Origin of the sequence: Actinopolymorpha sp. B9G3 (genome assembly GCF_040120725.1) — a bacterium.
In the GTDB taxonomy this organism is placed as follows: Bacteria; Actinomycetota; Actinomycetes; order Propionibacteriales; family Actinopolymorphaceae; genus Thermasporomyces.
The window spans coordinates 631,479-714,550 of the sequence record NZ_JBEEAB010000001.1 but is presented as its reverse complement, the minus strand read 5'-3'; the positions used below and the strand labels follow the sequence as shown (position 1 = coordinate 714,550).

The following is an 83,072-nucleotide window of genomic DNA, read 5'->3' as shown; positions in this document are numbered from 1 at the left end:
GGGACACGCGGGTCTCCTTCGGAACAGGACGTGTGGTCAGCGCTTCACATCCTGCCGACGGAGACCCGCCTCAGCTCCTCACAACCCCCACCACCGCGTCACCAACCTCATGAACCGCAACAGCTAGGCGTCCCGAACCCGTGCCCTCCTGAGCGTGCCGAGCAGGTCCTGGCGGAGTTCGCACGCGGGTGGGAGGGGAGCTTCGGGCTGGCCAGGTTTGTTGTAGAGCACGACACGGACGAGATCATCGGATTGGTGTCGCTGACCCGGCACGCTCCGTCCTGCGTCGAGGTGTGCTACGGAGTCGCCCCGGAGTCCCGTGGGCGCGGGCTCGCAACGACCATCCTGCAGCTCATTACTGACCGCATACTGCATGTAGACCGTTTGGCGGACCGGATCGAGGCTGTCATCGATCCCAAGAACGCCGTCTCAGTTCGCGTCGCGACAAAGGCTGGCTTCACATACGAAGGAGTGCGGCGCAGCGTCATACCAGCAACAGGTCAGACATGTGAAGACCTCCTCTACGTCCGAACACTCCAGCCGGCAAACGCCGCAACGGTCAGACCCCAGTAGCGGCGAAGGGCTTCGGTCGGTACCGCTGACTGGACCTCGACACTCCGCGTTGTCCGGAGGCTGCCAAGTGGCGACACGCGGCTTAGGAACCCATCGTCACTTGTCCAGGTCAGTCCAGGGCTTGCTCATTCAGGCGGCTGAGGGGACTTGGCGACCCGTCGTCGTCCATATCGGTCCAGATCAGTATGGCCGCTTGTTGCACGCAGGTTGCACGGCAACCACGCTCTCACGAAGAGGCTGCAACGTCCAAAGTTGTCTGCTGGTTCATCACAGGACCTTGATCAGGCCGAACAATGCGTCCTGGCGGCGGTCGGGGTACTTGAAGCGGCACGCTGAATACGGAGGTTTCTCGTCGCCGTGGCCGGGGATGCGGATGCCCTCAAGTTGGGCGGGATCGTAGATAGTGATCAGATCGATCCTCAGTGGTACCCCGCCGCGGTCCACCGCAGGTCCCTCATAGAAGTCGCTCGCCCACTTGGCAAATACTGATTGCGAGATGGTGCCAAGAAACGTCGGGTGTTGGACCCACAGGGTGCGCAGGGATGCTGTCGATATCGCGCAGTGTCCGACGTGCAACTCGACCCCGTAGCCGGCGTAGTTCATATCGGTCGGGCCGATGCGGTCCGGGTCGTATCGGTCTGTGCCGGTCGCGAGGATCACCTCAGCCAGCGAGTCGTGGGTGTGGCCTGGGTGGTCAGGCTGATGCCGCGGATGGCAAGTATGTGTTCGTCGGCCTGGCCGAAGTTCTTGCAGATGGCTTCATCGATGACTGGGCCAACGGCTTCAATGTCGGGTGGCTCCGTGACGGTGTATGTCGGAAGCGGGACGGTGACGACCGGGATGTTCCTCTCTTCCATTGCGAAGAATCGTAGTTGAGGGCTGCTCCCATCGGTCGGACACCTTGTCCGCAGCCGGGTAACGTGCAGAACCCGGGTAGCCGCTTGCGGTGGCCTCCGATGGGAGAGGGCCCGGCCAAGCCCGCCAATGACGGCGGCACTTGACGCCAACGTCACCCGCCATTGTGCTCCCGCTGGGTCAATGTACGCGGAGAGCGACGTAGGTAGACGACTCGTCGAGAGGGCTGGTCCTTCTGCCCGCCCGAGACGTCGCACGGTGGCGGTCATGGGCCGTCGTCTTTCGGGGAGTCCTCGCCGAACCGTCGGGGTTCCACCCGCGGAGTGGTCTTGCTGCGGTCGAGGTGGTTGACGACTTCGCCAAGTCGGATGGCCGTTTGCTCGATCTCGACGCGGCCACGGTCCCGTTCGGTGATGGTTGCGGCGAGCAGCAATGCGCTTAGAGCGACAGCGCCGTTGAAGAGCTGGAGGGTGATCATGATGGTGAGCAGGTCTCGTCCGGCGAACGGGCCGTAGCCCTGGACGGCCGCGTAGACAGCGGCGAGGGATGTGAGCAGCGCGACTGGAGCGGCTCCGGCCAGTTGGAAGCGCAGCGCCGCCCAGCCCAAGAACGGGAAAGCGAGGAACAGGACAGCGCCGATGATCTGTGTGCCCGCCAGGACGACGACGAACGATCCCACCAGCAGCAGCGCGAATTCCAGCAGTCGGTACTTGTCCACGTCCAGGGGCCATCGAAGGCGACGAAGGACGAGGAGTAGTGGTGCGAACAGGAGCACTCCCATTGCGTCGCCTGTCCACCAGGTCGACCACATTGCCCAGAAGTAGCTCGCTGGGACCAAGCCTGAAAGCACGCGCTCACCGGCACCCGCCGTTGCGCTGATAAGCATCGCGGCGAAGGCCGCGAGAAACACCAACGCGAACGCATCCTTCAGCCGGTCCAACTCGACACGGAACCCGACACGACGCAGCAGAACATAGGCAACCAGGCACGAGAGCGTAGTCCCCACCGCGGACGGCAGGGCATGGATTGCGGGAACAGTCATCAGTTCGACAACGAACTGCGCCACAAGGATCCCAGGCCAGACACGAACACCTACGACAAGCAGGGCAACCACGGCAATCCCGGTCGGTGGCCACCACGGGCTCACCTGCCCGCGAACCAATCCGACCAAGAGCCCAAGGCGGGCAGACAGGTAATAGGCAACCGCAACGCCGAGGATCTGCAAAGCCACGGTCACATACCGCTTGAGCCCTGGAAGCCGCCCCACAACGAACCATGCTAGGCGTCCCACTGTCGACCTAGCCGTGGACTTGGTACGCGGTATTCTCCAGACCTTGGCCCGAATTGCGGAGCGGCACGCCACATGGTCGAGGTACCTGGACCGCGCGAGAGCAACGCTGCTTGGGGACCATGGGAGGCGAGGACCATACCCGATACATGGGCGTGAAATTCAAAGGCATGGCAAGCGTCAGCGTGAACGGTCAAACCGGTTTGCCACTGCGCTCGGCCCAGTGCGCACGCAAGGTGTTAGCGGCCCAGGCGAATCGCCCAGCGGGGTCAGTCAGCTGCCTGGCGCTCGGAACTCGACCGGCTTCCTTGTAGCCTCATCGAGCTCCTCCGGCGTTAACAAGACGACGGTCCTGGTGTCGACGGCACCGCTAGCCTTCACCGCGAGCTCGACGGCGGCCATCGAGACGTTGTCCGGGAATTCGAGAATGCTGTACAAATCGTGGTCACCGAAGGCGAAATAGAGTGCTTCCACCTTGCCACCCAATTGCGCACATACGTCCTGAACCACGGCCTGACGCCCCGTGCCGCCCTCCTTGAGCAGACCCTTCGCTCCGGACGCCGTGTAGTTCGCCTCCACGAGGAACTTCGCCATGGGATGCACCTCCCCTCACGACCCTTCTAGCGTCAGCCTTGCACCCACACGGACGGTCAGGAACTCCCCGAAGGTCCTCCACCCGCCAGCAAAGTCGCGTGGGTACTGCCCTCCACGATGCGGCCTTGGACAAGGATGACGCAGTGGCAGGGTTTCGTCGTAGATCATCGAGGTTCTTGGTTCTCCCTCACCTGGCGTCGCCGGTGAGCAGTCCTTTGGCGCGGCATTCAACGCGTGCGCTTGTCAATGAGCAGTTCGAGCCCGTCGAGGATGCGGGCGAGTCCGAACTCGAATGCGCTGTGCGCTGGGTCGTGCGTGCTGGCCGCAAGACGGGACAGGGTGGGGAATCGTTGTTCATGGCCGCCGCGGAGGCGGTCGAGCATCTCCTCGTGAGGCAACCCGAGCGTCCATGGCAGCAAGCCGTAGGTCGTCATCGCTTGGGTAGCGCGAAGGTGGGCACTCACGAGAAACACTGCGTCAAGCTGCTCCTGTGGTGACATCCCGAGGCCCGAAAGGGTGCTGGTGGCTGTCTCGACCCAGGCGACCTCGTTCGGGCCCATGATGCGGTCGTTGCTCACCGGCCGTACCGCGCCCGGGCTGGCCTGCCATTCGCTGACGTGCGGTAACCAGGGGTGGCGGTTCCAGGTCGCGCGGATCAGTCGCGCCCACCGCTCCAGTCGGGTACGCCAACCGTCTTCGGGTGGGCCGAGGTCGGGCGGGTCGCCGATTGCGAGGTCGGTCATCACCGCGAGCAGTTCTGCCTTGCTCCGGACATACCGGTAGAGCGCCATCTTCGTGTAGTCGAGCTCGCCCGCGACGCGCTGCATGGAGATCGCGGCGAGGCCTTGGGCGTCGGCGATCGCCACGCCGGCCTCTGCGATCTGGCGAACGGACAGCGCCCGCTTCGGCCCTAGGCTCGACGGCTGGCGCAGACCCCACAGCAGCTCGAGGGCTCCGAGGTAGTCCTGTGGTGCGCGTCTGTCCGGTGCCGCCAACGCTCTCGCTCCGTCCGTCGAGTTTGCCTCTTGCGGTTCCCGACTAACCGCGTCTATGGTACACAGTGTCTACCGGACACAGTTTCGTGGTCGAGCAAGAAGATCGAGATCATTCCTCGACCAACCTCCGTTTCCCTGCCACGTACGACAAATGGCTCCGATTACCGAAGGAGAATCGTCCATGTCACTCGCCCGCGTCCACAACTTCGCCATCTCCCTCGACGGCTTCGGCACCGGTGAGGGTCAGAGCCACGACGCGCATTTCGGTCACGCCGGCGACCGGCTGCACCAATGGATGTTCGCCACCCGGGCGTGGCAACAGACCGCCGGTAGCCGCGGCGTCGACAACGTCTTCGCCGAGGAGTTCGGTCCGGGGATCGGCGCCGAGATCATGGGTGCCGGGAAGTGGGGCCACCCCGGATGGCATGAGGACCCGGAGTGGAAGGGCGCGTGGGGTCCGAACCCGCCGTTCCACACGCCGGTCTTCGTCCTCACCCATCACCCGCGCTCCTCGATCGAGATGGAAGGGGGCACGACGTTCCACTTCCTCGACAGTTCGCCTGCCGAGGCGCTCGAGACAGCCCGCAAGGCTGCGGACGGCAAGGACGTACGCATCGGCGGAGGTCCCACCGTGATCCGCGACTTCCTTGCCGCCGGGCTCATCGACCACATGCACATCGTGGTGGTCCCGATCCTGCTCGGCCGAGGCGTACGCCTCTGGGACGGACTGGAGGGCCTCGAGAAGGCATACGCGGTCGAGGCCACCTCTTCGCCAAGCGGAGTCACCCACGTGACGTTCACCCGTACGGGCGCCTGAACCACGCCGGTCGAGAATCCTGGGTGTGGCCGTTTGGCGACCGTCGCCACGAGAGGCTCCACCATGGGTGACAGCTCGTACGTTCGGGATCTTCAGGCGCGATGGTCAACGCCATCCTCAGTCGTCGATGAGATCGTGCGTCGCGCGGCCCATGCGGCGGCCGATGAGGTTGCACGAGTGATCCAGGGCTACCAGAACGAGGTGTATCGGGTGCGCGCTGGTGCTCGCCGGTTGGTGGTTCGCATCCGCCACTCGGGCGAGGGCGAGTTCGAGCAGGAAGCGTGGGCGATGCGGCAAGCTCGCCAAGCCGGAGTTCCGGTGCGGCCTTTGCAAGATATCCTACAAGTTGCACCGTAGGATCAGCCACGTTCGGGTGTCAAGAGTCACTTAGGCCCGTCAGGAGGCAGTGTGGAACCGGCGTTTCGACGGCTGGAAAGTGCTCCCCCGCTTCACAAGACCGTGCAGCAGGAAATCAGGAACTACATCATCAAGCAGGGGCTGCGCCCCGGCGATCCCCTCAAGCCGGAGTCCGAGCTGGCGCGCATCTTCGGGGTCAGCCGCAACTCGGTACGCGAGGCGGTCAAGGCCCTCGAGTCGACCGGCGTGCTCGAGACGCGCCGCGGTAGCGGTGTCTATGTGCGCGAGTTTTCGTTCGCCCCGCTGCTGGACCATCTGCCGTATGGCTTGATGCAGGGTCGGCGCGCTGTCAGCGAGTTGTTGGCACTGCGCAAGGCGCTCGAGGCGGCCCTGATCGCGGACGCGATGCGGGTGGTGTCCGACTCCAGCATCGCCGCCATGCGGGAGGTTCTGGCGGAGATGTACACCCTGGCCGAGCAGGGTCAGCCGTTTCCGGAGCAGGACCGGCGGTTTCACCGGCTGCTGTTCGCCGACCTTGGCAACGAGATGCTCCTCAGCCTGTTCGACCTGTTCTGGCTCGCGTTCCACCACGCCGCGCCGCCCCTGCTGGGGCGCACCCCTATGAAGGCATACCAGGCTCACGCGAGGATTCTCGACGCCGTCCTTACCGGCGATCCTGAGCAGGCCCGAGATGCGGTGCACGAGCATTACATCGGTATCGAGTGCCGCCTCAGCGGCGAGGACTCGCCGGAGGCCGGCGCGGAGGCCGGCGCGGAGGCCGGCGCGGGGGCTGCCACGGAGGCAACGGCGCCCTGACGGCGCCCCCTCTGGCTTCACGGCCGTACTACTGGCCTCTTGACACGCAATCTCAGTCGGCGTACGTTTCCGCGATCTGTAGGATATCTTGCAGACTTCGGAGGCGGGTTATGCGCGGATACTCCCATCGGCAGCGCTCCGCGAGAGTCGCTGCCAGCCTGATCGCGACCGGACTCGTCGCTGCCTTCGTGGGGGTGACCGCGATGGATCCACTCGGCAGTTCCACGTCCGCCCACGCCGGCGTCACCGAGGGCGTCAGCTACACGACCGTGTTCTCCCGCGGCCAGGACGGCTATCACACGTTCCGGATTCCCGCGGTCCTGAAGGCTGCTGACGGCACGCTGCTGGCGTTCGCCGAGGGCCGGGTCAACAGTCCGAGCGATGACGGGAACATCGATCTGGTCCTCAAGCGGTCCACCGACGGCGGCGTTACCTGGGGGCCGTTGCAGGTGCTCGTCGACGACGGGCCGGACAGGTTCGCCAATCCGGTGCCGATCCTGGATCGCAGGACCGGCCGGATCGTCGTCAACACGACGCGTACCGGTGGCAACGTGACGACGGCCGATGTCCGCTGCGGGCGGGTTACCGACGAGGAGACCAGGCGGTCGTTCATCCTGCACAGCGATGACAACGGCGCCACCTGGTCGCGGCCCAACGAGATCACCGCGGACGTGAAGCCGGCCACCTGGCGGCACTTCGTCGGCGGCCCCGGGCACGGCATCCAGCTGACCAGCGGGGAGCACGCGGGCCGGCTGGTGATCCCCGGCAACCACTCCGTCGCCCCTCCCGAGGGGTCCGGAATCGACTGCCTGGACGAACGATTGTTCGGCGCGCACAGCCTCTACAGCGATGACGGCGGCACGACCTGGAACCTGGGCGGCGTCGACACCTCGCTGCAGGACGTCTACAACCCCAACGAGTCAACCGCTGTGGAGCTGAACGACGGGACCGTGTACTTCAATGCCCGCGACCAGGGGGGCACAAGCCCCGGGCGTAGGGTCAGCACCACCAGCAGCGACGGCGCCGCCTCCTTCGACGCGCCGTACCAGGCCACCTCGGACATCGTCACCACCCAGATCCAGGGATCGGTCCTGAAGCTGTCACAGGCGGCGGAATCTCGGAGCCGGATCGTGTTCTCCGCGCCGGCTCACCCCACCGCCCGGGAGAACCTCACTCTCTGGTCCAGCTTCGACCAGACCGCCTCCTGGCAGCGCGGGCTTCAGCTGTACGACGGCCCTTCCGGCTACTCCGACCTGGTGTCGATCGACGGTCAGACGCTCGGGGTTCTCTTCGAGAATGGCGACCGGCTCTCGCCGGATGCGACATTGCCGTACCACCAGCGGATCAGCTTCGCCCGCGTACCGGTCGGCATGCTCGACGTGCCAAGTCCGCCGCGGCAGACGACCCCGGACGAGTCGGGCCACGGGCACGACGGCCTCATCAGCGGCAGCCCCAAGCCGGTTGAGGGCGCCTTCGGCTCCGCGCTGGAACTGGCCGGGGACTATGTCGAGGCGCCGCTGTCCGACTCGCTGGCGGTGGGCGGTGGGTCGTTCACGGCCGCGGCGTGGTTCCGCACCAGCGCATCCGATGACCAGGCAATCGTCTGGGCGCACTCGACAACCTCGGGCGAGCCAAAGTGGTGGATCCGGCTGGAACCCAACCTGGGTCGGCTCCGCGCGCTCCTGGAGACAGGCGACGCAAGCCGATCCGTGACCGCTCCCGGTGAGTACGCCGACGGCACCTGGCACCATGTCGCGCTCACCCGGGACAGCGACAACGTGACGCTCTTCGTCGACGGCTCGCCGGTCGCCACCGCGGCCGCGATCACCGGGTCTGTCTCGGACGGCGCCCGCACCGGCATCCGGTTCGGAGCCCGTGTCGACGGCATCAACAATCCGCTGCGAGGCGCCGTCGACGAGGCATGGCTGTTCGATCGGGCCCTGACGGCCGCGGAGATCCAGGCCCTCGCCGACGACAACGCCGCACCGCCGGACGGCGCCTTGCTTCACCTGCCCATGGACAACCTTCGGCGAGCCGGCGTCGACCAGACCCGGTAGCCGGCCCGCCCCTGCTGTGAATCGATGCCATCTGGAGGACGAGTCATGCACCCCATTCACCGCGTCCGCAGTCGCGTCGCGACCGTCTCGGTCGCCGCCCTACTCTCTGCATCGCTCGCTGCGTGCGGGAGTTTGGGCGGCGGCTCAGGCGGCTCGGACGAAGCGTCGTCGGGGGGCGACGGCACCATCACGTTCTGGCACTACTACGGCGAGCCGCACAACATCCCGTTGGAGAAAGTGCTCGAGGCCTACGACGAGGACCACGACGAGATAGAGGTCGACGCCCGCCACATCCCGTTCGACGACTTCAACCGCACCCTCCAGCAGGCCGCGACCGCCGACGAGTTGCCCGACATCGCCCTGATCAACGCCTTCGACACCCAGGCGATGGCCGAGGCCGGAATCATCGAAGACCTCAGCGGCCGGGTGGAGGAGTGGGGCGAGCAGGACGCCTACTACCCCACGAGCTGGGAAACCACGCAGGTCGACGGCGCCACGTACGGCGTTCCGCACGTCGCTGACGACTACGCCGTCTACTACAACAAGGACCTGCTGGACGCGGCCGGGCTTCAGCCTCCGAGGACCTGGGAGGAGATGGAGTCGACCGCGGCCAGGCTCGCGGGGGACGTGAAGTACGGCCTCGCGGTCGCTGGAGGTGAGGGCGCCGAAGGAGCGACCGGGCTCGTACTCCGGACCCTCGCCGCTGGTGGGTCGATCGAGGAGTTCGGCAGCGACGCGGGTGTCGAGGCGTTGCGGTCGTTCAAGACAATGGTCGACAACGGCGGTCTCTCGAAGGGCTTCCTCACCTGGAGCGAGGAGGACGCCAAGAACCACTTCGCCACCGGCCAGGCCGCCATGATGATCAACTCGGCGACCTACGTCAGCATCCTCCACGAGGAGGTGCCGGACCTGAGCTGGGACATCGCGCCGATGCCGAGCGAGGAGACGAGCAAGACCTTCCTGTCCGCGGAGAACCTCACGATCGGGGCCGGCAGCGGCGACGCCGACGCGGCCTGGGACCTGATCACCCACCTGCAGCGGCCAGACGTACTGACGGAGTACCTGCCGGCGCGCAACAAGCTCCCGGCCCGGAGCGACGTGCCCGGCGCGGTCGAGGATCCGGTCCGCCAGAAGTTCGCCGACCAGCTGGAGGACGCCTGGGCGCCGGAGGGTGATCTGGCCACCCACTCGAACGAGGCGTTCACCCTCGTGCAGGAGGCACTGCAGGCCACGGTCAGCGGATCCAGCAGCCCAGAAGAGGCCGCGCAGACAGCGCAGTCGGGCATCGACGAGGCGCTGTCGGGGTCATGAGTCCCGTCGTGACGAGCCAGTCGGAGAAGCTGCCGGGGGCGGTGGCCGCGCCCCCGTCCCCGGCACGTCGCCGTCGGCGCCGCCCTCTCAGCGGATATCTGTTCCTCGCACCGGCCGTCGCCTTCGTGGTGCTCACTGTCATCTATCCGCTGCTCTACAACATCGTGCAGAGCTTCTTCGACGTTGGACTACGGGAGGTGGCGCAGGGCGGCGCCACCTGGGTGGGCCTGGACAACTACGCCGATCAGTTCGGTCGCTCCAAGTTCTGGCACGCCCTGCAGGTCTCGATCGTCTACTCGTTCGGCACCGTCGCCCTGACCTTTGCGACGGGTCTCGGACTGGCCCTGCTGTTCCGGCGTGCGTTCCGCGGTCGCAACATCATGCGCGGGCTGATCCTGGTCGCCTGGGTCCTGCCGACCGTGGTGAGCGCGAACGTCTGGCGGTGGCTGCTGGACGGCAGCTACGGACTTCTCAACGCCGTCCTGGCGGCCGTCGGTCTCCTCGACCGGGACGTGTTCTGGCTGGGTGAGCCGAACACCGCGGTTGCCGCCGTCATCGTCGCGACCGCGTGGAGCTTCGGGCCGCTGGCCATGATCTTGCTGTCGGCCGGCCTGCAGGGCATCTCTCCGACACTCTACGAAGCCGCTCGGATCGACGGCGCCTCCGCCTGGCAGCAGTTCCGCGCCATCACGTTCCCGCTGCTGCGCCCGGTGAGCCTGACCGTCACGCTGCTGATCTTCATCTTCACCTTCAAGACCTTCGACACGATCTTCCTGATGACCGGAGGCGGTCCGGGCGGCGCCACCGAGATCCTTCCGGTGTACGCGTACCAGGAGGCCTTCGAGTTCTCGAGGTTCGACACCGCCGCGGTCGCGACGACGACCCTCATGGTCGTGCCGCTCGCGCTGGCGATCGTGTACTTCCGCGCCCTCCGGGCGGAGGAGAGAGCATGAGCGAGCGCATCAGCAGGCGTTGGCTTTTCGTCGCCGGTCTCGCCGTGACGGCGGTCTACCTGATCCCCGTCTACTGGATGATCAATACCTCGTTCAAGCGGGCCGGCGACATCTTCGCGGTGCCGCCCGACCTCATCCCGATGCCGCCGACGATCGCGTCGTACGTACACGCAGTGTTCTCCGACGCCGACATCGCCCGTGGCCTGGCCAACAGCGCGGTCATCGCGATCGGCACGACCGTGATCACGCTTGTGGTGGCGCTTCCGGCGGCGTACGGCCTGGCCAGGCTGCGCATCCGGTTTGTTCCGGCCATCCTGATGCTGTTCCTGATCGTGCAGATGGTGCCGTCGGTGAACCTCGCGTTGCCGATGTTCGTCCTGTTCTCGAGCGTCGGACTGGTGAACTCCTATGCCGGGCTGATCATCGCCAACTGCTCGCTGGCGATCCCGCTCGCGGTCACCATCCTGCGGCCGTACTTCCTCAACGTGCCGACCGAGATCGTGGAGGCCGCGAAGATCGACGGCTGCAACGAGCTCACCGCGTTCTGGCGGGTTGCCGTACCCATCAGCACGCCGGGCGTCATCACGGTGGCCGTCGTGAGCTTCCTGGCGGCGTGGGGCGAGTTCGTGTTCGGGCTGGCGCTGGCGACCGACGAGAAGTATCAGCCGATCACCGTCGTTCTGGCCAGCCTCACCAACGCCTTCGGCACGAGGTGGAACGACCTGATGGCGGTCTCCGCCGTCATTGCCCTGCCCGTGATCGTGGCCTTCGTCTTCCTGCAGCGCTACATCGTGGCCGGCCTCACCGAGGGGGCGACGAAGAGTTGAGCACGACCACACCCGTACGCCGTCACGAAAGGGCCGCGGCCACGATGAGCCGACTCGAGATCTGGGCTGCTACGCCCACGCCATTCGACGCGGAGGGCCGACTCGACGTGTCGATCGTGCCCGCCCAGGTCGCTCACCTCCAGGCGGGCGGGATGCACGGCGCGTTCGTCACCGGCACCACCGGCGAGTTCGCCGCGATGTCGGCGGACGAACGCCGGCGCCTCGTCGAGGCATGGGCGGCGGCACGGCCCGTGGGCTTCGGCCTCGCCGCCCATGTCGGAGGCACAGAGCCGGGTCAGGCGGTCGAGCTCGCGGCGCATGCCGAAGGCCTCGGCCTCGACTTCATCGCGACGGTCGCGCCGTACTACGGCGAGGCACCGACCATCGACCTCGTCGTCGACCACCTGCGCACCATCGCGGCGGCAGCGCCCGCGACCGCCTTGTGCTACTACCACATCCCGAGCATGACGGGGTCGACACATCGGCCAAGCGAGATCGTGTCCCGCGCTGCGGAGCTGATTCCGACCCTGCGCGGGGTGAAGTTCAGCGACGGCGACCTGCTGGAGTACGACCGGACCCGAGCGAGCAGCACCCACGTGCGGGTGTACTTCGGCCGGGACGAGCTGCTGCCCGCCGCGCTGTCGTTCGGCGCGGACGCGGTCATCGGCAGCCTCTACAACGGCCTGGCGCCGATCGCCCATCGAGTCACCGAGGCCTTCGACGCCGGCGACCACCCGCTCGCATTCGAGCTGCACAGACCATTTCGCGACATCGCGTCAGCCAGCAGGCGGCATGGGGGTCTCGGCTTCGTCAAGGAGCTGATGAACGAGCTCACTCCCGATTGCGGAAGGCCGCGTATCCCCTGGGGTCCGCTTCACGGGCGCGATCGGGCGGCCGCGAGCGCCCTGGCTCCTGCCTTGCGACGGGCCCTGACGGACGCGAGCGCAGGGAAGCGGGCGACGGCATGACGCCCGCGACCGTCCGACGGCCGAATGTCCTCGTCGTCATGAGCGACCAGCAGCAGGCGGCGACCGTCGATCCGAACGGCCCGTGCAACACGCCCCAGCTCGACCGGCTCGCCGCGCGGGGCGCCAGGTTCACCCGGTGCTACACCCCGAGCCCGGTCTGCTCGCCCGCCCGCGCCAGCTTCATGACCGGACTGCTTCCGCACCAGCACGGCATGGTCGACGTCGAGCACGCCGTGCCGGCGTACCGTGCCTCACTGGTCGACGGGGTGCCGATGTGGAGCCAGCGGCTCATGGCGGCGGGCTATCGCCTCGGCTACTACGGCAAGTGGCATCTCGAGCGCAGCCAGGACCTCGGACAGTTCGGCTTCTCCCGCTCGGCCGCCTACCAGGCTGGTCCCGGCCCCGACTACTTCGCGCACCGAGAACGGCTGGGTTTGGCCGACCGCCCCGTCGTCGCGGAGCCGTCCCGGATCGTGTCGCAGCCCGGCTACCGCGACCTGCTGCTCTACGGCGTCACCGAGGAGCCGGTCGAGAGCACCCTGGAGCACTACACGGTGTCCCACGCCTTGGAGTTCCTCGACGAGGCATGTGCCGGATCCGAACCGTGGGCACTGATGGTGAGTACGAAGGCGCCGCACGAGCCGTACGTCGTCCCTCGCCCGTACTTCGACCGCTACGACCCGGACCAGCTCGAGCTTCCGGCCAGCTTCGACGACGACCTGGCCGATCGGCCTGCCATCTATCGTCGCCAGCAGTCGGTGTGGTCCGACCTGTCGGCCGATGACTTCCGCACCGCCACCGCCTGCTACTACGCCTCCTGCAGCCTGGTCGACTCTCAGGTCGGCCGGCTGCTGGATCGGATCGAGTCGGCCGGACAGCTCGACCACACGATCGTGGTCTACACCTCCGACCACGGTGACCTGATGGGCGCGCATCGGCTGCTGCTCAAGGGCGTGCCGGCGTTCGAGGAGGTCTACCGGGTGCCGCTGGTCGTCTCGTGGCCGGCCGCTGTCGAAGGCGGTCAGGTCATCGACGACCTGGTGCAGTCCCACGACGTCGCCGAGACGCTGGCGCAGCTCAGCGGGACCGGGCTCGGCGGTCACGCGGTCGACCTGCTGCCACTACTGACCGGCACCGGTGGGCCACCGCGTACGACGGCGGTCGCCGAGCTCCACGGGCAGCGGTTCTCCTATACCCAGCGCGTCATCTGGGAGAACGGCTTCAAGTACGTGTTCAACGCCTTCGACTTCGACGAGCTGTACGACCTCACCGCCGACCCGACCGAGCAGGTGAACCTGGCCGGCGACCCCGCGTACGCGGACGTCGTGCGCCGACTCACCGGGCGCCTGTGGGAGATCGCGTACGACACCGAGGACTTCACCCTGACCGGTGCCCAAGACGGCACGTACAGATATCTGGCCGTAGGCCCGCAACGCCCGGGCCAGGCAGAGCTACGAGGAGGGCGATGAGCGTGCGACCACGACGGAGAACCCCATTGAGCGTAGGAGGAACAGTTCTGGCGGTGGGAGCGCTGGTCGGGCTGGCGTCCACGCCCGCGACGGGATCGGCCAGCCAGCCGGCCCCGACCGCGGCGAACGACACCGGCCGGTGCGCCGCCTCGGTGCCGTTCGTCTCCGGGGAGCGTGGCTACGAGATCTACCGGATCCCCGCCATCATCCAGGCCGCCGACGGCACCTTGGTCGCGTTCGCCGAGGCGCGGGAGTCACGGTCCGACGCGGGGTCGATCGACATCGTGCGCCGCCGCTCCGACGACGGCGGCTGCACCTGGGGCACGCAAGCGATCGTCGCCGACGAGGGCGACAACACGATCGGCAATCCGGCGCCGGTCGTCGATCCTGCGACAGGCGACCTCGTCCTGCTGAGCACCCGCAACGCCGGGTCGGCGACCGAGGCCGAGATCCTGCGTGGCGAGGTGCCAGCGGCGGACAGTCGGCGGGTTTTCGTCCAGGTCAGCCGGGACGACGGCAAGACCTTCAGCCCGCTGCGGGAGATTACCTCGACCACCAAGCAGCCCGACTGGCGCTGGTATGCGACTGGACCGGGCCATGCGATCGCGCTCACCCAGGGTCCGCACACCGGGCGGCTCGTCGTTCCGGCGAACCACTCGAGTGCGCCGCCGCCGGGGTCGACCGACACCGGGGCCGAGCCGAAGTACTACGGCGCGCACAGTCTCTACAGCGACGACCGCGGCAAGACCTGGCAGATCGGCTTCAGTGACGACAGCTTCGACGGCGCTCTCAACACCAACGAGTCGACGGCCGCAGAGCTACCCGACGGCACGATCTACTTCAACACCCGCGATCAGAACGGCACCTCACCCGAGACCCGAGCCGATGGGACCTCCAAGGACGGCGGCGAGTCGCTGGTCGCACCGTACGCGCCGCAGCCGGACCTGGCCGGTCCCGTCGTCCAGGGCACTGTCCTTCAGGTCCGTGGGATGGGCTGGCCGCTGCTCTTCTCCGGCCCGTCCGATCCGAACAGCCGCGCTCGGATGGCGATCCGAGCGAGTGAGGACGGCGGCAAGAACTGGGAACAGCGCTACCTCGTGTCCGAGCACCGGGCCGCCTACTCCGACATGGTGCAGTTGCCCGGGCAGGTCGTCGGCCTGTTGTACGAGACCGGCCTGAACGACACGTACGAGACGATCCGGTTCGAGCGGATCTCCCTCGAGGAGGTCGTCCGATGACACCGCGTCCGATGAGACCGCGTCCGATGACAACCAGGCGGCGCGCCCTCCTCGCGGCGGGCGGCGTCGGTCTCGGCGGCCTGCTCACCGGCGTCCCGACAGGAGCCGCCGCTGCGGCGGTCGGCTCCGACCGGCTGCAGTGGCAGAGGCTGCCGGACGTACCGGCCAACCGAACCGACTGGTCCGACCAGATCCCGGTCGGCGAGGCGTACTGGCACCAGCTCGGCCTGGCCGGCCCGATCGCCGGCTCCCACGGCGACCTCCTGATCGTCGCGGGCGGCGCGAACTTCCCCGAGCCGGGCCGCACCGCCAACCGACAGCCCGCCCTTGGCAAGGTGTACTGGGACGACGCGTTCGTGCTGCGCCGACGCGGTGAGACGTACGAGTGGCTCGATGTCGGCGACCGGCTCGGCGACGCCGTGGCGTACTCGGCGTGCCTCAGCACCGAGCGCGGCGTGCTCGTCATCGGCGGCGAGGGATTCCGGGGCGGCCCGAACGGGACGGCCGTCAAGCCGCTCGAAAAGTTCGCCGACGTGTTCTACCTGCGGTACGACGGCGGTCTGACCCGGGAGGACCTGCCACCGCTTCCCCGGCCACTGTCATACGGCGCGGCCGCCCGGGTCGGCGACACCGTGTACGTGGCGGAAGGCGGCTCGTTCTTCGGTCTCGACCTGACCCGTACCTCTGACGGCTGGACCGAGCACGAGCCGTGGCCAGGCGACCCCCGTACTGTCGCTGTCGCGGCGTCGGACGGACGGCGGTTCTACCTGCTCAGCGGCCGGGCCCTGCGCGCCGACGGGTCGTGGCAGTTCTACACCGACGCCTACGCCTACGACCCGGGTCGTCGACACTGGACCCGGATCGCCGACCTGCCGTGGTGCATCACGGCGGGCCTGGCGACCGGGGACACCTCCGGGCTCGTGGCGTACACGGGCGACCGCGACTTCGACCGGTGGACCCGGATTCAGGAGGTTGGAGCCTGGCGGGACGAGGCGCCGGCAGGGTCGCAGGAGTGGGCCCGCCGCAACGACGTCCTGAGCTGGATCCAGGACCATCACACCGGGTTCAACACCGACGTGCTCGGCTACGACCCGCGACGCGACCGCTGGTCGGTCGTCGGCAGCTTCCCCGGACCGCCGCAGGTGACAACCCCCGCAGTTACGTGGGGCGGTGACACCGTGATCGTGAGCGGTGAGATCCGACCTGGCGTACGGACCCCGACGATCTGGCGAGTAACCGGTACGCCGGCGCCATCGGCCTGACCTGCGTCGTCGATCAGGGCGAGCCATGACGCTCTCACTACCTGGTCAGAGCGTCCAGGCCGGATGACCACCAGGATGGACCGCGATCACGGTTCTATCCCAGCGTGTCAGGACCCGTGCCACGGGCGGACGCCGCAGCGCCGAGCCCACTCGTCGTACAAGCGGGCAAGCTCGGCGACCCGGGACCTGTCCCTCGCTGCCAGATCATGAAGCTCCGTGCGGTCTTCGGCCATGTCGTAGAGCTCCCAGTCATGCCCGAACGCACTGACGAGCTTCCAGCGGCCGAGGCGTGCGGCCCGGTTTCCTTCGTGCTCGAAGAACAACGGCCGCTCCCGAGTCCAATCGCTGCCCTGGAGGAGCGGGAGAAAACTCTCTCCCGCAAGGGGTGTGATCTCGTGGCCGTCATACTCGGTGGGATACGCCGCACCGGCGACATCGAGGCAGGTCGCGAGGATGTCGATGAAGTGCGTAGGCTCATGCACGATGTCCGGCCGTTCGATTCCGGCCGGCCAGCTGACGATGAACGGCGTGGAGATCCCGCCCTCGTGCACCCATCGCTTGAATCGGCGGAAAGGGCTGTTGCTGGCGTTGGCCCACGGCAAGTCGTAGCTCATGAACGTGTCGGCCTGGCCACAGCGCAGGCCCGGGATGTTGCCGACGCGAATCGATCGCCCGTCGAGCGGGTCGGTGTCGTACCGGAAACGCTCGTGAGGGTTGGAGTCCTCGGCGAGGAACTCAGCACACCCACCGTTGTCGGAAGCGAACATGACAAGCGTGTTCTCGTCCAGGCCGAGACGGCGGATCTCACTGAGAATGCGTCCAATGCCCCTGTCCATGCACGCGACCTGTGCGGCGTACGTCGCCATCCGCAGGTCTTCCCAATCCTTGTGGGGGGTTTCCGCCCAGGCTGGTGCGCTTTCGTCCCGGGGCGAAATGTGCCAGCCGGGGTCGACGACGCCCAGACCTTTGAGTTCCTCGTGCCGTGCCGTACGAACGGAGTCCCACCCATGGCGGTAGGTGCCTTCGTAGCCCGCAATGTCCTCCTCGGGCGCGTGGAGCGGCCAGTGCGGCGCCGTGTAGGCGACGTGGAGGAAGAACGGCCTGCCCTGCACCGCGGCGTCCTTCACCATCTGCACGGCATTGTCACTGATGGCATCGGTCAGGTAGTAGTCGGAAGTCTGCAGCGGTATGAACGCGTCGTCGCGCATGAGCGTGCGCGGATAGAAGTAGCTGGCCGCTCCGGCGACGATGCCGTAGAAGTGGTCGAAGCCGCGTTGCGTGGGAATGGGGTGCGTAGGGTCACCGGGACGCCAGGACTCGGCGTCGAGACTGTTGTAAGGACCGCCGACGTGCCATTTGCCCGTCATCAATGTGGTGTAGCCGTGTACCCGCAGCGCTTCGGCGATGGTGACGCAACTGCGGTTGAGGAAACCCCGGTAGCCCGGGGATCCCCGGTCGGCCATCATGTGCCCTATACCGGTCTGGTGCGCGTAGAGCCCGGTCATCAGCGAGGCACGCGAAGGGCAGCAACGAGCGGCGTTGTACATCTGGGTGAAGCGAATGCCGGAGTGGCCCAACCGGTCGAGGTTCGGTGTCCGGATTTCAGAGCCGTAGCAACCGATGTCACTGAATCCCAGATCGTCGGCCAGGATCAGGACGATGTTGGGAGAGCTGCACTCCTGCCCCGTCACTGCACAACTTCCAGCGGGAGGTGGACCAGCGCGGTCCCTGCGGGGTAGGTGTTGTCCATTGTCAGGTCGCGGATCTGAGCCGCGGTGAGTGCACGATCGAACAGGTACGCCTCATCCACGGTCCCGACGAACGGATTGTTGATGCCGTCCATGCGGGCACCGATGCGGATGCCGGCCAACGCACGCGCGGACACCGAGCCGCCAACCGGCGCATCGGCGGTCGCGACCGGCTCACCGTCGAGATACAGGGTCAGTACCTGCTGGTCACCACGCCGCATCGCGACGTGGTGCCAGTTGCCGTCCGCGAAGTTCCCCGCCAGTTGAGCCGTGCCGAGCGCTGTCTCGGTGCGGACCTGGCAGCGGAGCCTGGCCGGGCTGATGTCGATCAGCCACTGTGGGAAGGACTCGAAGTTGAACGCATTGGCGATGCGCTGCGTACGCTGGTCACTGGTACGGAACCACAAGGCCACAGTGAATGGATTGTCGCCAAGATCGATTGACGGGTCGAGCGGTATCTCGACATAGTCGCCGGCGAGGTGCAACGCCCTGCCAAACTTCCCGGCGACCAGCCTCGGTCTCCCGCTGACCACCGCCGTGTTCCCGTGCCCTGACTCCTCAGGCGTCGTCGACGGCGACGGGATGGGGACATCGAGCAACTCCATCGGCACCCGGGCGAAGCTCAGCCGCTTGTGATAGGTCAGGGCCGAATCGTCGGACAGCCGCGGGCCGTTCTCGTAGTAGACGCCCAGCATGCTGGAGGGCTCATCGACGATCTCGACAAGGTCGGAGTACCCCGACGGACCGTCGTAGACCACCAGGCTCTCCCGCCACGACGCGGCGCCGTCCAGACTCGACCTGAGCGTGAGGCGTTCCCGTGACGAGGGGTGTGCCGGGGCGGCAAAGATGGTCCGTTCGTTCTTGTCTGTCCGCCGAGTCGCCTCCAGCAGCGATCCTGAGACGATGGGAGTGATCAGGTCCGGCACGATCTGAAACGGGCCGTCGAAGGTGGCGCCACCGTCGCTGCTGGTCGTCGCTGCGCGGTTGCCGAAGGCCGTGCCTCGCTGGTTTCTCGTGTTGAAGTACACCGTGCCGTCGGCAAGTTCGACCACCGCGGTCTCGTTGGGAACCACTATCCCGTCGTCGTACTCGCCGATCGCTCCACCGATCTGCCAAGACTCGCCGTGGTCGTCGCTGTAGATCACGTGAACGCCGACGACCGCGGGACGCTCGTCGGTCTGGGGAAGGAAGTTGTGGTTGCCCGGCATGAGGAGCCGTCCGGCATGCGGTCCGGTGGTCAACTGGATGCCATGCGTCGGCCCACCCACGTAGTGCCGCATGCCGTCCACTTTGACGTCGGAGGTGATCTCTCGCCAGTCCGACCACGTGACACCATGGTCGTCGCTGTACATCACGAACGGGCGGGGCGCGTCTTCCGGACTGACCCGATCGTTCGCAATGTCATCGCCGGTGACGTCGCCTCCGGTCCGGACCACGAACAGGTGTATCCGTCCGGTCACCTGGTCGACGACAGCCGACTGGTTGGCCACTCGATTCGGCGGGTCTGCGGCGACCAGCTGCAAGGGACCCCAGGTCCGTCCGCCGTCGGCGGATCGTTTGAGCACCAACTGGATATGGCCGAAGTCCTCGGCGCTGTCGACGCGTCCCTGCGCGAAGGCCAGCAGCGTACCGTCAGCGGCTCGCACGATGAGTGGGATGCGGAATGTGTGGTAGTCCGCGGTCTCGCCTCTTTCGAACACCGTGACGCGTTCGATGGCATGAGCAGATGCGGCATGAGCCACTTCTGACCACATACCGGCGGCGAACATAGAGGCGCTTCCGGCAAGTCCGATCGTCTTCAACAGATCACGGCGCCGCATTGTCGGCACAGTTGTCTCCCTTCGCTGGGTCACGGAACGTGCGCTATGCCGAGCCTCGGCGTACGAGCTCCCATGTCTGCAGGCGAGTCCTCCCCTCGGCCGGCGCTTCGCCTGTGAGCCGACTGATGAGCAGATCAGCGACCAGGGCTGCAGCGGCAGAGGTAGGGCCCACGGTGGTGAGCTGGGGATTCATCACAAGGTCCTCGGGGATGTCGCCCACGCCAACGACGGCCAGGTCGTCTGGCACACGAAGTCCCGCGTCGCGTGCGGCCCACATCGTGCTGACGGCTGCGATGTCCGACGCCGCGAACACGGCAGAGGGTCGGTGGGGCTGCGCGAGGAGCTTCTGCGCGTTGCGGTACGCCTCGGCACGCGACGCGGCACCGGCGACCACGAGCCCGCGATCCAGAGGAAGGCCACTGGCACGGAGCCCTGCTCTGTAGTCGTCGTACTTGCGGTGGCGACGGCCCTTGGACAGGAAGTGGCCGATGAACGCGATCCGCCGGTGCCCTTCTGAGGCGAGATACTGGACAGCGCCGCGACAGGCCTCGGAGGCGTCGCTTCGCACGGCATCGATGCCAGGGGGCACCGGATCGTCCGTCATGGTGACGACCGCCACGTTCAGCGGGACCAGCGCGGCGAGGTCATCCGACGCCAGATGGACGCCCTCAGCCACTACCACGCCGTCGGCGAGACGACGACGCAGCTGCTCCATGATGGCGGGTCGCTCGTCGTCCTCATCGGCAATCGCGAGGACGAGGGTGAAGCCGTGCTGGGCAACCGCGGTCGTGAGATCCCAAGCGAGCTGCTCGAAATACGGTGCGCCTAGTCGCGGGAGCACCAGGCACACCCGATCGGTCCGCCGACGACTCAGTGCCCGGGCGGACTGGTTGGGCGCATAGCCGAGGGATCGAACCGCGTCGAGTACCCGCTGCCGGGTCTCCTCACTCACCCGACTGCTGCCGGAGCGGCGACCGCTCAGGACATAGGACACCGTCGCCTTGGACACGCCGGTCAACCGAGCGACGTCGGCCACCGTGGGCGCCCGCGGTGGCTCACTCATCGCGGATCGCCAGTTCCATGGTTACCCGGTTAACCATGCTCGCGACGATAATGCGCACCCGCGACGAGCGTCAAGATGCTGGGTCGCACCCATCGAGGCATTCTGGAACGAGTTCCGTTGTCCCGAGGGAGTTGAGTCGTGACCGAACGCCACGATGAACACGCGAGCATCACGGTTCGCACCGCCACGATGGCGGATGAGGCCGAGATCCGGCGCGTGCTGCTCGAACTGCATCCGGATGGGGTAGACGCCGTGACGCTGCCTCACGTCCGTCAGGAGGCTCGTACGTTCGTCGCCACGCACAGCGATCGCGTGGTTGGAGTGGCGGTCGCGACGCTTGTCGACTACGGCCACGAGGCGTATGGATCGGTTGAAGAGCTCGTAGTGGAGGCTCAAGGGCGTGGCGTCGGAACCGGAGGGAGTCTGTTGGACGAATGCCGGAGATGGCTCGAAGCGTCAGGCGCCGAAGTCGTCTTTGTCTCAGCCGCCGACGACCAGGCGGCTCACTTCTACCGCTCTTCCGGCTTCGTCCGATGTACCGGACCCTGGCTCTACTGGGTGCCGAATGCTTCCAGACGAAAGGGTGAGCCTCGATGACTCTGCCACGATGCACCGTAATCCTCTACTCCACGGACATCTCAGGCCTCACGGAGAGAGATCTCGACGGTGGCTGCGGCTGCGCCAGTACTACGAAGGGCTCGGAATGCAGGCACTTCACAGGCATGGCCGTTCGACGGTGGCACGTACTGAACGGACGGCAGCAACCGTGGGCGGCGTACCCGAAACCTGTACAGGGCCGCAGGGCCAAGCCCGACGGGTCGCCGCGTCGAGCCTTTTCGGGTGCTGCGTCTCAGGGCGCGAGCCCGCACAGGTGGCGCATTCGGGCGACGTGCCCGCGTAGCACAGCCGCTGGGTCTGCGCCTTCTCGCTCTCGTATGCGGTATCGCGCTGCGTTGCGCGCCTGGGTCGCGACGGTGAAGGCCGGCAGTGCTGCGCGCTCGAGGTCGGTCAGATCGAAGTGCTCCTGGAACGCTGCGGCCAGCTCTGGGCGAATCCGGTTGCTGGTCGCGTCTTCGCGGGCGAAGCAGTACGTCGCGTGCGCGACGTCCTCGAGACGGTAGCCGCGATGTACGACGTCGAAGTCAAAGACACCGGTCACCTGGTCGTCGACGAACGCGAGATTCGTACCGTGGAAGTCGGCGTGGACCCACGCTGGCGGGAGCTGATCCACAACTTCGATGGGGAAGTCTCGCGTCAGGCTGGCCAACCAGGCGTCGAGGAAGGCGAGCTCGGCGGCCACATCGCGATCGGCGAACATCGTGTGCAACTCGGCGAGATCTTCAGCGCCGTGCGTCCACCACCGGCGCAGGCTGGGAATGGTGTCGTCGTCGACGGCCGGTTCGGCGAAGTCCTCGGCCGCCTCGTGCAGGTCGGCGAGGCAAAGCGCAGCGTTACGCAGTTGCTCGCTGTTTGCGTAGTCGTATCCGGTCCCAGCAACGTGACGGAACAGGACCCAGGTTCTCTGCCCGGTGTTGACGAGACGTTCGCCGGCCTTTGTGGCGATGATGTCGGCGGTGGGAATGCCTTTGCCGAGTAGGTGTTCCTGGAAGTCGAGCTGGAACTGGATGCGCGAAAGATCAACGTTGCGGAGGTAGCAGCGGAGCACGTACCGGCCACCCTGCGCGTCGACCATGATCGCGTTGAGGTTGCGGCCGGTCGTCGGCATCAGACCGATCTGGCGGAGCCCTGGGATTCGGTACTGCTCGACAAGCAGCGGCACGTCGTCGCTGAGATCGGGTCCGGTCACGCATGGGTACGTTAGCCGATCACCTGATCGCCCGTTGGCTGCCGCTACCTCGCGCCGTAGGCCATCCCCCACCAGTGGGGTTGGAGTGATCCAAGCCGGTACGCGCGCCAGCCCGTCGGCGTCTGGTCGTCTGGAATGGCGACCTCGACGTCTGGACCCCAAAAGCGCAACCGTTCCTGACATGACCCACACGAAGCGATGACACGGATGACCGGCGAGTCATCGCCTCGGACGACGCAGGCAGAGGCTGTGACGGGTTCGTTGAGCTTGTGCGCCTCGGCGATCGCTCCGGTCTCAATGCACAGCCCAGCCGACTCGCTCAATGCCTCGACGAACACGCTCGTGAGGACGGTTCCAGCCGCCGTATACATGGCAGCAGCTCCTCCCCAGCCAGTGTCGCCGTAGCGGGTGACGAGCAGGGCCTTCGCCGCATCCACGAGGTTCTCGTCCAGCTTCATACCGGCATCCTCCTGCTGACACGCAGCCCCGTCCCAGGCCATCAGCGGCAAGGCCGTTCGGCGGTGGCACGCACTGGACGGGACTGTCACCTTGTCGCACGGAATACCAGAACTCGGGAGTCGACCGTAACCGGCTCGTTGTGCCAGCCGCCGCGCACGTCGACATCGCTGAATCCGGCACGTTCAAGGTCAGCGGTGATGTCCTCAGCGGTACGGAAGTACAGAACGGTGGTGGTGCGCGTCGAACGCCACTCGAGCCACTCGCGGACGTGACCGAACGAGGTGTCGCGTTCGGTGGAGGTCTCAGCCGGGTTCCAGCGCTCCCACTCCCTGGCTTCCGGATTGCGGGTTTCGAAGCTGATCACCCCGCCGAGTCTGAGCGCGGCCGCAAGGGAGCCCAGGACCGTCGGACAGGCCTCGGGACATATGTGCATCATCGTGTTCCCACTGCTCACAGCCAGATCCGCGTCGCCGGAACCGGCGAGCTTGGTTGCGTCGCCGTGGATCCAGGAAACCGCTTCGGCGCCCGGCTGGCGGCGTGCGTAGTCCAGCATCGTTGCGCTCGGGTCGACACCGATCACCACCCGGCCTGGCGTCGCGAGCGCACGAGTGAGGAGCCCGGTGCCGCAGCCCAAGTCGATGATCTTCTTTGCTTCGATCTCGTCAGCGAGCGCCCGGTAGTACACGTGGTCGTCGCTCGGAGGATTGTCGATGTCGTACCGCTCGACGAACCGCTCATCCCGATACGGGTCCACAGCCATGTCGCTGGCACGGTAGCGAGACCGCGCAGTGCACGCGACAGGGTTTCCCTTGGGTGGGCCGACCGTGCCATCCGCGCCGGCCAAGCAGACATCTAGCTCGAATCGCTGAGCTTTCGCAGCAGCTGCACGGCGTGTTGACCGTCCTCAGGCGCGAAGGCGGCGGAGGTACGGGTCGACAGGCTCGGCTGGCCCCACGCGGATTCTGGCGTCCACGATGCGACAGCCGTCTTCTGAGGCGATCACGGGGTTGAGGTCGAGCTCGGCGACCTCGGGTAGGAGTTCGCCGAGGCGGCTGACCCGCAGGAGGACGTCCGCGAGAGCCTCGGTGTCGAGTCGGGGAATCGCGTGTGGGTCGAACAGCATGGGGGACGCGCGCAGGGCGGCGATCATCTCCTCGGCGTCGTGGCTGGTCATGGGTACGAGCCGGTAGGCGCGGTCGGCCAAAAGGTCGGTGTCCACGCCCCCGAGGCCGAAGGCGACCAACGGCCCGAACGTGGGGTCATTGTGGAGGCCGGCCAGGAGCTCTCGCCCGGGTTCGGCCATTGGTTGGACGAGTACGCCGCGCAGTTGAGGTCCGAACCGGTTCCGAAAGCTGGCGAAGGTCGTACGGATCCGGGTCTCGTCCGCCACGGCGAGGGCGACGCCTCCGCCGCGGGTCTTGTGTTGCAGGTTCTCGGCGATCGCTTTCATTGCCACCGGGTGCCCAAGGTCGCGGAAAGCGGCGACCGCCGCCTGCGGATCGGTGACGACGACGCCGCCGAGCAACGGGAGTCCGAAGTGCCCGAGTAGGGCGGCCACCGAGTCCGGGTCGAGCCAGCAGCCGGCCGGTTGCCTGTGAAGGATGTCGTCGACGAGTGCCCTGGCCGCGTCGAGGTCGATGCCCGGCAGGTCCGGCACCGTGCCCGGCGGCCGGACTCGCCAGGTCCCGTACCGAGCGCACCGCTGTAGGGCGTCGGTTGCCACCGCTGGATCGCCGAACGCGGGTACGGTCCTGTCGGTGGGGCGCGTCGGTCGCAGCCCTTCGACAACCGCGGTCTGGCCCACCCGGACGGCGAGCACAGGCTTGCTGGCGCCGGCCACGCTGTCGGCGAGTCCGACGTCCGGGCGGACGAGTGCGGTCGGAGCGGCGAGGACGAGCACGATGTCGACGCACGGGTCGTCGAGGACCGTGCGTACACAGGTATGGAACGTCTGGTCGGAGATGCCGGCCGTCGTGTCGACCGGGTTGTCAAGACTCGCAGTCGGCGGCAGAAGCGACCCCAGCGTGGCACGGGTCTGTTCACCGAGTTCCGGCAGCGACAGCCCGCGTTCGGCCGCGGCGTCGGCCGCGAGGACCCCGATTCCGCCGACGTTGCCGATGACGGCGACGCGGTTTCCCTGGGGCGGCGGCTGCCAGCTCAGCATGCACGCCACGGCCAGCACCTGGGTGAGGCTGTCGACGGAGATGACGCCAGCCTGGTCGAACAGGGCGTCCCTGGCGACGACGGGCGTGGCGGTCGCCGCCGTGTGCGAGGCGGCAGCGCGCTGCGCCGCCTCCGTACGGCCGGTACGCAGGGCGAGGACGGGCTTGCGCTCGGCCAGAGCGCGCGCCACCTTGGCGAACTTGCGTGGGTTGCCGAACGACTCGACGTAGACGACTGCGAGGTCTGTGGTGTCGTCGCGGTGCCACCACATCAGCAGGTCGTTGCTGCTCACGTCGTACTTGTCTCCGGTCGAGACGAGAGTGGAGATGCCGAGACCCACCGCACGGAACTGCTCGAGGAGGGCGATGCCGACGCCCCCGGACTGGGTCACGATGCCGATCCGTCCGACGGGTAGCGGGCCGCTGGCGAAGGTGGCGTTGAGGCGTACGTCCGGATCGGTGTTCGCGACGCCGAGGCAGTTCGGGCCGACAAGTCGCATGCCGTGGCTGCGGACGGCCCGCTTGAGCGCGGCCGCCTGTTCCTCGTCCAGGCCGGAGGTGATGACGACGAGGGCGCGGACGCCGCGGACGCCGCAGTCCTCAGCCGCCTGGGCGACGGCCGCGGGCGGTACGCAGAGAACGGCAAGGTCCACGCCGGAGGGGAGGTCTCCTGCTGTGGCCACCGCCGCAAGGCCGTTCACGCTGGTGGCGTTTCGGTTGACGGCGTAGCAGGCGCCGCCGAAGCCGTCGCGCAGGTTGGCGAGCACGGCGTGGCCGATCGCGTCGGACCGCCGGCTGGCGCCGACGACGGCGACCGACCGGGGCCGCAGAACGGTACGCAGACTGGCCACGTCCGCGCGTCGTTCCCGCTCACCCACAGCCGACGGGTAGCCGCCGACGAGTTGGACGGCGACCTCGTACGACGACCCTTCGGCATGCATGGTGGTGGGGAGCCCGAGGTCGTGGAAGACCCTCACCATGGCCGCGTTCTCGCGGAACACCTCGGCCACGAAGCGGCGCACCCCGCGGGACCGAGCCGCCGACGCCAGGTGCTCGAGGAGCAAGGTGCCGAGCCCGTGCGCCTGGTGGTGGTGATCAACCACGAGGGCGACCTCGGCTTCGGCGGGGTCGGGAAGGGTTTCGTAGTGCGCCACCCCCAGGAGTGACCCGCCGATGAATCCGCCCAGCGCAAGCCGGTGGGCGTCACCGGTGCCCACGAGCTTTCGCAGGAGCGGGTCGATGCCGGCGGGTCGAGTGGTGAAGAACCGGAAGTAGCGGTCGCGGTCCGGCAGGCTGGCGTGAAGGCCTCGAAGCTGGCCGAGATCAGCGGGCCCGAGCGGACGAATCACCACGATCCGCCCGTCGGTCAGCGCCGCTCGCACCTCCTGCACCGGAGGCGCCGCGGTCGAGGACTCACTCTCGCGCATGTGCCGGTCTCCCGGTCCACACGTTACGGGTGCGGGAACGTAGGGGGAGAGGAGTTGGACACCCCGGGCGGCGTGAGTGGGCCCGCTGGACAAAGGAGCGACACCGATGCCATCGGAAGGATCGGTGCCATCGGAAGGATCGGTGCCATCGGAAGGGCCGGTGCCATCGGAACGACCGGCGCCGTCTGGGGGGCCGGTGCCGTCGGAAGGTTTGTCCGAGGCTGAGGCGGCCCGGCGACTCGAGGAGGTCGGCCCGAACCTGCCGCCCAGACCTGGCCGGGTCTCCCTCGTACGGCGGGTCGTGAACCAGCTACGTGACCCGTTGATCGTCGTGCTGATCGCTGCCGCCGTTCTCACCATCGTCACGGCGGACTTCGCCGACGCCGCCGTGATCCTGCTGGTCATCACCGTGAACACGACGGTTGGTGTCACACAGGAGGTACGCGCCGACCGGGCGGTCGAGCAACTCGTCGCTCTCGCCGCACCGGCGGCGCGGGTGATCCGCGGCGGCGTGGAGCGCGAGGTCGGCATCGACACCGTGGTGCCTGGTGATCTCCTGATTCTTGCCGAGGGGGAGATCGTCGCCGCGGACGCACGGCTGGTCGAGGCGGTCGCGTTCGCCGCGGACGAGTCGATGCTGACCGGCGAGGCGGTACCGGTGGACAAGAGCGCCGTCCCGGCCGGCGAGCCGGGTGGCGAGGTGTCGGCGGGCACTGTCGTGGTACGCGGGCGCGGCCGGGCGGTGGTCACGGCGACCGGCGCCGGGAGCGCCATGGGAAGGGTTGCCGCCCTGCTCGCACCGGTTCCGGGGCTGACGCCGTTGCAGAAGCGCCTGGCTGGTGTTGCCCGGACGCTGGCGCTGGCGGCGGCCGTCCTGTGCCTGGTGGTTCTGGTCCTCGGTGTCGTACGAGGGCAACCGGTCGAGTTGATGGTGCTGACCGCGGTCAGCCTCATGGTCGCCGCCGTGCCCGAGTCGCTGCCCGCTGTCGTGTCGTTGGCCCTGGCCCTGGGTGCCCGTCGGATGGCGGCCCGGCAGGCAATTGTCCGGCGTCTGCCGGCGGTGGAGGCGCTCGGATCCGTCACCGTGATCGCCACCGACAAGACGGGCACTCTCACCGAGGGCGCCATGGTCGTGCAGAAGCTGTGGACGGTCGACGGCGAGGCCGACGTCACGGGGCTTGGCTACGCACCGGAGGGTCACGTTGAGCGTGACGGCATGCCACTGGACCCGGAGCGCGCCCCGGACGTGGCCGCACTGCTTCGCGCGTGTGCGTTGTGTACGGATGCCGCACTTGTTCCGCCTCGCCCACCGACCCCGAAGGGCGGCAGGGGAGGCGGGGACGCCGCGATCGAGTCCTGGACCGCGGCCGGCGACCCGACCGAGGCGGCGCTCCTGGCCGCCGCCGCCAAGGTGGGCCTGACCCGAACGGCGCTCGAACGGGAGTGGCCGCGGGTCGGCGAGGTCCCGTTCGACAACGCCCGCAAGCGGATGACCACCGTGCACCGCGAAGCGTCCGGGCGCTTCGAGGTGATCTGCAAGGGTGCTCCCGAGATCCTGCTGCGCGCGCCGATCACCAGCGACGACGCCGCGACGCTCCAGCGGGCGGAGCGCCGAGCCGACGAGTTCGCGCGTCAGGGTTACCGCGTACTCGCGGTCGCCGCCGGCGAGCGATCCTCGCTCCCGGCCGCGGGCGGTCCGTCCCCAGGACTCCTGCCTGAGGTGGAGGAAGGGCTGCGCCTGCTCGGTCTCGTCGCCATCGCCGATCCGCCGCGTGCCTCCGCCGCGGCCACCATCGCCGCCTGCCGGCAGGCAGGGCTCACTCCGGTGCTGATCACCGGCGATCACCGGGCCACGGCACGCGCCCTCGCTGTCCAGGTCGGGATCGGCGGTGACGACCCGGTGGTCATGGACGGCTCCGACCTGGATCCGGAGCGCGTCCCGGATCCGCGCGACTGTGCGGTGTTCGCGCGAACGAGTCCGGAGCAGAAGCTCGGGATCGTCGATGCCTACGGCCGGCGGTCCCAGGTCGTGGCGATGACGGGCGACGGGGTGAACGACGCGCCGGCTCTGCGCCGGGCCGACATCGGGGTCGCCATGGGGCGGCGTGGTACGGAGGTCGCCCGAGAGGCCGCGGACCTGGTGCTGGCAGACGACGAGCTCGCGACCCTGGTCACGGCGGTCGAGGAGGGCCGGCGGATCTATGCCAACGTGCGGAGGTTCCTCGTCTACGGCCTGTCCGGCGGGGCCGCGGAGATCATGGTGATGCTGGTCGGCCCCTTCCTCGGGCTCCCGCTTCCGCTCCAGCCCGCCCAGATCCTGTGGATCAACCTGATGACCCACGGCCCGCCAGGGGTCGCGCTGGGCGCCGAACCTGCCGGTGCCGACCTGATGCGCTCGCCACCACGTCCGCCGGCGGAGCGGATCCTCGGTGCCGGACTCTGGCAGCGGATCCCGCGAATCGCCGTCGTCCTCGCCGCCGTGACGTTGGGCGTGGCGGTCTGGGCGGAGTCGACCGGGCGGCCGTGGCAGTCGATGGCCTACCTCACGCTCGCCACCACGCAGCTGGGTGTCGCCCTGGGCTCACGTGCCCGCCCGGGGACGCGCGACAACCCGTTCCTGCTGGTCGCGGTGGGCGCGTCCTTCGTCCTGATGCTGGCGGGGTTGTACGTTCCCCTGCTGCGGGAGCTGTTGGGTACCGAACCCCTGGCAGTCGCTGACCTCGGAATCGTCTGCGTCGTGTCCGTCGCCGGGTATCTCGCCGTACGCCTGGACCGTCGCCTGCACTCCGAGCCGTCGGCGAAGGCCTCCACCGCGAGGGGGACCGGCCGGAAGGAGCACGCCTGAGGCGGCCCGCGCGATCGTCGGCTGAACTGCACCAGACGTGGGCACGATGACCTCGTGGTCGAACTCGCGATGCCGAGGCCAGCATGAGCAGGCCGCCGACGGGCGCGTCGGTCGAGGGACTCGAGCGGCGCCGGAACGGTCCTGCCCACCGGGTCCTGGCCGAGCTTCGCTCGGCGCGGGCCGACCATGGTCGGATCACTCCTGACGACGAGCGCGCGATCGCCGCGAGGACCGGGCTACCGGTCGCCGTGGTGCATGGGGCCGCGCGCTACTACACCGACCTGCGCGGCACCCAGGGCGAGCGGCACGTACGGCTGTGCGGTGGGACGGCGTGCTTCGTGGCGAGCCAGGGCGGGCGCCACATTCCTGACGTGGAGCGGGTGCTGGGCGTACGGGCGGGGACCTGCGCGCCGGACGGCAGCGTGTCGCTGCAGGTCGTGCACTGCCTGGGTTACTGCTACACGGGCCCGGCCGCCCTCGACGGCGACGAGCCCCGCGCGGGTGCCGACCTTGCCGACCAGCTCGCCGGCCTCTCCACTCCGCGGGCGCCGGAACCGTCCGTACGGGCGGCGACGGCGCCCGTCGTCCTCCGTGGGATCCAGGGCGACGAGGGGGCGTGGGAAGTGTGGCGTGCCCTGGTCGCGGACGACAGGTCTCCCCGTCGCGTCCTGGAGGAGGTCGAGACCGCCGGCCTTCGTGGCCGCGGCGGTGCCGGGTTTCCCGCCGCGGCCAAGTGGCGGGCGTTGTCGGCGGCGGGTCCGGCCGGGCCGCGCTACGTCGTGGCCAACGGCGACGAGGGCGACCCCGGCTCGTACGCCGACCGCATCCTGATGGAGCGCGACCCGTCCGGGCTGCTGGAGGGTCTCGCCCTCGCGGCACTGGCCTGCGGGGCCACGACGGGATTCGTGTACGTGCGGTCGGAGTACCCCCGGGCGTACGAGAGCGTGGCGGCGGCCGTGGCCGCGGCGTACGCCCAGGGACACCTCGGCCGCGACGTACACGGCTCCGGCGTCGATCTCGACCTGGACGTGGTCATGGGGGCGGGTTCGTACGTCGCGGGGGAGGAGACGTCGCTCCTGCACTCGCTCGCCGGGCTGCGTGCGACGGTCCGGCCGCGGCCGCCGTACCCCGTCGAGTACGGCCTCCTCGGACGACCCACGGCGGTCAACAACGTCGAGACGCTGTCGTCGGTGCCGGCGGTCGTCCGTGCCGGCGGTGCGGCCTACGCGGCACGCGGAGTTCCGCCGGAGACGGGAACCCTGGTCGTCTGCCTGAACGAGCGGTTCGTACGCCCGGGTGCCTACGAGGTCGAGCTGGGCACGCCGTTGCGCGACATCGTCTTCGGGCTCGGCGGAGGGCTTCCCCGCGGGCGACGGCTGCGGGCGATCCAGGTGGGCGGTCCGCTCGGCGGCTTCCTCGCACCCGACCAGCTCGACCTTCCCCTGCTCAACTCAGCGCTCACGGCGGCCGGAGTGACGCTCGGCCACGGCAGCCTGCTCGCCGTCGACGACCGGGTGGACCCGGACGACCTGCTCCGGCACCTGTGGGAGTTCGGCGCGAGCGAAAGCTGCGGCACCTGCACCCCGTGCCGCGAGGGCACCCGGCGAGGTGAACGCCAGCCCGAGGCGGCGGCGCGGGACGACGCGCTGCTCGACGCGATGCAGACCGCCAGTCTGTGCCCGTTCGGACGCCGCATCCCGGTGGCGGTCCGCAGCCTGGTGCGCGTCATGGGTGCGGGTCGGTCGGGCCCCGGACCTGGCAGGGATTCGCCGCGATGAGGGTGCGGGTGAACGGCACGCCCGTCGAGGTGCCCGACGGCAGCTCGGTTCTGGCCGCCGTCCGCGCTGCCGGTCTCGAGGTGCCGACGCTCTGCCACGACGAACGCCTCAGCCCGTCGGGTTCGTGCCGGGCCTGTCTGGTCCGCTCGGGCCCGGCGGTCGTCGCGGCATGTACGACTCCGGCGGCCGAGGACGCCGACATCCGTACCGACGACGAGACGGTGGCCGCCACGGTGCGACGCGTCGTTGAGCTCACCGTCGAACGGCTGCCCGCGGGTGCGCTCGACCTGCCGACCGAGCTCGCCGCGGTCTGCGACCAGCTCGGCGTCGGGCCCGAGGCGTTCGACGGCGTCGGACAAGGACCTGGTCGTGGGCTCGGCCGGGACGACTCCCATCCGTACGTCCGGCTCGACGCCGACCTGTGCATCGCCTGCGGCCGGTGTGTCCGGATGTGCGACGAGGTTCAGGGCACGTTCGCCCTGACGCTCGTCGGACGCGGGGCGGACACGGTGGTGGCTCCGGGGACGGGCGGACCCTGGGTGGAGTCGGCGTGCGTGGCCTGCGGCGGCTGTGTGGACAGCTGTCCCAGCGGCGCGATCAGCGGGCCGGTCCCGTTGCCGGTCGCGGCGGCGCCGACCGCGACGGTGACCAGGACGACCTGCGGCTACTGCGGTGTCGGCTGCGCCCTCGACGTCCACACCAGTACGGCGGACAGCAACCCCGACACGATCCCCGACCCGATGGCCGATCCGATGGCCGACCCGATTCCCGACACGGACGGGCCGGCGATCGTGGCGATCACGCCTGCCCACGACGGACCCGTCAACCGCGGCCACGCCTGCGTCAAGGGACGCTTCGCCTACGACTTCGTACGCTCGCCGGACCGCCTCACCACGCCGCTGGTACGCCGCGCCGGCCGGCTCGAGCCGACGACGTGGGACGACGCCCTCGCGCTCGTGGGACGGGAGCTGACGCGGATCCGCGAAACGCACGGCCCGGACTCCATCGCCGCCATCTCCTCGGCCCGGTCGACCAACGAGGAGAACTACCTGCTCCAGAAGCTGATGCGAACGGTCATCGGCACCAACAATGTCGACAACTGTTCGAGGATCTGCCACGCACCTTCTGCCGCGGGCCTCACCGCGACCTTCGGCCTGGCGGGTGGTACGAACGCCGCGGACGACCTCGACGACGCCGACTGCATCCTGCTCGTCGGTGCCAACCCGACCGAGGCGCACCCGGTGATCGGGGCCCGGATCATGCAGCGGGCGCTGAACGGCGCCCGGCTCGTCGTGATCGACCCCAGGAGGACCGGACTCGCCCGGGTCGCGGACGTCCACCTGCAAGGACGACCCGGCTCCAACGTCGCCGTCTTCCACGGGCTGGCCCGTCTCCTGCTCGACAACGGGTGGGTGGACGAGGCGTTCCTCGCGACCCGCGCCGACGGGTGGGACGAGTTGCGCGCCCTGCTTCACGAGTACCCGCCAGAACAGGTCGCCGAGCTGAGCGGCATCGAGCCGGCGATCCTCGCCGAGGCGGCCCGCCTGTTCGGCACGGCGCGCAAGCCCTCGATCGTCTACGGCCTCGGCGTCACCGAGCACGCACACGGCACGGACGGCGTGCGTACCCTCGCCAACCTCGCGGTCCTCCGCGGTGCCGTCGGCACGCCGAACGGCGGCGGTGTCAACCCGCTGCGTGGTCAGAACAACGTGCAGGGGGCGTCGGACATGGGCGCGCTCCCCGACCTTCTTCCCGGCTACCAGAAGGTGACCGACGACGCGGTGCGCCGACGCTTCGGCGAAGAGTGGGGGACACCCGTGCCGCCGCGGCCGGGGCTGCGGATCCCCGAGATGTTCGACGCCGCGCTCACGGGCCAGGTCCGGGCGCTGTACGTGTTCGGCGAGGACATCCTGCAGACCGATCCGGACTCGGGGCACGTCCGGGCCGCTGTCGAGGCCGCCGAGTTCGTGGTGAGCCAGGAGATCTTTCCCTCCGCCACCGCCCTGGCCGCCGACGTGGTGCTCCCGGGTGCGTCGTTCCTCGAGAAGGACGGCACGTTCGTGAACTTCGACCGGCGGTTCCAGCGGGTACGCCCCGCACTCGACCCGCCGGGACTGGCGCGTACCGACTTCGCGGTGGTGACCGCGGTGGCGCGGGCCCTCGGTGGAGACCTCGGCTGTCCCACGCCGGCGGACGCACTGGCCGAGTGCGCCCGTCTCACCCCCGTCTTCGCCGGCATCTCCCACGACCGCCTCGACAACGAGTACGCGTTGCACTGGCCCTGCCGCGGCCCGGACGATCCGGGTGAGGCCAGGTTGTACGAGCAGGAGTTCGCCACCCCGAACGGGCGCGCCCAACTCGCCGCCCTTCCCTGGGCGCCGCCCGGCGAGTCACCCGATACGGCCTACCCGTACACGCTGATCACCGGCCGCCGACTGGTCCACTACAACAGCGGAACGATGACCCGGCGGACGCCGAACCTCGCGCTGGTCCCCGACGAGCACCTCGAGATCAACCCCGACGACGCGCTGCGGCTCGGACTGCGCGAAGGGGACCTCGTCGAGATCGCCAGCCGGCGCGGCAGCATCACCGCGCCGGGCCGCCTCACCGATGATGTGGCTCCCGGCGAGGTCTTTCTTTCCTTCGCCTTCCCCGACGTGGCGGCCAACCTGCTCACCTCAGGCGAGACGGACGAGGTGACCTCCTGCCCGGAGTACAAGGTCACGGCGGTCCGGCTGCGTAAGGGCTGAGAGCGGTTCATGGGAGAGGGCACGACCGGACGTCCGCCATCAGTAGAGGACGAGGAGACATCTGTCCACGAGCCGCTCGCTCTCCTGCTGGCGCATCTGCGCAGTGGACCCGGCGGCCTGACCCATCGGGAGGCCGAGCGGCGGCTGGTGGTCTTCGGCCCGAACGTGTTGCGGCGGCGGGGCAAGCGGCGATTCGGCCGCGCGCTGGTCCGCCAGTTCGTCCATCCGTTGGCCCTGCTGCTGTGGGTCGCCTCGCTGCTCGCCTTCGTGGCGGGTACGCCGGTGCTGGGATGGGCCATCATCGCCGTGATCGTGCTGAACGCCCTTCTGGCGTTCGTGCAGGAGCAGCAGGCCGAGCGGGCGGTCGAGGCGCTGGTCGCGTACCTCCCGCAGGAGGCAACCGCGGTCCGCGACGGCGTCCGCCAGGTTGTGCCCGCGGCGACGCTGGTCCCCGGTGACGTCGTGATCATCGACGAGGGGGACCGGATCTCCGCCGACGGCCGGCTACTCGACGGCAGCCTCGAGGTCGACCTGTCGGCGCTGACGGGCGAGTCGCTGGCAGTGACGCGGGCCGCCGGTCCCACAGATGCGCGGGCGGCGCTGGTCGAGGCGCAGGACGTGGTGTTCAGCGGGACGACCTGCACAGGCGGTACGGCCCGAGCGGTGGTGTTCGCGACGGGAGCGCACTCCGAGCTGGGCCGGATCGCGGCGTTGTCTGAGCGCGGAGCACCCGAAGCCAGTCCGCTGGAACGTCAGGTTCGCCGGATCGCATGGCTGATCGCGGCGGTCGCACTCGGCGTAGGTGTGGCGTTCCTGCCATTGGGCACGCTGGCCGGGCTGTCCCTGCCGGATGCGTTCGTGTTCGCGACCGGCCTTCTGGTGGCGAACGTGCCCGAAGGTCTCCTGCCGACCATCACGCTGGCGCTCGCGGTCGGCGTCCGCGCGCTGGCTGTCCGGGGCGCCCTCGTCAAGCGGCTCTCGGCGGTAGAGACCCTCGGGTCGACGACCACGATCTGCACGGACAAGACCGGAACTCTCACCACGAACAGCATGCAGGTCCTCGAGGTGTGGACCCCTCGTGAGGGAGACGCGGCGACGAGACCGGTGAGGGAGGTGATGGTCGCCTGCAACACCGCCGACCTCGCTGGAGGTCCCGGGAGCGTCGACGAAGGGGATCCCACCGAGATCGCCCTGTTGCGGTACGCGGCCGACACCGGTACGGACGTCGACCTGTCACGTCGGGAAGGCCGGCGGAGGGCGATCTTCCGGTTCGATCCACGCCTGGCGCGGATGACCACCGTCGACGACACGGGTGAGTCGGACGAACAAGCCGGCTCTCCGCCACACCCAGAGCAGCTTGTCGTCCACTCCAAGGGCGCACCGGAGGCGGTCCTGCCCCTGTGCACCCGCGTCCTCGACGGCGCTCCGCGAATCCTGACCGAGGCAGACCGTGCGCGTACCAGGGCTGTTCAGGAGGCACTGACCGCACGCGGACTTCGGGTCCTCGCCTTCGCCAGTCGAGTAACTGTCGCGCCGGGAGGCAGGCGGGGCGTCGAGTTCGCCCGTGAGGAGGTCGAGCGAGACCTCTGCCTGCTCGGCCTTGCCGGGCTGCACGACCCGCCCCGTCCCGAGGTGCCGGCAGCTGTCGCCGCCTGCCACGAGTCCGGCCTCACCGTTCACGTGGTCACCGGGGACCACGGCCAGACCGCGGCCGAGGTCGCCCGCGAGGTCGGCCTGCGCGCTGACCGCATCGTCACCGGAACCGACGTGGCGGCGATGAGTGAGGAGCGCCTCGGAGAACTCCTCGCAGGAGGTCAGGAACTGATCTTCGCGCGGAGCTCGCCCGAGACGAAGCTGCGGATCGTCGATGCGCTGCGCCACCGCGGCGAGGTCGTGGCCGTCACCGGTGATGGCGTCAACGATGCCCCGGCTCTCCGCCGGGCGGACATCGGGGTCGCCATGGGGCGTACGGGCACCGACGTCGCCAGGGAAGCCGCCACGATGGTCCTGACCGACGACAACTTCGCCACCATCGTGGCCGCGGTCGAGGAGGGGCGACGGGCCTTCGACAACGTCCGGAAGTTCGTGCTCTACATCTTCGCCCACGCCGTCCCCGAGGTTGCACCGTTCCTCCTCTTCGCACTCTCCGGCGGGGCGGTACCCCTCCCGCTCACGGTGCTCCAGATCCTCGCGATCGACCTCGGCACCGAGACGCTGCCCGCGCTCGCTCTGGGCCGCGAACCGGCCGAGCCGGGAGTCATGGCCAGGCCACCGCGAGGGCGTCACGAGGGAATCATCGACCGCAGGCTGCTGTGGCGCGCCTGGGGCCTGCTCGGCCTGGTATCGGCGGTCCTGGTGCTTGGTGCGTTCTTCGTCGTCCTGGTCAGCGCGGGTTGGCATCCGGGCGCGGCAACCGGACCGGGCACGGCGCTCCACGGGAGTTATCTCCAGGCGACGACCGCCACCTTCGCCGGGATCGTCGCATGCCAGCTGGGTACCGCGTTCGCCGCTCGCACCGACCACGCATCCCTGCGGACCGTAGGGATCTTCAGCAACCCGCTGCTGCTCGCTGGGTGCGCATTCGAGATCGCGTTCGCGGCCGCGCTCATCTACCTGCCACCGCTCCAGCGGGTGTTCGGAACGGCCGCTCTGCCAGGCTCGGTTCTCCTCCTGCTCCTGCCCTTTCCCTTCATCGTGTGGGGAGTCGACGAGATCAGCCGCTGGCGGCGGCGTCGCCGACGGGACCGGGGACCTGCGCCGCGGTGAAGGCTCATACCCTCGAGCGAGCCGCCAACAAGGTCCCGCATCGCCAGGACGCCGCACAGGTGCTGGGGCCGCAGTCCGGGTTTGGGGCGGTGTGCGCGGACGTTCCACATCCGGAACGGCGTACCGGTAACGGCCGCGTACGCCAGCGCCTGACGCACGATCATGCCCGACCCCGAGTGCGCGGAACCGTCGATGTCGAGCAACGTGCTCACCCCTGCCGGTGCGTGACGGTCACAGGCGTGGAGGGCTCATCGCCAGTGTAGGTGGGAGCCCGGGTCCGACGGCGAACGCCAGACCGTCCGGGGGAGCGGGGGCCTGCGCTCACTCACGGGGCCGAAGGTCCTTGGCGCTGATGACCGTGCCCCGCTGACCTGCTCCGACCACCGACGTAGCGTGAACATGGCCGGCGTGAGCGCAGGGGTGGTCGGGTGTTGACGAGTAGCGTGCGCCTGTTCCGCGTCAAGGGCGTCCCGGTAGGGATCAGCTGGACGTGGCTGGTGATCTTCGTGCTGGTGCTCTGGTCGCTGGCGGCGGTGTTGTTCCCGGCCACATATCCGGATCTGTCCGGCTCGACACATCTCGCGATGGCAGCCGTCGCCACCGTGCTCTTCTTCGCCTCGATCCTGGCGCACGAACTCAGTCACACGCTCCAGTCGATGCGCGAGGGCGTACGAGTGCGGGAGATCACGCTGTGGCTGTTCGGTGGCGTCTCCCGGGCGGAGGAACCGCTCCCTGGTCCCGGCGCGGAGTTCCGCGTGGTGATCGCAGGGCCGATCGCGACCGCGGTCCTCGCGCTGGTGTTCGCGGGGCTCGCGCTGCTTGCGGATGTGACCGGACTTCCCTCGTCCGTGACAGGCGTACTCGACTATCTGGCGCTCATCAACACCTTGTTGCTCGTCTTCAACCTCGTTCCCGCGCTACCGCTCGACGGTGGACGGCTCCTGCACGCACTGCTGTGGTGGCGACAGGGGGACAGCGCGTCGGCCACGATCTCGGCTGCTGTGGGTGGGCGGATCTTCGCGGTGCTCCTGATCCTTCTCGGCCTGACCAGCCTGCTGGCTGGCGGGGGCGTAGGCGGTATCTGGTTCCTCCTGCTCGGCTGGTTCCTCCTGCTGGCCGTCCAACAGGAGGTGGTCTCCGCTCGGCTGGAACATGCGTTCACCGGCCTGCGCGTCCGCGACCTGATGGCCCATGCCCCGGTGACGGTGGATCCCGGCCGCACCATCGCCGAGTTCAGTAAGGACATCGGGCGGTGGCCCGCACACGCTTCGTACCCCGTTGTGCGGCACGGCGACCTGGTTGGCCTGCTGTCCCTGTCGAGGGCTGCCGCCGTGCCCAAGCAGGAGCGACGCACGGTGCATGTCTCGGACGTGATGTTCGCTGGCCAGGACGTTCCCACAGTCCGTGCGGACGACCTGGTCGTCGACGCGGCACGCGCACTGCAGCGGGATCCAGGCCGGGCTCTCGTGGTCGACGGCGGCACCGGACACGAGCTCGTCGGGCTGTTGTCGGTCAGCGACCTGAACCGCGCACTGGAGGTCGCCCCGCTGCGGGAGCCTCGGCAGGACGCGGGTCACGACCGCCCCTAGGCCCTGTCTCCCCAATCACGCCTGACTCGCGACGCCCCGCATCCCGGCTGGCTGCGTTCTCGTCGATCGGCGCACAAACCCAGTGCGCCTTCCTCCTCCGCCTTGCCAACCGGGCACGGATGCGCCGCTCGCTTGACCGGCGCCATTTGGGAGACAGGCCCTAGGCTGACGCGCCCTGGTCGGTTACCACCATGGTCGGGCGTTGCGCGTGGGCGAGCAGGTGCAGGCTGACGGATCCGAGGATGGCGGCGGATAGCGGTCGGTGCCCTCGCGAGCCGATGACGAGGAGGTCCGCCACGGAGGCCTCCTCGTCGAGGGCCACCGCGGGATGTCCCGCGATGACCTTGTGCTCGATCGGGACGGCAGGAAAGTCGATCTGGACGGGACCGATCGCCTCCTCGAGCTGACGGCCACCCTCGACCAGGTGATCGTCCGCTGGCCGGTAGATCTCCGTCCCGTAGGGCGGCGGCACGAACACCGCATGGACCGCGATGAGGTGGCAATCTCGGATCAGAGCCTCCTCGGCGGCCACCCGAAGGGCCTTCCGTGAGGCGCGCGAACCGTCGACTCCGACCACGATCGGTGCGTGCACCCGGTGCGCGGGGTAGTGGGCGGGGACCACCGTCACCGGACACGCGGCGTGTGGGAAGCAGGCAAGGCTGGTCGACCCGAGGAGCAGTCCGGCGACACCGCTGCGGCCCCGAGCGCCCACCACGAGAATGTCGGCGGCCTGGGAAAGCTCCGTCAGGACCTCCACGGGATCGCCTTGCGCTACCCGCGTGACGATGGAGACTTCTCCACCGTCGAGGTCGGCCAGCTGTTGCTGCTGCATGCGCTCACACGCGTCGACGATTTCGCGTTCGGTCATGTGTCGGGGCCGGTCGGGAAGATGGCGTGGTCGAGACCGGTCCCATACCGTGACCGCTTCGACATCGGCTCCCCGGAGCAGCGCCTCGTTGCGCGCCCAGCGGGCGGCGGCGAGGGAGTTGGCCGACCCGTCCAGGCCCACGACGATTCGATTCGTCCGCTCCGATGTCATCCCCACCTCCTCCTCCTTCGCGTCGGGAGAGATCGACTTCCTCACCTGGCCGGACCTCGCTCACCCGGGCGGCATCTGTGGGCGTCGGTGAGACCGCGCGGGTGTCAGGCGTACCTGCCAGGTTTCTCCGGGGGGCAGGGTTGCGGTCTTCTCGTCGAGTGCCACCGTGATCGGTGCCGCAGCGGATGCCGGCAGCCCGACAATGAGTTCTTCCTGCGTGCACCGCACGGTGACGCCCCAGTGCCCCCGGTATCGCAACGTCAGCTCGAGCGCGGCAAGCTCCCGTGGCAGTCGTGGGTCCAACCGGAGGACGTCGCCGCCGATCTCGAGTCCGGTGTAGCACCGTTGCACGAGGTCGACGCAGCCTGCCATCGCGCCGAGGTGGATACCTTCCGCCGTCGTCCCCCCGGGCGTGTCGGCGACGTCGCTCGCGAGCGCGTCGAGGAAGAACCGCCACGAGGCGTGCCGGTCGGTACGCGACAGCACCCAGGCGTGGACCACCGCACTGAGAGTGGAGCCATGCGACGTCCGGGCAAGGTAGTACTCGACGGTTCGCAGGATGTCGTCGGGCTTCAGCGAGTAGCCGAGGTCTGCCATGACGCGTGTCAACTCGTCCTTGCTCAGGAGGAAGAACAGCATCAGGACGTCGGCCTGTTTGGACACCTGGAAGAGCCGGACGTCGGACCCCTCGGACTCGAGGATCCGGTCGAGCCGCCGGATGTCGCCGTACTTCGCCCGGTAACCAGCCCAGTCGAACTCGGCCAACTGGTCGTACCCCTCGAACTGGCTGATGACGCCGCGACCGTGGAAGTCGACGCGCATCCGGCGGGTCATGTCCTCGAACCGGCTCAGGTCGGCGTCGCTGAGTCCGAGGCGTTCGCGAAGCTCGTCCCGCCGATGCACCGGTATCAACCGGAGCGCCTCCAGGGCTCGACGCATCAGCCAGGCGACCATGACGTTGGTGTAGGCGTTGTTGTCGATTCCGGGGGTCGAGGACGCGGGATATCCGTCGTGGTACTCGTCGGGGCCCATCACACCGCGGATCTGGTAACGCTGGTCGCTGTCGTCGAACGTCGCCAGCGTGCTCCAGAAGAGTGCGATGTCCAGAAGCATCTCGGCGCCGTGACTGGAAAGGAACGCCAGGTCGCCGGTGGCCTGGTAGTAGAGCCAGACGTTGTGGGCCACGGCGATCCCGACATGCCGTTGGAGGTGGGAGTTGTCCGGGAGCCAGCGTCCCGAGCGTGGGTTCAGATGCCACTGTTGCGTTTCGTCACGTCCGTCACTTCCGCTCTGCCACGGGTACATCGCTCCGCGGTAGCCCGCGGCCTCTGCCGCCCACCGTGCCTGCGGAAGTCGCCGCCAGCGGTACATGAGGAGCGCCCGGGCCACCTCCGGCAGTCGCAGCGTCAGGAACGGGAACACGAAGAGCTCGTCCCAGAAGACGTGCCCGCGGTACGCCTCGCCGGACAGTCCGCGCGCTGGAACGCCGACGTCCAGGTCGGTCGTGTGTGTCGACAATGTCTGCAGAATGTGGAAGGCGTACAGGTCGAGAGTCTTCTGCGGCTCCTCGCCGATCGCGCGGGCGCCCGTGAGCGTGGTCCGTCCGCTGCGCCGAATCTGCTTCCAGGCAAGGACGTGCTGGTCGAGGAGCTGAGCGAAGTCCCCCGCGTGACGGATCCGGGTGGTAGCCGCGAGGAGACTCTCGCCGATGGCGCGGTCGAGCGACGTGTGCAGTGCGATCGCCTTCTCGACGGTCACCGGCACTCCAGCCTTCAGGTCCAGGTCGAGGTCGACGCCGACCCAGGAGGCAGTGCAGTCGAACCTGCGACTGATCGCACCAGGAGCACGTATCCGCATCGCCTCGGCGACCCGGATCCGCGAGGATGCCGTCTGCATCTGCAACCAGGCAATCTCCTCCGCGTCGTGACCGGAGCTGACCGGTTCCAGATGCGCACCGGACAGGTCGCGGTAACGCTCGACCCCGCGGTTGGTGATCCGACCGTCGAGTGCTGCTCGTACGCACAACCGCCCAGACCAGTCCTCGGCCACGAACGTCGTCTCCAGCGCCGCCACGTGCGGGTCGGCCATGGACACGAGCCTGCGCTGGACGACCGACGTGGTCCTTCCGGCCGGGTCCACGAAACGCAGCCTCCTGGTCAGGGCGCCGCGCTCGAGATCCAGCTCATGACGGTTGCCCAGCAGTTCGGCGCCCGCCATGTCGAACCAGTCGCCCTGGTCGACGCGAAACGTCAACGCCAGCCAGTTGGGGACGTTGACGAGGTCCTCGTTCTCGAAGGTACGGCCGGCCACGTGGGACTCGAGCCGGTCGTAGCAACCGGCGACGTAGGTTCCGGGGTAGTGCACTCCGTCGGCAGCCGCCTCCGGCACCGCTCCACGAGTGGCGAAGTAACCGTTGCCGAGGGTGCACAAGGTCTCGCGAGCCCTTTCGGCGGCAGGATCGAACCCGTCGTAGATCACCGACCACTGGCTCACGCCAACCTCCCGGAACGACGCGGCAGGTGTCCAGTCAGAGCTGCGCCCGGGTTCAGCGTTGTCGAGCCCAAAAGGCACGTGCAGGGCCTTCCGGCACACCTTCCAGGTGAGGAGGCCACTGGTTATCCAGGGTTCTCAGGCAGTCGTGGGCGCATAGCCTTCAGCAGTTGCATATCGGTCAGATCCGCTCGCGCGAGACAATGCCCCATCCGGGGCAGAACGCCCTGAGACGTCATTCGGTAGCACGAAGCGGGGCGCACGCTCATGGGGCGGGCAGCAGTGCGTCGTCTCCGGCATCGGGCGCGTCCGCTCGTAGGAGCTTGAGCATCAGGTGATGCGTTCCGGGGTGCGCAGGCAGGCGCCGGTTTCGTGCAGGTAGCCGAGGATCTCGCGGTAGGAGCGGATCAGTCCGGTGTCGTGATAGCTGATGTCGTGTTCTCGGCAGAATGCTTCGACCAGGGGTTTGGCGCGGCGCAGGTTCGGCATCGGCATGCTGGGAAACAGGTGGTGCTCGATCTGGTAGTTCAGTCCGCCGAGGGCGTGGTCGACGAACCAACCGCCGTGGACGTTGCGGGAGGCGAGCACCTGCTTGCGTAGGTAGTCCAGCCGTCCTTCCATGAGCGGCATGCCCTTGTGGTTGGGTGCGAACGAGCATCCCAGGTAGAAACCGAAGACCGCCTGGTGGACGGCGAAGAAGACCAGGGCCTTGCCGGGGGAGAGGACCAGGAACAGTGCGGTGAGGCATCCGACGGTGTGGACGGCGAGGAGGACCACTTCTGCTGTTCGTTGTTTGACATCGCGTCGCCACAGGGCGCCTACCCCGGTGACGTAGAGGTGGAGCCCTTCGAGCAACAGCAGGGGGAAGAAGAAGAACGCCTGCCAGCGGGCGAAGATCCGGGCGGCGCCGCGTCGAGTGCCGGCCTGGTTCTGGGTCCACGCGATGCCGCCGACTCTGATGTCCGGGTCGTCGTCGACATGGTTGGGGTTGGCGTGGTGTCGGGTGTGTTTGCCGATCCACCAGCCGTAGCTCAGCCCGATACCGAGGTTGCCCAGCAGTAGACCGGCGATCCGGGCGTGACGTTTGGAGGCGAAGACCTGCTGGTGTCCGACGTCGTGGGCGAGGAACGCGACCTGGGTGTAGATCACGGCGAGCCCGGCGGCGACCGGGATCTGCAGCCAGGAGTCACCAAGGAGGAAGAACGCGACCCCGGCCGCGGCGAACGACGCGAGCGTCAGCGTGAACCTGGCGACATAGTGGCCGGGACGGCGATCGAGCAGCCCAGCCTGGCGGATCCGGCGCGTCAGTCTCGCGTAGTCGGTGCCGCGTGACGTGCCGAACAAGGGCGGACCGGTTCGTTGGGCGGGTAGTTGGATCTTGGATGGAGGCATGGCTCATCCTTGCGTGTCGGTCTTATGGCTTCGCTCAGATCGCGGCCGGTCCTCGGCGGAATGACAAGGAGGTCAACGCGAGCGCCATCCGAGCCGGTCCGTGCATCCACAGGAACAAGAAACTCGGTGGTCCTGTGTCCTTGAGCAGGAACCCGCTCAACGTGACGAATACGAAGGTGGTCGCGTGTTCGGGCCCGTGGACCTGTCGCGGTTTCGGTACATGACATACCGTTCGGTGGCCGGGTGGCAGGCAACCTCGAGGCGGGGATGTCGTCGATTCCGGATATGGGAAATGGTACGCCGACGAACTTCCGAAAACAGCCACCCTCGGAAGTCGCGCAGGTCGGGCTTCCAGGGTTCGCTGGTGGTTGCGTCGGCATCGGCGCGTTCAACGCCGCCAAGACCTGCTCACTCGCCAGCACGGCGAGCACAAGCATGGGCTCCATCGCTCACTCGCTGGACCGGACACTGGAGGCGGTCCCAAAGGCCCTGGGGAACGCATGGCCTGGTCCGTCTGCGCCGGAACCGGGCGATGAAGTCTCCTGCCTTCAGGTGTGTCCGGGCCAACGAGCGAGGTAGCCGGCTGAGATAAGACCGCGATGCATGCCCCCGAGGCATCCTCCTCCATGACCTCAGGGACGTGCACCACGACTCGTCAAAGATATGCCCCATGAGTCCGATTTGGCTCGACCCAAATGAGTGGGACTGGCCCCCCCGATTGAGTGCAATTCCCGCGTTTTCGCCATTCCGTGCCTCTGACAGAAACAACACTCGGAGGTTGCACTATCGCTGCGATAGATGCTGTGTCAGAGTGGCCATGTGCCATCAGCGGGCGAGACCAGCAGGCGCGCCACCCTGAAGGTGATAGCCGAAGCCAGGCGGTTCCTTCTGGACTTGGACCAGAGCCGGACGCCGAGTGGACAGCGCCCGCGACGCACCGACCAGCGAGAGCTGATCGATCAGAGCCACGAGATGATCGACCGCACCCACGAACTCGTGCGCGACTCACGACGCCGCGTCGCGCGTCTCACAAAACCCGACTCCTAGTCCTCGCGTCGGTGTGCCCGCTATAGGTGCCCGGTCCCGGCGCGGTCGTCGGCCGCCCCCGACCGCGGGCTTGCACCAGGTACGCGAGGACGATGATGTTGTCCCGGTGGTGGCCGCTGGTGCGGTCGATCGGTCCACCGCAGGTGATGAGTCGTAGAGCAGCATGGTTGGTGTTGCCGTAGACGAGCTGTGTCGGGAATTGGTTCTTCCGATACCGGCGAACGGCGTCTACGGCGAAGACCGCCACGGTGCCGTCAGCACGGGCGATGTGGATCTTGTCGTGTGGCTCCAGATCTCCGAGGCGCCAGAAGATCGACCGTCCGCGAGACGAGTCGAGGTGACCGACGATGACTGCGGGCCCGAGCGAGCCAGGGGTGGGCGAGTACCGATACCAGCCGGCCTCGTCATAATGCGGCCCAGGTGGGGGCACTTCGAGCCGTCCGTCGGCGGTCTGGCCGAGTCGCTGTAGGGGTGAGCGCACGTCGATCGCGGGAATGGCGAGTGCGGTCGGAGCGGATGCCGAAAGGACCGGTCCGATCACCCGTGGCCCGGTCGGCGACGTGCGTGGAGACCGGTTGGGTGCAGCTGTATGCGGCGCCGATGGGCTGATCGGTTCGATGGTCGACAGTGCCGGCTGCGGAGGGTGCTGCTGATATTGGATGACGGCGATGCCGACGCACGCCAGGCCAGACAGCGTGAGAACGGCGGTGACCACCGTGGCGCAAAGGCTACGGTGGTCACCGCCATTCACTATGCGACGTGTCCTCATCCGAAGGAGCGTCACACCCTTCGTCGGGTGGCTAACCAGCGCAGCCGGGCAGCGACCGCCCCGGCCAGCAGCAGACCGCCCGTAAGGGCCAGCAGGCCGCCATCGGGTCCGCCAGCCGTCGAACCGGCACCGGCGTCGACCCCACCGTTGGGAACCCGCGGAACCTGCGAACCGGAACCGTTGTCGCCGCTGTTGTCGCCGCCGTTGTCGCCGCCGTCATCAGGCCCCGGACCAGGACCAGGACCAGGCCCGGGTCCAGGTCCGGGCGGTGGCGTCGGACTCGGCGTAGGCGTAGGCGAAGGCGAAGGTGAAGGTGAAGGCGAAGGTGAAGGTGAAGGCGACGGTGCCGGGGTGATGTTGGTGGTGATGCTGGTGGTGCACGTGACGGTACTTCCGCCGCCGTTCCCGGTGCCGTTGCACTGGTTGATCGAGATTGGGAGAGCCGGGCTGATCGTGGACGGCTCGACTGTGCAGCGTGCGGTCCCACCGCCGCCGTTCGCCGATCCGTTGCACTGGGTGACCGTGGCGCCCGTCGTGGTGGCGGGGAACGGGTCGCAATCCACCGTTCCACCACCGCCGGCGCCGGAGCCGTTGCACTGATTGACCGTCGCCGCTGTTACGGGCTGCGCTCCGGGCGTATCCGCACTGATGTTGTTCGTGATCCTGACATTGCAGGTCGTCGTGTTTCCGCCGTCATTGGCAGAATCGTTGCACTGGAGAACGTCAGTGATGAGATCCGAGGACGAGGTCGTGGTCGAGCCGTTTCCTGGTGGGCACGGATCATTGGCACACTGCCGGCTTACGGTAACCGTCGAGCTGGTGACGCCACCGTTGATCGTGTTGACGACGGTCACGGTGCAGGTAATGGCTACAACCGCGCCGCCGGGGCCGGGCCCCTGGTTGTTGCACTGGTTGACAGCGATGTTGGCGGCGCGGGCTGGAGGTGGCGATATGGCAACCCCCGCGATGAGAAATGCGCTGGTGAGCAGCACTATCGCCGCGGCCAGGCGCCAGACGGGTTGGCAGACTGAGCCCCGGGCAGGGGCGGTCTCAGAATTCATAGGCATGGTCTTTCGGAGAAGGCGTGGAACGTCTCATGAAATCGGGAATGAACCACACATGGACGGCAACGTGCTGTAACTGATCAGATACGGCACGTTAGTGTGGGTCGGTACATTCCGGGACGGACTGAGCCGTTTCTCATTCGTCCGGCGGCCAAGGCTTGTGACCGGGAAACACTGACTCGCAGTGCGTAGCTCGGCGTGCCCACGCGTGCCCTAAGCAGAGCCGAGCAAGGTGGTGGGGGACGGTCAGGCCTGCCCGGGTCCGCTGGCGATGCTGGCCGCGGTCGTCGCGTCGCGGTGAATCAGCCCGCCGGCCAGGGAGCGGGAGGCGTGGGCTGGCGGCCGGAGACGATCTCGTCGACCTGGGTCGCGACGGCTGCCTGCCATTCCGCCGGAACGACCGCGAAGACGCCGTTGTCCACGGTCCGAAGCGCGTCGTCGGCGACCAGCGCGGGCGCGATTCCTTCGGGCGACATGCCGGTCGCGACCAGCGCTGGGCAGATCATGCTCACTCTCACCGGCGTGTCGGCAAGGGCCATGGCGGCGTGCTGGGCGACGGCGGTGACGGCGTGTTTTGACGGGCCGTATGCGCCGCCGCCGGGGAAGACGGCGAGTCCGGCCAGGGATGCGGTGATCAGTACGTGCGCCGGTGCGCGCGCGGCGAGCAACTGCGGGACGAACGCGCGCAGTCCATTGACGACCCCACTGACGTTGACGGCGAAGACCCTGTCCCATTCCTCCGGCGGGACCTCCCAGGGCGCACCCAGCGACGGGCCCACCACACCGGCGTTGAGACAGACGAGGCGCGCCTGCGGAGCTTGCGCGGCGAGAGTGTGCATGGCGGCCGGGTCGGAAACGTCAGTGACGATACCGGTCGCGCCCAGTCGTGCCGCCGTCGTGGACAGCGCGTCCGCGTTGACGTCCGCCAGGACCAGACGCGCACCCCGGGCGTGGAGAGCCTCGGCCAGCGCCTGGCCGATCCCGCTCGCCGCCCCGGTGACGACCGCGGTCAGCGTCTCGGCGGTCATGCGTACCTCCCACAGATCCGGTTGTCGGGCGGTCGTGGCGACGAAGGCCGCCGCTCACCCGGTGCCTCGAGACGCCACCGTCGCACACGTCGCCCGCGTCCGAGAGGCGGGAGGTGTCTGGTGTCGCGCCCCCGTGGGCCCTCGACGTCAGGGAACTCAACGATCCGTACGCAGGAGCGCGTTGACGTCGGCGAAGTCCAGAGCGTCCGACAGCGCCGCGTACGTACCTGCCGAGAGGAGTTCCTGCGCACTCCGACGGACGACCGCGTAGGCAGCCTGCGCGATTGCCGAGCCGACGCTGATCCGGGCGACACCGAGGCCTGCCAGTTCGGCGATGGCCGGCGCGCCCGGCCCGGTCATCACGTTCACGGGGACGTCGATCCCGTCGACGAGGGCGGAGACGATCACCGGATCGGTGACGCCGGGGACGAAGATGCCGTCCGCGCCCGCGCCGACATACGCACGGGCGCGGTCCAGTGTCGCGGCGAGCAGGTCGCCCGCCTCGCCGACGGCGGACAGGTAGGTGTCGACGCGGGCGTTGATGAACAGCGGCACCCCCTCGGCGTCAGCGGCCTGCCGTGCCACCGCGATCCGTTCGGACTGAGCGGCAACCGAGCGCAGCGGCCCGGGCCCGCCGTGGTCGGCGTCCTCGAGGTTGACGCCCACCGCCCCGGCGGCGAGTACGCCGCGAACCGTCTCGGCCACGTCTGCCGGCTTCTCGGCGTACCCACCCTCCACGTCGGCGGTGACCGGGGCTCGGACCGCCGCGACCACCCGGGCGATCAGGTCGAGCGCGCGGTCGCGGTCGAGGCGTTCACTGTCCGGGACTCCGAGGCCCCACGAGACGCCGGCGCTGGTCGTGGCGACAGCCGCCGCCCCGGCGTGCTCGACGAGACGTGCGCTGGCGACGTCCCAGGCGTTCGGCAGGACGAGCGGGCGGCCGGGTTCGTGCAGGGACCGGAAGTGGCGAGCAGTGTCGGCGGGTGTGTCGGTGGGTGTCATGACGAGCAGTCAACCGACGTGGCTCTCGTCGGGCTGGCAGGAATCCGACCGGGTGGTCTCCGTCGACCATGATGTCGGATTCCTGCGCATCAACCGCACGGCCACGGGCTACGTTGGCCGGGTGTACGCCGACTTCGACCGCTGCGCACGTGCGGTGCGGTCCAAGGACGCCCGGTTCGACGGCTGGTTCTTCACCGCCGTGCTCACCACCGGGATCTACTGCCGCCCGAGCTGTCCGGTGGTGCCGCCCAAGATCGCGCACATGAGGTTCTATCCCACCGCCGCAGCCGCGCAGCAGAACGGTTTTCGTGCCTGCAAGCGCTGCCGGCCCGATGCGAGCCCAGGATCCCCGCAGTGGAACGCCCGCGCCGATGTTGTGGCGCGGGCGATGCGCCTGATCGCGGAAGGCGTCGTCGACCGCGACGGTGTACCCGGCCTCGCCGACCGGCTGGGGTACAGCACCCGGCACATCGAGCGGCAACTCCGTGCCGAGCTCGGCACCGGTCCGCTCGCGCTCGCCCGCGCCCAGCGTGCCCAGACCGCGCGGATCCTGATCGAGACCAGCACTGTGCCCATGGGCGACGTCGCGTTCGCGGCAGGTTTCGCGAGTATCCGAGCGTTCAACGACACCGTCCGGGAGGTCTTCGGTCTCACCCCGACCGAGCTCCGGCGGCGCGCAGCGGGCGGGCGTCGCGGAGCCACGCCCGGACTGCTCTGCCTCCGGCTGCCGTACCGGACGCCGTTGTGTCCTGACAACCTGTTCGGACATCTGGCGGCGACCGGGGCGCCCGGTGTCGAGGAGTGGCGGGACGGCGCCTACCGCCGCACCCTGCGGCTGTCGTACGGTCATGGCGTCGTGTCGCTGCGGCCGCGGCCCGATCACATCGGTTGCCGGTTGGCGTTGACCGATCTGCGTGACCTCTCGCTCGCGATCGCCAGGTGCCGGTGGATGCTCGATCTCGACGCGGACCCGACGGCGGTCGACGAGACGTTGCGGGCCGATCCGGTGCTCGCACCCTGGGTCGACAAGAATCCTGGACGCCGGGTGCCGCGCACCGTCAACGGTGCCGAACTCGCCGTCCGGGCGGTGCTCGGTCAGCAGGTGTCGACCGCCGCCGCACGCACCCACGCGGGGCGGCTCGTCGCCGCCTACGGCGAGCCGGTCAGTGATTCCGGAGGCGGTCTGACACACCTGTTCCCGAGCGTCGAGGCGCTGGCGTCGTTGAACCCCGCCGCGCTCGCGCTGCCGGCCAGCCGGCGTAGGACTCTCACGACCCTGGTGGCGGCTCTCGCCTCGGGTGCGCTCGACCTCGGCCACGGCAGCGACTGGCAGCAGGCCAGGGCCTACCTGGCTGCGCTGCCGGGCTTTGGGCCTTGGACGATCGAGACCATCGCGATGCGCGCGCTGGGCGACCCGGACGCCTTCGTACCCGGAGATCTGGGTGTACGCATTGCGGCCGGCAACCTCGGCCTGCCTGCGACACCTGCCGCGCTCACCAGGTACGCGGCAGCGTGGCGCCCGTGGCGTTCGTACGCCGTGCAGTACCTCTGGGCAACCGGTGACCACTCGATCAATCGGCTGCCGTCCGGTGCGGTGGCGTGATGGCGGCATCCGCGGCGCGGAAGGTTCGGCGATAGGCGCCGGGGGACGTGCGCATGGCCCTGCCGAAGTGGTGCCGGAAGGTCACGGCGGTCTCGAATCCGACGGCGGCGGCGATCTCCTCCACGGCGGCGTCGGTGGTTTCGAGCAGGCTGAGGCTGGACTGGACCCGCTGTGCGATCAACCAGCGGATGGGTGTCGTCCCGGTGCAGCGAGCGAAGTGCCGCAGGTAGGAGCGTTCCGACATCGTTGCGCGACGCGCCAGGTCGGGCAGCGTGATGCGGGTGTGCAGGTGGTGCAGGGCCCAGGCCATGCTGGCGCTCACCCGGTCGTCGTCCAGATCGGCGGGCACTGGTTGTTCGATGTACTGCGCCTGCCCGCCGGGTCGGTGTGGAGCCACGACGAGTCGGCGCGCGATCGCATTGGCGATGGCCGGGCCGTGGTCCTTGCGGACCAGATGGAGACACAGGTCGAGCCCGGCGGCGCATCCCGCACTCGTGAGGACGTCGCCACCGTCGACGTAGAGCGGCCTCGGATCCACCTCCACGAGGGGGTACAGGCGGCGTAGGTCGTCGGCGTAACTCCAGTGCGTGGTAGCCCGCCGGTGATCGAGCAGCCCGGCCGCCGCGAGGGCGAAGGCGCCCGAACAGATCGACACGATCCGGGACCGGCGTCGGTGCGCCTGGCGTAGCGCGGAGATGAGGTCGGGGGAGGGGTCAGGAGGTACGGGCTTGACGCTCGGGATGATCACCGTGTCGGCCTCGATGAGTGCGTCCAACCCGTGCGGCGACTGGAGCGTCGCCCCGCCGACCATGCGGACGGGCTCGCTGCCTTCGGTGCAGATGGTCAGCGTGTACGCAGGCATGTCGATGTCCGGCCAGCTGAGGCCGAACACCTCGGTGACGATGCCCGTCTCGAACGCGGACATTCCGTCATAGGCGAGCACCGACACCGAACTCGATGCTTCCCCAGCCACGTTCGACACTGCCCCGGCCACTGGCATGGCGAAATCTTAGCGAAGAGTGTCGTCAGCGCCACTCGTCGATCGGTCGTTCGAGATCGACCATCGAGGAATGCGCCTGCGCCTGACCGGTACCTGGTTCTCGCCGATGAGCCTTCGACCCGACCGCACCCCGGTCACCGCTGTCACGACTGCCGGGGTGGCGATGATCGGTGTGGCGTACGGCTTCGCCCGTTACGGGTCCGGGTTGTTCCTCCCCCAGCTCCGCGCGGAGTTCGGGTTCTCGGTGACCCAGGCGGGTCTGATCTCCAGCGCCACCTACGTCAGCTACCTGGCGGCGTTGGTGATCGTCGGCGTCACCGTCGCACACGTCGGCCCACGCCCCCTCATCGTCGCGGCTGGGCTCTCGGCCACCACCGGGCTGGTGCTGGTGGCGACGGCATCGGGACTGGCGCAACTCGTGGTGGGACTGGTGCTGGCCGGCGCCAGCTCGGGACTTGCCTGGGCGCCCTACTCCGATGTCGTCCAGGCCCTCGTTCCCGAGAGGTCCAGGGAGCGGGTCCTCGGCGTACTCCCCTCGGGGACGGCCTGGGGAGTCCTCCTCGCTGGGCCGTTGGCGCTGCTCACGACTGGCCCGGGCTGGCGCGTCTCCTGGTGGATCTTCGCCGCGACGGCGTTCCTCGTGACGGTGTGGAACGCCTTCCTGCTGCGCCGCGTGACATCTCCCCGCCAGGCCAGGACGTCCGGGCGAGCGAGCCCGAGATGGTTCCTGCCAGCAGCGGCCGCACCGCTCTACCTCACGGCCCTCTCCTACGGAGTCACCGGCGCGGTGTACTGGCTGTTCGCCGTCCAGGCCGTCGCCGACGCCACCCGCGCGGGTGCCGCGACGCCTGCGCTGCTGTGGACGCTGATCGGCCTGTCGGGGATCGCCGGAGCATTCACCGGAAACGTGATCGAGCGGATGGGTCTGCGGGCGACCCACACCGTGCTGCTGTCCGTCCTCGCCGGCGCGATCGCGCTCTTGGCGATGGCGCCCGAGCACCTTGTGGCGATCGCTGTATCAGGCTCGCTGTACGGAGCGACGTTCATGGCGATCTCCGGCCTGCTCGCGGTCTGGAGCTACCAGGTCTTCCCACAACGACCGGCGACCGGGTTCAGCGTGACGGTGTTCTTTCTCGGCATCGGGACCATCGTGGGCCCGGCGACGCTCGGTGCGGCGGCCGGTGGTCACGGCCTTCCTGCCGCTCTCCTGGCGACCGCCGTGGTCGCGGCCCTCACACTCCCGTTTCGTCCCGCCGTCCGACGTGCACCTGCGCGCCTCGGGCCGAGGACGTCCACGCGGGTGCCATCGTCAAGACATCGCTTCGAGATCGAGATGTGAACGCCGCATGGTGCACTGCGACATGTGGACGTTCTGAGGAGCCGTCGTCGTGTCGGGTTGATGCGCTTGGCCGGGTCGTTGTCGTTCGCCGTCGTTGCCGTTCTGGCGTGCGCCGGCATGACCTCGTCGGCGGTGGCTCTGCCCCATCGTGACGCCGCCGACGGGTTCGGCGCTTCGGCCACCTCGGACGTCGCTCCGGTCGGCGGGTCTGCTGAGGCCAAGGTGACGGACCCGGTTCCCCTGCTCGAGCTTCGTACCGGCGGGGGTGCGGACGCCGGTTGGCTGTGGACGCTGTCGGCACGGGAAGCCGCGTCGGCGGTGACGCAGCACGGCATGGTGCAGCAGGACACCCGCCTGGGCTATCTCCGACGTCAGAAGTTCACCAGCTCGCACCCGATCTACCGGCTGCGGCTGATATCGCGTGCGGCGTACCTGCTCACCGCCTCGCCCACGGAACGCGCCGCGCTCGTGGCGTCTGGGGACTTCGTCGACGAAGGCGTCCTCGGCTATGCAGCAAGCACCCGGCAGCCGGGCACGTCGGCGCTCTGGCGCATGTCCAACGGCACCGAGTGGCGGGTCGTACCTGAATCCCGGCGCGAGGAGTTCACCGGACGCGGCTACGCGACCGACGGCCCGCTCGGTTACGTACGTCCCACCTATCACCGGGTGGGTGCGATCTATTTCGCGACCTGGGACGCACACGGAAACCAGGGGATCATCGACAACTCCGAACTCGTCTACGGCCGACGAGACTGGTGGGGAGGCGTCAAGGACTTCGCCGGCCACGACGCACCGCAACGCACCTGGCACTGGAGTGACGAGGACTGGTCAGACCTGAAGCCGTCGATCGGCTATTACGACGACTCTGACCCGGAGACGCTGGAGAAGCACGTCGCACAGGCGAAGGGCGCCGGGCTCGACCACTTCTCGTTCTACTGGTACTGGAACCCCGCCGGCGTCGGCGACGAGAACTATGTGACTGGACTGCGGGCTTTCCTGCAGGCACGCAACCGATCCGACATCGACTTCGCCGTCATGCCGTGCCTGCACCCCTGGGGCGACGGCTCGACATCTCTCCAGCTTCCAGCTGGTCAGATCGACAGGGCTGCGCAGGTCCTTGTTGACGAGTACCTCGCTCAGCCGAACTACCTTCGCGCCAACGACGGTCGCCCCATCCTCGAGATCTGCGACACTCGCGGCATCGGATCGGGATCGGCGGAGGGCAGCGACCTTCCGGCCGTGCGGCAGTTCACCGATGCGGTCCGAGCCAGGGCAAAGGCCAAGCTGGGCGAGGATGTCCTCATCCTGAGGAACTCCGATCTCGGGCTCGATGACACCGCTGCCGGCATCGACGGCCAACAGTGCCAGGGACAGTTCGACTCCAGCAGGTCCTACCCGCGCTACGTCGACAACCAGCGGGCCTTCTTCGCAAGCAGGCCAGGCATCCTGGTCCGCTGCGCCACCTCCCACTTCGACGAGCGACCGAGGATCGCCATTCAGATACCCGATCCGCAGCCTGCCACGGACGAAAGTCTCGAGGCGGCGTTCCGGTGGTATCCGGACCAGTCCCTCGCCGAGTTCCGGCGCCTCCTCGGATTCGTTCGACAGGACATGGCGGAGTCCACGCGCCCGCAGCTCGTCGACAACATGGTCCTGCTCTACGCCTGGAACGAATGGCACGAGGGAGGCTACGTCGAACCCAACGTGAAGGACGGCTGCGGCTACCTCAACGCGGCTCGCGCCGCATTCCAGTTGCGCGGTTCCGGATGCGTCACGAACCCGCCCTTGCCGACCCGCACTCCATAGCGGGCGGGGCCTCTTGGGCACCCGGCGTCCTTGGCATCGGGTTCTGTCAGGTCGCTCACGATCTCCTCGAGGAACCCCGCCTGTGCTGAGAACGGGACTTCCTCCTCTGTCGAGAAGCCCTGTCATACTGATGGTGGCAACTCACGAGGAAAGTGCTTGGTATCCGGGAGCTCGGGTGGAAATCGGTCTGCTGGGTCCGCTCGAACTGCGCATCGGAGATCGTGTCGTTTCCCTGTCGAGGCGGTTGCGCTGCCTGCTCGGGGCACTGGCTCTGTCGGCAGGTCGCCCGGTCTCGGTCGAGGTTCTGGCTGACTACGTGTGGGGCGAGGACCTTCCGGTTCGCGTGCGGGGGAGTCTGGCCACCTACGTGCTGCGCTTGCGCCGGATCCTTGGCGACGATGCGATCGTCACGCTTCCGGACGCCTATGTGCTGGCGGTCCAGCCGAATCAGGTCGACGCCCTGCGCTTTCTCGACCTCGTGGATGCCGCCGCGAGAGCTGGCGACGAGGTGCAGGAGCGCAGGCTGCTGGCAGAGGCCCTGGACCTGTGGCGCGGCCCGGCGCTCGAGGGGTTGGGTCCCGTGCTCGAGAGCATGGAGCGGCCGCGACTCACAGAGCGGCGCCTGCTGGCATGGGAACGACGTATCGACCTCGACCTCGCGGCGGGCGATGCCGCGGTGTTGGTCGGTGAACTTCGTGAGCTGACCGTCCGCTACCCGTTGCGTGAGTCGTTCTGGGCCCGCCTGATCAACGCTCTTCGTGCCTCCGACCGTCACGCGGAGGCGCTGGAATGTTACGAGGAATGCAGGAAGGCGCTCGCGGAGGAGCTCGGCACCGATCCCGGCGCCGAACTGCAGCGCCTCTACGGCGACATGCTGAACGCGGGCGCGGGCACATCGGAGGGTATGGCCACGCCCTCCGGGGCGGACACCTCGGCCGGCATGGAGGCGTCCGCGAACTCCGCGACCACCGCGAACTCCGCGACCACCGCGAACTCCGCGACCACCGCGACCGCCGGGGGCCCGTCCTCGCCCCGGTCGCAGGTCCCGCCCGAACGTCCTCGCCAGATCCCCGCGGACTCGACGCGGTTCGTCGGCCGTGAGCCGGAGCTGGCCCTCCTGGATGCGTTGCTGGCCGAGCGTGGGTCCGCGTCGCGAGCGCCGACCTGCGTGGTGGCGATCGACGGGCCGGCCGGGGTGGGCAAGACGACACTTGCGGTGCACTGGGCACATGGGGTTGCCGACGGTTTTCCAGATGGTCAGCTCTTCCTCGACCTCCACGGATACTCCGCCGAGCGACCGGTCTCGCCACCGGCCGCGCTGGCTGGGCTCCTGCGTACTCTCGGGGTCGCGGCGGGGGAGATCCCTGGCACTGTTGACGAGCGGGCGGCGCTGCTGCGGACCAGGCTCGCGGGGCGCCGGATGCTGGTGGTGCTGGACAACGCCCGCAGTGCCGAGCAGGTACGCCCGCTGCTACCCGGCACCGGCTGTCTCGTCGTCGTGACCAGCCGCAACCAGCTCCGTGGGCTGGCGATCCGTGACTCGGCACATCGGGTGACCCTGCGACCGCTACCGTCTGACGAGGCCGCGGTCCTGCTGGGCACCGCCATCGGCCAGGAGCGGATCACCGCGGAGCACGACGCCGTACGCAGTTTGGTCGAGCTGTGCGGACGCTTTCCGCTCGCGGTCCTGATCGCTGGTGAGCGCGTCTCCCGGCACCCCGACCTGCCGCTCGCCGACCTGGTGGCAGAGCTGCGCGACCGGCAGCGCACGCTCGACGCTCTCGGCGATGCGGACGATGTGGCGAACGACCTCCGAGCGGCCTTCTCCTGGTCCTATGACGCGCTCGACGACGCCGTGGCGACAATGTTCCGCCGCCTCGGCCTGCACCCCACCGGCGAGGTCAGCCTGGCGGCCGCGGCCTCGCTCGTCGGCGTGGATACCGATCACGCGGCCAGGTGGCTGGACCGGCTGGTGGCCGTGCACCTGGTCGAACATCGGGCTCGGGATACGTACCACCTTCATGATCTGGTGCACGCCTACGCTCGCGAATTGGCTGACCGGCACGATGGCGTGACCGAACGCCGTGACGCCATCCAGCGCGTCCTGGACTGGTACCTCCACTCCGCCGCCAGCGCCGCCGTACTCCTGCGTCCCGCGGTCCGCGGTCTGGTCGTCGACGAGGAGCGGAGCGCGGCCGGCGGCCAGGCGTTCGCCGACTACGACGACGCGCTGCGCTGGCTCGAGGCGCAGCGCCCCACGTTGTCGGCTGTCGTGATGTACGCCCACGACCATGGCTGGCACGACCACGCGTGGAAGTTGGCCTGGCTGCTGAGCACCTTCCTCGCGCTGCGCAGTTACTACGACTGTTGGCTGATGACCGCCCGTGCCGGGCGCGACTCGGCCCGGTGTCTCGACGATCCGGACGCCCGATACCGCTCGGCGAACAACCTCGGTCGGGTATACGGCACGCTCCAGGAGTTCGAGGAGTCCACCCGCTATCTCCAGGAGGCGTTGGAGATCTGCCGTACGGTCGGCGACACCGACGGCGAGTGGGCCATCCTTGGAAACCTCGGTGTCAACGCGTGGGACAACGGCGACTTCGCCGCCTCGATCGACTATCACGAACAGGCACTCGCGGCGTCCGAACGAGCAGAGCGGCCGGAAGGCCGGGCGACAGCCCTCTACAACCTGGCCACGAGCTATGCGGCGCTGCGCGACTACGGCCGGGCCGCTGAGTACGCCCGCGAGGCGGAGGCGTCGTTCGAGGCGATCGGCGAACACCGGAGGGCGGCGAACGCCACCGCGACCCTCGCCGAGATCCATCAGCTGCGAGGCGCTCACACCGAGGCGCTGGACTACGGCCGCCAGGCCCTGACCCGGCTCCGACAACTCAGAGACGACTACGCGATCGCGGATCTGCTGACCGCGCTCGGTCGAGCCCACCTGGCACGTGGCGAACTCCAGGCCGCTCGCCAGATGTGGGATGAAGCGCATGCCATCTTCGCTCGGCTCGATCATCGGCGTACGTACGAGGTCAGCACATTGCTCGCCGACCTCGCCTCGGCGTGATTCGCCCGTCACGGCAACAAACTGGACCAGCTTCCTTGCACGACAAGGGGGTTCGCTGTCGTGTCGATCACTCCCGCTCTGTCGTTCTGACACCTCGTCGGCATCGGTATGGCATCGCCGTGCGTCCATCATCGGCAATGCTGCCTATCGAAACATTGGCGATCTACCACGCGCGAGAAGGAGCCTGACGGTGAGTGAAGTGGAAACGCGAAAGTACACGGGAGCCTTCGGAATTGTTGCCAGCCTGCTCATCATCGTGCAGGTGCCGCTGTACTTCATCTACCCGGCGGCACCGCCGGACTGGAACATCCTCACCCGGAGCCTGGTCGGCATCACCGGTTGCACGCTCTTCCTCGTGTTCTTCACCGGGGTTCGCCAGATCGTGCGCCAGGTCGATGCCGGCTATGAATGGGTCGGCTCCGTTGCACAGGTCGCTGGCCTGGTGTGGGTGGCCATGGTCTTCGTACCACAGTCGATGGAGGTCGGCGCCGCCATCTCGGTGGACCGCGACATCGACACGACCACGGAAGGCCCTTTCGCGGCGGCGCAGTATCTCATGCAGGGTGGCATCTCCAGACTCCTCATGGCACTCTTCGCCATCGCGTTCGGATTCGCCGTACTTCGGCTCGGGCTGTTGCCGAAATGGGTGGGCCGCACGGCGTATGTGCTCGCAGCGGTCAACCTGACCTTTCTTCCCGCCGTCTACTTCGGTGACGATGCCGCCGACTTCTACAGCGCGCAGGGCTGGGGGACCACGGCGAGCATGGGCGCCCTGTGGAGCATCTGGACGCTTGCCGTGGGCATCAGCATCGCGCGGAGCGCGGCTCGAGTCGAGGCGGCAACGATCACGGGAGCCGAGCGCGAACATGCAGAGCATGCCACCGCGTAGGAAGACTCTCACCCACCTGAACACCTGATACCTACCGCCGCTGACCAACCGGTGGAGGAAGGCAGGGGAAGTCGTTTGTCGCCGCTTCCCCGCCGCCGCTAACATGACGCGCCATGAACTCCTAGTCAAGGTCCTGAGCCGACCCGACTCGCAGCTGGGCTGTGCCCTCTCTTTGCGTGGGAGTTCAACGTCATGCGACCGACCTGGTGGGGGCGACCGCGACACGATCGCGGGCGCACGCTGACCGGCAGCAGGCTCGTCACCCTGTTCCTCTGCTGGATCGGCGCCCGCGCCGTGCTCCACAACGGCTGGTGGCTCGTCGTGAGCCTCTACATGGTTCTGGACGCAGGGCTTTCCCCCGCGCAGCTCCTGGCGATCGCCGCGGCCCAGGGTGTGGCGTCGATGATCTTCGAACTGCCCGCCGGGGTAGTGGCGGATACCGTCAGCCGCAAGCGGGCGATCGTGGTGGCGCACGCCCTCATGGGTACGGCGATGATCACGACCGGATTGTTCCCAGACTTCATCCCCCTGATGCTGTCGCAGATGCTCTGGGGCATCTCCTGGACATTCTCCAGTGGGGCGGACGTCGCATGGATCACCGATGAACTCGACCAACCCACGAAGATCCACCTGGTTCTGACCCGACAGGCGCGCTGGCAACTCATCGGCGCGGCTGTCGGCATCATTGCGGTGGGCGGCCTGGCGTCGGTTGCCGGACGCCAGATCGCCATTGTCATGGCGGGCGCAGCGATGCTCGTCCTGGGCACTTTCGTCGCGGCGACCTTTCCGGAGCGGAATTTCGCGCCCGTCCGTACCAGGCGATGGCAGGCGTCGATGGCAGTCGCCCGCCGGGGTGTGGGCCTCGCGGTGCGGGATCGCACCATCCTCGCTCTCGTGGTGGTGACCGTTCTGGTCAACGGCGCCGCCGATTCGTTCGGTCGGATCTATCCCGTCCAGCTGAACGACCTGGGCTTTCCCACAGGCAGCTCAGGAACCGCGTGGTTCACCACTTTGGGAATCGGCGGCCTGCTCACCGGGGCGCTCTCGCTCTACGCGGTGGAAAGGCGTATCCACAGTGAGCATGGCGCCCGCGGAGCAATGGTTCTGGCGTGCTCGGCGGGTGTGCTCAGTCTTGGCCTGCTGGGGCTTGCGCCCAATCTTTCGCTCGCCGTCGCAGCCGTTCTTGCCGCCTCTGGCATCGCCATGCCTCTGGTCCGAACGGTGACGACGATCTGGGTGAACCGTCGCACCTCGAGCGACGTGCGGGCCACCGTGCACTCGTTCCTTGCACAGGCGGAGTATGTGGGAGAAATCATCTGCGCCTCGATCCTCGCGGCGGTCTCCGGGCTTACCGGCGCGTCCGGTGCGATCACGCTGGCAGCAGGCCTGTTCGCCGTCAGCGTCGCGGTGATTGTCGGCCGCCGTCCACGCAGGAAGAGCGCGCCGCGACGCCACTGCTAGCCTGCCGGACATGGGGCCTGCAGACCGACAACCTGGTCAGCTCACCGAAGAAGACCGTCGCTTCCTACGCCGCTGCGTCGATCTCGCGCGGGAGTCCCTGGAGGCCGGCGACGAGCCGTTCGGCTCACTCCTCGTCGACGACGAGGGAGTCGAACGGTTCTCGGATCGGAACCGGGTCAAGGACGGCGATGCCACGCGCCATCCGGAGTTCGAGATCGCGCGGTGGGCGGCGGCGAACCTGTCACCTCGGCAGAGGCGTGGGAGTGTCGTGTACACCTCCGGTGAGCATTGCCCGATGTGCAGCGCCGCCCACGCCTGGGTCGGACTCGGACGGATCGTCTACGCCTCCAGTTCCGCACAACTTGTCGCCTGGCGACAGGGCTGGGGCGCGGCACCCGCGCCCGTGAGCGCCCTCCCGGTCAACGCGGTCGCCCCCGACGTCGAGGTAGCCGGACCGGACCCGCTGCTCGCCGACGAGGTGCGCGCCCTGCACGCGAAGATGCTGGGCGTCGCCGAAAGCTAATGCCCGTCGCCGGTTCGCGACCCGATCTCACTGTGATGTCGGGGCAATGTCACACCATGGTGTTCGGCACGAAAGTGGTGTCGCCGCCGAGGTCGTACCGGATGACTTGTTCTAGCCTGGGCAGCATGTCTTCTGGACACGGCGCTTTCGCCGGCTGGCTACGTACCCATGTCACTCGGCTGGATTCCCTTGACCCCCACGGCCCGCTGGACGATCTGGAGCCGCTGCGCGAGCTGGTCGGCGACGCCCGGGTGGTCGCGGTCGGTGAGAGTGCGCACTTCGTCAGTGAGTTCACCTGTGCACGGCAGCGCATCGTGCGTTTCCTTGTGGAACGTTGTGGCTTCTCCGCCTTCGCTTTCGAGTTCGGGTTCAGCGAGGCGTTCGGCGTCGACCGGTGGGTGCAAGGCGAGGGAGCCGAGGCGGACCTGTCGCGGGTGAGCGAGGCGGCAAGCGCCTGGGAGCTGGAAACCTGACGCGCTTCCTGCGTGACCTGAGCACCCGCAAGGACCATCCGGTGCGGTTCCTCGGAATCGACATTCCCGAGGCCGGCGGTTCGTTGTTGCCTGCCCTGCTGCCGGTCGCTGACTACCTGCGTGACGTCGACGTCGAGATCGTGCCGTTGGTCGAATCCGCCATCGCGACCGCGGAGCGGTTCACCGGCAAGTCGGGCGCATCGGCAGCACCGGCCTGGGCGAAGCTCGAGCCTGCCGAGCAGGACGGCCTCACCGCAGCCCTGACCCGGCTGCTGCTGCGGTTCCGGGCGCTGCGACCGTTGTATGTCGAACGCAGCAACCCCTACGACTACGACGTCGCGCTGCACCGGCTCGAAGCGGCCGGGCATGCCGACTACATGCTGCGCGCGATGACCGGACTGTTCGCCGGCACCGGACTGCCGGGCGACCTGTCGATCAGGGACCGCTACATGGCCGAGTCGGTCCGCTGGCACCTGGACCACTCCGAGCCCGGCACCCGGATCGTGCTTGCCGCGCACAACAACCACATCCAGAAGACACCCGTGGCCTACGGCGGCGTGCTGACCACACTGCCGATGGGACAACACCTCGACCGGATGCTCGGCACGAACTACCTGGCGCTCGCGGTCACGAGCACCGCCGACCACACCCCGGACATGCAACTGGACGCGACGTCAGCGGTCGGATTCACCGTCGTCGACATGCCGCTCGAGGCCCCTGATCCGGGCAGCATCGAAGCGGCCGCGCTGGACGCAGGCGTCCACCTCGGTCTTGCCGACCTCAGACAGGCACCTGTCGAAGCGGTCCGGGGACTTGACCGCATCCGCAGCCAGAGCGCATACATGCACACACCGGTGGCTGAGGCATTCGACGGCGTGATGGTGATCCCCACTGTCACCATCGAGGATGTCCTTCCGGGGGAGTGACCACCATGCCGGCGGCCTGACCGGTCGCACGGTCAGGTGTCGTACTGGTCGAGAAGCTCCATGACGGCGGTATGTCCATGCGCGAGGGCGATGTCGCGCAGCCCGCGCCCCTCGGAGTCGCGGACCGAGCGGTCGGCACCGCGCTCGACCAGGAGTCGGGCGGCATCGACCTTGCCGTGGGCGACGGCGTACGCGAGCGGCGTCCACGCCAGGTCGAACGACGGCGTGCCGTCTCCGGGGATGAACTCGCCGAGCGCCCGGTCCAGCGCCGGTGGGTCGTCCGCGAGGACCTCGGTGACGCGGTCCAGTCGGTCGAAGGCGATCGCGTCGATGATGTCGACCGGCCCGTCGAGGATCAGGTCGCGGATCTCGGTGTGGCCGGCATAGTCGGCCCAACCGACGGGCGTGGCGAGATACTTCTCCTCGCGTACGGTACGGCTCGCGCCGTGCCGGAGCAGGACGCGTACCGCCGGCAAATTGCCCTGGAACGCGGCGCCGTGGAGAGCGGTGTAGCCGTTCGTACCGTCGACGGCGGTCTGCGGACTGTCACGGACGTCCACCGAGGCACCACGCCGGATCAACGCATCGATGACCTCCCCGGACGCGCGCCCGCTCGCCCGGAGGACGAGTCTCTCCCAGCGGCCTCCTGGTCGCAGGCAGCCCGGGTCCTCGCGCAGCAGTCGATCGACGTCGGTCACCCGGCCGAGCCCGACCGCGGCGGGCAACCGGACCACCGCGCCACGCGCGACCAGCAGGTCCGCGAGGTCCCGGGCACCGCTCAGCGCGGCCTGGTCCAGCGGTGTCAGCCCGGCCGCGTCCTGGGCCTCCGGGTCGGCGCCGAGGCCGAGCAGGGTGGTGAGTGCCCTGGCCTGTCCTTTGGCGACGGCAAGGTGCAACGGTCGGCGGTGGTGGTTCGTCGCGTCCATCGGACGTTCGAGGTCGGCGGGATCGCGGGCCACCAGGTCTCGGACGGCGTCGGTGTCGCCCATGGCGACGGCGGTGTGGATGGTGTGCCGCGCCCCGTGCGCGAGGAGGTAGCCGGCGACATCCGGGTGGTACGCGTAGTCGAAGCACGTCGCCCACCCCAGGGCAGTGAGCTCGTGGAACGTGCCGTCACCGGTGGGGTCCGCGCCATTCTCGACAAGCAGTCGTACGACGTCGAGGTCGCCGCGTTCGGCGGCGAAGTGCAGCGCCGTGGCGTTGTCACCCTCGTCCCGGACGTCGGGGTCGGCGCCGTGGTCGAGCAGCAGCCTGACGACCGGCTCGTGGGCGACCCCGAAATGCAGCGCCGTACGCAGGCCGGACTGGCCCAGGGCACCGCGCTCGTCGACGAGGTGAGGGTGGGTGTCGAGGATCTGACCGACCCGTTCGACGTCGCCCTTACCGGCCGCGAGGAGCAGTGCGGGTACGACGTCGGCCTGGCCGGCCGCTGGTCGGTCGCCGTGCCGGCGGGACAGTTCCGCCGTCAGCTCCGCCCAGCCGGGGAATCCGTACTCGCGGGCGATCGCCTGTTGCACGTGGCGCAGCCCTGGGTGGGCGGGGGCGTGGGGGTGGGCCCGGACGAATCGGGCACGCGCGTCTGGGTCGTTCGCGCGGAGCGTCCTGAGCCACCGTTTCGCCTCCCTCTTCAGGCCGGCGAGGGAGCTTCGGGACGTGAGGTTCCTGGTCATGGAAACCTTCCTCCAGGTACGTGCCTGAAGTCCGCTGAGTCAGGCGAAGAAGAAGGTTCGGAAACGCAGCACCATGACGATGGGCGGAAGTAGGACTCCCTTGCCGCGGACAGGAGGCGCCCCAGAGCGCGCTGACACGGACTCTCGCCCATACCTCGCCAAGGTGTCAACCCCGGCCGGGCGTCAGCTCCGAGTAGACGAGTGCCAGGGCGCGTGGGTCACGTGCCTCGAGAATGATGTTCTTCAGGCGACCGATCATGGGCTTTCTCCGTTCGTCTCCTCGGCATGCTGATCGCGCGCGAGAGTGCGGGGGCGAGGTCGCCGCGTTCGCTCACGAGTACGCGGTCGAGTGTGAGCCAGTCCGCCATCGCCCGGAGTTCCTCGGCGAGCTCGGCGGCTGTTTCGTCTTCACGTACTCCTGGTTCGCCGAACGCCGCCTGGACGAGCAGGGCGGACTGCTGGCGGTCGGCCTTCAGGTCGACGCGGGCGACCAGCCGATCACCGAGCAGGAAGGGGAGTACGTAGTAGCCGTGGGTACGTTTGGCGGCCGGCGTGTAGATGCTGATCCGGTAGTGGAAGTCGAAGAGGCGCAGGGCGCGGTCCCGGTCCCAGATCAGGGAGTCGAACGGCGACAGCAGGGCCCGCGCGGTCACCCGCCGCGGCACCCGGGCCTCGGTCCAGAGGTACATCCGCTGGGCCAGCCCGTCGACGCGTACCGGTGCGAGCTCGCCGGTCTCGACGAGCTCAGCGATACGTGCCTTTGCCTGGTCCCGGGACAGGTCGAAGTAGGTACGCAGTTGTTTCTCGGTGGCGATGCCCTGCGCGCGGGCGGCGATGCGGACGAGCTCCCGTTGGGCGTCCGTGGGGTTCGGCGCCGGCGCGTTCAGGGCGGCGGCGGGAAGGACGCGTTCGGTGCGGTCGTAGATGCGTTCGAAGCCATTCCGCGTGGCGGTCGTGACGGCGCCCGTGCAGAAGAGCCATTCGAGAGCGATCTTGGCGTCCTGCCAGTTCCACATCCGGCCGCCTTCGGCTGTGGGGCCGCTGCTCCGCCGGCCGTCCGGGCTGGCGGCACCGGCGGCGACGGCGCCGTGGGCGGTGACCCGGTCGAGCACCTCGTGGACCAGGCCGGGTCGATCGAGGGTCAGCCGCGTCATCCCTTCGATGACCGCCCAGGGCGCGATGATGTCGTCGTCCCAGGTGGTCGCGTAGTCCGGTGGCGGTCGGCCGGGGACCCGGGCGGAGGTCCAACCGTCCCAGACCCACCGCTGCGCGGCCTCCATCCGCCAGCGCACCAGGGGGTACGTCTGCAGGGGGAGCAGCGATGCCGCGTGGCCCCAGTACTCGAACAGCGCACGCCGGCGCCCCGACCCCCACGCCATCTGGTCCAGCAGGTCCTGAGGATAGGGGCCGAGCCGGGCGAAGACGGGAAGGTAGTGCGAGCGGCACAGGACGTTGACCGAGTCCAGCTGCAGGACGCCCACCCGGTCGATCACCCGGCGCAGGTGCCGGGCGTCCACCCGACCCGACGGCCGCGGATCGGCGAACCCCTGCGCCGCGAGCGCGATTCGGCGGGCCGTCTCGACCGTGATCTGCTCGGGTGGCCTCCCTCGAACCTGGCTCTCCATGCTGCCGCCTCACCTGCCTCCGACGCCTTGGCGTGGATGTGGCCGAATTCAGGGCCATGCGACCGCCGGGCCACAACGGCTGGACGGTAGTCGGCCATCCTGACACCCCCTGTCAGGGGCCTCCTGGCAGCGGGGATGGAGGGCAGGGGTCAGGCGGCGCGCCATCCATCGCTGTCGCGGACGTACCGGCTGCGGTCGTACGCCTCGAACCCCGCTTCGACGCATCGCAGCATCGTCACGGTCAGTCCGGCCTCGTCGGCGTCGATCAGGTTGTAGCCGTTCGGTTCGCCCTTGAGCCGATTGGAGAACGCGGTCCCGGCCTGCGCCACGACCATGCCGGCGACCACGCCGCTGTATCCGAGATGGACGTGGCCGCCGAGCAACAGGTCCGCCCTGTGCCGCAGGCGCCGGAGCGCGAGCGCCGATCCGCCGACCATGCCGCGGGACCGTCCGGCCGTCGTCAACAGGAACGGGTGGTGCGCCACGACCACCCGCAGGTCGCCGGGCGCCGCGGCGTCGAACGCCTCCTCGATGGCGGCGACCTGCCGGGCGCTGATCCGCCCCCGGGACCAGTCCGGGTGGGGTCCCCAACGGCGGGCCGTGTTGACGCCCACGGCGGCGAGCCCGTCGGCGGTGAGGGAGACCGCCGCGTTCGGGTCGGTGGCGGTGATGTGCCGGCGCCACCGCCGCCACGGCCGCGCGAACCGGGACCACACCCGCCATCCCGGCAGGTCGTGGTTGCCGCAGACGACCAGGGCCGGCGCCGGCAACTCGTCGAGAAAGGCCTTCGCGGCCGCGAACTCCCGCTCCCGCGCACGCTGGGTGAGATCACCGCAGACCGCCACCACCGTCGGGCGCGCCGCCCGCAGGTCGTCGAGCAACACCTCGGCGATCCGCGGGATCTCGCGACCGAAGTGCAGATCGGAGATCTGCGCGATGCGTACGGTCATGATGTCGCGGTACCGGGAGCGAGGACGGCAAGGGCGCGTGGCTGGATGTCGTAGCGCAGGGGCATCTCCAGTTGGACGATCTCCCCGTCGTTCATCACGCTCATCATCCTGAGCCGCGACGAGACCACCTGCACGGTCTCGCCTTCGTACGTACGCAGTCGACGGTCGGTGAGCCAGGTTCCCGTGGGCACCTTGGCCGCTATGCCGAGAAGGTCCCAGCGGGTCCGGTCCCGGGTGACGTAGACGACGAGGCGACCGGTGTCGAGGTGGTCCCTGTGTGGTGGTCCCGGCCGCGGGGTCAGGGGGTTGTTCGACACCACCATCGCCCTCGTACGCACGAGATGCTCATGCCCGTCGACGACAACGGCCAGTCGCATCCGGGGGTACCGCCGCCAGATCCGGATCGCACGCGCCCACAGCCGGAGCAGCGACAGTCCGATCGTCCCGCGGGACCGTTCGCGGATCCGGCCCAGGTGCGGCATGATCGCCAACGCCGAACTGCACAGGAACACCTGGCCGTTGACCCGTGCCACGTCGATCAGCTTGACCGGCGCGGCCAGGAGGGCGTCGACGGCGGCGTCGGTCTCCTCGGGGATGCCCAGGTCGCGCGCGAGCAGGTTCATGGTCCCGGCGGGTAGCACACCGAGTGGTACCCCGCTGCCCGCCGTGTATTCGGCAACCGACCGAATCGTCCCGTCCCCACCGGCGACGATCACGGCATCCGGCTGGTGGGCAAGCAGCGCGCGGACGTCCTCGGGCAGGGTCGCCGGCTCGAACGCCTGGAGCTCCGCGACGATGCCCCGCCTCGCGAACAGGTCGGCCAGGCGATCCTCGACGGGTTCCGCCTCCGCAGAACCCGACGCCAGCGCACCCGAACGTGCGTTGTAAACGACCGCGATCCTGTGCACGTCTGGCAGTCTATGCAGGCTCTCTCGCCGGCGACGCGACCGACAGTTCGCGGCTCTGGGGACGCCGGCCGCGTGACTGGGCCTATGAGCAGGAACCATTCCAGCAGCCGCTGTACGACGCCACGCTTGCCGCGCTCGCGCCCCTTGCCGGGGTGGAGTTGCTCGATGTCGGCTGTGGGTCCGGCCTGGCCCTCTCACTCGCCCGCCGCCCAGGGCGCGCGGGTGTCCGGGCTACCTGATCGGGATCACGCCGTCGCCCCGGCTGCATTAGCCCAGGGCCGTCACGAGCACGATCACCAACGCCAGGGCGGTGTCGAGCACAAGACAGAACTCGGCCATGGAACGGGCGACGACCCGGTTGGTCCGGTGGTGATGGGCGTCCCAGGCCGCGTGCCCGAGGAGCCCGGCCGCGACAAGGTATCCGCCCAGATCTGCGTTGATGAGCATCGCGACCACCGCGGCGGCGCCGAAGCCGAGCAGGGCGATGCTCTGTAACGGCAGCCCGTACGTGGGGCGGATCGCGCCGCGCAGCAGTCCGAAGACCGCGAGGGCGACACCGCCGCCGAGCAGGATCCAGGTGGCATCGACGCGGACGTCGAGGAGCTTCGCCAGGGTGATGACGACGACCGTGGCGAAGAACATCGGCCACGCTGCGGCCGGCTTCCGTAGTGCCGCCGCGCCGATGTAGACCACGGCGGACGCGGCGAGGACGGGTGCCAGGTCGACGCCGCTCGCCAGATCGAAGGCGACCAGGGCGGCGAAGCCGACTCCCGCCAGGGCGGGCCAGCGGCGGCGTAGTGGGCCATGGGTACTGGAACCTGGTGGCGCCGTGGGCTTGGTCTCGGTCATCGTGGTCCCCAAACCTCGAGCAGTGCTGTCCCGCATACCATAGGGGGGTATGGTGGCAGGCGCAAGTGACCCCCGGGTTCAGCGCGTCGCCTGTTGGCGACTCGAGCGGGCGAGATCCCTTCAGGGGCGGCGGTAGACGAGCCGGCGAAGCACCACCTCGAACGGCCCACGCTGGCCGGCCCGGCGCATCAGGTCGGCGACGACGACGGTCATCGCCCAGGTGCAGATGGCGAGGACGGAGGTCACCGTGACACCGACACGGGTACCGAGGTCGAGCAGAAACGGCATGAACGCGACGTACCACACCAACGACTGCAGCAGATAGCACGTCAGCGACCGCTGCCCGGTGGCCGCCAGGGCGTTCACGAGAGGGCCACGCCGCTCACCCAGGCGTACGGCGAACAGCGCGATCGCCGCGGCGTAGCCGAGCCCGCCGGCGTAACCGGTGAGAGCGTGCAGCGTGCCACTGACGAAGACGGCCGGGTTGCTGATCGGCAGCAGGTCGGCAGTCTGCAGCGCCAGGGGGAGCCCGCCGACCGCCGCGACGGTGATGCCGACAGCCGCGGTCCGGCGCAGCAGCCGAAGGTGGCGCTCGGGCTCCTCGAGGATCCGTCGTCTGGCCGCCCAGGCGCCGAGCAGGACCGCTCCGGCGGCGGTGACGGCGATGACCGGCCCGCTGAAGAGGATCATGAGGGCGCGGTAGCCCATCGCGACCAGCGGGTCGTCGATGGTGGCGAGCATCATGGGTCCCGCGAACTGTTCGGCGCTCTCGTCGACCGGCAGTGAGAAGAGTCCGTAGACCAGCGACCCGAGGGTCAGCCAGACCGCGAGGCGGATCGCGAGGCCGCGCCCCTGTGCGCGGAGGGAGCCGACGAGGACGACGGCGATCAGGCCGTACGACGTGAGGATGTCGCCGTAGAACAGCAGCGTGGCGTGCAGCACGCCGAACACCACCAGCCACCAGCCGCGACGGCGCAGCAGTTTCCGGGTCTGTGGCCAGTCGAGCCCTGCGCGTTCCTGCTTGCGCATGATCTGGACCAGGCCGTAGCCGAACAGCGCGGCGAACATCGGGTACGAACGGCCGTCGACGAACACGGTCAGCACGGCCGACACGGTGGCGTCGAGTGCGCTGCCCCCGCCAGCGTGGGGATGGGCCCGGACGTTCCAGCCGCCGAGATGGAGGAACGTGTGGGTGTTGGCGAGGGCGATGAACAGCAGCATGAGGCCACGGGCGAGGTCCGGCGCGAGCGAGCGCGCCGCGAGTGCGGTGGGACCAGCCGCCCGCGGTGGCGTGGGTGAGGCGTGGACGGCGGCGGAACTGTCGACCATGGAAGCACCCTAGGGGGACGGGTACGCCGTGAGTACGGTGCCGAACCTGCGGAGCGCGAGGGCGAAGAAGGGCTGCGACGCGCGGGCGAGCAGGGTGGGAACGCCCGGAACGCGGCCGAGTAGCGGCCCCGGGTCAAGGTCCTCACGCCACGTCACGCGGCACCGGTCGCGGCCCAGCGGCTCGACCGCGAACGTGCCGGTTCCGCGGAGCCACCGTCCTTCGTGGAGTGTGACGCACCTGCGCGGTGGTTCCCAGGCGACGACCCGCATCGGGTCGGCCACGTGCAACGGGCCGAAGCCCGTCACCGCCTCCAGCCGGGTGCCGATCCCGTGCGTCGGGCCGGGAAGCATGCGTACGGTCGTCGCCGGCATCCACTCACTCTGCCGTTCCCAGTCGACGAGGAGCGACCACGCGCGCTCAGCCGGCGCCGCGATCTCGCGTGTTCCGACGATGACCACACCGGCGAGCCTAGGGCGTATCTGACGATGCCGCTCGGTGCAAGAGCGCGGCCGGCGCAGGAATAGTTCGGCCTCGGTCGGGCGACGAGCCTTGTCGTAGATAGTTACCTCTGCTTGTCTCTTGTCGTCAGAATTTTCCGCCGGCCGGTGTCGTCGAGGAGTGCCCGTGAGAATCAGCCGTCGCAGCCTGCTGTCCGTCGTGCCCGCCGCTAGCCTGCTGCCGGTGGCCACACCGCGACCGGCGGGCGCCCGCACCACTGCCGACACCGCCGCCTCCTCCTCCACTTCCGCCGCCTCCTCCACCACCGCGGCCGCCGACAGCACGCGACTGCTGGACAACACGCGCGGCATCTTCGCCGGCACCCCGGAGTCGAACGCCCGACCCGAGGTCGCCGCCAAGCTGGCCGGCATCGACCGGGCCGCCAGTACGCACCTCGCCGCGATGGACAACGCCGGCGACGGCGCACTCTTCGCCGGCCTGCCCCTCGGCACCAGCGATCCGAACCTCACCACGTCGTTCCGCAACCTCTCCGACATCGCGCTCGCCACCCGGACGCCGGGCAGTGGCTCCGACCTCGAAGACAACCTCGACGTGCAGCGCCGGGTGATCGACGGACTGGTCTGGCTGCACGACACCTACTACGGCGACCAGGAGCAGGGGTACTACGGCAACTGGTTCAACTGGGAGATCGGCATCTCCACCCACGTCAGCAAGGCCCTGGCGCTGCTCGCCGACCAGGTGCAGGCGTACCGCCCCGACCTCGTCCAGACCTACGTCGCCGCCATGGACGCCTACCTCCGCAACGGCAAGGACGGCGACGTCGACCTCGACTCGCGCTTCCACACCGGCGCCAACCTGGCCGACATCACCACCAACCGGATCCTGCAGGGTGCGCTGCTCGGGGACGACGCGCGGATCGCGAAGGCGCTCGCGGACCAGCTCACCGTGTTCGCCACCATCGATCCGTACGACCTGCAGCACGGCGTCACCGACGGCTACTACGCCGACGGGTCGTTCATCCAGCACCACTCGGTCGCCTACACCGGTTCCTACGGCCGCGGCCTGCTCACCCGTGTCGTGCAGACGATCAAGATCCTCGACGGGACGGAGTACGCCCGCGGCGACGGTCTGGTCGCGGTGGTGCAGGGCTGGGTCAGGGACGGGTTCGCACCGCTGATCTTCGAGGGCTGGATGATGGAAGTCGTCAAGGGCCGTGCCGTGTCGCGGACGGGTACCGGCTATGCGGACGTCCGCACGATCGTCGAGGCGATCGTCGACCTCGCCGACTACGCCGCCGGCGCGGACGCGGCCGCTCTCCAGGGTTACGTGAAGTCCATCGCGTCGACGTCGCCCGTCGCGCTGGACCCGACGAGCTTCGTGTCACCGGTCAGCGTGGCCCGCTACGCCGACGTCCTCGGCGACTCCGGCATCACGCCCGCGGACCTCAACCCGCCGGCGCGGAGCGTGGCGTTCAACGCGATGGACCGCAACGTCCACCGGCGTCCGGGCTATGCCTTCGCGCTGGCGCGGAGCTCGGACCGGATCAGCAAGTACGAGTACATGAGCGGCGAGAATCTCCTGCCGTGGTTCCAGGGCGACGGCGCCTACTACCTCTACCTGGCCGGGCAGGACCAGATTCAGGCGTACGGGATCGACTACTTCTCGACGGTCTCGCCCTACGCGCTGGCGGGCGTCACCGCGCCGGTGGAGCAGCGGAGGACGATTCCGGAGCTCTACGGCACGCCGTACTACGACAACCCCGACCACCCGTTGAACTTCACCTCGTCGTCGGAGTCGCAGAACACCTACGTCTACTTCCCGCGCGGGACCAACCGGCATTCCGGCGGCGCCACCCTCGATGCGTACGGCGTGGCCGGGATGGTGCAGTCCGACGACGTTGCGTACGTCGACAAGCAGAGCGGCATCCTGCCGGACGACTTCGTCGTCTACCAGAACGCCACGGCCACCAAGTCGTGGTTCATGCTGGACGACGAGATCGTGGTGTTGGCCGCGAACGTCGGCGACCCGGCCGGCCGCGCGGTGACGACGAGCGTCGACGCCCGGACCGCCGCGCCGTCGGACGAGATCGCGATCAGTGGCGCGCTGCGGGACGGCGGCGCCTGGTCGGGCCCGGGCACGGGAACGCTGGCGTGGTTGCGTTACGCCAACGCGAGCGAGGGCACCGCGGTCGGGTACGTCTTCCTCGAGCCGCGCCAGGTGGCGGTCGGGCTGGAGACCGTGACCCGTAGTCGCCGAGTCGTGCGTACGTCCAACCCGGACACGCAGGTGACCCGGCAGGTCCTCGGCGTCTCGATCGACCAGCCCGCCGGTGCCGCGCCGTCGTCGCTGGCGTACGCCCTCGTGCCCAATGCCGGCGAGGCCCAGCTGAGGTCGTACGCCGACGGGCCGCTCACCGTGCTGGCCAACAGCCGGAGCGTCCAGGCGATCCAGCACACCGGGCTCGGGCTGACCGCCGCCAACGTGTTCGCCGACGGTCGGCATGAGGCGGCCGGGATGAGTATCGACGGACCGGCCTCGGTGATCACGCAGACGCGGCAGGGTGGTGGCGAGATCACGGTCGCCGTGTCCGACCCGACGATGGAGCGGGCGACGGTGAGCGTCCTGCTCCGCGGCGCCCCGCTGACGGTGGTGTCGGCCGACGACGGCGTGCGGGTGCGGCGCGACGCCGGCGGTACGCGGGTGGAGTGCGACACCCGCCATGCGTACGGTCGCAGCCTCAGAGTCACCCTCCGCCGCTAGAACACGAGACGTTGGCCCCCGCCCACCCGGAGCGGCTGGCGACCGCATCGGTCAATGTGCTACGCCACCACGGCGTGGCGGACTACAGTGTCCGCACGTCGTGCAGGAGTGGATCTTGAGGAGCTCACATGGTCAAGAAGGCCGTCACTCTCGCGGTTTCCGTTCTCGCCCTTCTCGCCCTCTCGTGGAGTCCCGCCGCTGCGATCACCGACGGCGAGCTCGACGGCGACGGCCATCCGTACGTCGGTCTGATGGTGGCGCATGACGCCCAAGGCAATCCCCTGTGGCGCTGCAGCGGCACGCTCCTGTCGGCAACGCTCTTCCTGACGGCCGGCCACTGCACCGAGTCTCCCGCCGCCCACGCGGAGATCTGGTTCGATGCCGACGTCGAGTCCGGCATCCCCGCCAACGGCTACCCCGACAAGGGCGATGTGGGTGGCACGACTTACACCCATCCCAGCTACGATCCGGACGCCTTCTATCGGTTCGACCTCGGCGTGGTGGTGCTGAGCAAGCCGATGAAGATGAGTGCGTACGGTTCGCTGCCGAAGCAGGACGTGCTTGACGCGATGGCCTCCAGGCGCGGCGCCCAGGACGTCACGTTCACCGCGGTCGGCTACGGGCTCCAGGAGAGTTTCCCCGACCAGGCCTCGTTCCTCGCCAACAACCAGCGCGTGCGTATGGTCGCCCATCCGCATCTCCTCCAGATCAACACCGGTTTCACCGGGGACTACTCCATCCTCCTGTCCAACAACGCGAACACCGGCGGAACGTGCTTCGGTGACTCGGGTGGCCCCAACTTCATCGGCAACTCCAGTGTCGTCGGTGGAGTCACCTCCTTCGGCATCAACGGCAACTGCGCGGGTACCGGCGGCGTGTACCGCGTCGACCGTGCCGACGACCTCACCTGGCTCCAGTCCGCGTTCGGCAGCCACCTCCGTTAGCGCGGCGACCGGTCAGTTCGTCAGGTTGTCCTTGACGATCTTGTTTCCTCGTCCCCTGTCGACGATCTGGCCGGTGGCGTTGTCGCGCACGATGTTGTGGGTGACGATGTAGTTGCGTACGCCTGGTCCGATGTGGATGCCCTCGCCGAGTTGCCGGCTCGGTTCACCCTCGGGGGAGCCGTTGTCCGACACGATGTTCGCGTTGATGATCGCCTCACTGACCTGGTCGCCCAGCAGCGCGATCCCATGTCCGCCGTTCTTGCCGAGACCGTTGTAGAGGACGTTGCTTCCGGTGATGATCCACTTCCCGGAGCCGGCTGCAATTCCAGAGCCGTACGCATTGAAGATCCGGCACCCGTCCACGATGACGGTGTTCAGCCCTCGGCGGTTCGGTGCGGCGGCGTCGGGGTCGCTGCGGTAGTTGATGTTGTTGCCGCGCGGGAATCCGTCGCTTGGTGGCGGATCCGGTGTTCCGAAGACGTTGCGGCCGCTGGCCGAGACCCAGGTGTTGTTGAGGTGGAGCAATGCCACACTGCCCGCGGCAACGTCGAGACCGTGCCCGCTCGCGCTGTCGATGAAGCATTGGTTGAGGAAGATCTCCCGGTTGATGGTGCCGCTCAGTGCGTCGTCGATCAGAACGTTGGTCTCGTTGACGATGACGTCGACATCCTCCAAGACGATGCCGCCAGAGCTTCCACCGATGTGCACACCGACGCTGCCCTTCTCGAGATCGGCGATGACCCGCGAACCACCGATGAGCCAGAACCCTGCACCGTAGCTCTGGTTGGGCTTTCCGTGCAGTGTCACACCTGCGTGGTGCGCGATCGCCATGACGTTGGAGAGTACGCAGGTGTCGAAGAACCGGAAGTAGAACGCGTCGTACAACGGGCCGGGACCGACTTCCTGCGGTGCCGCCTTCACGTCGTCGATGCGGTAACGCTCGGCGTGTTCGCAGAAGATGCCGGCACCCGAGACCTTGCGCACCGCCGCCGTCACCGCGAAGTGTTCGAAAAAGACGTTCCGTACTGGCGTGCTCGGGTCGGGCGTACCAGCGTAGATGATGTGTCCCTCAGCAGCGGCGCCTTGGATGACGCTGCCGGCACCGATGCCGACGAGTCCCACGTTGGACTTCTCGATCCGCAGCGTACGGCCGACGCGATACAGACCCGAGGGGAGGAAGACGACGGCCCCGCCACCCTGCGGAAGGCCGTCGGCGGAGGCGGACGCCGCGTCGATGGCGTCCTGGATAGCAGGTTGGTCGTCGGCGTTCCCGTCGCCGGTGGCGCCGAAGTCGCGGACGTCGTAGTAGGACCGCAGTCGTTGCTCGGGTGCCGCGAGGGCCGGGCGTGGGGCCATGGCTCCGGCGGCGCCAAGCCCGGCCGCCATGCCGGCGGCCATGCCAGCTCCGGTGAGGATGCCCCGTCGGGTGGTGCGGTCAGGTGGGTCGCCAACGGTGTGACGGGAGTGCGTTCGACGAGACATGGGTGGGCCTTTCACGGTGGCGGCGGACATCCCGTGGAGGGTGAAGGAGGCGGGCCGACCCGTCAACGCGTACCGGCCGGCGTTGGCCAGCGCTGTCCGGAAAGGCGGTGAGCGCGGCGAGCCCGGCGATGATGCCGAGCAGGGGTTGACGCACGCCACGACGGATGAGCGGACGGCGGAGACGGCGCGCCACCTTGGTCGCGGGGCGTGGAGTGGACCGTGACATGGGGCAGCCTCCAGCTGAGGGTCCGTACGCAAGACCCCGCGATGCCCAGATCCCGACCGGGCGTGCTGGACGGTAGGTGAAGGTGATCAGGCGGTCAAGGAAGCTGGCCCAGTACGGACGCAAAGTCCCGTGCCTTGGTCTGGGCCGTTGTCTCGTCCGACCAGGCAAGACGAAGAACCGCGCGCTCCTACGTACGAAGCCTGTTGTTGCGTTGGGGTTGCCTTGTCTTGTCGATCCATTCGGGTGGGATGAATTCCGGCCGGCCGTCGTCGGCGAGGCGTACGTGCCAGGCTCCTTGGTGGACGAGGCGGTGGTGGTGGCCGCACAAGAGGACGCCGTTGTCGACGGTGGTGGGTCCGCCTTGGAGCCAGGCGATGATGTGGTGGCCGTCGCACCACGACGGGGGGCGGTCGCAGCCGGGGAAGGCGCAGCCGCGGTCTCGGAGTTCCAGCAGGCGGCGGGTTCTGCCGACGAACAGGCGGGTGCCGTCGGTGAGGGCTTGTTGGCCGTTGACGATGCCCCAATAGGAGACTTTCGCGTCGCACGCCATGCGTTGGGCGGTACGAGCAGAAATCGGGGTGCCCGTGCGAAGCAGGGTGGCGTGGCCGGTGCCGTCCGCCAGGTTCGTGTCGGTGATGGTGATGACGAGGTGGGGCTTCTCTCCGGCGTGGGTGGGTGATTCGCCGGAGTCGAGGTAGCGGCGGAGTAGTTCGTGGAAACCGTCGCCGAGGCGTTGGCTGGCGGTGCGGGTATCGGGTCCGTCGGCGTCGGTGGGTCGCGGTTTGGCCAGTGGCTCGATCGCGGTGCGGAGCATGTCGGCCGTTTCGGCGTCGAGTTTTCCGCGGAGGAAGCTCGAGGTCGAGTAGGGGTCGTCCTGGATCGAGAGTTCTCGTCGACGGGCTGCCCTGGCTTCGTCGTCGGCAAGCTTCTTTGCCAGGATCCGGTCGGCAAGATCTGGGTCGACTGTGCCGAGGATGGTGGTGCCGATCCGGGTGAGGTCCTGTGGGTGGAAGACCCGGGCGTGGTCGAGCATGGCCCGTTCGGCGTCGAACCGGACGTCCGGCCCGGCCTCGGAGGGCAGGTCGCGGATCGTCTGGGCGATCACGTCGGCGGCCTCGACGTCGATGTCACCGGCGTTCAGAGCGGTGTGGGTCATCGCCAGTGTGGTGTCCAGGTCGCGGGCGAGTTTCACCCGTCGGCTGGCCTTGCCGGGACGGATCCGCAGCAGCCCGGACAGCCAGTTGGCGGTCGAGGTGGCGCCGGCGGTCCTGCCCAGATCGCGCCGGTCGACCTCGCGCACCGCCGCCAGGGACGCGGCTTCAGCTTGGGCGAGCAGACCCTGCAGATCGACAAGTAGATCGACCAACTCGTCCTCGGCCATCGACCACAACACCGGCGGCAACTCCTCGCCGAGCCGGGCACGCATGCGAGACACCAGCACCGACAACCCGTGTCGCGGCGCCTGCCCGTCGGGGCCCCGCCCGGTGGTGGTGCCCGCCCCAGTGCCCGCCCCAGTGCCGGTGCCGGTGCCGGTGCCGCGGGTCGCCGTCGTGGTGGCCGTTTCCATGATCCCAACCTAGACCCAACCACCGACAGCCCGATCCCGGAAAGCCTGTAAAACAAGGGCCGTTCCATGATCGTGAAGGGAAAGCGGGCCATAGGTCGACAGAACCTTCATGATCACGATCATGATCACGGGAAGGGTGCGCGCAAGCCACTGCCGCAAGGCATCGGCGTCGGCATCGCGGCCCTGAGGGGAGGCCAGTGATCGTGGCATACTTGCCGGTTGTGTCAGCGGCTCCGTGGTACGCACAGTCTCCGTACGGCATCCGGTTCGAGTGGGGTCCGGCGGGTGCGGAGCGGATCCGCCATGGCTGCGCCTGTGTCGTGGTCGTCGACGTCCTCTCCTTCACCACGGCAGTCACCGTTGTCGTCGAGGCGGGGACGCGGGTGTTCCCTTACGCGTGGCGTGACGAGACGGCCGCCACCTTCGCGAAGGACAAGGGTGCCCGGCTGGCCGTCGGCCGCAAGGCGGTGTCGGAGGAGTCCCCGTGGTCGCTGTCTCCCGCCGCGCTTCGCCGTGCCCCGACCGCCGACCGCCTGGTACTGCCCTCACCCAACGGCTCCACGATCTCGGCGGCGGCTGCCAGTGCTGGCGCGACCGTGGTGGCCGGAAGCCTACGCAACGCGCGCGCCACCGGACGCTGGCTCGCCGACAACGGCTTCGGGTCACCGGAACGCCCGGTCGCGGTGATCGCCTCCGGTGAGCGCTGGCCGGACGGATCCCTCCGACCAGCGCTCGAGGATCTCCTCGGTGCCGGAGCTGTCATCGCCGCCCTCGCCGACGCCGGGCGTGACGGCCTGTCCCCGGAGGCGCTCAACGCGCATGCCAGCTTCCGCACGACGGCCGATGTCACCTCCGCGGTCGCCGACTGCGCGTCGGGCCGGGAGCTCATCGCGTACGGATTCGCCGAAGATGTGGCCGTCGCCACTGAAATCGACGGCTCGGGCATCGTCCCCGTCCTCACCGACGGGGCATTCGTCGCGGCCACCTGATCCACGCGCACCTTGCGGGCACGAACTCATGGCGTACGAAGGAACTCCACCGCACAGAAGCGATTGGCGTAGGTCAGCCGGGCACCCTCGCAGCAGCCGAACGGTCGGCCCCACCGGCGGTGATCGGCGTCGGGGAAGCAGGCGACCAGGCCGTACTCCAGGTCGCCGGAGTGCCCGATGACGAGCGCGGCCTGGTCGTGTGACAACGGCGTCAGCAGGTCACGCCAGACGGCGGCGAGCGCGTGGGCATAGCGGTAGCTCGCCCCGCCTTGTCCGATCAGTGCGGCCAACGCGGCGAACGGATGATCAGCCTGCCACCACTGCGACTCCGCCGACTCGGCGTGGAGACCTTCCTCGTCCGAAGCAAGGGTGACCACCTCCTGGTCGACCGCGAAGCCCATCGCGAGGGCGGTCTCCCGTGCCCTCGGGACCACGGAGGTGGCGACGACCGCGAACGGGCCCATGGACTCGCCGAGCCTGCGGGCCAGGTCCACCCCCTCCTGCGAGAGCTGCGAACCGCCCGTGTTCTTGCGCAGACTGTGGCGCCGGATCTCCAGAATCGTCACAACCGCACAGGCTACTGGGCCATTCCCGTTCGCGCCGGTTTGTCGGCCCGGTGCCAGGTAGCTGCCGGCCTGCCGGTTGACCATGTGACGGTAGAGCCGCCCATCGCCGGCAGCGCGTCGCGCCTATCCGTAATCCGGTCGACCGCAGCCCTGCGGAATCCTATGCTGGCGGGCATGTTCGCCCCGGTCGGCTTCCTGACGCTCGCAGCCAAGACGCTGCTGAGCGCGCTGCCGGCTGCCTGCGCGGCGTGCGCGCCCGTCGACGGCGCCCGAAGCTGACCCCTCTCCGTCCCCTCCGGAGAACCAGCGGAGAGGGGTGGACCAGAGCACGGCGCGGGTCGGATCACCGACCAGGCGACTCGATCCGGATCAACCGGCCGCCTCGAAATAACCGGCCGTACTCCGTGGTTCTCACGTTCCCGCACACTCGCGAGCGCGAGCCCGGGAATTCCATCGTAGGTGAGGACGAAACACCCATGGCCAAGCAGTTGTACGCACGCAGCAAGCCGCACCTCAACATCGGGACGATGGGGCATGTCGACCATGGCAAGACGACGTTGACAGCCGCCATCACCAAGGTGCTGTCCGACCGTGGGCTCTCCCGCGCGGTGCCGTTCGAGCAGATCGACCGTACCCGCGAGGAGCGCGACCGCGGCATCACGATCACCATCACGCACGTGGAGTACGAGACCGCGACCCGGCACTACGCGCATGTCGACATGCCGGGCCACGCCGACTATGTGAAGAACATGATCACCGGCGCGGCCCAGATCGACGGTGCCGTGCTGGTCGTGTCCGCGGAGGACGGTGCGATGCCGCAGACACGCGAGCACATCGTCCTGGCGAGGCAGGTCGGCGTACGCCACATCGTGGTGGCGCTCAACAAGGCGGACACCGTGGAGGACACCGACCTGCTCGACCTGGTCGAGCTCGAGGTGCGCGACATGCTCACCGCGTACGGGTTCCCCGGCGACGAGGTTCCGGTCGTCCGGGTGTCCGGACTTCTTGCCCTGCAAGGAGATCCGTACTGGATCGCCCGCATCGACGACCTGCTCGACGCGATCGACTCGTACGTGCCGGTGCCGCCGCGCGTTCTGGACAAGCCGTTCCAGCTGCCGATCGAGAACGTGCTCACCATCACCGGGCGCGGGACGGTCGTGACCGGTGTGGTGGCGCAGGGTGCGGTCCGCGTCGGTGAGGCGGTCGAGGTGGTCGGCCTGGTCGACGAGCCGTTGACCAGTGTCGTGACCGGGCTGGAGACGTTCGGTCAGTCGATGGACCACGCGGAGGCCGGCGACAACACGGCGATGCTCCTGCGGGGGATCAAGCGTGAGCAGGTCCGCCGCGGGCAGGTCGTCAGCGCACCCGGCTCGATCCGGCCGCACACGCGGTTCCGGGCCCGGGTCCGGGTGCTGACGGCGGACGAGGGTGGGCGGCGCAAGCCGCTCCTTTCCGGCTACCAGCCGCAGTTCCACTTTCGTACGACCGACACGGTGGGAACGATCCTGCTCGGCGAGGGTCGGATGGCGCTGCCCGGCGACACGGTCGACATGACCGTCGAACTCGGCAAGCCGATCGCGCTCGCCGCCGGGCTCGGTTTCGCGATCCGCGAAGGTGGCCGTACGGTCGGCGCCGGAACCGTCGTCGACCTGGATTGAAGGAAGGGTCAGAAGGCGTACGGGCGTACGGCTCTGGCGCTTCGCAACGCGTGTGCCCACCAGGTCACCTGGTCGAGCAGGATGGTGGCGGCCAGATTGACCTGGTGGGCTTCGCGTGGGTTTCCGGCCTCGTCGAAGCACCGCCGACCTCCGTGGAAGCTCACCGTGTCCCGGACCGTCACCGCGTGCAGCTCGGCGAAGACGACGCGAAGGGGTTCGACCGCACGCAGGCCACCGGACAGTCCGCCGTAGCTGACGAAGCCGACGGGTTTCGCCTTCCACTGCGTACGCACGCTGTCGATCGCATGCTTCAGCGGGCCGGGAAAACTGTGGTTGTACTCCGGTGTGACGACCACGTACGCATCCGCGACGCCGATGCGGTCTGCGAAGCCGGCGCTGGGAATCGGCGTGTCGGCGAGGTCGATGACGTCGACGGTCAGGTCGTCGCGTTGCTTGGCGCGGCCGACGAACCAGGTAGCTACGACCGGACCGAACCGTACCTCGCGGACGCTGCCCACGATCACCGCGAGCTGGACGGGTTCCTCGGACGTCACTGCGTACTCCTCGGGTGAAGGTGCGCGGTCGTGGAGAGCGTGTTCAGGCTACGGGTGATGCGTCCGCGTCCACGCTCTGCGCGGCCGCGGTGACGGGATCGGTCACATGGCGGGGTACCACGCAGAGGGCGACGAGCCCACCGAACGCGACCACCGCGAGGACCACGACACCGGAACGAAAACCGGCGATGCCGCCCCCGGCGAGTGTCCAGCACAGGGCAGCGACCGCTGGCCCGACGGTGGTGGCGACGGTACGCGCCGTCATCGCGAGGCCGCCGGCGGTCCCCGCCATCCCGGCCGGTGTGGCGGCCAGGATCGCCGCGTTGATCGGTGTGTTGAACAACGCGGCACCGGCACCGAGCACGGCGAGGCGCCAGGCGAGATCCACCAGACCTGCCTCTGTTCCCACCGTGGCCATGGTGATCATCCCGGCCACCATGACCGCGCTGCCGACTCTGGCGACCAGCATCGTGCCGTACCTGTCGGAAAGCATCCCCGCGACCGGGGAGATCGGTGCCATGACGCCCACGAAGAACAGCAGCGCGATCCCGGTCAGCTCCGGGCTTCCCGCCAACACGTCGGCGATGAGGTACGGCAGCAGGAACACGATCAGCCCCATCGTGAGGCTCATACACAACAACGCGGTGAGGGCGGCGGCGAACGTCCGCCCGCGTACCAACGTGAGCACCGGGCGGGCCGATGGCAGGCGAGCCCACCACGTGCCGAGCGCCAGCGCCGCGAGGGTGAGCCCACCGGCGATGACCGGGCGATCGTCCACCTGGTCGAAGGCGAGCAGGACTGCGGTGACGGCGCCGCCGAGCAGCACCGCCTCGTGGAGCAACGTGAGGCGTGGCAACGGAAGGCCGCGACCAGGGCCGCTTCGTACCGTTCGGAATGCGAGCCACACCACGACGAACAGCAGCGGGATCTTCATCACGAAGACCTCGCGCCAGCTGAACGCACCGGCGACCAGTCCACCCAGGGGGACCCCGGCCATGCCGCCGAGCGTCATGATCGTGACGATGGCGCCGAACGCACGGCCGCGTTGTTCCTGGCGGACGCTGCCGAGGACGATGGGCATGTAGACGGCGACGACCAGACCGGCCGCCATTCCCTGCAGCACCCGTGCGGCCAGCAGGATCCAGAACGCCGGTGCGACCGCACCCAGCACACTCGCCAGCCCCACGCCGGCCATGGAGAGCAGGAACGTCGCCCGGACGTCGGCGCCGTCGACCCACCGGCCGACGGGAATGGCGATCGCCGCCATCGGCAGGGCGTACGCCAGGAGCACCCAGGCGGTCGCGGCCGGACCAACGCCGAGATCCCGGCCAAGACCCGGCAGCGTGACGGCGGCGATGGTCATCTCGGAGGTGACCACCAGCATGGCCAACCCGAGGGCCGTGACCGGTCCCCAGCGCGTGCGTTCCACACCTGCGCTCATCTGCGTTCTGTCCCTTCGCCGCTGACCCGGGTTGGCGGCGTCTTCGGTGCGCCAGTGCGCCCCCTCTTCGGCCGTCCTCGACGACCGTAGGACCTCAACAAACGTTGAGGTCAAGCTGTCGACTGCGTCTCCTCTCCGACCAGCGCCTCGGGGAGATGACCTTTCCGGCGACCGACGCCGCACGGAGGTGCTTTTCCCAGCGACCACCGCTGCACAGAAAGGTGCTGTACGATCATCGCCAGCGGGCCCGGGAGTGACTTATCCGAAGTGCCGGTGCAGGGTGTGAAGCCGGCCGCGCTGGACGTTGAAGCCGCCCCCACGTGTCCACCGGGCCCGCGCCAAATTTTCTTGCTGCGTAGGGCGTTTCCTGCCGACGCGGCCTCCCGTGCACCGACGTTCGGTGCACGAACGTTCTTCTCCGCCCGAACGCACCGGCGTACGCGAGATGCGGTCGTCGGTGGAGCGTCCGATCGGCGAATTCCGTGAACCCGCGTGCGCTGATCGGGTGAGGAGGTGAACCCTCCCTCACCACCCGTTGCTCACGGGATGCTCACCAGGATGGAGCCCGGCATGACCGCAGCGCTCGCCGCCGACGACCGGACGAACGAGTCGAGCGATGCTGTCCTGATCGAGCGTTCCTGGCGTGAGCCCGAGTTCTTCGCCGCGCTCTTCGACCGGCACGGCGGCCCGATCCACCGGTACGTCAGCCGGCGCTTGGGGGCGTCGGCCGCCGACGATGTGGCGGGCGACACCTTCCTCGCGGCGTTCCGACGGCGAAGACGGTACGACCTCACCCGACCCGATGCGCTGCCATGGCTCTACGGCATCGCGTCGAATCTGGTGGGGCGCCACCGACGCGCGGAGGTCCGCGCCTACCGGGCCCTCGCCCGCACCGGTGTCGATCCCGTCGTGGATTCGTACGCCGAACAGGTCGAGGCCCGCGTCACCGCTCAGGGGATGCACCGCGACCTCGCGGCAGCGCTCGCCCGGCTGGCCAAACGCGACCGGGACGTCCTGCTGCTGTACGCGTGGGCGGAGCTGTCGTACGCCGACATCGCGATGGCGTTGGACATTCCCACCGGCACGGTGCGGTCGCGGCTGAACCGGGCCCGAAGGAAAGTACGTGAGGCGCTGGGCGGGACAGATCCGACCATCATCGACGAGGAGTCCGGCAATGGATGATCTCCAGGTCCTGCGCGAGCTACGGGAAACCGTCCCCCCGCCCACCCAGAGTGGGCTCGCCGGCATCCGGCGGCGCCTGGTCGCCGGCATGGTGCCACCGCGTCGCCGGCCTGGCTGGCGGCTGGCGGTGACGGTCGGCCTGGCACTGGCACTGGCCGCGGGCGTGACGGTCGCCGACACGCTGCGCAGTTCGCCGTCCCAGGTCGCCGACGCCGCCGTCTTCCTGCGCCAGGCCGCGACCGTGGTGGACGACGGCGAGCCACCGGCGGAACGCACGCATCCGAACGCATGGCTCTACACGAAACGACTGACCACCTGGCCGGGCGGCGAGATGGACGAGCAGGTCGAGCGATGGTGGCGCTTCGACGGCAGGCAGACCGTCACCTACGTACCCCAG

65 protein-coding genes and 2 pseudogenes (1 of these 67 only partly in view) are annotated in these 83,072 nt (G+C 68.6%); 33 read left to right on the top strand and 34 right to left on the bottom strand.

The annotated features are described in order from the left end of the window. Window positions 1–573 (top strand): GNAT family N-acetyltransferase (locus tag ABNF93_RS03120; protein ID WP_349325962.1); only part of this gene is annotated, 573 nt, incomplete at its 5' end. Between the two features lie 267 nt (window positions 574–840). Here the strand turns inward: ABNF93_RS03120 and ABNF93_RS03115 are convergent. From ABNF93_RS03115 to ABNF93_RS03095, 5 genes are all read right to left on the bottom strand, one after another. Beyond that, complete coding sequence (locus ABNF93_RS03115; protein WP_349325961.1) at window positions 841–1,233, bottom strand: hypothetical protein; 393 nt, start codon at window positions 1,231–1,233, stop codon at window positions 841–843. Further along, window positions 1,230–1,430: a hypothetical protein gene (locus ABNF93_RS03110; protein WP_349325960.1), complete on the bottom strand. Its 201-nt coding sequence runs from the start codon at window positions 1,428–1,430 to the stop codon at window positions 1,230–1,232. Before ABNF93_RS03110 ends, ABNF93_RS03115 begins: the two co-directional genes overlap by 4 nt. Window positions 1,431–1,693: 263 nt before the next feature. Continuing rightward, entirely contained in the window at window positions 1,694–2,659 is a 966-nt protein-coding gene (locus ABNF93_RS03105; RefSeq protein ID WP_349325977.1) for an MASE1 domain-containing protein, read from the bottom strand. 330 nt (window positions 2,660–2,989) lie between these two features. Next, complete coding sequence (locus ABNF93_RS03100) at window positions 2,990–3,310, bottom strand: GYD domain-containing protein (protein WP_349325959.1); 321 nt, start codon at window positions 3,308–3,310, stop codon at window positions 2,990–2,992. Window positions 3,311–3,537: 227 nt separating this feature from the next. After that, window positions 3,538–4,305, bottom strand: coding sequence for a TetR/AcrR family transcriptional regulator (locus ABNF93_RS03095; RefSeq protein ID WP_349325958.1), 768 nt, complete (start codon window positions 4,303–4,305; stop codon window positions 3,538–3,540). A 181-nt stretch (window positions 4,306–4,486) separates the two neighbouring features. Between ABNF93_RS03095 and ABNF93_RS03090 the strand changes: the two genes are divergently transcribed. From ABNF93_RS03090 to ABNF93_RS03040, 11 genes are all read left to right on the top strand, one after another. Further along, window positions 4,487–5,122 carry a dihydrofolate reductase family protein gene (locus ABNF93_RS03090; protein WP_349325957.1) on the top strand — a complete coding sequence of 212 codons (636 nt, stop codon included), beginning with the start codon at window positions 4,487–4,489 and terminating at the stop codon, window positions 5,120–5,122. A 63-nt stretch (window positions 5,123–5,185) separates the two neighbouring features. Beyond that, window positions 5,186–5,479, top strand: a complete 294-nt coding sequence (locus ABNF93_RS03085) for a phosphotransferase (protein WP_349325956.1) — start codon at window positions 5,186–5,188, stop codon at window positions 5,477–5,479. 51 nt (window positions 5,480–5,530) lie between these two features. Beyond that, entirely contained in the window at window positions 5,531–6,295 is a 765-nt protein-coding gene (locus ABNF93_RS03080) for a FadR/GntR family transcriptional regulator (RefSeq protein WP_349325955.1), read from the top strand. A 110-nt stretch (window positions 6,296–6,405) separates the two neighbouring features. Next, window positions 6,406–8,352: an exo-alpha-sialidase gene (locus tag ABNF93_RS03075; protein ID WP_349325954.1), complete on the top strand. Its 1,947-nt coding sequence runs from the start codon at window positions 6,406–6,408 to the stop codon at window positions 8,350–8,352. 45 nt (window positions 8,353–8,397) lie between these two features. Beyond that, entirely contained in the window at window positions 8,398–9,663 is a 1,266-nt protein-coding gene (locus ABNF93_RS03070) for an extracellular solute-binding protein (RefSeq protein ID WP_349325953.1), read from the top strand. Window positions 9,664–9,671: 8 nt separating this feature from the next. Beyond that, a complete protein-coding gene (locus ABNF93_RS03065) occupies window positions 9,672–10,616 on the top strand; it encodes a carbohydrate ABC transporter permease (protein WP_349325952.1) in 945 nt (314 codons plus the stop codon). Continuing rightward, window positions 10,613–11,443 carry a carbohydrate ABC transporter permease gene (locus ABNF93_RS03060; protein ID WP_349325951.1) on the top strand — a complete coding sequence of 277 codons (831 nt, stop codon included), beginning with the start codon at window positions 10,613–10,615 and terminating at the stop codon, window positions 11,441–11,443. Before ABNF93_RS03065 ends, ABNF93_RS03060 begins: the two co-directional genes overlap by 4 nt. Window positions 11,444–11,487: 44 nt before the next feature. Beyond that, window positions 11,488–12,411, top strand: coding sequence for a dihydrodipicolinate synthase family protein (locus ABNF93_RS03055; RefSeq protein ID WP_349325950.1), 924 nt, complete (start codon window positions 11,488–11,490; stop codon window positions 12,409–12,411). Beyond that, on the top strand, window positions 12,408–13,880 hold the full coding sequence (locus ABNF93_RS03050) for a sulfatase-like hydrolase/transferase (RefSeq protein WP_349325949.1): 1,473 nt from the start codon (window positions 12,408–12,410) through the stop codon (window positions 13,878–13,880). The genes ABNF93_RS03055 and ABNF93_RS03050 overlap by 4 nt, the downstream gene beginning before the upstream one ends. A 53-nt stretch (window positions 13,881–13,933) precedes the next feature. Continuing rightward, window positions 13,934–15,118 (top strand): sialidase family protein, encoded by a 1,185-nt coding sequence (locus ABNF93_RS03045; protein ID WP_349325948.1) that lies wholly within the window; start codon window positions 13,934–13,936, stop codon window positions 15,116–15,118. Between the two features lie 26 nt (window positions 15,119–15,144). Then, entirely contained in the window at window positions 15,145–16,380 is a 1,236-nt protein-coding gene (locus ABNF93_RS03040) for a galactose oxidase (protein ID WP_349325947.1), read from the top strand. 107 nt (window positions 16,381–16,487) lie between these two features. Here the strand turns inward: ABNF93_RS03040 and ABNF93_RS03035 are convergent, their stop codons facing one another. From ABNF93_RS03035 to ABNF93_RS03025, 3 genes are all read right to left on the bottom strand, one after another. After that, the gene (locus ABNF93_RS03035; RefSeq protein ID WP_349325946.1) at window positions 16,488–18,071 is read right to left on the bottom strand and encodes an arylsulfatase; all 1,584 of its coding nucleotides are present in this window, start codon (window positions 18,069–18,071) and stop codon (window positions 16,488–16,490) included. Next, entirely contained in the window at window positions 18,068–19,774 is a 1,707-nt protein-coding gene (locus ABNF93_RS03030) for an exo-alpha-sialidase (RefSeq protein WP_349325945.1), read from the bottom strand. The genes ABNF93_RS03035 and ABNF93_RS03030 overlap by 4 nt, the downstream gene beginning before the upstream one ends. Before the next feature lie 217 nt (window positions 19,775–19,991). Next, a complete protein-coding gene (locus tag ABNF93_RS03025) occupies window positions 19,992–21,011 on the bottom strand; it encodes a LacI family DNA-binding transcriptional regulator (protein WP_349325944.1) in 1,020 nt (339 codons plus the stop codon). A gap of 138 nt (window positions 21,012–21,149) precedes the next feature. Between ABNF93_RS03025 and ABNF93_RS03020 the strand changes: the two genes are divergently transcribed. Then, the gene (locus ABNF93_RS03020) at window positions 21,150–21,608 is read left to right on the top strand and encodes a GNAT family N-acetyltransferase (protein WP_349325943.1); all 459 of its coding nucleotides are present in this window, start codon (window positions 21,150–21,152) and stop codon (window positions 21,606–21,608) included. Window positions 21,609–21,861: 253 nt separating this feature from the next. On the opposite strand, the gene ABNF93_RS03015 is transcribed toward ABNF93_RS03020, so the two are convergent. From ABNF93_RS03015 to ABNF93_RS03000, 4 genes are all read right to left on the bottom strand, one after another. Further along, window positions 21,862–22,818, bottom strand: coding sequence for a phosphotransferase enzyme family protein (locus ABNF93_RS03015; protein ID WP_349325942.1), 957 nt, complete (start codon window positions 22,816–22,818; stop codon window positions 21,862–21,864). A gap of 44 nt (window positions 22,819–22,862) precedes the next feature. Beyond that, window positions 22,863–23,276, bottom strand: coding sequence for a cytidine deaminase (locus ABNF93_RS03010; RefSeq protein ID WP_349325941.1), 414 nt, complete (start codon window positions 23,274–23,276; stop codon window positions 22,863–22,865). An 86-nt stretch (window positions 23,277–23,362) separates the two neighbouring features. Continuing rightward, a complete protein-coding gene (locus tag ABNF93_RS03005; protein WP_349325940.1) occupies window positions 23,363–24,037 on the bottom strand; it encodes a class I SAM-dependent methyltransferase in 675 nt (224 codons plus the stop codon). 144 nt (window positions 24,038–24,181) lie between these two features. Further along, window positions 24,182–26,866 (bottom strand): bifunctional acetate--CoA ligase family protein/GNAT family N-acetyltransferase, encoded by a 2,685-nt coding sequence (locus tag ABNF93_RS03000; RefSeq protein WP_349325939.1) that lies wholly within the window; start codon window positions 26,864–26,866, stop codon window positions 24,182–24,184. Window positions 26,867–27,077: 211 nt separating this feature from the next. Between ABNF93_RS03000 and ABNF93_RS02995 the strand changes: the two genes are divergently transcribed. The 4 genes from ABNF93_RS02995 (at window position 27,078) to ABNF93_RS02980 (ending at window position 37,005) form a co-directional block, all read left to right on the top strand. After that, window positions 27,078–29,711: a cation-translocating P-type ATPase gene (locus tag ABNF93_RS02995; RefSeq protein WP_349325938.1), complete on the top strand. Its 2,634-nt coding sequence runs from the start codon at window positions 27,078–27,080 to the stop codon at window positions 29,709–29,711. An 83-nt stretch (window positions 29,712–29,794) separates the two neighbouring features. Then, window positions 29,795–31,489 (top strand): NAD(P)H-dependent oxidoreductase subunit E, encoded by a 1,695-nt coding sequence (locus ABNF93_RS02990; RefSeq protein WP_349325937.1) that lies wholly within the window; start codon window positions 29,795–29,797, stop codon window positions 31,487–31,489. Further along, window positions 31,486–34,239 (top strand): formate dehydrogenase subunit alpha, encoded by a 2,754-nt coding sequence (gene fdhF / locus ABNF93_RS02985; RefSeq protein WP_349325936.1) that lies wholly within the window; start codon window positions 31,486–31,488, stop codon window positions 34,237–34,239. Before ABNF93_RS02990 ends, fdhF begins: the two co-directional genes overlap by 4 nt. Window positions 34,240–34,248: 9 nt before the next feature. Next, complete coding sequence (locus ABNF93_RS02980; RefSeq protein WP_349325935.1) at window positions 34,249–37,005, top strand: cation-translocating P-type ATPase; 2,757 nt, start codon at window positions 34,249–34,251, stop codon at window positions 37,003–37,005. 11 nt (window positions 37,006–37,016) lie between these two features. Here the strand turns inward: ABNF93_RS02980 and ABNF93_RS34815 are convergent. Further along, window positions 37,017–37,169: pseudogene (locus ABNF93_RS34815) on the bottom strand (RNA 3'-terminal phosphate cyclase); the annotation flags it as partial. 264 nt (window positions 37,170–37,433) lie between these two features. On the opposite strand from ABNF93_RS34815, the gene ABNF93_RS02975 reads away from it, so the two are divergent. After that, a complete protein-coding gene (locus ABNF93_RS02975; protein ID WP_349325934.1) occupies window positions 37,434–38,594 on the top strand; it encodes a site-2 protease family protein in 1,161 nt (386 codons plus the stop codon). Window positions 38,595–38,754: 160 nt separating this feature from the next. Here ABNF93_RS02975 and ABNF93_RS02970 read toward each other — a convergent pair whose 3' ends face one another. From ABNF93_RS02970 to ABNF93_RS02935, 8 genes and pseudogenes are all read right to left on the bottom strand, one after another. Continuing rightward, window positions 38,755–39,633, bottom strand: a complete 879-nt coding sequence (locus ABNF93_RS02970) for a universal stress protein (RefSeq protein ID WP_349325933.1) — start codon at window positions 39,631–39,633, stop codon at window positions 38,755–38,757. Between the two features lie 60 nt (window positions 39,634–39,693). Further along, the gene (locus tag ABNF93_RS02965) at window positions 39,694–42,126 is read right to left on the bottom strand and encodes a glycoside hydrolase family 65 protein (RefSeq protein WP_349325932.1); all 2,433 of its coding nucleotides are present in this window, start codon (window positions 42,124–42,126) and stop codon (window positions 39,694–39,696) included. A 327-nt stretch (window positions 42,127–42,453) separates the two neighbouring features. Continuing rightward, the gene (locus ABNF93_RS02960; RefSeq protein ID WP_349325931.1) at window positions 42,454–43,515 is read right to left on the bottom strand and encodes a fatty acid desaturase family protein; all 1,062 of its coding nucleotides are present in this window, start codon (window positions 43,513–43,515) and stop codon (window positions 42,454–42,456) included. Between the two features lie 1,027 nt (window positions 43,516–44,542). Continuing rightward, window positions 44,543–45,103 carry a class F sortase gene (locus ABNF93_RS02955; RefSeq protein WP_349325930.1) on the bottom strand — a complete coding sequence of 187 codons (561 nt, stop codon included), beginning with the start codon at window positions 45,101–45,103 and terminating at the stop codon, window positions 44,543–44,545. 447 nt (window positions 45,104–45,550) lie between these two features. Continuing rightward, window positions 45,551–45,712, bottom strand: coding sequence for a hypothetical protein (locus ABNF93_RS02950; protein WP_349325929.1), 162 nt, complete (start codon window positions 45,710–45,712; stop codon window positions 45,551–45,553). A 35-nt stretch (window positions 45,713–45,747) separates the two neighbouring features. Then, window positions 45,748–46,392: pseudogene (locus ABNF93_RS34810) on the bottom strand (hypothetical protein); the annotation flags it as partial. A gap of 305 nt (window positions 46,393–46,697) precedes the next feature. Beyond that, window positions 46,698–47,423, bottom strand: coding sequence for an SDR family oxidoreductase (locus ABNF93_RS02940; RefSeq protein ID WP_349325927.1), 726 nt, complete (start codon window positions 47,421–47,423; stop codon window positions 46,698–46,700). Between the two features lie 156 nt (window positions 47,424–47,579). Next, entirely contained in the window at window positions 47,580–48,425 is an 846-nt protein-coding gene (locus ABNF93_RS02935; RefSeq protein ID WP_349325926.1) for an isocitrate lyase/PEP mutase family protein, read from the bottom strand. On the opposite strand from ABNF93_RS02935, the gene ABNF93_RS02930 reads away from it, so the two are divergent. Then, the gene (locus ABNF93_RS02930) at window positions 48,424–50,028 is read left to right on the top strand and encodes an AlkA N-terminal domain-containing protein (protein WP_349325925.1); all 1,605 of its coding nucleotides are present in this window, start codon (window positions 48,424–48,426) and stop codon (window positions 50,026–50,028) included. The two genes, ABNF93_RS02935 and ABNF93_RS02930, sit on opposite strands and share 2 nt — an antisense overlap. Here ABNF93_RS02930 and ABNF93_RS02925 read toward each other — a convergent pair. Further along, window positions 49,997–51,028 (bottom strand): helix-turn-helix domain-containing protein, encoded by a 1,032-nt coding sequence (locus tag ABNF93_RS02925; protein ID WP_349325924.1) that lies wholly within the window; start codon window positions 51,026–51,028, stop codon window positions 49,997–49,999. The genes ABNF93_RS02930 and ABNF93_RS02925 overlap by 32 nt on opposite strands. A gap of 106 nt (window positions 51,029–51,134) precedes the next feature. Here ABNF93_RS02925 and ABNF93_RS02920 point away from each other — a divergent pair, with 106 nt between their 5' ends. The 8 genes from ABNF93_RS02920 (at window position 51,135) to ABNF93_RS02885 (ending at window position 61,515) form a co-directional block, all read left to right on the top strand. Beyond that, window positions 51,135–52,367, top strand: coding sequence for a YbfB/YjiJ family MFS transporter (locus ABNF93_RS02920; protein ID WP_349325923.1), 1,233 nt, complete (start codon window positions 51,135–51,137; stop codon window positions 52,365–52,367). 24 nt (window positions 52,368–52,391) lie between these two features. Next, window positions 52,392–54,173, top strand: a complete 1,782-nt coding sequence (locus tag ABNF93_RS02915) for a glycoside hydrolase family 99-like domain-containing protein (RefSeq protein ID WP_349325922.1) — start codon at window positions 52,392–52,394, stop codon at window positions 54,171–54,173. 175 nt (window positions 54,174–54,348) lie between these two features. Further along, window positions 54,349–57,243: an AfsR/SARP family transcriptional regulator gene (locus tag ABNF93_RS02910; RefSeq protein ID WP_349325921.1), complete on the top strand. Its 2,895-nt coding sequence runs from the start codon at window positions 54,349–54,351 to the stop codon at window positions 57,241–57,243. Between the two features lie 190 nt (window positions 57,244–57,433). Then, entirely contained in the window at window positions 57,434–58,132 is a 699-nt protein-coding gene (locus ABNF93_RS02905) for a hypothetical protein (RefSeq protein WP_349325920.1), read from the top strand. Window positions 58,133–58,324: 192 nt separating this feature from the next. After that, entirely contained in the window at window positions 58,325–59,593 is a 1,269-nt protein-coding gene (locus ABNF93_RS02900; RefSeq protein ID WP_349325919.1) for an MFS transporter, read from the top strand. 10 nt (window positions 59,594–59,603) lie between these two features. Continuing rightward, window positions 59,604–60,116, top strand: coding sequence for a nucleoside deaminase (locus ABNF93_RS02895; protein ID WP_349325918.1), 513 nt, complete (start codon window positions 59,604–59,606; stop codon window positions 60,114–60,116). Between the two features lie 125 nt (window positions 60,117–60,241). Next, the gene (locus ABNF93_RS02890; RefSeq protein WP_349325917.1) at window positions 60,242–60,589 is read left to right on the top strand and encodes a TraB/GumN family protein; all 348 of its coding nucleotides are present in this window, start codon (window positions 60,242–60,244) and stop codon (window positions 60,587–60,589) included. 41 nt (window positions 60,590–60,630) lie between these two features. After that, window positions 60,631–61,515: an erythromycin esterase family protein gene (locus ABNF93_RS02885; protein WP_349325916.1), complete on the top strand. Its 885-nt coding sequence runs from the start codon at window positions 60,631–60,633 to the stop codon at window positions 61,513–61,515. Window positions 61,516–61,547: 32 nt separating this feature from the next. Here ABNF93_RS02885 and ABNF93_RS02880 read toward each other — a convergent pair whose 3' ends face one another. The 7 genes from ABNF93_RS02880 to ABNF93_RS02850 form a co-directional block, all read right to left on the bottom strand. Beyond that, on the bottom strand, window positions 61,548–63,185 hold the full coding sequence (locus tag ABNF93_RS02880; RefSeq protein WP_349325915.1) for an ankyrin repeat domain-containing protein: 1,638 nt from the start codon (window positions 63,183–63,185) through the stop codon (window positions 61,548–61,550). A gap of 218 nt (window positions 63,186–63,403) precedes the next feature. Continuing rightward, a complete protein-coding gene (locus tag ABNF93_RS02875; protein WP_349325914.1) occupies window positions 63,404–64,810 on the bottom strand; it encodes a winged helix-turn-helix domain-containing protein in 1,407 nt (468 codons plus the stop codon). A gap of 149 nt (window positions 64,811–64,959) precedes the next feature. Further along, window positions 64,960–65,760, bottom strand: coding sequence for a metallophosphoesterase family protein (locus ABNF93_RS02870; RefSeq protein ID WP_349325913.1), 801 nt, complete (start codon window positions 65,758–65,760; stop codon window positions 64,960–64,962). Further along, a complete protein-coding gene (locus tag ABNF93_RS02865) occupies window positions 65,757–66,668 on the bottom strand; it encodes a diacylglycerol/lipid kinase family protein (RefSeq protein WP_349325912.1) in 912 nt (303 codons plus the stop codon). The genes ABNF93_RS02870 and ABNF93_RS02865 overlap by 4 nt, the downstream gene beginning before the upstream one ends. Window positions 66,669–66,935: 267 nt before the next feature. Next, complete coding sequence (locus ABNF93_RS02860) at window positions 66,936–67,517, bottom strand: hypothetical protein (RefSeq protein WP_349325911.1); 582 nt, start codon at window positions 67,515–67,517, stop codon at window positions 66,936–66,938. Window positions 67,518–67,637: 120 nt separating this feature from the next. Next, entirely contained in the window at window positions 67,638–68,846 is a 1,209-nt protein-coding gene (locus ABNF93_RS02855) for a DUF418 domain-containing protein (protein ID WP_349325910.1), read from the bottom strand. A gap of 9 nt (window positions 68,847–68,855) precedes the next feature. Continuing rightward, window positions 68,856–69,305, bottom strand: a complete 450-nt coding sequence (locus ABNF93_RS02850) for an SRPBCC family protein (RefSeq protein WP_349325909.1) — start codon at window positions 69,303–69,305, stop codon at window positions 68,856–68,858. A 166-nt stretch (window positions 69,306–69,471) separates the two neighbouring features. Between ABNF93_RS02850 and ABNF93_RS02845 the strand changes: the two genes are divergently transcribed. Both ABNF93_RS02845 and ABNF93_RS02840 read left to right on the top strand, forming a co-directional pair. Then, entirely contained in the window at window positions 69,472–72,066 is a 2,595-nt protein-coding gene (locus tag ABNF93_RS02845) for a polysaccharide lyase family 8 super-sandwich domain-containing protein (RefSeq protein WP_349325908.1), read from the top strand. A 128-nt stretch (window positions 72,067–72,194) separates the two neighbouring features. Continuing rightward, the gene (locus tag ABNF93_RS02840; protein WP_349325907.1) at window positions 72,195–73,010 is read left to right on the top strand and encodes a trypsin-like serine protease; all 816 of its coding nucleotides are present in this window, start codon (window positions 72,195–72,197) and stop codon (window positions 73,008–73,010) included. A gap of 12 nt (window positions 73,011–73,022) precedes the next feature. Here the strand turns inward: ABNF93_RS02840 and ABNF93_RS02835 are convergent, their stop codons facing one another. Together ABNF93_RS02835 and ABNF93_RS02830 are read right to left on the bottom strand one after the other, a co-directional pair. After that, window positions 73,023–74,492, bottom strand: a complete 1,470-nt coding sequence (locus ABNF93_RS02835) for a right-handed parallel beta-helix repeat-containing protein (protein WP_349325906.1) — start codon at window positions 74,490–74,492, stop codon at window positions 73,023–73,025. Window positions 74,493–74,905: 413 nt separating this feature from the next. Further along, on the bottom strand, window positions 74,906–76,285 hold the full coding sequence (locus ABNF93_RS02830; RefSeq protein WP_349325905.1) for an HNH endonuclease signature motif containing protein: 1,380 nt from the start codon (window positions 76,283–76,285) through the stop codon (window positions 74,906–74,908). A 221-nt stretch (window positions 76,286–76,506) separates the two neighbouring features. On the opposite strand from ABNF93_RS02830, the gene ABNF93_RS02825 reads away from it, so the two are divergent. Further along, complete coding sequence (locus ABNF93_RS02825) at window positions 76,507–77,274, top strand: 2-phosphosulfolactate phosphatase (RefSeq protein WP_349325904.1); 768 nt, start codon at window positions 76,507–76,509, stop codon at window positions 77,272–77,274. A gap of 26 nt (window positions 77,275–77,300) precedes the next feature. Here ABNF93_RS02825 and ABNF93_RS02820 read toward each other — a convergent pair whose 3' ends face one another. Continuing rightward, a complete protein-coding gene (locus tag ABNF93_RS02820; RefSeq protein ID WP_349325903.1) occupies window positions 77,301–77,840 on the bottom strand; it encodes a histidine phosphatase family protein in 540 nt (179 codons plus the stop codon). A 476-nt stretch (window positions 77,841–78,316) separates the two neighbouring features. Here ABNF93_RS02820 and tuf point away from each other — a divergent pair, with 476 nt between their 5' ends. Further along, complete coding sequence (gene tuf / locus ABNF93_RS02815; protein WP_349325902.1) at window positions 78,317–79,498, top strand: elongation factor Tu; 1,182 nt, start codon at window positions 78,317–78,319, stop codon at window positions 79,496–79,498. An 8-nt stretch (window positions 79,499–79,506) separates the two neighbouring features. Here tuf and ABNF93_RS02810 read toward each other — a convergent pair whose 3' ends face one another. Both ABNF93_RS02810 and ABNF93_RS02805 read right to left on the bottom strand, forming a co-directional pair. Further along, complete coding sequence (locus tag ABNF93_RS02810; RefSeq protein WP_349325901.1) at window positions 79,507–80,052, bottom strand: NADPH-dependent FMN reductase; 546 nt, start codon at window positions 80,050–80,052, stop codon at window positions 79,507–79,509. 43 nt (window positions 80,053–80,095) lie between these two features. After that, window positions 80,096–81,493, bottom strand: coding sequence for an MFS transporter (locus ABNF93_RS02805; RefSeq protein WP_349325900.1), 1,398 nt, complete (start codon window positions 81,491–81,493; stop codon window positions 80,096–80,098). A gap of 570 nt (window positions 81,494–82,063) precedes the next feature. On the opposite strand from ABNF93_RS02805, the gene ABNF93_RS02800 reads away from it, so the two are divergent. After that, a complete protein-coding gene (locus ABNF93_RS02800) occupies window positions 82,064–82,675 on the top strand; it encodes an RNA polymerase sigma factor (protein WP_349325899.1) in 612 nt (203 codons plus the stop codon). Then, window positions 82,668–83,072, top strand: the start of a protein-coding gene (locus tag ABNF93_RS02795; RefSeq protein ID WP_349325898.1) for a CU044_5270 family protein. The gene runs 534 nt beyond the window's last position; 405 of the gene's 939 nt are visible here — the first part of the coding sequence; it begins with the start codon at window positions 82,668–82,670; the stop codon falls past the right edge of the window. Before ABNF93_RS02800 ends, ABNF93_RS02795 begins: the two co-directional genes overlap by 8 nt.

What these genes read in the sequence shown, in the direction of transcription:
- ABNF93_RS03110 (WP_349325960.1), bottom strand. Translation starts at nt 1,430, where the DNA reads ATGGAAGAGAGGAACATCCCGGTCGTCACCGTCCCGCTTCCGACATAC.
- ABNF93_RS03100 (WP_349325959.1), bottom strand. Translation starts at nt 3,310, where the DNA reads ATGGCGAAGTTCCTCGTGGAGGCGAACTACACGGCGTCCGGAGCGAAG.
- ABNF93_RS03090 (WP_349325957.1), top strand. Translation starts at nt 4,487, where the DNA reads ATGTCACTCGCCCGCGTCCACAACTTCGCCATCTCCCTCGACGGCTTC.
- ABNF93_RS03085 (WP_349325956.1), top strand. Translation starts at nt 5,186, where the DNA reads ATGGGTGACAGCTCGTACGTTCGGGATCTTCAGGCGCGATGGTCAACG.
- ABNF93_RS03075 (WP_349325954.1), top strand. Translation starts at nt 6,406, where the DNA reads ATGCGCGGATACTCCCATCGGCAGCGCTCCGCGAGAGTCGCTGCCAGC.
- ABNF93_RS03070 (WP_349325953.1), top strand. Translation starts at nt 8,398, where the DNA reads ATGCACCCCATTCACCGCGTCCGCAGTCGCGTCGCGACCGTCTCGGTC.
- ABNF93_RS03060 (WP_349325951.1), top strand. Translation starts at nt 10,613, where the DNA reads ATGAGCGAGCGCATCAGCAGGCGTTGGCTTTTCGTCGCCGGTCTCGCC.
- ABNF93_RS03055 (WP_349325950.1), top strand. Translation starts at nt 11,488, where the DNA reads ATGAGCCGACTCGAGATCTGGGCTGCTACGCCCACGCCATTCGACGCG.
- ABNF93_RS03050 (WP_349325949.1), top strand. Translation starts at nt 12,408, where the DNA reads ATGACGCCCGCGACCGTCCGACGGCCGAATGTCCTCGTCGTCATGAGC.
- ABNF93_RS03040 (WP_349325947.1), top strand. Translation starts at nt 15,145, where the DNA reads ATGACAACCAGGCGGCGCGCCCTCCTCGCGGCGGGCGGCGTCGGTCTC.
- ABNF93_RS03025 (WP_349325944.1), bottom strand. Translation starts at nt 21,011, where the DNA reads ATGAGTGAGCCACCGCGGGCGCCCACGGTGGCCGACGTCGCTCGGTTG.
- ABNF93_RS03010 (WP_349325941.1), bottom strand. Translation starts at nt 23,276, where the DNA reads ATGAAGCTGGACGAGAACCTCGTGGATGCGGCGAAGGCCCTGCTCGTC.
- ABNF93_RS03005 (WP_349325940.1), bottom strand. Translation starts at nt 24,037, where the DNA reads ATGGCTGTGGACCCGTATCGGGATGAGCGGTTCGTCGAGCGGTACGAC.
- ABNF93_RS03000 (WP_349325939.1), bottom strand. Translation starts at nt 26,866, where the DNA reads ATGCGCGAGAGTGAGTCCTCGACCGCGGCGCCTCCGGTGCAGGAGGTG.
- ABNF93_RS02990 (WP_349325937.1), top strand. Translation starts at nt 29,795, where the DNA reads ATGAGCAGGCCGCCGACGGGCGCGTCGGTCGAGGGACTCGAGCGGCGC.
- fdhF (WP_349325936.1), top strand. Translation starts at nt 31,486, where the DNA reads ATGAGGGTGCGGGTGAACGGCACGCCCGTCGAGGTGCCCGACGGCAGC.
- ABNF93_RS02980 (WP_349325935.1), top strand. Translation starts at nt 34,249, where the DNA reads ATGGGAGAGGGCACGACCGGACGTCCGCCATCAGTAGAGGACGAGGAG.
- ABNF93_RS02970 (WP_349325933.1), bottom strand. Translation starts at nt 39,633, where the DNA reads ATGACATCGGAGCGGACGAATCGAATCGTCGTGGGCCTGGACGGGTCG.
- ABNF93_RS02960 (WP_349325931.1), bottom strand. Translation starts at nt 43,515, where the DNA reads ATGCCTCCATCCAAGATCCAACTACCCGCCCAACGAACCGGTCCGCCC.
- ABNF93_RS02940 (WP_349325927.1), bottom strand. Translation starts at nt 47,423, where the DNA reads ATGACCGCCGAGACGCTGACCGCGGTCGTCACCGGGGCGGCGAGCGGG.
- ABNF93_RS02930 (WP_349325925.1), top strand. Translation starts at nt 48,424, where the DNA reads ATGACGAGCAGTCAACCGACGTGGCTCTCGTCGGGCTGGCAGGAATCC.
- ABNF93_RS02935 (WP_349325926.1), bottom strand. Translation starts at nt 48,425, where the DNA reads ATGACACCCACCGACACACCCGCCGACACTGCTCGCCACTTCCGGTCC.
- ABNF93_RS02925 (WP_349325924.1), bottom strand. Translation starts at nt 51,028, where the DNA reads ATGCCAGTGGCCGGGGCAGTGTCGAACGTGGCTGGGGAAGCATCGAGT.
- ABNF93_RS02920 (WP_349325923.1), top strand. Translation starts at nt 51,135, where the DNA reads ATGAGCCTTCGACCCGACCGCACCCCGGTCACCGCTGTCACGACTGCC.
- ABNF93_RS02900 (WP_349325919.1), top strand. Translation starts at nt 58,325, where the DNA reads ATGCGACCGACCTGGTGGGGGCGACCGCGACACGATCGCGGGCGCACG.
- ABNF93_RS02895 (WP_349325918.1), top strand. Translation starts at nt 59,604, where the DNA reads ATGGGGCCTGCAGACCGACAACCTGGTCAGCTCACCGAAGAAGACCGT.
- ABNF93_RS02890 (WP_349325917.1), top strand. Translation starts at nt 60,242, where the DNA reads ATGTCTTCTGGACACGGCGCTTTCGCCGGCTGGCTACGTACCCATGTC.
- ABNF93_RS02880 (WP_349325915.1), bottom strand. Translation starts at nt 63,185, where the DNA reads ATGACCAGGAACCTCACGTCCCGAAGCTCCCTCGCCGGCCTGAAGAGG.
- ABNF93_RS02875 (WP_349325914.1), bottom strand. Translation starts at nt 64,810, where the DNA reads ATGGAGAGCCAGGTTCGAGGGAGGCCACCCGAGCAGATCACGGTCGAG.
- ABNF93_RS02870 (WP_349325913.1), bottom strand. Translation starts at nt 65,760, where the DNA reads ATGACCGTACGCATCGCGCAGATCTCCGATCTGCACTTCGGTCGCGAG.
- ABNF93_RS02860 (WP_349325911.1), bottom strand. Translation starts at nt 67,517, where the DNA reads ATGACCGAGACCAAGCCCACGGCGCCACCAGGTTCCAGTACCCATGGC.
- ABNF93_RS02855 (WP_349325910.1), bottom strand. Translation starts at nt 68,846, where the DNA reads ATGGTCGACAGTTCCGCCGCCGTCCACGCCTCACCCACGCCACCGCGG.
- ABNF93_RS02840 (WP_349325907.1), top strand. Translation starts at nt 72,195, where the DNA reads ATGGTCAAGAAGGCCGTCACTCTCGCGGTTTCCGTTCTCGCCCTTCTC.
- ABNF93_RS02835 (WP_349325906.1), bottom strand. Translation starts at nt 74,492, where the DNA reads ATGTCTCGTCGAACGCACTCCCGTCACACCGTTGGCGACCCACCTGAC.
- ABNF93_RS02830 (WP_349325905.1), bottom strand. Translation starts at nt 76,285, where the DNA reads ATGGAAACGGCCACCACGACGGCGACCCGCGGCACCGGCACCGGCACC.
- tuf (WP_349325902.1), top strand. Translation starts at nt 78,317, where the DNA reads ATGGCCAAGCAGTTGTACGCACGCAGCAAGCCGCACCTCAACATCGGG.
- ABNF93_RS02805 (WP_349325900.1), bottom strand. Translation starts at nt 81,493, where the DNA reads ATGAGCGCAGGTGTGGAACGCACGCGCTGGGGACCGGTCACGGCCCTC.
- ABNF93_RS02800 (WP_349325899.1), top strand. Translation starts at nt 82,064, where the DNA reads ATGACCGCAGCGCTCGCCGCCGACGACCGGACGAACGAGTCGAGCGAT.